Origin of the sequence: Paenibacillus cellulosilyticus (assembly GCF_003182255.1) — a bacterium.
Classification (GTDB): Bacteria; Bacillota; Bacilli; order Paenibacillales; family Paenibacillaceae; genus Paenibacillus_T; species Paenibacillus_T cellulosilyticus.
In genome coordinates, this window is sequence record NZ_QGTQ01000003.1 from 1 (window position 1) to 115343 (window position 115343).

102 protein-coding genes, 2 tRNA genes and 1 pseudogene are annotated in these 115343 nt (G+C 48.8%); 67 read left to right on the forward strand and 38 right to left on the reverse strand.

The window, feature by feature from the left end; all coding sequences use genetic code 11:
* Positions 1-218: 218 nt before the first annotated feature.
* From DFQ01_RS05095 to DFQ01_RS05125, 7 genes and pseudogenes are all read left to right on the forward strand, one after another.
* A pseudogene (locus DFQ01_RS05095) lies at positions 219-1780 on the forward strand (IS1182 family transposase).
* Between the two features lie 354 nt (positions 1781-2134).
* Entirely contained in the window at positions 2135-2737 is a 603-nt protein-coding gene (locus tag DFQ01_RS05100; RefSeq protein ID WP_110042819.1) for a hypothetical protein, read from the forward strand.
* Positions 2738-2765: 28 nt separating this feature from the next.
* A complete protein-coding gene (locus DFQ01_RS05105) occupies positions 2766-4103 on the forward strand; it encodes a hypothetical protein (protein WP_110042820.1) in 1338 nt (445 codons plus the stop codon).
* Positions 4104-4480: 377 nt separating this feature from the next.
* The gene (locus DFQ01_RS31345) at positions 4481-4831 is read left to right on the forward strand and encodes a hypothetical protein (protein WP_219993690.1); all 351 of its coding nucleotides are present in this window, start codon (positions 4481-4483) and stop codon (positions 4829-4831) included.
* A gap of 174 nt (positions 4832-5005) precedes the next feature.
* Positions 5006-6448, forward strand: a complete 1443-nt coding sequence (locus DFQ01_RS05115) for an LA2681 family HEPN domain-containing protein (RefSeq protein ID WP_245946546.1) — start codon at positions 5006-5008, stop codon at positions 6446-6448.
* A 94-nt stretch (positions 6449-6542) separates the two neighbouring features.
* Positions 6543-7601, forward strand: coding sequence for a hypothetical protein (locus DFQ01_RS05120; RefSeq protein WP_110042822.1), 1059 nt, complete (start codon positions 6543-6545; stop codon positions 7599-7601).
* A gap of 75 nt (positions 7602-7676) precedes the next feature.
* Positions 7677-8861, forward strand: a complete 1185-nt coding sequence (locus tag DFQ01_RS05125; protein WP_110042823.1) for a M48 family metallopeptidase — start codon at positions 7677-7679, stop codon at positions 8859-8861.
* Between the two features lie 634 nt (positions 8862-9495).
* Here DFQ01_RS05125 and DFQ01_RS05130 read toward each other — a convergent pair.
* Positions 9496-10254, reverse strand: coding sequence for a GTP pyrophosphokinase (locus tag DFQ01_RS05130; protein ID WP_110042824.1), 759 nt, complete (start codon positions 10252-10254; stop codon positions 9496-9498).
* Between the two features lie 128 nt (positions 10255-10382).
* Between DFQ01_RS05130 and DFQ01_RS05135 the strand changes: the two genes are divergently transcribed.
* Entirely contained in the window at positions 10383-11075 is a 693-nt protein-coding gene (locus tag DFQ01_RS05135) for a uracil-DNA glycosylase (protein ID WP_425452361.1), read from the forward strand.
* Between the two features lie 94 nt (positions 11076-11169).
* Here DFQ01_RS05135 and DFQ01_RS05140 read toward each other — a convergent pair whose 3' ends face one another.
* From DFQ01_RS05140 to DFQ01_RS05165, 6 genes are all read right to left on the reverse strand, one after another.
* On the reverse strand, positions 11170-12219 hold the full coding sequence (locus DFQ01_RS05140; RefSeq protein ID WP_110042826.1) for an S-layer homology domain-containing protein: 1050 nt from the start codon (positions 12217-12219) through the stop codon (positions 11170-11172).
* 141 nt (positions 12220-12360) lie between these two features.
* The gene (locus tag DFQ01_RS05145; protein ID WP_110042827.1) at positions 12361-12699 is read right to left on the reverse strand and encodes a L,D-transpeptidase; all 339 of its coding nucleotides are present in this window, start codon (positions 12697-12699) and stop codon (positions 12361-12363) included.
* A 51-nt stretch (positions 12700-12750) separates the two neighbouring features.
* Positions 12751-13197, reverse strand: a complete 447-nt coding sequence (locus DFQ01_RS32090) for a CBO0543 family protein (protein ID WP_110042828.1) — start codon at positions 13195-13197, stop codon at positions 12751-12753.
* 156 nt (positions 13198-13353) lie between these two features.
* Positions 13354-13426 (reverse strand) — tRNA-Val (locus DFQ01_RS05155).
* Between the two features lie 32 nt (positions 13427-13458).
* Positions 13459-13534 (reverse strand) — tRNA-Val (locus tag DFQ01_RS05160).
* Between the two features lie 172 nt (positions 13535-13706).
* Positions 13707-13898: a DUF2524 domain-containing protein gene (locus DFQ01_RS05165; protein WP_110042829.1), complete on the reverse strand. Its 192-nt coding sequence runs from the start codon at positions 13896-13898 to the stop codon at positions 13707-13709.
* Between the two features lie 164 nt (positions 13899-14062).
* Between DFQ01_RS05165 and DFQ01_RS30975 the strand changes: the two genes are divergently transcribed.
* Together DFQ01_RS30975 and DFQ01_RS05170 are read left to right on the forward strand one after the other, a co-directional pair.
* Entirely contained in the window at positions 14063-14227 is a 165-nt protein-coding gene (locus tag DFQ01_RS30975) for a hypothetical protein (protein WP_174812427.1), read from the forward strand.
* Between the two features lie 61 nt (positions 14228-14288).
* A complete protein-coding gene (locus DFQ01_RS05170; protein ID WP_110042830.1) occupies positions 14289-14576 on the forward strand; it encodes a hypothetical protein in 288 nt (95 codons plus the stop codon).
* A gap of 17 nt (positions 14577-14593) precedes the next feature.
* On the opposite strand, the gene DFQ01_RS05175 is transcribed toward DFQ01_RS05170, so the two are convergent.
* Positions 14594-15328, reverse strand: coding sequence for an MBL fold metallo-hydrolase (locus DFQ01_RS05175; protein WP_110042831.1), 735 nt, complete (start codon positions 15326-15328; stop codon positions 14594-14596).
* Between the two features lie 204 nt (positions 15329-15532).
* Between DFQ01_RS05175 and DFQ01_RS05180 the strand changes: the two genes are divergently transcribed.
* The 3 genes from DFQ01_RS05180 (at position 15533) to DFQ01_RS05190 (ending at position 16921) form a co-directional block, all read left to right on the forward strand.
* On the forward strand, positions 15533-15739 hold the full coding sequence (locus DFQ01_RS05180) for a hypothetical protein (RefSeq protein ID WP_110042832.1): 207 nt from the start codon (positions 15533-15535) through the stop codon (positions 15737-15739).
* Between the two features lie 170 nt (positions 15740-15909).
* A complete protein-coding gene (locus DFQ01_RS05185; RefSeq protein ID WP_110042833.1) occupies positions 15910-16482 on the forward strand; it encodes a stalk domain-containing protein in 573 nt (190 codons plus the stop codon).
* A 124-nt stretch (positions 16483-16606) separates the two neighbouring features.
* Complete coding sequence (locus tag DFQ01_RS05190) at positions 16607-16921, forward strand: DUF1292 domain-containing protein (RefSeq protein ID WP_110042834.1); 315 nt, start codon at positions 16607-16609, stop codon at positions 16919-16921.
* A 62-nt stretch (positions 16922-16983) separates the two neighbouring features.
* Here the strand turns inward: DFQ01_RS05190 and DFQ01_RS05195 are convergent, their stop codons facing one another.
* Entirely contained in the window at positions 16984-17424 is a 441-nt protein-coding gene (locus tag DFQ01_RS05195) for a DUF1885 family protein (protein WP_110042835.1), read from the reverse strand.
* Between the two features lie 140 nt (positions 17425-17564).
* Positions 17565-19034 (reverse strand): aminotransferase class I/II-fold pyridoxal phosphate-dependent enzyme, encoded by a 1470-nt coding sequence (locus DFQ01_RS05200; protein WP_110043252.1) that lies wholly within the window; start codon positions 19032-19034, stop codon positions 17565-17567.
* Positions 19035-19182: 148 nt separating this feature from the next.
* Between DFQ01_RS05200 and DFQ01_RS05205 the strand changes: the two genes are divergently transcribed.
* A complete protein-coding gene (locus tag DFQ01_RS05205) occupies positions 19183-20439 on the forward strand; it encodes an MFS transporter (RefSeq protein WP_110043253.1) in 1257 nt (418 codons plus the stop codon).
* A gap of 21 nt (positions 20440-20460) precedes the next feature.
* On the forward strand, positions 20461-21651 hold the full coding sequence (locus DFQ01_RS05210; protein ID WP_110042836.1) for an MFS transporter: 1191 nt from the start codon (positions 20461-20463) through the stop codon (positions 21649-21651).
* A 223-nt stretch (positions 21652-21874) separates the two neighbouring features.
* Here DFQ01_RS05210 and DFQ01_RS05215 read toward each other — a convergent pair whose 3' ends face one another.
* Entirely contained in the window at positions 21875-22582 is a 708-nt protein-coding gene (locus DFQ01_RS05215) for a thioesterase II family protein (RefSeq protein WP_110042837.1), read from the reverse strand.
* 34 nt (positions 22583-22616) lie between these two features.
* Positions 22617-24335: an ABC transporter ATP-binding protein gene (locus DFQ01_RS05220; RefSeq protein ID WP_110043254.1), complete on the reverse strand. Its 1719-nt coding sequence runs from the start codon at positions 24333-24335 to the stop codon at positions 22617-22619.
* Positions 24336-24708: 373 nt separating this feature from the next.
* Between DFQ01_RS05220 and DFQ01_RS05225 the strand changes: the two genes are divergently transcribed.
* From DFQ01_RS05225 to DFQ01_RS05270, 10 genes are read left to right on the forward strand one after another with little or no spacing between them, the layout of a single operon-like run.
* Complete coding sequence (locus DFQ01_RS05225; protein WP_174812426.1) at positions 24709-26253, forward strand: AMP-binding protein; 1545 nt, start codon at positions 24709-24711, stop codon at positions 26251-26253.
* Between the two features lie 21 nt (positions 26254-26274).
* Positions 26275-27444, forward strand: coding sequence for a cytochrome P450 (locus DFQ01_RS05230; RefSeq protein WP_174812425.1), 1170 nt, complete (start codon positions 26275-26277; stop codon positions 27442-27444).
* A 15-nt stretch (positions 27445-27459) separates the two neighbouring features.
* Positions 27460-28071 (forward strand): pyridoxamine 5'-phosphate oxidase family protein, encoded by a 612-nt coding sequence (locus DFQ01_RS05235; protein ID WP_245946547.1) that lies wholly within the window; start codon positions 27460-27462, stop codon positions 28069-28071.
* Positions 28072-28101: 30 nt separating this feature from the next.
* Positions 28102-28359, forward strand: a complete 258-nt coding sequence (locus DFQ01_RS05240) for an acyl carrier protein (RefSeq protein ID WP_110042840.1) — start codon at positions 28102-28104, stop codon at positions 28357-28359.
* A gap of 30 nt (positions 28360-28389) precedes the next feature.
* Positions 28390-29319 (forward strand): beta-ketoacyl-[acyl-carrier-protein] synthase family protein, encoded by a 930-nt coding sequence (locus tag DFQ01_RS05245; protein ID WP_110042841.1) that lies wholly within the window; start codon positions 28390-28392, stop codon positions 29317-29319.
* Positions 29320-29363: 44 nt separating this feature from the next.
* On the forward strand, positions 29364-30860 hold the full coding sequence (locus tag DFQ01_RS05250; RefSeq protein WP_110042842.1) for a class I adenylate-forming enzyme family protein: 1497 nt from the start codon (positions 29364-29366) through the stop codon (positions 30858-30860).
* Entirely contained in the window at positions 30850-32097 is a 1248-nt protein-coding gene (locus tag DFQ01_RS05255) for a type III PLP-dependent enzyme domain-containing protein (protein WP_110042843.1), read from the forward strand. The genes DFQ01_RS05250 and DFQ01_RS05255 overlap by 11 nt, the downstream gene beginning before the upstream one ends.
* Entirely contained in the window at positions 32081-32329 is a 249-nt protein-coding gene (locus tag DFQ01_RS05260; protein WP_245946548.1) for a phosphopantetheine-binding protein, read from the forward strand. Before DFQ01_RS05255 ends, DFQ01_RS05260 begins: the two co-directional genes overlap by 17 nt.
* Positions 32330-32375: 46 nt before the next feature.
* Positions 32376-33155 carry a class I SAM-dependent methyltransferase gene (locus DFQ01_RS05265; RefSeq protein ID WP_110042844.1) on the forward strand — a complete coding sequence of 260 codons (780 nt, stop codon included), beginning with the start codon at positions 32376-32378 and terminating at the stop codon, positions 33153-33155.
* 58 nt (positions 33156-33213) lie between these two features.
* Complete coding sequence (locus DFQ01_RS05270; RefSeq protein WP_146216837.1) at positions 33214-34344, forward strand: hypothetical protein; 1131 nt, start codon at positions 33214-33216, stop codon at positions 34342-34344.
* 104 nt (positions 34345-34448) lie between these two features.
* Here DFQ01_RS05270 and DFQ01_RS05275 read toward each other — a convergent pair whose 3' ends face one another.
* Genes DFQ01_RS05275 through DFQ01_RS05285 form a run of 3 tightly spaced genes read right to left on the reverse strand, consistent with a single transcriptional unit; the run spans position 34449 to position 36927 of the window.
* Positions 34449-35123 (reverse strand): TetR/AcrR family transcriptional regulator, encoded by a 675-nt coding sequence (locus tag DFQ01_RS05275; RefSeq protein WP_245946549.1) that lies wholly within the window; start codon positions 35121-35123, stop codon positions 34449-34451.
* Positions 35124-35146: 23 nt separating this feature from the next.
* A complete protein-coding gene (locus tag DFQ01_RS05280; protein WP_110042846.1) occupies positions 35147-36169 on the reverse strand; it encodes an ABC transporter permease in 1023 nt (340 codons plus the stop codon).
* Positions 36166-36927 carry an ABC transporter ATP-binding protein gene (locus DFQ01_RS05285; protein ID WP_110042847.1) on the reverse strand — a complete coding sequence of 254 codons (762 nt, stop codon included), beginning with the start codon at positions 36925-36927 and terminating at the stop codon, positions 36166-36168. Before DFQ01_RS05285 ends, DFQ01_RS05280 begins: the two co-directional genes overlap by 4 nt.
* A gap of 234 nt (positions 36928-37161) precedes the next feature.
* Between DFQ01_RS05285 and DFQ01_RS05290 the strand changes: the two genes are divergently transcribed.
* The 3 genes from DFQ01_RS05290 (at position 37162) to DFQ01_RS05300 (ending at position 41360) form a co-directional block, all read left to right on the forward strand.
* Entirely contained in the window at positions 37162-40194 is a 3033-nt protein-coding gene (locus tag DFQ01_RS05290; RefSeq protein WP_110042848.1) for an efflux RND transporter permease subunit, read from the forward strand.
* 157 nt (positions 40195-40351) lie between these two features.
* Positions 40352-40870, forward strand: a complete 519-nt coding sequence (locus tag DFQ01_RS05295) for a P-loop nucleotide/nucleoside kinase family protein (protein WP_110042849.1) — start codon at positions 40352-40354, stop codon at positions 40868-40870.
* Entirely contained in the window at positions 40863-41360 is a 498-nt protein-coding gene (locus DFQ01_RS05300) for a 2,4'-dihydroxyacetophenone dioxygenase family protein (protein WP_110042850.1), read from the forward strand. The genes DFQ01_RS05295 and DFQ01_RS05300 overlap by 8 nt, the downstream gene beginning before the upstream one ends.
* 572 nt (positions 41361-41932) lie before the next feature.
* Here the strand turns inward: DFQ01_RS05300 and DFQ01_RS05305 are convergent.
* The 3 genes from DFQ01_RS05305 to DFQ01_RS05315 are packed head-to-tail and all read right to left on the reverse strand — an operon-like array spanning position 41933 to position 44460.
* The gene (locus DFQ01_RS05305; RefSeq protein ID WP_110042851.1) at positions 41933-42601 is read right to left on the reverse strand and encodes a DUF1054 domain-containing protein; all 669 of its coding nucleotides are present in this window, start codon (positions 42599-42601) and stop codon (positions 41933-41935) included.
* Between the two features lie 24 nt (positions 42602-42625).
* On the reverse strand, positions 42626-43300 hold the full coding sequence (locus DFQ01_RS05310) for a response regulator transcription factor (RefSeq protein ID WP_110042852.1): 675 nt from the start codon (positions 43298-43300) through the stop codon (positions 42626-42628).
* A gap of 5 nt (positions 43301-43305) precedes the next feature.
* Positions 43306-44460 (reverse strand): sensor histidine kinase, encoded by a 1155-nt coding sequence (locus DFQ01_RS05315; RefSeq protein WP_174812424.1) that lies wholly within the window; start codon positions 44458-44460, stop codon positions 43306-43308.
* Positions 44461-44640: 180 nt separating this feature from the next.
* Here DFQ01_RS05315 and DFQ01_RS05320 point away from each other — a divergent pair, with 180 nt between their 5' ends.
* The 5 genes from DFQ01_RS05320 to gndA all read left to right on the forward strand — a co-directional run bounded on the left by DFQ01_RS05320 (position 44641) and on the right by gndA (position 50534).
* The gene (locus DFQ01_RS05320; protein ID WP_110043258.1) at positions 44641-45585 is read left to right on the forward strand and encodes an ABC transporter ATP-binding protein; all 945 of its coding nucleotides are present in this window, start codon (positions 44641-44643) and stop codon (positions 45583-45585) included.
* 20 nt (positions 45586-45605) lie between these two features.
* Positions 45606-46772 (forward strand): ABC transporter permease, encoded by a 1167-nt coding sequence (locus tag DFQ01_RS05325; RefSeq protein ID WP_110042854.1) that lies wholly within the window; start codon positions 45606-45608, stop codon positions 46770-46772.
* Positions 46765-47919, forward strand: a complete 1155-nt coding sequence (locus DFQ01_RS05330) for an ABC transporter permease (RefSeq protein ID WP_110042855.1) — start codon at positions 46765-46767, stop codon at positions 47917-47919. The genes DFQ01_RS05325 and DFQ01_RS05330 overlap by 8 nt, the downstream gene beginning before the upstream one ends.
* A 371-nt stretch (positions 47920-48290) precedes the next feature.
* On the forward strand, positions 48291-48887 hold the full coding sequence (locus DFQ01_RS05335) for a hypothetical protein (RefSeq protein WP_110042856.1): 597 nt from the start codon (positions 48291-48293) through the stop codon (positions 48885-48887).
* Positions 48888-49121: 234 nt separating this feature from the next.
* Entirely contained in the window at positions 49122-50534 is a 1413-nt protein-coding gene (gndA, locus tag DFQ01_RS05340) for an NADP-dependent phosphogluconate dehydrogenase (protein ID WP_110042857.1), read from the forward strand.
* A 34-nt stretch (positions 50535-50568) separates the two neighbouring features.
* On the opposite strand, the gene DFQ01_RS05345 is transcribed toward gndA, so the two are convergent.
* A complete protein-coding gene (locus DFQ01_RS05345) occupies positions 50569-50877 on the reverse strand; it encodes a hypothetical protein (RefSeq protein ID WP_110042858.1) in 309 nt (102 codons plus the stop codon).
* Positions 50878-51023: 146 nt separating this feature from the next.
* On the opposite strand from DFQ01_RS05345, the gene DFQ01_RS05350 reads away from it, so the two are divergent.
* From DFQ01_RS05350 to ptsP, 6 genes are all read left to right on the forward strand, one after another.
* Entirely contained in the window at positions 51024-51584 is a 561-nt protein-coding gene (locus DFQ01_RS05350) for a shikimate kinase (RefSeq protein ID WP_110042859.1), read from the forward strand.
* Between the two features lie 25 nt (positions 51585-51609).
* A complete protein-coding gene (gene aroA, locus DFQ01_RS05355) occupies positions 51610-52902 on the forward strand; it encodes a 3-phosphoshikimate 1-carboxyvinyltransferase (protein WP_110042860.1) in 1293 nt (430 codons plus the stop codon).
* Positions 52903-52983: 81 nt separating this feature from the next.
* The gene (locus DFQ01_RS05360) at positions 52984-53415 is read left to right on the forward strand and encodes a CoA-binding protein (RefSeq protein WP_110042861.1); all 432 of its coding nucleotides are present in this window, start codon (positions 52984-52986) and stop codon (positions 53413-53415) included.
* Positions 53416-53536: 121 nt separating this feature from the next.
* The gene (locus DFQ01_RS05365; protein ID WP_110042862.1) at positions 53537-54160 is read left to right on the forward strand and encodes a hypothetical protein; all 624 of its coding nucleotides are present in this window, start codon (positions 53537-53539) and stop codon (positions 54158-54160) included.
* A gap of 166 nt (positions 54161-54326) precedes the next feature.
* Positions 54327-56216: a glucose PTS transporter subunit IIA gene (locus tag DFQ01_RS05370; protein ID WP_110042863.1), complete on the forward strand. Its 1890-nt coding sequence runs from the start codon at positions 54327-54329 to the stop codon at positions 56214-56216.
* Complete coding sequence (gene ptsP / locus DFQ01_RS05375; RefSeq protein ID WP_110042864.1) at positions 56209-57939, forward strand: phosphoenolpyruvate--protein phosphotransferase; 1731 nt, start codon at positions 56209-56211, stop codon at positions 57937-57939. The genes DFQ01_RS05370 and ptsP overlap by 8 nt, the downstream gene beginning before the upstream one ends.
* 55 nt (positions 57940-57994) lie before the next feature.
* On the opposite strand, the gene DFQ01_RS05380 is transcribed toward ptsP, so the two are convergent.
* Positions 57995-58528 (reverse strand): type 1 glutamine amidotransferase domain-containing protein, encoded by a 534-nt coding sequence (locus DFQ01_RS05380; protein WP_110042865.1) that lies wholly within the window; start codon positions 58526-58528, stop codon positions 57995-57997.
* 80 nt (positions 58529-58608) lie between these two features.
* Between DFQ01_RS05380 and DFQ01_RS05385 the strand changes: the two genes are divergently transcribed.
* The 3 genes from DFQ01_RS05385 (at position 58609) to ccpA (ending at position 60895) form a co-directional block, all read left to right on the forward strand.
* The gene (locus DFQ01_RS05385) at positions 58609-59025 is read left to right on the forward strand and encodes a VanZ family protein (RefSeq protein WP_110042866.1); all 417 of its coding nucleotides are present in this window, start codon (positions 58609-58611) and stop codon (positions 59023-59025) included.
* A gap of 142 nt (positions 59026-59167) precedes the next feature.
* A complete protein-coding gene (locus tag DFQ01_RS05390; RefSeq protein ID WP_245946550.1) occupies positions 59168-59566 on the forward strand; it encodes a hypothetical protein in 399 nt (132 codons plus the stop codon).
* 321 nt (positions 59567-59887) lie between these two features.
* Positions 59888-60895 (forward strand): catabolite control protein A, encoded by a 1008-nt coding sequence (gene ccpA, locus DFQ01_RS05395; RefSeq protein ID WP_110042868.1) that lies wholly within the window; start codon positions 59888-59890, stop codon positions 60893-60895.
* 353 nt (positions 60896-61248) lie between these two features.
* Here ccpA and DFQ01_RS05400 read toward each other — a convergent pair whose 3' ends face one another.
* Both DFQ01_RS05400 and DFQ01_RS05405 read right to left on the reverse strand, forming a co-directional pair.
* Positions 61249-62436: an acetoin utilization protein AcuC gene (locus tag DFQ01_RS05400; RefSeq protein ID WP_110042869.1), complete on the reverse strand. Its 1188-nt coding sequence runs from the start codon at positions 62434-62436 to the stop codon at positions 61249-61251.
* A 46-nt stretch (positions 62437-62482) separates the two neighbouring features.
* The gene (locus tag DFQ01_RS05405) at positions 62483-63115 is read right to left on the reverse strand and encodes a GNAT family N-acetyltransferase (protein ID WP_110042870.1); all 633 of its coding nucleotides are present in this window, start codon (positions 63113-63115) and stop codon (positions 62483-62485) included.
* A gap of 264 nt (positions 63116-63379) precedes the next feature.
* On the opposite strand from DFQ01_RS05405, the gene acsA reads away from it, so the two are divergent.
* Positions 63380-65101, forward strand: a complete 1722-nt coding sequence (gene acsA / locus DFQ01_RS05410) for an acetate--CoA ligase (RefSeq protein WP_110042871.1) — start codon at positions 63380-63382, stop codon at positions 65099-65101.
* 65 nt (positions 65102-65166) lie between these two features.
* On the opposite strand, the gene DFQ01_RS05415 is transcribed toward acsA, so the two are convergent.
* Both DFQ01_RS05415 and DFQ01_RS05420 read right to left on the reverse strand, forming a co-directional pair.
* Positions 65167-68310 (reverse strand): transglycosylase domain-containing protein, encoded by a 3144-nt coding sequence (locus DFQ01_RS05415; RefSeq protein WP_110042872.1) that lies wholly within the window; start codon positions 68308-68310, stop codon positions 65167-65169.
* 178 nt (positions 68311-68488) lie between these two features.
* The gene (locus DFQ01_RS05420; RefSeq protein WP_110042873.1) at positions 68489-69847 is read right to left on the reverse strand and encodes a TrkH family potassium uptake protein; all 1359 of its coding nucleotides are present in this window, start codon (positions 69845-69847) and stop codon (positions 68489-68491) included.
* Positions 69848-70307: 460 nt separating this feature from the next.
* On the opposite strand from DFQ01_RS05420, the gene yidC reads away from it, so the two are divergent.
* On the forward strand, positions 70308-71153 hold the full coding sequence (gene yidC, locus DFQ01_RS05425; RefSeq protein WP_110042874.1) for a membrane protein insertase YidC: 846 nt from the start codon (positions 70308-70310) through the stop codon (positions 71151-71153).
* A 74-nt stretch (positions 71154-71227) separates the two neighbouring features.
* Here the strand turns inward: yidC and rpsD are convergent, their stop codons facing one another.
* Complete coding sequence (rpsD, locus tag DFQ01_RS05430) at positions 71228-71830, reverse strand: 30S ribosomal protein S4 (RefSeq protein WP_110042875.1); 603 nt, start codon at positions 71828-71830, stop codon at positions 71228-71230.
* 392 nt (positions 71831-72222) lie between these two features.
* Here rpsD and DFQ01_RS05435 point away from each other — a divergent pair, with 392 nt between their 5' ends.
* Both DFQ01_RS05435 and DFQ01_RS05440 read left to right on the forward strand, forming a co-directional pair.
* Complete coding sequence (locus DFQ01_RS05435) at positions 72223-74139, forward strand: sensor domain-containing diguanylate cyclase (protein WP_110042876.1); 1917 nt, start codon at positions 72223-72225, stop codon at positions 74137-74139.
* A 94-nt stretch (positions 74140-74233) separates the two neighbouring features.
* Complete coding sequence (locus tag DFQ01_RS05440; protein WP_110042877.1) at positions 74234-75106, forward strand: hypothetical protein; 873 nt, start codon at positions 74234-74236, stop codon at positions 75104-75106.
* A 91-nt stretch (positions 75107-75197) separates the two neighbouring features.
* Here the strand turns inward: DFQ01_RS05440 and DFQ01_RS05445 are convergent, their stop codons facing one another.
* Positions 75198-76313, reverse strand: a complete 1116-nt coding sequence (locus tag DFQ01_RS05445; RefSeq protein ID WP_110042878.1) for an aminopeptidase — start codon at positions 76311-76313, stop codon at positions 75198-75200.
* A 300-nt stretch (positions 76314-76613) separates the two neighbouring features.
* Between DFQ01_RS05445 and DFQ01_RS05450 the strand changes: the two genes are divergently transcribed.
* From DFQ01_RS05450 to DFQ01_RS05460, 3 genes are all read left to right on the forward strand, one after another.
* Positions 76614-76856 (forward strand): HPr family phosphocarrier protein, encoded by a 243-nt coding sequence (locus DFQ01_RS05450; protein ID WP_110042879.1) that lies wholly within the window; start codon positions 76614-76616, stop codon positions 76854-76856.
* 256 nt (positions 76857-77112) lie between these two features.
* The gene (locus DFQ01_RS05455) at positions 77113-77400 is read left to right on the forward strand and encodes an Fpa/YlaN family protein (RefSeq protein WP_110042880.1); all 288 of its coding nucleotides are present in this window, start codon (positions 77113-77115) and stop codon (positions 77398-77400) included.
* Between the two features lie 50 nt (positions 77401-77450).
* The gene (locus DFQ01_RS05460; RefSeq protein WP_110042881.1) at positions 77451-78182 is read left to right on the forward strand and encodes a class I SAM-dependent methyltransferase; all 732 of its coding nucleotides are present in this window, start codon (positions 77451-77453) and stop codon (positions 78180-78182) included.
* Positions 78183-78247: 65 nt separating this feature from the next.
* On the opposite strand, the gene DFQ01_RS05465 is transcribed toward DFQ01_RS05460, so the two are convergent.
* Both DFQ01_RS05465 and DFQ01_RS05470 read right to left on the reverse strand, forming a co-directional pair.
* A complete protein-coding gene (locus DFQ01_RS05465; RefSeq protein ID WP_110042882.1) occupies positions 78248-80188 on the reverse strand; it encodes a glycoside hydrolase family 15 protein in 1941 nt (646 codons plus the stop codon).
* 7 nt (positions 80189-80195) lie between these two features.
* A complete protein-coding gene (locus DFQ01_RS05470; RefSeq protein ID WP_110042883.1) occupies positions 80196-81221 on the reverse strand; it encodes a LacI family DNA-binding transcriptional regulator in 1026 nt (341 codons plus the stop codon).
* A 226-nt stretch (positions 81222-81447) separates the two neighbouring features.
* On the opposite strand from DFQ01_RS05470, the gene DFQ01_RS05475 reads away from it, so the two are divergent.
* The 5 genes from DFQ01_RS05475 (at position 81448) to DFQ01_RS05495 (ending at position 86961) form a co-directional block, all read left to right on the forward strand.
* On the forward strand, positions 81448-81633 hold the full coding sequence (locus DFQ01_RS05475) for a hypothetical protein (protein WP_110042884.1): 186 nt from the start codon (positions 81448-81450) through the stop codon (positions 81631-81633).
* Between the two features lie 55 nt (positions 81634-81688).
* A complete protein-coding gene (locus tag DFQ01_RS05480) occupies positions 81689-83014 on the forward strand; it encodes a sugar ABC transporter substrate-binding protein (RefSeq protein WP_110042885.1) in 1326 nt (441 codons plus the stop codon).
* Positions 83015-83120: 106 nt separating this feature from the next.
* A complete protein-coding gene (locus tag DFQ01_RS05485) occupies positions 83121-84434 on the forward strand; it encodes a carbohydrate ABC transporter permease (protein WP_110042886.1) in 1314 nt (437 codons plus the stop codon).
* Positions 84431-85267, forward strand: a complete 837-nt coding sequence (locus tag DFQ01_RS05490; RefSeq protein ID WP_110042887.1) for a sugar ABC transporter permease — start codon at positions 84431-84433, stop codon at positions 85265-85267. The genes DFQ01_RS05485 and DFQ01_RS05490 overlap by 4 nt, the downstream gene beginning before the upstream one ends.
* A gap of 14 nt (positions 85268-85281) precedes the next feature.
* Positions 85282-86961, forward strand: coding sequence for an alpha-amylase family glycosyl hydrolase (locus DFQ01_RS05495; RefSeq protein ID WP_110042888.1), 1680 nt, complete (start codon positions 85282-85284; stop codon positions 86959-86961).
* A 157-nt stretch (positions 86962-87118) separates the two neighbouring features.
* Here DFQ01_RS05495 and DFQ01_RS05500 read toward each other — a convergent pair whose 3' ends face one another.
* The gene (locus tag DFQ01_RS05500) at positions 87119-87670 is read right to left on the reverse strand and encodes a TetR/AcrR family transcriptional regulator (RefSeq protein WP_110042889.1); all 552 of its coding nucleotides are present in this window, start codon (positions 87668-87670) and stop codon (positions 87119-87121) included.
* Positions 87671-87815: 145 nt separating this feature from the next.
* Here DFQ01_RS05500 and DFQ01_RS05505 point away from each other — a divergent pair, with 145 nt between their 5' ends.
* Complete coding sequence (locus DFQ01_RS05505; protein ID WP_110042890.1) at positions 87816-88736, forward strand: ketopantoate reductase family protein; 921 nt, start codon at positions 87816-87818, stop codon at positions 88734-88736.
* A 195-nt stretch (positions 88737-88931) separates the two neighbouring features.
* On the opposite strand, the gene DFQ01_RS05510 is transcribed toward DFQ01_RS05505, so the two are convergent.
* Positions 88932-89867 (reverse strand): ketopantoate reductase family protein, encoded by a 936-nt coding sequence (locus DFQ01_RS05510; RefSeq protein ID WP_110042891.1) that lies wholly within the window; start codon positions 89865-89867, stop codon positions 88932-88934.
* Between the two features lie 190 nt (positions 89868-90057).
* Between DFQ01_RS05510 and DFQ01_RS05515 the strand changes: the two genes are divergently transcribed.
* A complete protein-coding gene (locus DFQ01_RS05515) occupies positions 90058-90630 on the forward strand; it encodes a TetR/AcrR family transcriptional regulator (protein WP_028554784.1) in 573 nt (190 codons plus the stop codon).
* A 420-nt stretch (positions 90631-91050) separates the two neighbouring features.
* Here DFQ01_RS05515 and DFQ01_RS05520 read toward each other — a convergent pair whose 3' ends face one another.
* The 3 genes from DFQ01_RS05520 to DFQ01_RS05530 form a co-directional block, all read right to left on the reverse strand.
* A complete protein-coding gene (locus DFQ01_RS05520) occupies positions 91051-91950 on the reverse strand; it encodes an SDR family oxidoreductase (RefSeq protein WP_110042892.1) in 900 nt (299 codons plus the stop codon).
* A 248-nt stretch (positions 91951-92198) separates the two neighbouring features.
* Positions 92199-93149, reverse strand: a complete 951-nt coding sequence (locus tag DFQ01_RS05525; protein ID WP_245946551.1) for an AraC family transcriptional regulator — start codon at positions 93147-93149, stop codon at positions 92199-92201.
* A 444-nt stretch (positions 93150-93593) separates the two neighbouring features.
* A complete protein-coding gene (locus DFQ01_RS05530; protein WP_245946552.1) occupies positions 93594-94799 on the reverse strand; it encodes an MFS transporter in 1206 nt (401 codons plus the stop codon).
* 156 nt (positions 94800-94955) lie between these two features.
* Here DFQ01_RS05530 and DFQ01_RS05535 point away from each other — a divergent pair, with 156 nt between their 5' ends.
* Entirely contained in the window at positions 94956-95855 is a 900-nt protein-coding gene (locus DFQ01_RS05535; RefSeq protein WP_110042893.1) for an AraC family transcriptional regulator, read from the forward strand.
* Positions 95856-96177: 322 nt separating this feature from the next.
* On the opposite strand, the gene DFQ01_RS05540 is transcribed toward DFQ01_RS05535, so the two are convergent.
* Both DFQ01_RS05540 and cax read right to left on the reverse strand, forming a co-directional pair.
* Positions 96178-97923 (reverse strand): alpha-glycosidase, encoded by a 1746-nt coding sequence (locus DFQ01_RS05540; protein WP_110042894.1) that lies wholly within the window; start codon positions 97921-97923, stop codon positions 96178-96180.
* Between the two features lie 217 nt (positions 97924-98140).
* The gene (gene cax, locus DFQ01_RS05545) at positions 98141-99205 is read right to left on the reverse strand and encodes a calcium/proton exchanger (protein ID WP_110042895.1); all 1065 of its coding nucleotides are present in this window, start codon (positions 99203-99205) and stop codon (positions 98141-98143) included.
* 162 nt (positions 99206-99367) lie between these two features.
* Here cax and DFQ01_RS05550 point away from each other — a divergent pair, with 162 nt between their 5' ends.
* Positions 99368-99751, forward strand: a complete 384-nt coding sequence (locus DFQ01_RS05550; protein WP_110042896.1) for an Asp23/Gls24 family envelope stress response protein — start codon at positions 99368-99370, stop codon at positions 99749-99751.
* A gap of 74 nt (positions 99752-99825) precedes the next feature.
* Here DFQ01_RS05550 and ftsW read toward each other — a convergent pair whose 3' ends face one another.
* Positions 99826-101025, reverse strand: a complete 1200-nt coding sequence (gene ftsW / locus DFQ01_RS05555) for a putative lipid II flippase FtsW (RefSeq protein WP_110043261.1) — start codon at positions 101023-101025, stop codon at positions 99826-99828.
* A 10-nt stretch (positions 101026-101035) separates the two neighbouring features.
* A complete protein-coding gene (locus DFQ01_RS05560) occupies positions 101036-101380 on the reverse strand; it encodes a YugN family protein (RefSeq protein ID WP_110042897.1) in 345 nt (114 codons plus the stop codon).
* 217 nt (positions 101381-101597) lie between these two features.
* Here DFQ01_RS05560 and DFQ01_RS05565 point away from each other — a divergent pair, with 217 nt between their 5' ends.
* The 8 genes from DFQ01_RS05565 (at position 101598) to DFQ01_RS05600 (ending at position 110174) form a co-directional block, all read left to right on the forward strand.
* Positions 101598-102782 (forward strand): M20 metallopeptidase family protein, encoded by a 1185-nt coding sequence (locus tag DFQ01_RS05565; protein WP_110042898.1) that lies wholly within the window; start codon positions 101598-101600, stop codon positions 102780-102782.
* Between the two features lie 214 nt (positions 102783-102996).
* A complete protein-coding gene (locus DFQ01_RS05570; protein ID WP_174812423.1) occupies positions 102997-104730 on the forward strand; it encodes a DNA repair helicase XPB in 1734 nt (577 codons plus the stop codon).
* Positions 104717-106690, forward strand: a complete 1974-nt coding sequence (locus DFQ01_RS05575; RefSeq protein ID WP_110042899.1) for a helicase-associated domain-containing protein — start codon at positions 104717-104719, stop codon at positions 106688-106690. Before DFQ01_RS05570 ends, DFQ01_RS05575 begins: the two co-directional genes overlap by 14 nt.
* Before the next feature lie 77 nt (positions 106691-106767).
* Positions 106768-107268 (forward strand): YlbF/YmcA family competence regulator, encoded by a 501-nt coding sequence (locus tag DFQ01_RS05580; RefSeq protein WP_110042900.1) that lies wholly within the window; start codon positions 106768-106770, stop codon positions 107266-107268.
* A gap of 57 nt (positions 107269-107325) precedes the next feature.
* Positions 107326-107589 (forward strand): YlbG family protein, encoded by a 264-nt coding sequence (locus tag DFQ01_RS05585; protein ID WP_110042901.1) that lies wholly within the window; start codon positions 107326-107328, stop codon positions 107587-107589.
* Between the two features lie 252 nt (positions 107590-107841).
* Positions 107842-108279, forward strand: coding sequence for a hypothetical protein (locus tag DFQ01_RS05590; RefSeq protein ID WP_110042902.1), 438 nt, complete (start codon positions 107842-107844; stop codon positions 108277-108279).
* 126 nt (positions 108280-108405) lie between these two features.
* Complete coding sequence (locus DFQ01_RS05595) at positions 108406-109317, forward strand: selenium metabolism-associated LysR family transcriptional regulator (protein WP_110042903.1); 912 nt, start codon at positions 108406-108408, stop codon at positions 109315-109317.
* Positions 109308-110174 (forward strand): PHP domain-containing protein, encoded by an 867-nt coding sequence (locus DFQ01_RS05600; protein WP_110042904.1) that lies wholly within the window; start codon positions 109308-109310, stop codon positions 110172-110174. The genes DFQ01_RS05595 and DFQ01_RS05600 overlap by 10 nt, the downstream gene beginning before the upstream one ends.
* A 236-nt stretch (positions 110175-110410) precedes the next feature.
* Here DFQ01_RS05600 and DFQ01_RS05605 read toward each other — a convergent pair whose 3' ends face one another.
* Positions 110411-112174 carry an Rqc2 family fibronectin-binding protein gene (locus DFQ01_RS05605; RefSeq protein ID WP_110042905.1) on the reverse strand — a complete coding sequence of 588 codons (1764 nt, stop codon included), beginning with the start codon at positions 112172-112174 and terminating at the stop codon, positions 110411-110413.
* A gap of 185 nt (positions 112175-112359) precedes the next feature.
* On the opposite strand from DFQ01_RS05605, the gene DFQ01_RS05610 reads away from it, so the two are divergent.
* On the forward strand, positions 112360-115152 hold the full coding sequence (locus DFQ01_RS05610; protein ID WP_110043263.1) for a calcium-translocating P-type ATPase, SERCA-type: 2793 nt from the start codon (positions 112360-112362) through the stop codon (positions 115150-115152).
* Positions 115153-115343 lie beyond the last annotated feature (191 nt).

Sequence of the window (115343 nt, forward strand, 5' to 3'; positions counted from 1 at the left end):
ACCACCTTCATCTCCTCATTCGTATTCTTTCATGGATGAAATCCTGCGAATTAGCGAGCTTGAGCAAGAAAACTGAATCTTAAGGAGGGAGGCGACCGCTGACGCTTCTTCAGAATCATTCGTCTGCTCCGCTGCTGGCTTGGTTTTAGACAAACAAAAAGAAACAGCCTTTTGGTAAAATGGAAGTACCACCAACCATTCCAAAGGAGCTGTTTCTTTTGTACATCCAATATACCATGGACCAACTCTGCTTGCCAATGGATCTCGAAGAGGACATTCCCTCGAATCACCTCGTTCGTGTCGTCAATGCTGCCGTAAATCGGCTGGACGACAAGATCTTCGCCAGTGCTTATCCTGGCGGTGGCCGAGACAGTTACCATCCCAAAATGCTCACCAAAGTCATTATCTACGCCTACACTCAGCGGATTTACTCCTCTCGTCTCATCGAAAAGGCTGTTCGCGAGAACATCATGTTCATGTGGCTTGCAGGCAGGCAACGTCCAGATTTCCGCACGATCAATCGTTTCCGTTCCGAGCGGATGAAGAATGTGCTGGAAGACGTGTTCACGGCTGTGTTGCAGTTTCTTGTTGAAGAAAAATACATAAAGCTTGAACATTACTTCGTCGATGGTACAAAGATCGAAGCCAATGCGAATCGGTACACCTTCGTTTGGGGCAAAGCCGTCGTGAAGCAAAAAGCCAAACTGCAAGAGAAAGTACAGACATTGTTTGCTGCTATCGAAGCAGCGGAGATTGCCGAAGAACAAGAATATCAAGGAAAAGCGCTTCCTGAACTAGGCGGCGACGCCTCTTCCGTCACAAGTGAGAAACTCGACGAAGCCATTGAGCGTCTGGAAGTAAAGCTTCAAGAACGGCCGAAAGACAAACCACTGAAAAAGCGGTTCGCATTCTTCGCAAGGATTTGCTACCTCGCCTTCAAAGATATGAGTACCAACAAGAGGTTCTTGGCGATCGCAACAGTTATAGCAAGACGGATAAAGATGCCACCTTCATGCGTATGAAAGAAGATCATATGCGCAATGGTCAACTTAAGCCTGGTTACAATGTACAGATCGGAACTGAAAATCAATTCATTATTAACTACAGCTTGCACCAACGACCAACGGACACACGCTGTTTGAAACCGCATCTGGAGAAAGCTAAAGCAACGCTCGGCCAGCTACCGAGGACCATCATCGCCGATGCAGGATACGGCAGTGAAGAAAACTACGCGTATTTGGAAAACGAAAACCTTGAAGCCTTAGTCAAATACAGCACCTATCACAAAGAGAAATCGAGAAACTGGCAGAAAGACATCAGCAAGGTAGACAATTGGCAGTACAATGAAGTTGAAGATACATGGACATGTGCGGCCGGGCATAAGCTCTTGTATCGCTACGAAAGCAAAGAGAAAACAGAAAGTGGATATGTAATTAGAAGACGTCATTACCGAAGTCAAAGTTGTGAAGGATGTCCGCTCAAAGCGAATTGCACGAAAGCTCAGGGGAACCGGGAAATTAGCGTTAGCTTCCGATACATGCGTTACAAAGAACAGGCACGGGAAAAGCTTCGGAGCGAAGAAGGTTACGCATTATCAGTAAGACGAATGATCGAACCGGAGAGTGTGTTTGGGCAAATAAAGAATAACCGGGGATTCCGGCGGTTTCTGCTTCGAGGCATGCAAAAAGTAAGCCTTGAGGTCGGGTGGCTTTCGCTTGCCCATAATCTGCTCAAGAAGGTAGCAGTGGATAGAAAAATAGAAAAGACGGTTCAGGAATGACTACCCTGAACCGTCTTTTCTTGCTTTTTTCAATAAATTGGGCTGAATTATAAGTAAGTTGGCCTACTTTTGGGATAGCCCCTCTCTATGCATATAGCGCCTCTCGCGAGGACTACCTATCATGCATAGGTATCAGATATATAATATTCTTAACTCTGCTTATTTTCCGGACTTATAGTCCTAAATTGTGTCCTAAAGAAAAGGGAAATGACGGAATTGAGCGAATTTTAAATGATAATGTAATTTTTGGTTCGTTTTGAAATCCATAGGTGAACAACTCTGCTGACTGAGCCAATATGATATAAATATCGTTTCAAAAATCATCTCACAAGAAAGAACTCGGGAGTGACTGTTTTGGAGAATGAAATAATAGCGATTGCGAGTAGGCTACTAGCTTCAGAAGAGATACGGAATATACAACTTCTATGTAAAAATCGCGACAACCTGTTTTTGGAAATTATAAAAATAGATATGAAATTGGGTGGCGTAGGAATTCATAATATTAACAAGGGAAACACTGGGCGATACGAAATTAAGGATCGAGATATATTTCGGCCAATTCAATATATTTATGCATACTTAAAAATGCAGCCTGGCGATTTCGACTGGGTAACTAGAGAAATAATCCATATGAGTGGCCTACATTTAGAATCTTTAGTAAAGAGGTTGTTTAACATCGATAGATTTCCTCTGGGTCAAGCTCTAGCATTACCGCTCGCCAAACTAAAACTTGAAAGACAATTGTATTTAAATCTAAAGGGAATAATAAAGCCATATAATAGTGCTAAGCATCATTTAGATCATAAAAAGGATACGCATTTATTTAGTGTAGAGTGTGCCTTACTTTATTATTTATCAGTAAGGAAGATATCACTGAAGCTTATGCCTATAGTACATCTGTATACATCTGCAGAAATATGGGATACATTGGATATTGATTCAACAAATTTAATATAAAAACCTTTATTTTGAGGTGAAGTGTCCTATGGGGAGACTAATAAAAATACATGAGATTGATGAGTTTAATGAGATCATCAATATTCCTGATGCATCAATAAGCGATGAGATTCTCACGAATGTTTTAAATCTGGATGAAGAAATGGAACTAGAACAATTTACGAGAGACATTCTTTACGATCCTAATAATACTCCTCATGGCCCAGTTGAAATTGCAGACATCCTAACAACTTTGTGTGTACGAGGAGAAAAAAAGAACACCGCCTTTGTGTTGAAAGGAAAAAGCTATAAAAAAGTGACAAGCCGTGAAGTATCCCATCAGTTCTTGAAACTTCGTCAACTACCGGATATTGGATTAATTGTATTTGGGGCGGTAGGTAATATTTATGACGATGCTCAAAGGGATTTTATAACAACCGCGATGGATATAGGCTGTGACTATTTGATAGTCGATGCACATGATTGGGCACGATTATTTATTGCATATGAAAAGATTTGTCCTAAAGATGGATTACCTTATAGGGAGCATGGAATTTGTATTGCTGGGCATCAAAGGGAGACAAGAATCAAGCTTGAATGGGAGACAACGGATAAAGCAAGATATACCATTGTACAGCATATGGATGTCTCTACTGGTATGGCAAAAAGATATAGTGCAATTATTCGGATGGATCGTCATTACTCCAGAGAAGTTATCAGAAATATCATTCAGAAAGCAACCTTGGAAGTAAAAGAGAGTACGTATTATAAGAATGAACGAACTAAAGAAAGATGGGGTAATACTCCGGCACATGTTGTTTGGCTTTATATTGCTCACGATCATGAAGACATTCAAACAACAAACTGGGTATGCCGTTCATCATGGATCTATCCTGATTTGCCTGCTACTTATCGTCCGGTCAGCTTAGGTGGAGACGAAGTTGTAGAGGGCATTGAAATCAAGTGGAATGATGGTTACAAGTCATTTAAAGGATTCGTTGAAAGCCATTTAGGATCGAAAGAAGAAGTTATTGAACTTGCTGAACTACTTATAGGTGAAATGCTTCCTTATGCTACTCTGGCAGTAGAGCAATACAAAAAATATCAGTCTAAAAGCATCGAGAAAGAAGAGTTTATTAGGTGTATCAAGTCACTTAGACCAAAGGTCAGTCAGCTATATCTGAAAGCGGGAAATATGCCGATACCACCATCTGAGTGCAAAGACTTCAGCGAAGAGTGCCAAAACATCTACGCTACGATTGATAACATGTATTTGTATGTAACAGATGATTTTGACCAAGGAAAAGAGTGGTTATTTACAAAGGCAATAATAGACTTAAGTAAAGAGCTTCAACGATTAGAGTTTGAGAGGAGGAAATTTCGCTAGTCAAAGCTAAGCAGACATTAGGCATCCGCTATAACGATGAAACTTCTTTAGCATGGTTGCTGACTTAGTGTATATATTTAATGAAAATGAGTTGATGGAGTTTATGGATAAGCGAGTATTCGTATTTGATGAAACAAATATAGTGAATAGAAACTCGTATCATTCACTCGATTTACAATCGTATACCCATCTAAGAGGGTATCATGCGTGTCGTCCTAATCTTATAGAAAGTTATTTAGAAAAAGGAATTGTCCCTATTAATGAAAATGATGCACTTAATCATGCGTTATATTTATTGCAAGATGAAGGGATTAATGAAAAAAAGATTATTCAAGTATTCACTTCCCATTGGTCAAGCTTAATAGAATCTCAGAAGTGTGTTTTGGCTTTCACTGACAAGAAATCAGCTTCTTGATAGTTGTGGGCATTATTTAATATATGGCAGCGAGTTTATCTGTGGTATAGCAGCGGAGCTTAATTGTCAGTATGTTTTAAAAAATAAAGGCATTCCTACAATTTTTCATTGCGATGTGCCACTTGAAAAGATTCCATCGAATTACATTGCGGATTTAAACAGGCAAATTCAAAATGGAAATGGTAATAATTGCGGATTTAAAATTTTCGGAGCGGTTACCAGAGATCAAATAATAAATTATGAGAATCCAGATAAAATTTTCGATCCTCTCAATAGGTTTTTACCGTATAGATTTAAAGAAATTTTTGAATAACTAACTCCAATATACGTAGAGCCACATTAAGGGGGGAGTAAGATTCCTATAAATAAAGATGTTGATATAATTGCACAGATTGCAGATCAAGCTTTTGACCAGAAAAATATTCAAACTTTAAAAAGTATAGCGGAAGATAGTCTTGAAAAGCTTATTTCACCTGAATATTCCGTATTGGATAGAGCAATATTGGCGTACCACGGTGCAACTTCTTATGCTAATTATATTGCAATAGTTCATAATGGCGTAATGCAATATTCTGAAGAAAATAATAATGAAGCTGACTTTGAGTTCTGCATATATTTATACAGAAGAAGTCTGGAGTATTTTAGAGCTTTTAGAGAAGACGGTGATTTATGGGATAAGGCCGATGATGAAGATATACAATATTATTCGAGTTATTTGCAAATGTTGTATGTTAATTATGCAAATGACCTAAATCGATGTGGGAGATTGTTACAATCCATTTCACAATTAAAGCATGGAGTTGCTAGTCGCTTTTCCATGGCAGTTGGAAATATGGCAACTAAATTGATCACTTACGCGCAATATGACTACGACATTGGACATAGTCGTATCTTTTTTAACGAGGCCTACCAATTATTACGAGAGACACTAGAAGGGGCGTTGCATGAAGATGCAAAACTCGTGTTTTTAAGGCAAAAAGTATGGCTAGAGGAAAATTTCCCTGAAGATTTTTTAAGAGAACCATATAATTTTGAAGACATATCATTGGGAGAGACAAGTGAAGAGAAGAATTATAGAATGTGGTGTTTAGAGAACACATTGTTCCTAAATACCCTTAATGATGCTTTTTACTATTCATTGGTTGCTCATGATTGCATTCATCTTCCTGACATTGTTACAGATATTCATGTGGGCTTTAAATTTCACGGACTGTTCAATCAATTGAAGCAAGAATATGTTTCCGCTAGGTTTATGATTTATGATGGGCTACATAACCGAGGAGGACATTACTCAGACAGAGACGTTTTTATGTACAATACGCTTGACTATCCTATTTACGGATTAAATATCGAAATGGTTAAGTGTGCATTTAGGAGCTTATATTCCCTATTCGACCGAATAGCATTTTTCATTAACGATTATTTTGAGCTTGGCATTAAGGGACGAGACGTATCTTATAAAAGTATTTGGGAAAGAAGAAAAGGAGGAAAAGGTGGATATGAATATGCTTTGGATTTGAAGAAAGCAATGTCGGGAGCAGATACTTATAACCTTCCGCTAATAGGGTTATACTGGCTGTTTAAAGATGTAGGAAAGAAAGAGATTAAGCACGACTATTTGGAACCAGCTATCAAGCAGATTGTAGATATAAGGCATGCACTCGAACATCGTTATTTTAAATTACACGATTCAATGTTCGTTCCTTGTGAAGAACCAGCATTAAGTGATACATTGGCTAAATCTGTAGATATTGATGTTTTCAAAAATACTTGTATGCAATTGTTACGGTATTCGAGAGAAGCAATTATACTGTTAGTCTTAGCTGTCCATCGAGAGGAACGGCTAAGAAATGAGCAAAGAGATATAGATAAGTTTGTCGCACCTATGTTTTTGGATAAATTTGAAGATGCTTGGAAGCAGATATTTTAGAAAGTAAAAATATCTGGACGGAATGCTACCTATGGTGCTTGAAAGATAATCACATAATACGGTAATGTACCTCAAATGGAGTCGGGTGATAGCTATGAGCTTTTTAGTATTGGATGATGATGAGTACAGTTTCATTTGGGAAACCTTGTGTGAATTACAACTAATCTTTCATCCGAGTTATTCCCGTGAAGGAAATATAGATTACAAGGAACTATTACATGTAAAAAATTCAAAAAGAATCATTGTAATGCTTGACAGAAATCTGTTGAGTGGCTTGTTAAAGCTTTCTCGTGATGGTTATCTAAATGATGAACAAGAGATGCGAATAATCGCATTGTTGATGACATGGATGATTATGAATAATTTTCCTGCAAGCGCAGGACTCGCATTGAAAGAGTATGCTACTAAAATAAATGACATAATTGAGCCCAAAAGGGAACTGAGAGAATTTAACAATATTTTTGATTACTACCCAAGTATGATGTGGCTGCGTTTAGCCGAAGCGGCTATAGATAGAATTCCTGTGTGTCCCCTGCCGACTGAACCTTTTATTACAGAAATTGAATATAATGAAGATGACGATCACCTGCTAATGCACATTGCAGAAATGCTTTATGTTGTATATTTATGTAGACGGCCAGAACTATCGCCAGTCGAAAAGATGTTGGATTTTTTAATATGGAACTATAAATATTTATTAATCTGTGAGAGCACCTTGGTTTATACAGCAATGCTGTTTACAAATCAATCAGGAATTAAAGCCCCTAAAAATTCTGGCAGTAATGACATTGAAAAAATACTGACCGGGTGCAGAAATCAAGCGTGGGATCTTAATTATTTATCAAATTGGAGTAGCTTTCATTATTACGAAAAAACTATGGATGAGATTTTTATGTTTGCAACTAATGATATTCTACTAAAGAGAATATTTATTAATACTTATGCTGATGGTGGCGTAGGGGCGCTGATTGAAGCCGTATTTTCCAAAAGTGATTCCCAGAAAATATTCGATGCAATAAATTTCAATCAAGGAAACAGGATAAAACCGGACTTCGGCGTAAACCCAAAAATATACTTGCGCCAATTAATTGAACAAGAAAAACATAGGGTAATGGAAATTATAAGTGATAGAGGACATTTTAGCTATCAATAATACCTATAAGGAATACATGATGCAGAAAATATTACCTTCTTAATTATGTCAGCCTAAGGATTGTCGGAGGGAAATATGGGCTTACTCTACTCCATTAGCTTTTTACTGGGGAATTTTTCGGGAACTGGTCGTTTGATTCATTTTTTAATTGGAATCAAAAATAGAAAGAATCGAGAAAAGAACATTAACTGGTTGGCGATTGTTTCATTAGTGTGGATTCATTTAGCGCCTGCTGTCGTACTATTCTTCATTTATCAGCCCCAATTAAGCTGGATTCAGCACGTATTAATATTAGTGGCTTCATTAGTAGTGGGCTTTAAATGGACTGGCTCATGGGCTCAGACTACAGATGAGTTGGAGAAAGTGATTTTAGGGGAACACGAGATACGAAGAAACGAAAAAACAAGTATAGAACAAATTTGGAGAAACTCCTTAGCAGGCATCGTTAAGTACTTTCGTGAAATCTATGCAAGAATGTTCCCTTATAAAGTGTGGCTTAAAAGCTATATAAGGTTTCGTACGAGAGAAGAAGACGATAGAGCCGTAAAGATATTACAAGAACTATGTCAAGAAATTGATATTTCAAATGTAATCCTTTGTGTGTTTCCTGGTGATCATACGCAAGGATACGCTATATTGAAACCAAGGTTTAAAAAAGGTCTTTCTTTCGTAGTTATCTCATCTTTTGCATCGGAGAAACTATCCTATGATGAGCTACGTGCATTGATAGCTCACGAACTAATGCATATTCACAATAAAGACTACTATTCCAATAATTCACTATTTTCTATGGGGACGATCTTCTGCTTTATATTTGGAACTATGCTTTATGCATCTTTGATTGATTTATTTCTTCGGATTGTTCCCTTAATCGCATTATTCTTAGTAATAATCCTCCCAGTTTTGCTAATAGCGTTTATTTTTGTTGTTTTGTATTTTCTTCAAAGCAAACATGGATATTGGTTTCAAATTAGGGAACTACGTGCAGATAGAAAAAGTTGTAAGCTATCAGGCAACATGCGAGAGGGGATGCTCAAATTACTAGAGCGATTAAAGGTTGAAGAAGTGGCCGAAGACTCTAACACAATGTGGTTTCAAAAATATTATTTAAGATACAATCGTTGGCACTTCCATCCTAGTATCGAATACCGGATAAAAAAGATACAAGAGTATCAAGAGTGGTCATATAAAGATTATTTCAAATTGTTCTTTCAAACAATTAAATGGGTATTAACGGGGAAGGGATGGAGCGGTTCTTGAATTGAACTAATAAGGAAGTCCTTGCAATAAGAAAGTGAGATAATGTGGTGTAAAGTAAATAATGATGAGAGTGTATCGTTGGCTAAAAATAGTTCTGCAATAATAAAAAAAAAGCAGGACCGCAGGGTGCTGGTCTATCATTTCTTGCTAACATTTTTGCTAACATAGCTCCGTATGCAAGCTCCTGAACGTAGAGGGCATGGAACACAAAAAAGTGCCTTTAACCCGTATGGTTAAAGGATTTTCGCTCGATTTTTTTATGGTGTAGAAGAGGTGCTATGAAGGCTAGTCCTAGACTTAAAATCCTGCGATGGGTGGGGTTCGACCCCCGTCCTCGGCACCACTTGTTTTATGTTAAGTACATAATGAATGAAATACATAAAACTCTTTTCTTCCTATGAAGGAGAGAGTTTTTTATTTTAATCTATGAAGCTCTATCAATTCTCATAAAGGGTGTATTAGCGTAAATCAACCGTAATAAACGAACTTTTATATTCTCTATTCAAGAAAGCTCTGACTGTTATTTGCGGTCGGAAGTACGCTCGTAATGGACGGCGAATTCATCCACTAATCCGTACACAAAAAACCTCCACAGCTGCTCAGCAGCCGTGGAGGTTTCTCTATCCCAATCAATCTATTCCTTCGTCTCTTCCACGATCAAATCCAGCAGCGAGCTTGGCAGCGAGAACTGCTGATTACTAATCGTAATACGCTTGATCATTTCGCTCTCGCTGGCAGCGTTCGCTTCCTTGATCTCGGAGATCTCGCGGTGCAGCTGCTCCATTTGTTTATCCAGCGCGTTGGCGGAGTCGGCAGCGGATTTCAACTCTTCTAACAGATGTTGAGGGACGGCTGCGTTGTATTTATAGAAAATTTTATGCTCTAAGCTCGCCCAGAAATCCATGGCGATCGTACGAATTTGTATCTCGACGCATACATGCTCCATCCCGTCGGACATATAGACAGGCACTTCAACAAGCATGTGAAGGCTTTGATAGCCGTTTGGTTTCGGATGTTTGATGTAGTCCTTCGTTTCGATAATGCGCAGGTCATGCTGGCGGCGCAGCATGTCGCTGATCCGATAAATATCGGAGATGAACGAGCACGTGATACGAATTCCGGCGATATCTTTAATATTGCGCTTCATGCTATCAAGCGACAGCTCGCAGCCTTTGCGGAACAGCTTGTTCATCATGCTCTCAGGCGATTTCAGGCGCGACTTGGTATGTTCAATCGGGTTGTAATCATGCAAAAGATGAAATTCTTCCTTCAAGATTTCGATCTTCGTCTCCATCTCGTCCAGGGCGAACTTGTACACCATTAAGAAACGGGTAATTTTATTTTTAAAATGTTTCAGCTGCTCAAGTTGATCAATCTGATTTTGCGAATTCATGGAATCGCTCCTCTCTCTCCTAAGAGCATATTACACTTGGTTATGGTAAATCAAATCATATTCGCTTCATTGTCACAACATGTTCATGTTCGATATACTTAAGCTATCAGCAGTGATGGGGTGAGGACGTGTTAATGATCAAACAACAGGATTGGAACAACAAGCTGAAGGATGAGCTGGCGCAGCCGTATTATAGGCAGCTCATGCAGATGTTGGACGAGCAATACGCGAGTGAGACCGTGTATCCGACAAGGGAACAGTTGTTTCACGCGCTGGAATATACGCCATATGAAGAGGTGCGGGTTGTCATCCTAGGACAAGACCCTTACCATGGACCAGGCCAAGCGAACGGACTTAGCTTCTCTGTGCCCGTAGGCGTACGTATTCCTCCTTCACTACGTAACATCTATAAGGAGCTGCAGGCAGACATCGGCTGCGAGGTGCCGGATCATGGGTCGCTGACCGCATGGGCTAAGCAGGGCGTTCTACTGCTCAACAGCGTGCTGTCGGTGCAGGATGGGAAGCCGAACTCCCACAAGGGGCTCGGATGGGAACAATTCACCGATGCGGTCATCGCCGCATTAAACGAACGCAAGGCGCCGGTCGTATTCATTCTGTGGGGCAGCTACGCACAGCAGAAGGCTTCATCTATTAATACGGATAAACATGGCGTTATCTCATCCGTACATCCAAGTCCACTTGCCGCGCGCAAAGGATTTTTCGGCAGCCGCCCGTTTACGAAGACAAACGAGTTTCTTACGAGCTGGGGGCAGCAGCCAATTGATTGGCGTATCCCAAGCGCAGCGGAGTTAAGCGAATAACGTATTTTTGCAAAAAAAGAGCGCATCGTCTGCAATCCGCCTATCGCCAGAGAGCGAGTGGGAGGTTGCAGCGCGATGCGCTCTTTTAATACCATTAGGCACCGATTGGAACAGCTGGAGCTTCACTGCTGCTGACGGAAGAATCCGTGTTCGGCTCCGAGCTTACCGCTGTATTCGGGAAACCTGTTGAGCCCGTCGTGCCACCGCCGCTGCTGCTAGTGCTGCTATCGCTTGTAAGGACGATCTGAGGCTCATAGGAAGCGTCTACATAGGTCACAGCCTTGAGTTCCGTAATGACCTGCGCATACATGCGGTCAGGGTCGGGTTGTACGATCTCCACATTGATGCGTGCTTTGCTGCCTTCGAACTGGATCGAGGCAATGCGTATGCCGTAACCAGGGTGAGGAACCGTTGCCGTTACCGTTACTTCATTGACCGACTTATTAACGGGATTAACGGACAGCTGCAAGTTATAAGCGTCTGTAGGCTCGGTGCTGCCCGTATTATCCGCGTCGTGAGCCTTGGCGAACGCAAGCCCGTCATACAGCCAGCTGGCAGCTTCGCTGCGAGTGAGCTTGTTGGTCGGGTGGAACGATTGCTTATCGTCGAGCTTCACAACTTGCGAGATGATAAGCTTTTGCACACTGTCCATATAAGTAGGGTTGATGTCGTCGCCATCGTTAATTTGCACGAACAGCTCGATGAAGGCGATGTCGCGATCGCGAATGATCGACTTGAACAAATGATGGGCGAACTGCTCACGCGTCATCGCAGCAGCAGGATTAACGTCTCTTGGCACCTCAAGACCGGCTGCATGAGCGATGATAAAGGCGGGTGCGTACCAAGCGTCATTTTTAACATGCGTGTAGTAGTCGCTCGCTTCTGGTTTCTTGATGTACACATTCGTATCCTTCAGCTCAAAGCCTTTCACTAGCATGCTGATGCCTTCCGCATACGTGATCTTATCGTTCGGACGGAACTTGCCGCCGCCTCCGGAGAGGATTCCTTGCTTCTGAAGGCTGGCGATTTTGTCTGCGTTCACGTCGCTCTGTGTATCGGAGAAAGCGAAGACGGATTGTCCGATGAGGAGGAGAAGGCTGGTCATTAACGCGATCAGAAGAGGAAATTTCAAAGTCTTCTTCATGGTTAGGCTCCTTTCGATGATCGTATTTGAATAACTTGACGTGCCTTATGTATGGAATGTTGCAGTTCATTTGTAGGTTTGTGTCCTATCGTTAATCCAGACGGAAGCGGGCGGCCTCCATCTGGATTCGGTGCTGCAAGGTTAGGGACGTATCGTCACGCGTGTGCCGATTGGAACAAGGGTGGACAGCTCAATGACATCTTGGTTGTACATTCGGATACAGCCATGCGACACCATATGGCCAATGGAGGACGGATCGTTCGTGCCATGGATGCCATAGTGAGGCTTTGATAAGCCCATCCAGAATACGCCGAAAGGCCCGCCGGGGTTAGGCTGCTTATTGATGATACGATACTCGCCGGTCGGCGTTACCGTCAGCATTTTGCCAATGCCAACAGGGAAAGCGCGTGTCACAACATCTCCATCGAGCAAATATAGACGGCGATCGGACAGATCGACGATGATTCGGTAATTCGGCATAAGAAATCCCTCCGCCATATCCTATGCGAGATGGGGAGAGAGGTAGCGGATCTAATGAATTGTATTAATAACTCTCATTTTCTTGAAAAACCAGAGATAGCAGCCGTAGGACAATAATAATGTGATCAATATGGTGATAAAACTCCAATACCACGACCATCTGGTGTACGTAATTAGTTCCGTATTTTCTTCAAGCAGGACTTCTACAATCGTCATGCCTGTCGAGAAGGATAAGGTATACATTGTTTTCGCGAGCCAACTCTTGTCGGAAGGGAAGTGTACATTAAATATTGCGCTTAAGGATGGAAACACGAAGAACTCGAATGTAAAGCTGGTCTTATACACATTGTTAAGGAGTCCAACGGGGTATTCGATTAGGTTGCCTTCAGCGACTAACGCAGCAAACAACCAGCAAGAAACTTGCATGAACAAGAAACTTAATTGAGCGTTCTTGAAGTTATTGAGCTTGATACATACAAGTAGAAGTATAGCTGTCATGATCCATACGGACCAAAATTAGTTTATCCATGTCTCCGATTATTGGCAGGAATGAAGAAGCTTAATCAGGAGCAGTCGTGAGCAATGGGAGAGGTGATGATACAACGAAAAAACCACGATTCTTGTTATTACAAGACATCGTGGTTTTTACTGTAATGATCTGTAGTGGGCTCGAACCACTGACCCCTACCCTGTCAAGATAGTGCTCTCCCAGCTGAGCTAACAGATCATAATGGGTATTTAACTGTTTTAAAAAAGATATGGTGATCTGTAGTGGGCTCGAACCACTGACCCCTACCCTGTCAAGATAGTGCTCTCCCAGCTGAGCTAACAGATCACGTTGCAATTGAAGCGACATGAAATAATATATCACGCCAGAATAGCGTTGTCTACTCTTTTTCTGCGCAAATTATCCAAAAAAATAAATAACCCCATTAATGACTCACCTCATGAACAATAGAAGCCGCTCAATGAGCGGCTTCAACCACATGCTCAACCATTAACCTACATTAAGACTGCTCATGTGGGATGTCGCACTTATTACGAATAAACCGGATTTGATTCTCCAGCCGGTTCACCTCTTGCTGCTCCTCGTCGGATAGAGGATGTTGTGCTTGCAGGTTTTGCAGCTCACTGATGAGTGCAGGCAGATCGCTGGATGCACTGGAGCAGTCGTAATTCGATTCTAAATTGTGAGTCATCGTAGAAGGTACTCCTTTCGAATCGCTATTGGGTTGGTCTAAGGAACAGCCATTAGTATGACTCGAAGCGATAACGCTATTCGCGAAATTGTAAGATTTGGTCGTTCTAGAGAAACTGTCCGCCGCATATTGTTATAGAAAGCGCATGGGAGGCGGAAGTTTCAATGGCGGAGGAATACGCCCACTTGATTGTCTGGTTAATTGGCTTGTTCGGAATTGTTGGCGTTGTCATTGGGAATGTGGCGCGATTTGTAATCAAGGATTCACTTGCCTATGATGAGGCATTCGTCTGGCGAAGAAAGCTTCCGAAAAACAATGGACGAGATTGAGGAAGCTCTTATCGGGATATACTAGCGAACATCACGAGCGACGTCTAATGGAGGAATAACGTTGAAATTTATGCAATCGGCATGGTTCGGCGCAGCCCTTGGAAGTGCGGCTGCGCTGCTTTTGTGTGTCATGGCTTCTCGCGCGGTGCATCCATATGGTTGGTTCGAAGCTCGCCAGTCCAGTACAGCACATCACAGTCAATTGACAGTACGCGAAGATGTTTATGGCAGTCGGGTTCGAGAAGACGTATACGGCGAGCCAAGAATCGAACAAGGCGGCATCAACTCGCCAAGCAATCGGGTGGACAAGCTGTATTCACCAACATTAACCGATGAAGGGTTGAAGTAGATTGGTTGTTTGCGCCGTTAAATATCGTATGTTTTCCCTTGCTCGACGAAGGACATAGGACCTGTTCGTCCGACATACTCCGGCATCGTGTCACCGTAGTGCATCAAACGGATGATGGATTGGATGTGCGCCGGCAGTGTGAGCAGCTCGTCCAAACAAGCGTGAACCGTCCCGGGAGCAGTAAGCTGGCAGTCGTGAAAGATGTGGCGTACACCGCGTTCATCCACTAGCTGCTGCAGCAGCCCCGGGTTGAAAATCATATCCGCGCTATAGAAGAACTGCTCATTAATCAGGAATGAATAGCTCAGCCGGCCCTCGATATGCTCGGTTCGGATTGGTTCGATGACTAGGCCGGGCGCAAGCTCGGCCGGCTCACCTACCGTAAGCTCCCGCACCTCGAAGAAGTCGTCCAACGATTGCAATGCACCTTGAACAAGTCCGCCTTTAAGAGTATGCTCCCACAGCGGATCACGAAGCGGGGCAGGGATGTACAAGACCGGTGTACGCTGATGGACGAACTTCATTTGAAACGCAAGCTCCTCTAGTCCCCCTACATGATCAGCATGCGTATGGCTGATGAGCACCGCATCCAAATCACCGAATGCAATATCCAGCTTATGCAGCGCGGATGGTGCTGTTATGCCGCAATCAACGAGCAGCCGATAACCGTCCACCTCGATAATCGCATTATTGTTGTTGTACGCGTTGGCGAATGCACTGCCTGTCCCAATCATCGTAATTGAAACTGACACCTCTTAATACCTCCTCGATTTGAAGCCAATTCCAGAGTGTTCCTTCATCCTAGCATGCAGGGTACCCATCATGCTATCTATACGATTGCCTATATGTTACTTGCCTATCAACAGCTAAGCCCATTGTGGGTACGCGTCCGCATTGACCTTCATATGATGGTGATAGATCCGCCATGAATATACGAGCGAAGGTGTTGGACTTCTATGAGCAAGGGTAAAGCGAAAGCATCGAAGAAGAAGAAAAAATCAGCATCGGACCGCAAACAGGCCTTTTTAAAGCTGGTCCTGTCAGACACCTGTGCCGTCTGCAAGACGCCTTGCGCACGCGGCATGCAGTATTGGGAGCGAATGCAAGAGCCTGGCGCGATCGGCAAAGGCATCCCATGTCCGTTAACGAAACACTATCAGTAACGGGTAATCTTCGGTTGTTCCATTTCCCGGGGAAGCGCGAAATTCTACAGGTTGTGACACCTTTAGCGTCGGAACGACTTTTGTTCATATTTCGTTCATAAACCAGCGCAACTTTACCTAGTAAGGGGAGTATAACCTTTCATCAGACATGCGATGGAGGGTTTACATCTATGAAGTTGAGGAAGGTGCTCATTGCACTGATGCTGCTGTCCGTATGGGGAGGAAGTATGATTTTCGCTGATGCCACTGTACAGAAGGTGCGAGTTATTGTAAATGGTAGCGAACTAGACGAAAACGGAGTACTGCAGGATGGCAAGACCTACTTGCCGCTTCGCCAAATTGCCAACACGCTGCAGGCGCTCACCACGTGGGATGAGAATACGAAGAAAGTAACCGTCTACAAACCGAATGTGCACATGTTCTTGTTCAAAGCATCGGACAAAGAAGTGACGTTCGGCAACGTAGATAAAAATAACCGCGTATCGTTCATGGTGTTCGCTCAAATCGATAACCTGCTGACTAGTGTCTCTGCGGTGAAAATATCGATCTTTGACCCATTCGGCAATGAGAAAATCATCCAGCAGCAAGCGGTTAATGTGACGAAGGACAATTTCTGGTTCCGTACGAGCGATTTCAAATATTTCTTTGATTCTGCCGGCAAATACTCGGTTCGTTTCTTCATGAAGGCGAACGATAACGATGATTGGGGCCAGGTGTCGGAGAAGATCATAACTGTACAATAATGACTAGCGCCGGCTGACTCTGTTCAGTCGGTGTTTTGCGTTTGACCACATGGGGCGAACATGTTACGATACGAGGGTATATGCGCCTAACGGCGTATTAATGAGCGAAATGGGGTAAAGACACATGAGCGAACACGAACATCAACATGGTGATGATTGCGGTTGCGGCCACGATCATGAGCATGAAGAGCATGTATTTGTAATGACGGATGAAGACGGTACAGAGCGTGAGATGGTAATGGTCTACACGTTTGAATCGGAAGAGCAAGTATACGCTGTTCTGATCGACCGTAACAATCCTGAAGAAGACGGTCTCATCTTCCGTATCGAAGAAGAGAACGAAGAAGCGTTCCTCGTTGGCATCGAAGATGATGCTGAATGGGATCGCGTTACGAAAGTTTACGAAGAAATTGCTGCTGCAGAAAACAGCAAAGAATAGTAACGAACGTAACAAACCGCCTGCGGCTTCTGCTGCAGGCGGTTTTTTTCGTACTGATATGTCTATAGTTTGCGTGGATTGAAATACATAACACGTCCGTTAAATAGCGTCAGTTCGGCCTTCAGCCGTTGTGCGATAAATCGGCATAGCTCGTTAGCTTTGCTCTTATCGCCATGCGTTGCACCATTCGGAAGGACGATCTGTACCGTTGGACAGCTGCCAGCTTCAGATTGTTCATTTGGAGTTATCGTGTTTAACGCGATATGTCGATAGCGGGAAGCTTTGCCTCGTAAGTACAGCCATGTCGGCTCACTGCTGGAAGGCTCGACGACCTTCTCGATGGTGTAAGGAAATGCAGCATCTTCATACTCCCAATTTAGCTGATGACCCGTTCGTTTCAACGCATCCTGATACAATTCCAGCGATTGTTCCAGCTCATCTAATGTGATGCCTGACGGAGCAGCCGAGCCTTGAACCAGCCGAATGTAAGCGTGATTCCCCATCTTCGCACACCTCCTACAAGCATCATAGCATGGCCAGGGAAAAGCTGACAATGACAGCTGCTGCATGCACAAATAAGCCGCCCTGCAGCGCGCACGAAGGCAGCATTTGCAGGACGGCTTTCCTTTCACCAAGCTAACGATTAGAAGATCGCTTCTTCGTCAGCAATTACTTTCACGAATTGAATCGTACGGTCTTCCGGACCTTTGACTGGCAATCCGACTTCCACGTGATCGACGATATAATCGATGTTCTCCTGCGAGATGACTTCACCTGGCAGAAGAATCGGGATGCCCGGCGGATAAACATAAATAAATTCTGCAATAATGCGTCCAGCCGACTCTTTGAACGGAATAACTTCTGTATCCTCGTAGAACGCGTCGCGCGGCGTGAGCGCCAAATGCGGAATTTCTGGAATTTTGACCACAAGCTCTTTCACTTCGCCCTTCGAATGGAACTCGTCGGACATGGTGCGAAGGGCATGAATGAGCTTCTCTGCCGTTTCTTGGGTATCTCCAGTCGTAATCAGGCACAAAATGTTATACATATCGCTCATCTCAACCTCGAGATTGTAACGGTCACGCAGCCAGTTCTCTGCTTCGTAGCCCGTAATGCCGAGATGGCGGACATGGATCGTTACTTTGGTTGGATCATGGTCATACGTTGCTTCTCCACCAAGGATGTCTTCACCGAAGGAGTACAGGTCTTTAATCTTATTCACTTCTGCGCGTACGTATTGGGCAAGCTCAATCGCACGTTCTGCCATTTCATGTCCGTTGAGAGCAAGGTGACGGCGGGAAGTATCGAGTGAAGCAAGCAAAATATACGAAGTCGACGTAGTCGTCAGCATACTGATAATCGTTTGAATGCGAGTAGGATTTACACGACCGGCGCGAACGTTCAGCACGGAGCTCTGTGTCATCGAACCGCCCAGCTTGTGCACGCTTGTTGCAGCCATATCGGCGCCTGCTTGCATAGCGGACATTGGCAGCTTCTCATGGAAATGAATGAGCACGCCGTGTGCTTCGTCAACGAGTACAGGCACGTCGTAGCTGTGGACCAGATCTACGATTTCTTTCAAGTTAGCGCAGATGCCATAATACGTCGGGTTGATCACGAGTACAGCTTTCGCATCCGGATGTTTATCCAGCGCGCGGCGTACGGAGCGGGTCGTAATGCCGTGATCAATACCGAGATTGCTGTCACGGGCAGGCGAGATGAATACAGGGCGAGCACCAGAGAGAATGATCGCGGACATAACCGATTTATGTATGTTACGCGGCACGATAATTTTCTCGCCGGGACCGCATACCGACATAATCATGGTCATGATGGCATTGCTTGTACCTTGGACGGAAAAAAAGGTATAATCGGCTCCGAAGGCATCTGCTGCCAATTTTTGCGATTGTTCGATAACGCCTGTCGGTTGATGCAAATCGTCCAGTGGTGCGATATTAATTAAGTCAATCGATAACGCATTATCACCGATAAAATCCCGGAATTCAGGGTCACTGCCCATGCCTTTCTTATGTCCGGGAATATGGAATTGTAAAGGATTTTGCTCCGCATGGCGGCGAAGCGCACTGAAGAGCGGAGTCTTGTTATGATCCATCGCTTCATCCCAGCCTTTCATCTAGCCTCGTAGTTACAAACAAAGTTGAGTATAGCAAAAACAGGGGGGAATGCAAGCAAGTTTTTGGCCGGTGGCTGACAGCTGGTTGGACAGCAACCTGAACTTGGATTTAGGAAAGGAGTTTCACATGTCGATAAGTACCGCTGTTACAGGAAGAAGAGTGCTGACTTCCCCGTTTGTTATTCAATTGCTTATTATTATGTTTTTCGTTGAGTTCGTGAAGGGTGCGCTTATGGTTTCCATTCTCCCTGTCTATATGGGCACGGTGCTTGGATTGTCGGCTTATGCGGTCGGCTGGGCGCTTGCGCTTCAATATATAGGAGATAATGCGTTCCGCAGTCCGCTTGGCTGGATTATCGACAGAGTCGGCTACAGAATGGTTATGCTGACTGGCGTGCTGCTTACATTCGCGGCTGTTATCATCGTAGCCGTCACGGATGATATGCCTTGGATCATCTGCGCTTGCTTGTTAATTGGCGTTGGTACGTCCCCTTTATGGCCTTGTGTGATTACAGGAGCGACAGCTGTTGCTGGATCTGAAGCAAGCGGCACGATCATGAGTGTCGTCTACATGGCTTGGCTGACAGGGGTTGGGGCAGGACCGATTGTCATTAATTTCTTCATTGTTCATACATACGAGCCGGCGTTTAAGCTGCTCATCGTGCTCATGGTGATTGCAATATTGGTAACGATCTTCCTTCCTGGACGGAAGCAGTCCAGAGCGATCGAGGGACGCGAGGAGCATTCAGACAAGGATCGCGGACATCACGCTCGACCAATGGGAGAGCGGATTCGGGCTTATTTGGCCAAAGTGAGCAGTTCCATGCACGCCAGTAAGCTGCTCTATCCCGCGATGTTTATGCAGAACTTCTCATTAGGCTTACTTGTACCTGTGTTAACGCTTTACGCGCGTACGGTATTGCATTTAGAACCTGCGCAATACAGTTTGTACATGCTTGCAGGCGGCGCCTTTACGGTGCTTGGCCTCATGCCTGTCGGTAAAGCGGTAGACAAATACGGCACAAGATGGTTTCTGCATATCGGGTTCCCATGTGCGGCTATTTCGCTTACGCTGCTTGGCTATACACGAGACATTCTTCTCGTGCTGCCGGTTGTCGCATTCGTTGGCTTGAGCTATGCCTTTATTATCCCTTCTTGGAACGCGCTTATTGCAGAGGCGATTCCGAAGGAAGAACGGGGCGCGGTATGGGGCTTTTTCTTAACGATTGAAGGCGCAGGCATGGTGTTTGGTTCGATTCTGTCGGGCAAAATGTGGGACACCTACGGGCCGCACTCGCCGTTCCTCGTGAGTGGTGTCGTGCTTGTGACGCTGTTCGTTCTTCATTTGTTCATTACACGCAAGTCGGCTGTTATGGTACGATAATCAGATGGAGGGATTGACCAAATGAAAGACAAACGTCTGCTTATCGTTATGGCAACGCTTATGATTACATTCGTTGGCTTCGGCATTATTATACCGGTTATGCCGGAGCTCATCCTGGCGACAAACACGGGGTCAGCAGAGCTGCATACCGGGTTCATGCTCGCTATCTATTCGGCTGTCTCGTTCGTGCTATCCCCGCTGTGGGGCGGACTATCAGACCGAATTGGCCGTCGTCCGGTCATTTTAACCGGTGTCTTGGGCTTCGCTGTCAGCTTCCTGTTATTTGGTCTTGCACCAGGCAACCTGCCGCTTATGTATGCTTCGCGTGTATTAGGCGGCTTGTTCTCGGGTGCTGTTACATCGGTAATTGTCGCTTACGTTGCGGATATTACACCGCCGGAGCAGCGGACGAAAGGGATGGGGCTCGTCGGTATGTCGATCGGCCTTGGTTTTACAATCGGGCCCGGCTTCGGGGGGCTGCTCAGCGAGGTGTCGCTGGAGACGCCGTTTTATGTTGCAGCCGGCCTGGCCGCAATCACATTCCTGCTCGCATGGGCGAAGCTGAGCGAATCGCTTGCGCCAGAGCGCCGACGTTCCGCAACGGAGAAGAAGCCTTCCCGTTGGACGGCGTTCACGGGGCCGCTCAAATATTTGTACGTGCTCGCTTATGTCGTGTCGTTCTCGCTTGCAGGCATGGAAGCCACGCTGCAGTTTTTTGGAATCCAGCGTTTTGATGTAACGCCAGGGCAGGTAGGCTTCATGTTCTTCATTTGCGGCTTTGTTGGCGCGCTCATCCAAGGTGGCGTCGTTCGCAGACGAATCAAGAAAGGCGAGGAGCCGAAGTACATTATGCTTGGCTTAATTATTTCGGCGATTGGCTTCTTCCTGCTGCTGTTCTCGCATTCGCTCGGATGGGCAACGATGTCGCTCGCCGTATTCGGTATCGGCAACGCACTCATTCGGCCTTGCGTGACCTCGCTGATTACACAGAAGACGACGGTCGGACAAGGTGTCGCATCGGGACTCAGCTCGTCCATGGACAGCCTCGGCCGGATTACAGGCCCGCTGCTGGGCGCATTCCTGTTCGGCTTGAATCTACAGCTGCCCTACGTCGTTGGCGGCGTTCTATCGCTAGCGGCACTCGCGCTTCTTGCACAGTTTAGACGGCTGGATCATCAGCATGCGCATGATCCGCATACGAAGACGGCGTAGAGGCGGCTTAGGAATAGAACATCATAATCGCACCTAGGCTTAGCAGAAGCCGGCTCGGATGTCCCTGCGAGGACATATCGAGCCGGTTTTTCATATTGAAAAGAGGGAAACAGTAGGCAGCTAAGCTTTCCAAGACATGAGGGACCCGTAGGGTTAAATAGAAAAGACAAGCTCCCTGACTTCTATCGGGGAGCTTGTCTTAATCTGGATACATGTAATGAAGTTATCGCTTAATGGCGGATATGATAGCTTTTAATGCTTGGCATACTTCGTCTGCGCATTGATTAATGAACAAGTGGCCGCCGTCAAAATTATAACTCTTCAGGCTATGGGCTGTATATTGGCCCCATTCGGCTACTTCTTCCTCCGACATTAGCCCATCGTGAATGCCTCGAAACGTGTATATGGGGCACGTTAGCTGCTTGTTCGTGTCAGCAGCCTCGTATTGCTCGACCATTCGGAAATCGTTTCTTAGCATCGGGATGAATAAAGGGAGTACGCTTTCGAGCTCTCGGGGGATGCCTCCCATAGCAATAATCCGCTCTTTGAAAAGTTGGTCCGGCAGCTCATGTACAATCTGCTCAAGCGGTAGGTGCGGCGGCTTCTTGGCGGACATTACAATCCCAAGCAGATCCGCGCCTTGATTTGACGTTAACAGTCGTTGTCCGACTTCGTACGCGATCAATGCGCCCATGCTGTGTCCGAATAGAACGACAGGCGCCCTGCCGCCCCCAAGCGCTGCCATGATCCGAGTCATGACATCGTCGACAGCCTCTGCCAAGGTCGAACAAGGCTTTTCCTTCGACCTCGTTCCTCTCCCCGGCATTTCGATGCTTAGAAGCTGTATATCCGGACCTAACAGATGCCCCCATTCTTTAAAGACAGAAGCTGTTCCTCCCGCATAGGGGAAGCAAATCAACGTACATGTCATGCTCGGCCAGCTCCTATTCCCTCATAATCCACAATCAACCGCTTCTAAATTGGGCGGTGTACAACCGGCTGTACAATCCATTGCCGGTGACCAATTCATTGTGATGCCCTTGCTCGCTGATTCCCTTATCCGTTACGACTATAATACGATCGGCGTTCTTTATCGTCGCCAGTCTGTGCGCAATAATTAATGTGGTTCTCCCCTTCGATAACTCATCCAACGATTGCTGAATGAGCAGCTCGGTTTCTGTATCGAGTGCCGACGTCGCCTCGTCGAGTATCAAGATAGGTGGGTTCTTTAGAAACATTCTTGCGATAGCAACCCGCTGCTTCTGTCCTCCCGAGAGCTTGACACCTCGCTCGCCAATGACCGTATCAAGCCCGTCGGGCTGCGATCGAATAAAGTCGTCGATCCGGGCTCTTCGTGCCGCTTCCCAGATTTCGGCTTCCCCCGCATTCAACATGCCATAAGCGATGTTATCCCGAAGCGTACCGGAGAACAAGAAGACGTCCTGCTGGACTACGCCGATATTCGTACGCAGGCAATTCAGCGACAAGTCTTTGATGTCGATGCCGTCGAGCGTAATGACGCCTTGGCCGGGATCGTAGAATCGCGGCAGCAGGCTGCAGATCGTACTTTTGCCTGCGCCGGAAGGTCCGACGAAGGCTACCGTTTCTCCGGCCCTGATCGAGAAGCTGACGTTGCTCAGTACGTTGGCATGGCCTTCGTATCCGAACGTAATATTTTTATAATGGATGTCCCCTCTGACGCTAGGGAGGTTAATGGCATCGGGAGCTTCCCTAATATCAGGCACCTCGTCGATAATCTCCAGGTAGCGCTTGAAGCCTGCGACTCCCTTGGTATACGACTCTAATGCGGTATTCAATTTGTTAATCGGTTGATACAACAGATTGGTCAAGAGCAGGAAGCTGATAAACTCACCGTAGCTCATTTTGTCGTTAATGACGAACCACGCGCCGCATAACATCGCGAAAACAGAAACCATTCGGGTCAGCATATAGCTGATCGAGAAGTTTTTGGCCATAATTTTATAGCCCTTCATTTTGGTCACGAAAAACTTCTTGTTATTCTCGGCGAATAGCGATTTCTCGTATGCCTCGTTCGCGAATGCTTGCACGACACGGATGCCGCCAATATTGTCTTCGACTCTTGCGTTGATGCTAGCAATATCCGAGAACATATGATTATAGGCCAGCGTCATTCGCTGGAAGAATAGTCCGGCAAGCCATAGCAGCAGCGGAACGATAATAAACGTCATGATCGCCAGCTGCCAGTTGATATACATCATTAAGGTAAACGAACCAACCAGCGTCATTCCTGCTATAAAAATATCCTCCGGACCATGGTGTGCCAGCTCGCCAATATCCAAGAGGTCGTTCGTGATTCGGGTTGTCAAATTACCAGTCTTATTGTTGTCGTAGAATCGGAACGAAAGCCGTTGATATTGGTCGAACAGTTTCCTGCGCATATCCGTTTCGATCGAAATCCCGAACTGATGCCCCCAGTACGTAAATACATATTGAAGAACCGAACTGATGCCATATACGACGAGCAATCCGAGACAAGCCCATAGAATCAACTGAATGTCTCCGCTAGGAAGCAGATCGTCGATGACGTAATTGACGATTAGTGGGAAAGACAACTCTAATGCACCGCATAGCACGGCGCAGAAGAAATCGAGGTAGAACAATCCCTTGTAAGGCTTGGCATACGTATAGAAGCGCCGCAACAACTGAATCAACGATTAACACCTCGCATGATGTGAAGTAGATACCGACCTGCCAAGGAAGAGGAAGTTCACATGCTCCGAGCTGTATATCCAATTACTGGGTTACCAATACAAGCTACATTAGTATAACTTTCAATCAGCTGTCAATATGTTCAATTTACTTGAATTTACACTTTTATTAATTCTTGATAAATGTAGTTTTGAAAAGTGCTTATTTCTTTATATTGTGCCATACTCCTTCAATTTCCAGTATATTACTATAGACTAGCCAGGAAGAGCTAGAAAACTAAGGTAATTTTGTGAGTAGTCTGTAAATCCAATGAAACGTTGCTAACTAGGAAGGATGAGGACACAGCATAATTCATGGGAGCCGAGGTTGCTGCATGATTATTGGATGCAGCATTCAGATAAGCTAGGCGATCAATTAGCGATCGTAGCTTCCGAACATCGCCTCACGTATGCAGAAGTAAGGCGAGTTTCGGAGCATTATAAAGAGCAATTGTTGGAGTGGGGAATCGGCATCGGTGACCGGATTATCATCGACTCGGCGCCTTGTCCTGAAGCTGTCTGTTTGATCATCGCTTGTTCGATGGCTGGGGCCGTGTTCATCCCGGTCAGCCCCGATTCGCCGACTGGGCGCATCGAGAATATTATCGAGCAAACCGAGGCGAAGCTATATGTCCATTCCGCGGCATCGCAGCGGATTTTCCAAGCGCTAGAGCCTGAATGTTTAGTCGCGATTATTCAAGGCGATGAGCTTGCGTTATCGTGTCCTGACCGATGGCAGAGAAGTGATTCGCCATCCGCAGGCTGCCTGTTGGATACGGATCTGGCTTATATTATTTTCACATCGGGTACGACGGGTAATCCGAAGGGCATCATGATGAGCCACCGGGCTGCAATCGCATTTTTTAAAGGCTTGGTCGATTACTGTAAGCTGCCTCCTTCATCAAGAGTCGGCACGATTGCTCCGCTGCAGTTCGATTTCTCCCTATTGGATATGGGGCTGGCTTTCGGGAGCGGCGGAACGCTGGTACAGGTTCCTCAAGTGCTCGTGCATCATCCGAAGAGATTGATCGACTTCTTATCTGTCCATCATGTCTATCAGATGAACGGCGTTCCTTCCATTTGGAGCACGACATGCAATTACGGACTTGGTGAGTTGAGCAGGCTGACGCATCTGAGGAAAATACTGTTCGCGGGGGAAAAATTCCCGATTAACCATCTGAGAATGCTGCAGAGGGCCATTCCTAATCTTGACCAAATCATTAATTGCTTTGGACAATCGGAATCTATTGCTTGTTCATTCACGGACGTTCCTAATCCGATCCCTGGTAACGCGGAGAATATCCCGATCGGATATGCTCACCCGGGAGCGGAGATTTTGCTGTTCGACAACAACCAGCAGCCGATAATCAAGCCGAATACTATCGGCGAGATGTATGTAAGAGGCGCTTCCTTGTTCTCCGGCTATTGGAAGAACGAAGAGAGGACGAATCGGGCATTAGTCGCCCATCCGTTGCGGCCGCATGCTGGCGAGCGCGTGTTCAGAACGGGGGATTTGGCCTATATCGGAGACGACGGAAGTTTGTACTACGCTGGCAGAACCGATAATCAAGTTCAAATTATGGGGAACCGAGTGGAACTAGAGGAGATTGAGAGGGTTATCGCGTGTCATCAGGCTATATTGGATGTGGCAGTCGTTGTGCAACAGGGGCAGAAGGACGAGCTTATTGCCTTCGTTACGGTTGATAAGCACCATACAATTACCGAAACCGCCCTCCGGGTATTCTGTTCCAGTAAGCTGCCCAAGTATATGCTTCCCGACAAATTGCTTGTTGTGGAAGCGTTACCGTACACATTGAATGGGAAAATCGACAAAGCGGCGCTTAGCAAACTTGCGCTTGTGCAACCAATCTGAAGAATGGACGGAGCTGCGATCATGAAAATTATCGATATTGATTCCCATGAGTTTCAAACGAATCCATGGCCTATCTACCAACATTTGAGAGAGAACGATCCGGTGCATTATTCGGATAAGCATAAAAGCTATTTCCTGCTCAAGGACAGCCATATTAGAAAAGTGCTTCTTGATGATAAGACCTTTACGGTGGATCATCCGTTCCGAATGACGAAGCATGTGTTCGGTTCAACCATTCTTGATATGGATGGGGAGAGCCATCATCGCATTCGTCGGTATTTCTCCGACATTTTCTCTGCCAAAAAAATTGACAGCTACGCGAACGAGATTATTAAGCCGGTCGTAAACGATGTGATCGACGAACTGTCCAAGCGAAGCGACTTTGACTTTGTTAACGATTTCGCCTTTGCCATTCCAACGCGCGTCATTCTGAAAGTGCTCGGGCTGCCGACTGACAATTTGGCTTGGCTGAGAGAACGGCTGCTGCCAATCATCCTATTCATTGAGCAGCCTAAGGAATACATTACGGAAGCTAGAAAAGCGATGGACGAGGTGATCGCATATATTCTTGAGGTTGCATCCGCAGAGGCAGTCCGTAACCCGAATTCGGTAGCGGCGCAAATCGTTGCGGAAGAACCGAACGGAAACATTACGAGTCAAGAAATTCTTCGGAATATTCTGTTGTTTATTACCGCAGGCACGGATACTTCGATCGCGACGATCTGCAATACGATGATTACGCTGCTGAAGCACCCGGAAGTGATGGAGCAGGTTCGGGCCGATGATGCCAAGCTGCGTCCTGCCATCCAAGAGACGCTTCGATGGGAGCCTCCGATGCACTTTACGATTCGCATCGTTACGGCTAACACGGAGCTTGGCGGTACACCGATACCTAGAAATTCAATTCTGCAATTGGTTACGGCGAGTTCCAGCAGAGACGAATCGAAATACGAAGAGCCGGAGCTGTACAAGCCGTTCAGAAACGATAACGACAATCTCGCATTCGGGCTTGGGCGCCATAAGTGCATCGGAATGTTCTTGGCGGAGAGAGAATTCTATGAGGCATTCCAGATATTCTTCGACCGTATCGGAGAAATCGAGCTGCTGCATGACGAACTGCCGATCGTAGAGGGACGGATTCTCCGATTCCCGCGCCAGCTTCGAATGAAATCCAACTTCAGCGGCTCTTAGGAGAGGAGATTTCATTTGAGCTCATTAGGAGAACGCGAACTTCAAGCGAAATATAACACTTCTGCAAGAGCCAATGCTTTCTATGCGAATCAAATGCTGTCTTATGTAAATGACCAAATGGCGGAGTTTATTAAAGAGCAAGAGATCATGTTTATAGCTACGGCGGATAGCAAAGGCAACTGTGACATATCGCTGCGCACAGGAATGCCCGGCTTTGTCGTTGTCGTCGATGAGAAGACGATTGCATATCCGGAGTTTCGAGGCAACGGCGTATTGGCCAGCTTAGGGAACATTCACGAGAACCCGCATGTGGGACTAATGCTCATTGACTTCTTCCAACATTGCATCGGGCTTCATGTGAACGGAACGGCAGAAATCGTAGAGAATGCAGCATTTCTTGCCGCGGTGGCAGACACCGGCTGCATCCGCAGCCTTGACGAGAAAACGCGAACCCTCGCGGAGCGGTGGGTCGTTGTATCCGTCGAAGAAGCGTATATTCACTGCTCCAAGCATATTCCGTTGTTGAAGAAGCTGGATAAGACGATGCATTGGGGCACCGACAATCAAATGTTTAAGGGCGGCGACTTCTTTGGCGTGAAAGGCAGCAATAGGACCGCCTCCGTATGAGACCACTAAGAAGGGCTATGGTGATGATTAATGGATAGCATCGCATTCTATGAGAAGTTTACCGCATACGTCAAAGAGCTGAACACGAGCAAGGACATTGCTGCGATTGAGCCGCAGGACAATCTATTCGAGCTGGGCTACGTGGATTCTATGAATATGGTCAATATTATTATGTTCCTCGAGGAACTGCGGGGAGAAGAAATCGCGTTGGAAAAATACGAGCTACGCACGTTCTATACGATGGAGAGCATGTATCAGGAACTGCTGGCAGTAAAGCTGGGCAAGTAATCCGCGAATATTGGAGGTCCATATAATCGTATGGCACAGGCAGGACTTAAAGGATTGGCCTACGCTATCGGGGAGCAGGAGGAAATCGGAAACATTCCGGGTATTCAGGAGACTCCGCTGGGCGATCCGCAATTCAGGCGGATTCATGGTGTTCATCATTATTTGAAATCCGATGAATCGCTGTTCGAATTGGCTCTCCGATCTGCCGGGCAAACCTTGGCGGACAAAAGGGTGAAGAAGGAACGTATTGTCAAGGTAATCTTCGCGACGGTATCGCATTATTCGGAGGATCTGGCTGTCGAGAAGGATTTCGGTGGGAAGTTGATGCATCATTTAGGCTTGCAAGACTGCTTGTTCTTCGGAATGTTCGCGCAGAATTGCGCAACCGTCGCAGGCGCCGCGCGAGCGGCAATGTCTTTGCTCGACGAACGGACCGGCGGAGACATTCTTGTGATTAGCGCGGATAAAATATCCGAGAGCCGCGGAATAGGCAGAATCGGGCCATTCTACGCACGCAGCGATGCGGCAGTAAGCTTCGTTATATCTCGGGACGGATATGACTATGAGATTCAGCCGTTTACGGAGTATTACGATGCCAGCCTGTGGGATTGCACGCAAGCTAACGATCGTCCGCGGATGTTAAAGAGCTTCAAACTGAACACAAAAAAAGTAATCGACGCGTGCCTTGCAACGAATGAATTGCATCGCAGCCAAATCAGCCACGTTCTGTGTAATAACCACGATACGTTAATATGGCGGCATATGTCGGAGTACTGGGATATTCCGTATGAACGCTTTTACACAAGTAATATTCAAAGAATTTCTCATTGTCCGGCAGGCGATGTGTTCATTAATTTAAAAGACATGGATGAGGAAAACATGGTGGGCAGCGGTACCAATCTCTTGGCATTCTTCTCCGGCCCGCATGTCTGGACAGCATCCGTGTTGCGCAAAGTGTAGACGGGACATATTGCCAGCACATCGATAAAGGCGGGCTTTTGTATATGTTGATTCATCAACGCTTGGATAGAACGGCGGAACGGATTCCGGATAAATCCGCCGTCATTAGTAGAACGGAATCTATTTCGTATTACGAGCTGCAGAGGTACAGCCTGCGGCTTGCCGAATGGCTGGCGCTTCAAGGCGTGTGCAGAGGAGACAGGATTGTGCTGCAGCTTCCAAGCAGCGTACCTCTCGTGGGGCTTATTGTTGCCGCTTCCCGGATCGGCGCCATATTCGTCCCTGTCCATGAGGAAACCAAGCAAGGAAACTTGGAGCATATCTTGATGGATGCTGAACCGAAAATTTGGATCACCGCAAATACCCAGACATTGGAGCCTTCAGTTCCTCTTCAGTCGATTAAGTCTTACACGATTCAGGACATCCGTGAAGCTGCGACCCAATGCGCGGGGGATGAGTTGACGGGGGAAACGTACGCTGGCAGCTTGCCGGCTTGCCTGATCTATACGTCGGGCAGCACTGGAAAGCCGAAAGCCATTGTATCGACCCATGATAATATCGCCTTCTCTACGGACGCCATTCAACAATGCTTGCAATATAGAGAAAACGACGTCATTGGCAATTTCCTGCCGCTATCGTTCGATTACGGTTTATATCAAGTTTTCTTGGCGTTCAACGTAGGCGCTGCAGTAGCATTAGGCTCGCCAGCGGATACAGGCCCTTATATCGTTCAACGATTGTCGGCGTGGAAGGTAACATGCTTGCCGGCATTGCCGAACTTGTTTCATTCCTTGCTTACGATGGGAAGAAGAGATGCTTCTTCCTTGTCCGCGCTTAGAATGATTACAAATACGGGAGCAAGACTTCCCGACAGCTACATCATGGGTATGAAGCAAATGCTGCCGGATTGCTTGATCTATGTTATGTACGGACTTACGGAGTGCAAGAGAGTATCCATTCTTGATCCGGCTGACTATAGCCGCAAATCGAAGTCCGTCGGCAAGCCATTGCCGGGAACTGCATGTTATATCGTCGATGAGCAGCACAGCATTGTGCCGTTCGGAACGGTAGGTCAGCTTGTAGTGAAGGGTCCGCACGTCACGCCTGGCTACTGGAACAGCCCCGACCAGACAGATCGCAGCTTTCGCATGTGGGGCACGGAGGGGGAGCGGTGCCTGTTTACCGGTGATCAATGCTCGATGGACGAAGAGGGGTATTTGTACTTCCACGGGAGAAACGACGACATCTATAAGCAGAACGGCTTTCGCGTAAGCGCAATCGAAGTGGAGCAGGCGGCGGGCAGCATTCCCGGCGTAACTCGCACGGCCTTGATCCCTCCCGAAGGGGAGGAGAAGGCGACGCTGATTTTGTCCTCGACATTAACGGTTGCCGATATTCGCGAGCGGCTAAGCGATCTGTTAGAGGGCTACAAAATGCCGGAACACATCGTGTTGTTGGAGCAATTCCCGATAACCGGCAACGGCAAGTACGACAAAAAGAAGCTTAGGGATTGGATAGAGGGGGTCAAGCATGGACTTTAGAACGTTAGCGGATTCGTACGGCACTCCTTCTTACATCTATCAATTGCAAGAGGTGGATCGGTCCTGCGATGCGCTTAAATCAGCGCTCCCAGCAGGAAGCGTCATCTATTATTCCTTCAAAGCGAATCCGCATCCCGGCGTTGCAGCGCGACTGGCGGCCCATGGATGCCATGCGGAGTTATCCTCCGTCGGCGAGGCAGCTGCAATGACCCAGGCAGGCTTCGAACCGAGTCAATGTATTTATACAGGCCCCGGGAAGAGCATAAAGGAGATGGAGGCGGCCATTCAGCACGGAATCCTGCTATTCTCCGTGGAATCCCTTCGTGAATTGGCGAAGCTGTCCGAGTTAGCGGTTAAGCATGGCGTGAAGCTGCAAGCGATCATTCGGGTGAACCCGAGCTACTCCATAACCGGGTCCGGTCTCAGCATGACCGGCGTATCGTCCCAGTTCGGCATCGACGAGGATATTCTGTTGCGGGAATACCGGGATGCAGTTCGCGCCGAAGCGATTAGCGTTATCGGGTTTCATATTTTTAACGGCTCGAATATTTCGTCCCCCGAGCTGCTGCTAACGAACTTTATCCAATCGATCGATACGGCTGTTCGTATGGCTGAAGCCTTACAAATTGATCTACAGCTATTGGATCTTGGCGGAGGTTTCGGCTCCTTATACGCCAAAATCGGAGAACGTATCGATTTCTCCGGCATTAAGGCACCGCTGGAACAATATTTGGACGAAGCGCTGCCTGGCTGGAGGAACGGAAGCCCGCAGATCGCATTCGAATCGGGCAGATATCTTGTAGGGCCGTCCGGCACTTTCCTTAGTTCGGTCGAAGATGTAAAGATAAGCCGCGGCAGCAAGTTTACCATATTGGATTCAGGCATCCACCACTTATCGGGCATGACCGGGTCAGGCAGAATTCCGAAAGTAGGCATGGATTTCATCCCTGCAAGCACGAATGCCTCTCGTTCGGAAGACGAGAAAGCGACCGTAGTAGGACCGCTATGCACGCCGCTCGATTACTTTGTTAGAGACGGCAATGTTCCTGAGGCCAGGCCGGGGGATCTGATGACGATAACGAATGTTGGCGCATATGGGCTGACTGCCAGCTTAATCGGGTTTCTGAGCCGCGAGGCGCCGATCGAGATTGTATGCGATGGCGATGAAGTCGTATCCGCATCCCGGATAACGCTAGTAAGAGCAGAAGGGAAGATTGAGGTTGGATCAACGGTATAAGCAGGTTTTGGATAAATATGTGAAAGTAAGCAAAGTGGAAATAACGGGTTCCGAGAGCTTCCAGGATCTTGGGATTGATTCCATGTCGTCAATTAATTTGCTGGTCGAGCTGGAGGAGCTTCTCGGCGTGGAGGTCGCGCCGGAGCTTCTTACGGAGGATACATTCTCCTCGGTCGGGAAGCTATGGGATGTGTTTGCCGGATTGTTGCAGCAGCGCTCTTTGAACGTATAGGTTGTGCAAGGCGCAAGGCAATTTTGAGGAGGCAGGTGCGAGCAGTATGAAGCACGAACAATTAATTCGCGACGAATTCAGCAAGCAGGCTAAGGATTTCTCGAATCAGCAGCTTACGTTGAACAAGGAAGAGTATCTCCAATGGATTCTGAACCGTTTACAGCTTCATCCGGATATGAATGTGCTGGATGTTGCGGCAGGCACAGGCATACTTAGCCGTGCGATCGCTCCGCATGTCAAACAGGTCACTTCAATGGACTTGTCGGAGGATATGATTCGAGAAGGGCAGAGACAGAACGAGGCGAAGGGCGTAACTAACATTCAATTCTGCCAAGGCAATGTCGAGCAAATGCCGTTCGATCCGCAGTCGTTTCATCTCGTAGTCAGCCGATTTGCATTCCATCATTTCTTACGGCCAGATGTCGTATTGCAGCAGATGAAAACCGTATGCCAAGCGGGCTCGTTCGTCTGTGTCGTCGATATGATCTCGCCTGACGATGACGAGCTGTACGAGAATTACAACCACTTCGAGCGGTTAAGAGATCCTTCTCATACGTTCGCGTTGAAGCAGTCGAGGCTGCGTGCAATGTTCGAACAGGCTGGATTCGAAGGGATCGTCGCGGAGACCGTTACGGTGAACGTGAACGTAACGAGCTGGCTGGAGCTGACCAAGACGGATGCGGCAACGGGAACGGATATTCGCGATCGGTTGATCGAGGATATAGACGCAAGTAAACCGTCAACAGGCATGTTCCCCTTCTGGGACGGAAATGAGCTGATGTTCAAACAAACGTGGATCAAAATAGTGGGAGTGAAACCGGAGTAACGTCCGAAAGGATAAGCAGGCAAGGTCAGCTTGCCGGCGCTTGTTTCCAGGAGGTGCCATGATGGATATAGGTTTGCCGTTCAACAAGCAGCCAATTATTGATTCGTATAGTTATCACGCCAATATTGTAGCCATTATATCGCAGTATGAAGACCTTGAACCATGGATCTATGGGCGATTTCTTCGATTAGCTTACTGCAAGGATAACAACTACCTGGATTTTTGCGATGGCGATTATTTTGACTATTACCGCTGCAGAACGATGTATGCCAACGGGAGCCGATATTTAGCGGAATACCGAAATTACCCCTTCTTGGAATGTATCGATATGACAGGAGAATGTGCGTCACAGGAATTAGTCCCTTTGCTGACTGCCTGTATGAATGACGGTTATTACGCGATCATTCATTTGGATCATTACTTTATCGCAGCAACGGATGTATACGGCATATCGCATAAGAATCATGAATGCATCGTGTACGGCTATAATTTAGACAAGCAGGTATTTTATGCTGCCGACAATTTTGTTTCAGGCAAATATGTCAGCATCGAGATCGGATTCGCGGAGATGGAGAAGGCGCGGAGAGCTTCTGAAGAGCGGGAGCTAAAGCGTGCAATGAAGGTTCGGGTAGCAGAGGACCGACAAGAAGAAGGTATCAATATCAATGGAATCATCAAGAAGCTGCAAGAGTATGCGAGCGGTACGGATTCATCTATGTACGGTATCATAACCGGCTTCTCCGAAGAAGGGGGATTTATTCATAACGGCTTTCAGTATGACTGGCATTGGTATGAGCATGCCGATCGCCAAGCCTTCATATATGGAGTCGATATTTATTCTTTCTTCATCGACGATTTGCGGGAAGTCGGCGCGAACCGCTCCAAGATCGATTTAAGAAGATATCATACGATGTATAATCATAAAGTGGTCTTATGCAAGCTGTATCATTATTTGACGTCCAAGTCGTTTATGCAGGTTAATAGACAATTGGAGACGCAGCTGAACGAGCTTGCAAAGCAGTGCATATTGCTTCAAAATATTGTACTGAAATATAACGTGACTCGTGATATCAAACTATTGGATGTATTGATGAAGTATCACGAGCAATCGATCCAACAAGAGCAAGCGATGGTACAGCAATTTGTAGGCGGTCTGGAACGCAGCGGCAGCCGCTGTCTTTTCGTTTGATGCGAGCACCCCCTGTCATGCATGGATACAACCTCCGGTGTATCTCATGCAGCTGGGGGTTCGTTTGTTCTAAGGGAGCTTCATTAGTAAATGACGTCTTTTGTTCAGGGAGCAGGAACGGCAAGCCCTCGCATTATAAAATCAATCGTCGCTTGCCGTTCCTTCTCATCATCCCACTGAGAGCCTTCTTGTTCGCCGTACATGGCACGAACGATAACATAGCCGATCATCGTCGAGACGGCTAGCCGAATAATGGTTGAAGAAGGCAGGTCGATGAGCATGCCATCTTCACGGAACCGGTCGACGATAACGGTCATTCGGGCGAGTACCTGCTTAATGACGACCTTCTGGAACTGCTCCTGCAGGTCGGGGTGGAAGGGAACCTCTTGCACGAATATTTTCAGAATAGACATGTTCTTCTTTAGGAAAATGATTCGATTCTCGATCACGGCACGAAGGAACTGGTCAAAGCTGTCGTATCGATCCTCGAATACCCGGCCGAAATCACGCAGAACGAAAGGCGTGACCAGACGCGACATAACGGGTGCGACAATGGACAGCAATAAATCCTTCTTCGTCCGGTAGTGACGGAAAATCGTCCCTTCAGCAACGCCAGCTTGCTGTGCGATTTCGCTAGTAGAAGCAGCTGCGAATCCTTTGCGGGCGAAAATCTCTGCGGCAGCCGCGACGATTCGGGCCTGCTTATCGGTCATTTTCCGTTCAGGATCTTCTTGCTGCATCAGCTCCTTGAGCCACTCATCGATAGGTTGTTGTTCCAAGTAAGCGTCACTCCTTAACTCCGTTATAGCCGTCGATGCTTACGCAGCGCTAATACATTCAATAGTGCGAACAAAGCGGAGAAGCCAAGTAATACATAAACATCCACACTCCAATCGCCCCAGCCTTCTCCTCGAATCATAATGCCCCGCATCGCATCGGCTCCGTAATAGAGCGGCATGATATGGCTTAACTTTTGCAGCCACGGATTCATGGCTTCCAGATTGAACAGTCCACTGAAGAACGCTTGCGGTACGATCACGATTGGAATGAACTGAATGATTTGAAACTCGGTACTCGCGAACGATGAAAGCAGCGTTCCTAACGTTAATGCCGTCAGTGCAAGCAGTAGATTGATCAGCAGCATGTAGCCGATCGACCCTACCATATACATGTCAAGCACTTTGACAGAATAAGCAGCAATAAGTGTCGCCTGTAAGAGTGCGAATAGGCCGAAGCCAGCGAGATAACCTGCAACAATCTCATGTCTGCGAATCGGCGTCGCAAGCAGTCGTTCGAGCGTGCCGCTCGTTCGCTCGCGTAGGAAAGAGACGCCTGCAAGCAGGAAGACGAAGAAGAAGGAGAAGAAGCCAATTAATACGGGACCAAAAGAATCGAAGGACGCCATATTTGCTGTGCCGTGCAAATAAGTCACGACTGGCGTGGCATCCCTATTTACTTGATTGCGCAGCGTATTCTGTATGAGCAGCAGTACTGCTTTATTCATTGTTGGATCGCTGCCCTCGAGGGTGAGGGATGGCTTCCCATCCTGAAATGCCAGAACGGCGTCTAACTTTCCTCCACGTAAATCAGCCATTGCATTATCGATGCTTGTGTAGGTATCGAGATCCGCATCAGCGGATGTTAGCTGCTCCGTTACGGTCGAAGGCAGCTCAACAACACCGATGTCTGGCGCTACGTTCTGACCATCGAACACAAGCTTCATAAGCGTCAGCACGAACAAAGGTGCAACGAACAGCAGCGCGAGCGTACGGCGATCCCGCACAAATTGTTGAATGATGCGCAGTGCCAATGCGCCGATTTTCATGATACCGCCCCACCTTCCATACGGGTGCCTAAAGCAATGAAAGCCTCTTCAATGCTGCTGCAGCCCGTTTGTGCAAGTAGATTAGCAGGGGAATCGACTGCGATGAACCGGCCTTCTCGTATGAGACCAAGTCGATCGCATTTCTCTGCTTCATCCATGACGTGAGTCGTCACGATAATCGTTGTGCCTTGCTCAGTTAGCTGCTTCAGCTCCTGCCAGATCGATCGGCGAAGGACGGGATCGATTCCGACAGTTGGTTCATCGAGTACAAGCAGGGAAGGACGATGCATCAGTGCGATGGCCAGCGATAGCCTTCGCTTCATCCCTCCTGAGTAAGCGCCTACAGGTTTATTGAGATGGTCCGTCAGATCGACAAGACCTGCAGCCTCTTCCATTCGCTGTTGCAGAGCTGCTCGCTTCAGTCCATACAGCTTGCCGAAGAAAGCCATGTTCTGGCGGCCAGACAGCTCCATATACAGTGCATCAGACTGCGCCATGTATCCGAATCGATGGAGCATCTCGAGCTTCGGAAGGGTAACGCCAAACATGTGCGCCGTACCGCTGTCCGTCCGATCGATGCCGGTCATCAGCTTGATCAGCGTCGTTTTTCCAGATCCGGAAGGTCCTAGAAGCCCAAACAACTCCCCTTGCTGCACAGTAAGAGACACATTGTTAATAATCGTTCGATGATTGAAAGAACGAGATACATCCTGTAGGACAATGGCTGGCGGATGGCTGTTCTGCAGAGGTGCGCCCATCGTAGGTTCACTCCATTCCAATATAAATGAGTGTTTACTCACTCCCATTATATACCTCTTCTTGTTTGTTGAGTAGTGAGTAATCACTCATTTTTCCATCGGTCTTAAGACGGAGTGGAAGCTCCAACCATAGACGAGTCGGAAAACCGACTTCGGACGTTTTCGACCCTTCCATGCTCTCCTGTATGATTGCTAATGGATATGAGAGAGGAAAATTAAAGGAGATGGATAGAGATGAGTAAGTTGACAGAGTGGGCGTTTCGTAATCGCTCGGCTGTAGTGCTGCTAATCATAATGGCACTAGGCTTAGGCGCGATTAGTTATGCGAGACTGCCAATGGAATTTTTACCTAAGATCGATCAACCCGAGGTGGCTGTAACTGTACTGGCACCAGGTTATGATGCCAAGTCGGTAGAGAAGCAAGTTACAGGGCCGATTGAAGAGGCGGTTCAATTCACGAAGGGTAAGTCTGATATGTTCTCGACAACTGGTGACGGATATGCGAGCATTCAGGTTGCCTTCGATTCGAAGACGAATATGAAGGATGCGAAGGCGGAGATCGAGCGCAGCGTGGCGAATGTGCAGCTGCCGGATGGCGTCATGAAGCCGTTCGTCGTCCAATTCGATACATCGATGATTCCGATCTCATGGGTCGTTGTAACGTTTGATCAGACGATGACGGATGCGGAGAAAGAAGCGCGTATCAACGAAATCGAGACGGAGATTAAAAAAGCAGACGGTGCGGGTCAAGTATCGGTATCCGGCCGTGTTGCGCCTCAAATTACGATTACACCTGATCCTGCGAAGCTTGCTAACAATGGCTTGACGGTCCAAGCTATTATGGGTCTCCTGCAAAGCCGTGGTGCATCGGCATCCATCGGTCAGCAAAATATCGACGGTGCTGCAGGCAACGTGAACGTCGTCGCATCGATTAATGATTTGGAGACGCTTCGCAAACTGCCGCTTGCACAAGGCGTATCGCTTAGCGATGTTGCAACCGTTGAGATGGCGAAGGAACAGGAGAGCATCGGTCGTATGAACGGCAAAGATACGATTATGCTCACCGTATCCAAAGCTGCGGATGCGAATGCTGTAACGGTTGGTAAGTCGGTTCAAGAAATCGTGGACCAGCTCAATACCACCTATAAAGATAGTGAAGCATCCATTCTGATCAGCACGTCGGATATGGTCGTTGATTCGGTCAACAGCATGATGCAAGAGGTGCTGATGGGCGCTCTGTTCGCCACGATTGTCATTCTCGTATTCATGCGCAACTTCCGCGCAACGCTCATTACCATTGTTTCGATTCCGTTGTCGCTTGGCCTTACACTATACCTGCTGCAAATTTCTGGCGTATCGCTTAACATCATCACCCTTGGCGGCGTTGCAGTAGCAGTCGGCCGTCTCGTGGATGACAGTATTGTCGTAATCGAGAACATCTACCGCAGGCTGCAAAAGGAATCTTTCTCGTTCAAGCTCGTGGCCGATGCGACGAAAGAAGTATCGACGGCCATCACGTCTTCGACGCTCGTTACGGTAGCGGTATTCCTGCCGATGGCACTGCTTCGTGGCTCGCTTCAAGCACTGCTGCTGCCATTCGCATTGACGGTTGGTTACTCGCTGCTTGCATCGCTGCTCGTCGCATTGACAGTTGTACCTATACTTAGCGCTGTTCTGCTTCGCAACACGAAGGCCGTTGAACATAAAGGCTCGCCGCGCTTCGCTGCATTCCTTGGTTGGAATCTGAAGCACAAATGGGTCCCGCTGCTTATCGCAGTCGTTCTGTTCGCTGGATCGCTTGGTGCTTATGCAGCCATGCCGAAAGGTGCTATTGATTCCTCCAGCGCAGACATGCTGAACGTAACGTTGGAATATCCAAGTGATACGACAGTTGAGAAGGTGCTGGACAACGGCAACAAGCTGGAGCAATATATCATCGGCAACCAATCGGTTGACAAAGAATTTATGCAATACGGCAACAGCTCAGACAGTGCACAGTATGGCAGTGTATCCTCGCCAACTGTTGTTACGTATATGGTTTTTGTGAAAGAAGGAGCAGATGCAGAGAAGCTGATGTCGGATATCAAAGCGCAAAGTGCCAGCCTTGATAACGGCGAAATTCAAGCAAGTGCATCCAGCCTAATGACTGGCGGCAGCGGTTCGTCCGTATTCGTCGATGTCGTTGGCGACAATCTTGATGATCTTAGCACTGCAGCAACGAGCCTTATGGCAGAAATCAAAACGGTAGATAACGTACTAAAAGTATCCAGCAACCAAGAACAGAAGAAGTCGGTCTACACGTTCGATATCGATCCGCTCAAAGCGCGTGGTCAAGACGTGGCCATGCAGCTTCAAGCGCTGCTGAATCCAATGCCGATCGGTACGCTGAATATTGATGGCCACGATTCCTCGGTTGTTCTGCAGCCGACGATTAAGCCGGAGACGGAACAAAATCTGAAAGACCTAACGGTGATGACGGATAGCGGACCTACGCCGATCGCGCAAGTAGCGAAGCTCGTGAAGACGGAAGAGCCGAGCATGTACTACCATAAGGACGGTAAACCGTATGTACGTATCACAGCAGTTGCAGATCCGAAGCAGCTGTCCGTAGTAGGTGCAGATATTCAGAAGAAAGCGGACGCGCTGAATATTCCAGATGGCGTGAAGCTGATCGTTGGCGGCGCTTCGGTTGACCAGTCGGGCGACTTCGCTGACCTTGCAGTGACAGCACTTATCTCGATTCTCATTGTGTACCTGATTATGGTGCTGACGTTCAAAACGCTTCGCGCACCGCTCGCGATTCTGTTCTCCCTGCCGCTCGCAGCAATTGGTGCCGTTATCGGTCTGATTATTAGTAATGTTACGCCAGACTTTACGGCCGCATTCGGTGGACTCATGCTCGTTGGTATCGTCGTCACGAACGCGATCGTATTGATCGACCGCGTGAAGCAGAACGAGAAAACGATGACGATCCGCGAAGCGCTGATCGAAGCCGCAACAACGCGTATGCGTCCGATCGTCATGACAGCAGTCGCAACGGTGTGCGCGATGCTGCCACTGATCTTTGGTTCGCATGAGAGCGGCAGCATCGTTTCGCAAAGCCTTGCGATCGTCGTAATCGGCGGTCTGACGGCAGCGACGCTGCTCACGCTCATTATCGTGCCTTGTATCTACGAGCTGTTCTTCTTCATGAAATCGCGCAAGCAGCGCAGCGATGCAACACAAACACAAAAACAGCAAGCAGCTAACGTAGTTGTGCAAAACTAAAAGCTCCAACTTGGAGTTGAATGCAGAGAGTGCCCGATCATCAGGGGCACTCTTTTTCATTATTAAGTAGATCGCAGTCGAAATGAATTGTAGTAAAGGAAAATAATGGTGTACACTTGGATTCATAGTGCAGCGCAGGGTAAGGGAGGCAGACGAAATGCTCTATATCTTCAGCGGCTTACCTGGTGCTGGTAAGTCGACATTATCAACTGCTTTAGCACGAGAGCTCCGGGCGGTGCACTTGCGAGTTGATGTCGTAGAACAGACCATGCGAGATGCGGGGATTCGAGTGGAAGGGCCTGAGGGCTATATGGTCTGTTATGGACTTGCGTCGCACAATCTCCGGTTAGGTCTCGATGTCATAGCAGACACCGTTAATCCCATTCCAATGACACGACAAGCATGGCGAGAGGTAGCGGAGTCACTTCAACTTCCGTATGTAGAAATCGAGGTCATCTGCTCGGACAAGGAAGAGCACAAGCGTCGGGTTACGACGCGAATCATAGATATCCCAGGATTAGTTCCCCCTACGTGGGAACAAGTCGTTAATCGAGACTATGAAGCATGGGATCGCAAACCTATCATTATCGACACCTCACATCGCTCCATAGCCGAAAGCATGCAGATGCTGCGCGAACAACTAATAGAATCAAGAAAGGGGTATAGGAATGACTAACATCATTGATGAGGCAGTGATTCAGCTTGCAGAACGATTCCAGCTGCCAGAGCGGGTCGTGAACATTGAGGAGCTGCCTTGGGTTCCTTTCACAGACCATGAATCCTGCTATTTCAAGCCGCTTCGCTTTGATCTGAACACGGGGACATGGATTTACTTGTTCCGAATCAAGAGCAATCAGGTGCTTGGCAAACATCGCCACACAGGCGGATCCGTAATCGGCTACAACATACAAGGAAGATGGCGCTACGAAGACCGCTCATGGGTCGCGACACCAGGTACCTTCGTGTTCGAACCGCCGGGAGACATCCATACCTTAATTACGGAAGACGAGGAAGTCGTCACTCTATTTATCCTGAGCGGCGCGCTCCAATACTTCGACGACGACAACCAAATCACCAGCCAAGACGACATCTACACCGTCCTGAAGAAATATCGCAACTACTGCACTCATCATGGCATCGCAATCCGAGAAGATTTGATTTACTAGACAACGGTTAAGTGGAGTAAACGCTAACGTTTGCCACAGCACTTATTCTGATCTAATCGCGTCGATTGAATATCTAACGGTTGCCCACGAGACTATTACGTAATTTTGCTGCTCAATGCACGTCTACCAGCCTAAATAAGCTCGCCCACAACCGCTAGCATCAATGCATGCGCGTTATTCCACGAATAAGCGCTGCTGCATCCGTTACGAAATCATTGAGCTGCTTAATCCATTAAAAAAGCGCTGCCGGCGAATTGCCAGCAGCGCTTTTAAATCTTCCCCTCCCCACGCTGATGCCGGGGAGCAACAGCGAGGATCATACGGAGCAGGTAAATGTTAATAGCGAGCTAAAAATAGGGGAACACGAAGCGGACAAATGATTCTGAAGAAGCGACAGCGGTCGCCTTTGTAGCCGGATTGCTACCTAGTAGCGATCTTATTAAATAAATGCAATCTGGCTACAACAGCGATCGTAAGAACATTTGTCTGCGTAGTGTGACCCAAGCGAAGCAAATTTGAACATTTACCTGCGCAGTGTGATCCGAGCGGACGAGCTTGCGAGTCACCGACTTTTACCTCATCGCCACTCTATACAAAGGCATTAGCGTCTCAAACGTCTCGATGGCTGTCGCCAGCAGCTTCTCGCCACTCTGCACAGTCGCATCGCTTGGCAACATGTGACGGCCTATCAGCAGCTCCGCGGATTTCACATCGCGGAAGCGGGTCAACGCAGCACGCCAGTCCGACTCCGTCATACCAGCGACAGGCATGCTGTCCTTCTTCATATGATCGAACGATACGACATAGTCGGTTGGCACCGTACGGATGACCGTATCCAGCTCGCCAAGCAGCTTGGAAGCAATCTCCGCTTTGTTCGGCAGCTCATAGATGAACGCCATCCACAGGAACAGATGATCATCGAACAAGCCGAGCTGAAAATGCGGGTGCTGCTTATAGCCGCGTTTGTTATTGCACAGCGCCATCCACGTGTCTTTCGGCGCATTAACCGTCCGGCGTGCATGCTTCGCGATGTGCAGGAACAGCTCGTCCCCTGCAGCAGGCATCAACTCATGCGTAAGCCGCTCGCCAAGCGCGCGGAACTTCGGTTGAATGCGCGACTGGATGGCAGCCATACGCTGTTCCAAGCCGTCGATCGTAAAGGTTGCGAAGTCAGCTGGCACGAAGCCGGCCTCACTCAATTGTGCTACGGGCAGTGCAGTCGTTGTAGTGGTCGTTGTCATAGCTGTTGTTCACTCCAATTCCATTTATCCAGGTAATTTCAAATAAAAAATAGCGATTTGTGTTCGATCTCGCAGCTCCAGCTTATCTAATATTTCGGTAATATAGTTTTTTACAGTTCCTTCGCTGAGATAAAGGGCGGCTGCGATTTCTTTGTTGGATAAGCCGTCTGCAATATGCCGGACAATCGATTGCTCGGCAGCGGTCAAACCGTACCGGTTCAGATCACGTTCTCGCTCTCCGCCAATCGGTGGTTTCACAACGGCTGAACCATCTGTTGTCGTAGAGCCGATCATGCCAGCCAGCTTGCGGGCAATGTCGGGGTGGATGAGCAGGGAGCCTTCATGAACCGTCTTGATGCCGCTGATGATTCGGCTCGGCGGGACATTTTTGAGCAAATATCCGTTAGCGCCATTCCGTATGGCTGCGGCAATGTACGCATCGTCGTCAAAAGTCGTTAAGACAAGCACCGCAGGAGCGTTAGGGAGGGACTTAATCAATCGCGTTCCCTCTACGCCATCGCAGCCTTGCATCCGCATGTCCATGAGCACGACATCAACGGGCTGCTTTTGCACGAATTCATAGGCGGCGTGTCCATCCTGACAAGTGCCTGCTACCGTCAACTCCGTGTCGAGGTCTAGTATAACCTTCATGCTCTCACGAATGAAAGGATCATCATCCACAATAAGTATTGAAATCATTGCATTCACCCTCCTTGATTCAAGGCGCGTGTCGGTTGATGGCTTGGAACCCAAGTCCTCACAATGAAACGATCTGCCGCTTGGCAGGTAATCGTGCCGCCAACGAGTGCGGCGCGCTCCTGCATGCCTCGCATGCCAAGGCCGCTTGTTATAGGCTGGGCAGGCAGCGAACCATCATTCTCGACGGACAACACGATACCATCTGGCCGAAAATCCAAATTCACCGCAACATGCGACGCGCCGCCATGGCGGACAGCATTCGTGATCGCTTCCTGCGCGTTACGATACAGCACATATTCGATGCTTGGGTACAGCGGCTCCGGACGTCCGGTAATCGTGAAGGATAGTTCAATGCTAAGCATGTCACTGGCTTCACGGACGAGCTTATCAAGCGAGTAGACGCGGCTCTCCTCATCGGATGCCGACAGCTTGCGCACCGTGTGCCGCATTCGATCCATACTGTCCTGCAGCTGGTCGCGCATCTGTTCGACGGTACTGCGAGCACGTTCTGCATCGTGATCGAATAGATGCAGAGCGGCTTCCGCCATCATTTTGACCCGAATCAATCGATGTCCCAGATCATCATGAATATCTCTCGCGATACGATTGCGTTCCTCGGTCTGTGCATACAGCTCGATCTGTGCAGCATACTCCACGACGCGTCGTCTTGCCGCCTCCAACGCCTCGTTCTGTTGAGCAAGCTGATCGTATAGTAGCTCCGTCCGATTTGACTTCTCGTCGTACTGCTTCGCAGCCGTTAGGACAGCAGATAACAACAGCCACAGCAAGCAGGCGGTAAACATCAGCTCCGGCTCTCTGCCATTCATCGCACTAATCTGGACAGCTAGGCCGCCGGTTGCCCACGCGGATAAGCTGCGCGGTTTGAACGATAGCGCATAGATGGCGATTAAGGTGGAGTACGGCATTAGAAACAGATAGCCGTCCCACTTATAGGACATAGCCCCGAAGCCGATCAGCTCACACACAGCGAGCATCGGTGCGAGGCGTGGCAATAATTCACCAAGCTTGACCGCGAGAACGGCAAGTAGGACACAGATGATGAAGAGGCTGGTGGATAGATCGGCAGGGCGAGCCAACAATGTAGCAGCTGCTGGGATGATGATGAATAAATGGCGTAACCATGTCATGAGCAGCGTCATTGAGGGGAGTCTCCATCTGACTTTTTGACCCATTATAGCATACCTGTATTCCGGTTCGGATGAGGATTGGATGAAGATGACTTTCGTCATACGCAAGGAATGACTTTCTATACCTGTCGGCGCACGGCCGCCATTATACAATGAGATCAATAGATGAGATATGAGGAGTGGAGAGATACGATGAACGCAATTGTTCATTTCCGCGATGTCGTGAAGAAATACGATTCGGTGATGACGGTCAATCATCTCAACCTTGAGATCGAGGAAGGCGAGATTTTCGGATTGCTCGGTCCTAACGGCGCAGGCAAGAGCACATCGATCGGGATGCTGTCTGGGCTGATTGATTTGAACGGCGGAGATATCACAGTCGGAGGAAGCTCGATTAAGAGCAGGCCGATTGATGTGAAACGTCAGATAGGACTCGTTCCGCAAGAGCTTGCGATTTACTTGAACTTGACAGCTAAAGAAAATGTCACGTTTTTCGCGAAACTGTATGGGCTTAGAGGAAAGCTTCTGAAGGAGCGGGTAGATGAAGCGCTGCTGTTCGTTGGTTTGCTGGATCGGGCGAAAGATAAGCCCTCGACGTTCTCGGGCGGTATGAAGCGCAGACTTAACATCGCTTGTGCGATCGTTCATCGTCCCAAGCTGATCATTATGGATGAGCCAACCGTCGGCATTGACCCGCAGTCGCGCAATCATATTCTCGAATCCGTTCGAACGCTGAACCGGCTTGGCTCGACGATTATTTATACGAGTCATTACATGGAAGAGGTTGAAGCGATCTGTACGCGCGTCGGCGTCATGGATCAAGGCAAGCTGATTGCTTGCGGAACGATGGAGCAGCTTCGATTGTTAGCAGGTCAAGATACGAAGCTGGCATTCGAGCTTGATCGCGAAGAGCCGCAAGCATTGGAAGAGATCAGCAGCTTGCCGCGCGTTAAGCAAGCTGGCTCTATTGGTGAAGGGATTATCGAAGTCATCTGCAAAGATTCGGCTGCGATTTTGCAGGACATTTTGTTTATTTTCCACAAATACGGCATTTCACTTCGAACGATGACACGCACAGAGCCTGGGCTTGAGACGTTGTTTCTGCAATTAACGGGCCGTTCGCTTCGCGATCAATAAGGATAAGGAGGGGATTGAACATGCATGCATTCTTAACGGCTGCGAAATATCAGATTCTCGCATTCACCCGGATGCGGAACCTGATACTGACGCTGTTCCTTCAGCCGCTTGTCCTTATTCTGCTGCTAGGTCATGCGTTCGGCGGGGAGATGAAGCCTGCCAAGGTTGGACTGTTTATAGAAGATACCGGCGTCATGAGCAGTTCAATCGACGACTACTGGCATTCGGATAAAGTAAAGCAATATGCAGTAGTGGAAGCCGCACAGTCTGAGGAAGAGACGCGCCAATCCGTTGAGAGCGGACGATATGATTACGGCATCGTCATTCCGAAGGGATTCTCGGACGATGTTGCAGCAGGCAATTCAGCCCATTGGGTGCTGATGCCGGGACACGACGATTCTCGCAACATCGCTGTTCGGGCTGTAGAGGACCGATATTTGTCAGAAATGAACTTGAGTCAGGCGGCAGCGATCAATGGAATTGATAATGCGGCGAATACAGAAGTGGGAGCAACAAGCACGGACGCTTCGGCAGAGACGGTAAAGGTCGGAACGCTTGGCGCGAGCGCGGGACATTTATTCGGCACGGTGAATGCCAATCAATACTACGCCGTTTCGAATCTGATCATGTTCCTGCTGTATGCAGGCATGACGGGAACGATCGCCTTGCAGAACGAGAAACAAAACTTCACCCTGCAGCGGATCTATACGCAGCCGTCGCGATTCAATATGGTTGTGTACGGCAAATTAGCAGGCGTCGTCTGCTTCGGCATTGCACAGTCCGTTGTCATCATTGCGTTCACAACCTTTGTTTATGATGTTGATTGGGGCAATCGGCTCGATCTGACCGCGCTTGTATGCTTACTATCCATTGCGGCGGGTATTGGTCTTTCAATCGTGATGGCATCCTTCTTCAAATCCAACCAAGCATTCCGCTCCTTCTACAGCATCTTCATATTTGTTGCGACCTTCCTCAGCGGAGGTATGGTTGCGAATTTGGATGGAACGGTTGGCGAGCTTGGCAAGTTCACCCTTAATTATTGGTCGACCAAAGGATTAAGAGGCATTATGAACGGTGTGGATGGTACTGATCTGTGGATGCCAATTGGCGTGCTTGCCATGATTGCAGTTGTGCTGCTCGCAGTAGGTGCAGCGAGAATGTCGAAGGTGGTGAAGGTCAATGCCTAGTATAACGATTGCGCTGCTGCTCATTCGCCGAGTCATGTCCACTAGGCGGGATATCTTTATGAGCCTTCTGCTCCCGGCTGTTGTGCTCGCGGGTATTGTAGCGCTGTTTGCATCGACTAGTGATACAGAGCCGAAGATTACGATTTTGAACCAAGATAAGGGCTCCTATGGAGCGATGATAGGGAAGCAGCTTGAGCAGGAGCCGAAGTATGAGATTACAACTGTTAATTCGGGGTCGGATGAGCAATTGAAGCAATCGCTCGAAGACGGAGATATCAATGCCGCCATCATCATCCCTGCAGATTACTCGGATCAACTGTTGGAAGGGAAATCGCCATCGATCGTATTCTATCGAATGAATGAACAGCTGTGGAATGCATCGCTCGCTTTAACATTAGAAGCAGTTACCGAGAAAATGTCCCATGCCGCGGCGCTTCTCGCGCAATCCAATCAATTGGATAGAGCGAGTCTCGACCAACTGTTAGCAACAATACAAGAGAATCGGATTACAACCCAAAATGCAGATATGCAAATTGGCGAGACGATTGCGAATCCGGAAGTAATCGGATTGATGCTGCTATTCGTCCTGCTGCTGGTCATGCGTTCAATTTCATTCATTATGGAAGACCGCGAACAGCGGACGATGGCACGTATGTTCACTGCTCCAGTCCGCGGCTACCAGATTGCACTAGGCAACTTTCTCGGAAGCGCAGCGGTAGGGACGCTGCAGTTAATTGTAATGGTCGGACTATGCTGTTACCTATTCGGCTATGATCCTGGCTTCTCTCCAGTAATGCTTCTTCTGCTGCTAGAATGCTTCCTAATTACTTCGGTTGGTCTTGCTTCGGCGGTTGCCGGCCTTGTGCGCAACAGCATGCAGCTCAGCAATATCGGAAATCTAGTCATCACACCAACCTGTATGCTTGGCGGCTGTTTCTGGCCGATCTCGATTATGCCGGACTTTATGCAGAAGCTGGCGAATTTCACACCTCAGAAGTGGCTGCTGGAGGCTGCGGATCGTTTATCTGGTGGCGGGGGCATAAGTACCATCGCAGTACCTGTGTTCATCATTTTGCTGTTCGCTGTCGTGCTGCTTGCATTTGGTGCGGTCGTACTGCGGCCGAGCAGGCAGGCTGTGAGCGGCTAGTTTAGACGTGACAAATGTGGAGGGTGATGCGGCCGGATAGGCTGTGTCGCCCTGTTGGCATGCCATTGCAGAGAGGTTCGAAATTTCGGACGCGCAGAGCAAGAACTTTTTTTTCGGAAGATGGATAATGAAGCGGGGAGGGTGAATAGGATGACAATACCCCTCTTCCTCAACAAGTAATTGTCACAGCACGCGCTGGATGGTCGATCTGTCTACGGCCGGGACAAATCGGGCGCTCCAACGTTCAAAAATAGTCAATAATCCAAGTTGCCAGAACATAAGATGAAGTATAAACTAGATACGAGAGGTAATTGTCAGAACATTCCGCCAATTACTGATTGATCATCACCGAAGCAAGGGAGGGATTGCCGTTGAACAAGAGCCACGAAGTTGAATATTGCAATTTGGAGCTGCGATTCGACCGCCGGCAAATCCAGAATCTCATTCGGGATCTGATTCAGGAAGGCTACTCTCTGTATTGGAGCGAGACGGAATACCAATTTCTAATCTCGATTCGTACGGGTCGCAAGTTAGTTAAACTTCGATTCCAGCGAATCAAGCAGCGGTATAAAATTGTTGGCGACTATTTGATTAAGGACGAGAAGCTGTCGGAGTTAATCGAGAAGCTAATCAACGACACACGCGGCCATGCGGTCGTGAAGCGGATTAAAGACCGTCAAATCGTTATCGAGAACATTATGTTCGGTGAAATTATACGTTTAGTGGAGGTGTCCGGCATGGAACATCGGATTATTTATCAGAAAAAACCGTTTGTAACGATTGAAGAGATGATTCAGGCGTTCCAGTCAAAAAGAGCGGAGGAACGTGCGGTCGTTCTACGCTACGAGCTCGATTATGAGTTGTCGGTACTATACGAGGCGTTGTCGAACAATGATGAGGAGACGATTACATCGTCGAAGGAAAAGCTTGTAGGACTTCGTGCGGAGATGCTTCAGCTGGAGCTGTGACGAATTGTAAATGATAAGAGTTAGGATATGCAAACGAAGCAGGGGAGGCGGCCTTTAAGGCGCCGAACCTGCTTTTAATTTTGCTCCGAATAACGAAGACTTAATAATGCGATTAGAAAAAGTAATGAATGAAGGCGCTTTTTTCCTAAACTGCGGTTTTCATCAGCGAGCAAAACGAGTACAATAGGATGTATTGTGAAACAAATAATGTGAGATAAAGGATGGAAGAAACAGATGTCTAAACAGCAAATCGGCGTCATCGGCCTTGCCGTAATGGGTAAAAACCTGGCCCTTAACATTGAGAGCAGAGGATTCACTGTATCAGTATACAACCGCTCCCGTGAGAAAACGGACGATCTGGTTAAAGAAGCAGCAGGCAAAAACCTGGTGCCTACGTACTCCGTAGAAGAGTTCGTAAATTCCCTTGAAGTTCCTCGCAAAATCTTGATCATGGTTCAAGCTGGCGCAGGTACGGATGCAACGATCGACTCGCTCGTTCCTTATCTGACAGAAGGCGACATCATCATCGATGGCGGTAACGCATACTTCCCTGACACGCAGCGCCGCAGCAAAGACCTCGAAGCTAAAGGCTTCCGCTTTATCGGCACGGGCGTATCCGGCGGCGAAGAAGGCGCACTGAAAGGTCCTTCCATCATGCCAGGCGGACAAGAGTCGGCTTACAAACTCGTTGAGCCAATTCTGACAGCTATCTCGGCTAAAGTTAACGGCGATGCATGCTGCACATATATCGGACCAGACGGCGCAGGTCACTACGTCAAGATGGTTCACAACGGCATTGAGTACGGCGACATGCAGCTCATCTGCGAAGCGTACAACCTGCTGCAATCGGTTCTTGGCCTCGACGCTAAAGAACTGCACGAAATCTTCACGGAGTGGAACAAAGGCGAGCTCGACAGCTACCTGATCGAGATCACGGCTGACATCTTCTCCAAATACGATCCTGAGACGGGCAAACCGATGGTTGACGTTATCCTTGACTCGGCAGGCCAAAAAGGCACAGGCAAATGGACGAGCCAAAGCTCGCTCGACCTGGGCGTTCCACTGTCGATCATCACGGAATCGGTATTCGCACGTTTCCTCTCGGCTATGAAAGAAGAGCGCGTTGCGGCTAGCAAGCTGCTCAAAGGACCTAAAACTGCTCCATTCCAAGGCGACAAAGCAGCATTCATCGAGAACGTGCGCAAAGCACTGTTCGCGAGCAAAATCTGCTCCTACGCACAAGGCTTCGCACAAATGCGCGCTGCTTCCGACGAGTACGGTTGGGACCTGCGTTACGGCGATATCGCAATGATCTTCCGCGGCGGCTGCATCATCCGTGCACGCTTCCTGCAGAACATCAAAGACGCATACGACCGTAACCCTGCGCTGTCCAACCTGCTCCTCGATCCTTACTTCCAAGAGATCGTTGAGTCGTACCAAGGCGCATGGCGTGAAGTTGTAGGAACGGCTGTAGCACAAGGTATTCCAGTGCCTTCGTTCGCAAGCGCGATCGCATACTTCGACAGCTACCGCACAGAGCGCCTGCCTGCTAACTTGCTGCAAGCACAGCGCGACTACTTCGGCGCTCACACGTTCAAACGTTTGGACAAAGAAGGCACGTTCCACCACAACTGGATGAGCAACTAATTGGCTTAAGTAGGTGAGAGGGATGGGGGTTGTCCTAGTGTAACGGGGACGACACGCTTTCCACTGCATCCTTCAGCCAACGGCGAAGACGATCGACCTCATGGTCGCCGTTCTTCCGCTGAATGAGACTCATGGACGCCTCGGCGAATGAATGAAACGTTTTAAGCAAATGTGGCTGCGACAGATCCAATAATTTTGGGTCTGCGTCAGCCACTTTCTTTTTAATATATTCCAGCAGCCAGATGACATCATCTCGGGTGAGTGGGTAACTGCTGTCGAGCAACCGGCTGACGCGGATTGCTGCAGGGTTATTGCTTGAATTTGACGTTGAATTAACGTTCATGAACGACGGCCCCTTCCAGATCACATGTACTATTATCATCTCTACGGCAAAAGAAAGATTTTTATACCCGGCTTTACGGAAAAAATGGTATGATAAGGCCGTATGCTTAAGCGTTTGCTTAGCAAATTGCTTTTAGGAGAATTCTGATGAGTGGACAACCCAATCCTCATAAAGTCGCTGCAGGCACTGGCACGACGAACAAGATCGTCCTTGTTGGTTTCATGGGGACAGGCAAATCGACCGTGTCTCGGCTGCTCGCGGAGCGGCTGGGCTGGCAGCGTATCGATTCGGATGAAGAGATCGAGCGCCGTTCAGGGAAGAAGATATCTGAGCTGTTCGCTGAAGGCGGCGAAGACTACTTCCGCGATGTAGAGACAACTACTCTACAGGCATTAATGACCTTAGAACAACCAGCAGTCATTGCGACTGGCGGTGGGGCCGTATTGCGTGAGACCAATCGGACCTGCATGTTGGACAACGCGTTCGTCGTTGCGCTCAAGGCAGATGAAGCGCATATCATTGCGCGCGTAGGCAACGATCCATCTAGGCCGCTGCTGCAAGGCGATGCTGCCGCTAACGTGCGGCGCTTGCTTGATGCACGCAGAACGGCGTATGATTTTGCCACACTATCTGTTGATACGACCGGCTTGTCGCCGGAAGATGTATGCAGCGCAATTATTGAGCAATGGACTGCGCAATTTACATAACATAAATAAAGGAGATTCAACGAATATGGATGTTATCGTAACCCCAACTCCTAAGCTTCAAGGTGATATACAAGCACTCTCTTCCAAAAACTATACGACTCGTTACCTGCTTGTTGCAGCACTCGCAGAAGGTACGAGCACGGTATATTACCCTGCACATAGCGAAGATAGCGATGCTATGCGCCGCTGCATTCGTGATCTAGGCGCCACAGTTGAAGAGGATGATGAGAAAATCGTCATTACCGGCTTCGGCAGCCGTCCAAGCAATGTGAAAGAACTGAACGTCGGCAATGCTGGCGCAGTGCTTCGCTTCCTGATGGCGATTGCATCCCTAAGCCCTGAAATTACGTTCGTGAACACGTATCCCGATTCGCTCGGTAAGCGTCCACACGACGATCTGATCGATTCGCTGCAGCAGCTCGGCGCACAAATTGAGCATCGCGAAGGCAAGCTGCCAATTACGATCCGCGGCGGCAACTTGAAAGGCGGCAAAATTACGGTATCCGGCAACATTAGCTCGCAGTTCCTGAGCGCACTGCTGTTCCTGACGCCGCTGCTTGAAGAAGACAGCGAAATTGAAGTGCTGCATGATCTGAAATCGAAGATCGTTATCGGTCAGACGCTCGAAGTCATCGAGCAAGCGGGCATCGTTATTCATGCGAGCGAAGACCTGATGCACTATCGTATTCCAGGCCGCCAGAAGTATGCTGCGAAGACTTACCGCGTACAAGGCGACTATCCAGGTTCGGCGGCAGTGCTCGCAGCTGCGGCTGTTACAGAATCTGACGTTACGCTGCGTGGTCTTGAAGAGAAGAGCAAGCAAGGCGAGCGTGCTATTGTTGACGTGCTTCGCATGATGAACGTAAATCTGACGCACGAAGATGCCGTAGTTCGCGTACAAGGCAACAAGAAGCTGAAAGCCGTAGAGTTCGACGGTGACGTTGCAACGGACGCAGTGCTTGCAATGGTAGCAGCGGCTGTGTTCGCTGAAGGTACATCCCGTTTCTATAACGTTGAGAATCTTCGTTACAAAGAATGCGACCGCATTACGGATTACCTGAACGAGCTTCGCAAAGCCGGCGCGAATGTGGAAGAGCGCCAGAGCGAAATTATCGTTCATGGTCGTCCTGAAGGCGTTGAAGGCGGCGTAGAAATCGACGCGCACTATGATCACCGCGTGATTATGGCGCTGACGATCGTAGGCCTGCGCTCGCAGCGTCCAATTCGGATCAAAGACGCGCATCATGTTGCCAAGTCGTATCCAATTTACTTCGACCACCTGAAGGCGCTTGGCGCACAAGTGGAGTGGGTAGAGTAAATTTCGGTTAACTCGGACATATTCCTACAGGTGCTGTTTACTTGATATATGGAAGTACATGAACAGGCGGGAGGCTTCGAGATGGCATATTCACATCCTTCAAGAGAGCAGCTGAAAGAGCTGCTAGAACGGTCGATTACGATTGCGGTTGTTGGTTTATCCGATAAACCGGATCGTACGTCCTATATGGTGTCTCAAGCGATGCAGGCAAAGGGATACCGGATTATACCGGTTAATCCTAACGCGGAGACCATTCTTGGCGAGAAAAGCTTCGCGACGCTTCGCGATATCCCTGAGCCTGTTGATATCGTCAACGTGTTCCGCCGCAGCGAGCATACGCCTCCAGTAGCGGAAGAAGCTGTTGCAATCAGGGCGAAGGCGTTGTGGCTGCAGCTTGGGATTGCCAATGAAGAAGCAGCTTCGATTGCACAAGACGGCGGTTTGTTCGTCGTCATGGATCGTTGTATCAAGGTGGAAGATTCCATTCTTCTGCCGCATGGAAAATCCAAATAATGCTGTGATATTATTCGATGTCTCTTGCCACAATAAAACAGGTCTCCAAGCAATCATATGGCGAAATGCCCTATCGCTTGAGACTTCACTTATGCAAGCATCTTGAGGAGGATGACATCGAATGTATCCAGTTAACCAGCAAGGCTCGCAATTTCAGTCCAATTTCCAACAGCAGCAACCGAACCAAGCGGGCCACTATGTACAGTCTCATTACCAAGGACAGTTAAGCCAACCGAGCTTTGGTCAGCCTGGTGTCATTCCTTCGGGTTATCAATCGAACAGCCATCAAAACTTTTCTAACCAATCGGCATTCGGTGGAAATCAGCACTATCAACAATATACGCCAATGAGCCAATCGCTTGGCCCTGTCATTTCTCGTGTAGGCTGGCAAGCGGGTCCCGACCTGCACCCACAACACGCTCAACAGCCTCTGCAATCGCATAGCTATGCGCAAGCAAGCACTGGAGGACATTACGTGGCGGGTCCAGTTATTTCCCGTTACGGCTATCAAGCAGGTCAGGACAGCAGCGGTCCTGTAAATCAACTGTTCAATCAATCGAATCAATCGAATCAGCTGAACCAAGGATTCTATCAGCCGCAGCATTTTGGTGCGTCCCACATAAACACGGGATATGCAGCGCAAAGCCATACAGGCCAGCATCCGGTTTATGAAGCAACGAATGCTTATAACCAAGCGGGCCCTGTTATATCGCATTTTGGCGGTTATGAATCGAATCAGCACTAGGTACAGATGAGTCAGTGAACAAGGGCTGTTTTCGGCGAACGACGCTGGAAACAGCCTTTCTTGTTTCATTTCTTTGACAAAATACGAAGCAGCATTTACGATCTAACTAATGTCCACGAACGTATAAGTTTGTTTCACCATGAAATACGAGAGGAGGCAGCGGCGAGTGAACGTGCTCGGAAGACTGCAGCAGCTAGGCAGATCATTCATGCTGCCCATGATCGCTCTGCCAGCAGCATCCATATTTCTTAGCCTTAGCGTGCTGCCGTGGGATCGAATCCATCTGGCGCAGATGGCCGACTATTTGGCTTTGGCAAGCCAAGCTATTTTTACGTTTCTGCCGTATATTTTCGCTATAGGCGTTGCGCTCGGCATGTCCGGCAATGCTGGAACGGCAGGGATGGCGGCGCTTGTCGCCATGTTTATTTATAAGGGGATTACGAGTGCCGGGAATCCGGATATTGAACCGACCGTTATGATCGGCGCTATCATGGGGCTTGTATCGGGACTAAGTTTCGAACGCTTCAAAAATATTAAGCTTCCTGAATATATACAATTTTTTGGTGGGCCACGGTTTGTACCGTTGTTCGTTAGTGTGTTTGCCGTTATTTTCTCATCGTTAATGGTTGGCGCAAGTGATGACATTCAGAGCGGTTTAATTCGTTTGGGAGAAATCGTTGATTCCGCTGGCGGATTTGGCGTGTTTCTGTATGGCTTTATACACCGAATATTAGTTGTATTCGGATTGCATCATCTGTTGAATCACGTGTTCTGGTTCCAAGTCGGTGGTTATACCGCTCCGGACGGCACCGTTGCATTCGGTGATCTGCCGCGTTTCTTCGCCGGTGATCCGACAGCTGGTTCGTATATGGCAGGTCTTTATCCGACGATGATGTTTGCGCTGCCGGCTATCGCCTTGGCGATCATTCAAGAAGCGCGTGAAGACTTAAAGCCAAAGATTCGCAAAACGTTTCTAACGGCTGCGCTCGCATCGTTCCTGACAGGTGTAACGGAGCCGATTGAATTCGCGTTCCTGTTCGTGGCGCCTTACTTATTCGTTGTACATGCGCTGTTGTCAGGCGTCATGATGTGGGTTACATATGAGCTGGGTATTCGCCACGGCTTCTCATTCTCGGCTGGTGCTATCGATTACGTGCTGAACGAGCATCTTGCGACGCGCGGCTGGCTCATTTTGCCGATTGGTCTTGTGTTCGGCATTATTTACTACGTATTGTTCCGTTGGGCGATCAGACGCTTCCGGATTCCTACGCCTGGACGCGAGGAAGGCTCGCAGCTGGATGAATGGGCAGGAGATATTCCTTACCGTGCGCCCCTTATTCTTGAGGCTATCGGGGGCAAGGAGAACATCGTACAAATGGAAGCGTGCATTACACGTCTTCGCCTGAAGGTGTCTAACGAGAAACAGCTCGATATTAATGCGCTCCGTAATCTAGGCGCGGCCGGTGTTATTCGACTTGGCGGAGGACATGTGCAGGTCGTGTTCGGTACCTTCTCTGAGCTGATTAAGGAAGAGATGAACAAAGTTATTCGCAACGGGCAATCGCAAGTGCTGTTCTGCTCACCGATGCAGGGTCGTATGATGCCGCTTGAGGATGTGCCTGATCCCATATTCGCGGGCAAGCTTGTCGGGCAAGGCGTTGCGTTCATGCCGGACAAGGGAGAGCTTGTGTCGCCTGTGAAAGGCACCGTGCTGATGATCTACCCGACGATGCACGCGATTGGCATTAGGACCGATGTAGGCTTGGATGTGCTGCTGCATATCGGTATAGAGACTTCGAAGCTGACGGATAAAGGTTATTTTCAAGCGGTTGTGCAGGAAGGCGAGACGGTTATGCCTGGACAGCTGCTCATCCGTTTTGATCTGAATCGTGTGCGCAAGGCGAGTAAATCGCTTGCGACGCCAATGGTTATTACAAATTCCGATATGGTGAAGACATGGCGGTTTGCACCTTTCAAAGCGGTGAAAAAAGGCCAGACTTCGATTATGTCGGTCGTCTTAGCAGAAAGAGACGGTGGGGGGAGAAGCGATGATTAACGGAATTGGAGCATCACCAGGCATAGCTATCGGCAAATCGTTCGTTCTACCCAACTGGGAATGGGAAATGACCGATCAGAAAATAGACGTCGCAGATCTCGCACGTGAGTTCGACCGATTGTATGAAGGGATTCGCACCTCTAAGTTTGAGATCGAGCAGATGAAGGATGAGCTTCGTGAAGTTGTTGGGCCGGCGGAGACGACGATTTTCGATGCGCATTTAGCAATCTTGGACGATCCGGCTTTTATGAATGAAATTCAAGGAATGATCCAACGGCAGTACAAAGCAGCGGAGGTGGCCGTGAAAGAAGCGATCGACCATTTCGTTGCGATGTTTGATCTGCTCGACGATGAATACATGAAAGAGCGCGCACTGGACATTAAGGATGTCGGCAATCGGCTGCTGAAGCATCTGCTTGGTGCACCAGAGATTACGCTGCCGTCGGATACGCAGCCGTTCATCCTAGTGGCGAAGGAGCTGTCACCATCCCAGCTGGCGCATCTGAATCCGCAGCACGTACTTGGTATCGTAACGTTATCCGGCAGCACAACGTCGCATTCGGCTATTATGGCGCGAGCGCTGGGGATCCCGCTTGTGGTAGGCCTCGATATTGACGATACGCAGGAGGATCCCTTCCAGACGGGAGAAATGCTCGTCATCGATGGCTCGGAAGGCATCGTCATCATCGATCCGGCATCTGAAGAAGTGGATCATTACAGCGAGCTGCAGAAGCAGGAGCGGGAGGACCGTCAGCGGCTTCGAGGCTTCGCTAATGTCCAGCCGGTTACACCGGACGGTAAGAAGCTTGAGCTCGCAGCGAATATTAGCTCGATGAAAGAGCTTGAAGTGGCACTCAGCAGCGGTGCGCACGGCGTCGGACTATTCCGTACAGAGTTTCTGTACATGGACCGCCAGCGTTTCCCGCGCGAGGATGAGCAGTTTGACGTCTATCGCAGCGTAGCAGAACGGCTTGATGGCAAGCCTCTTATCATTCGTACGCTTGATGTCGGCGGCGACAAGCATCTAGATTATTTCGATTTGCCAGAGGAGGATAATCCATTCCTTGGTTATCGTGCCATTCGGATTAGTCTCGATCGGACGGACCTATTCAAGACACAGCTTCGGGCGATTGTACGCGCAAGCCACTATGGTCAGGTCAAAATCATGTATCCGCTCATATCTTCTGTGGAGGAAGTACGCGCTGCCAACCGGCTGTTGAAAGAAGTGATGCGGGAGCTGCAAGAAGAAGGGATTCCGTTCGACGAAGCGCTTCAGACCGGCATTATGATTGAACTGCCGGCAGCGGTACAGATCGCAGATCTGCTTGCCGAAGAAGTGGATTTCTTCAGCATAGGCACGAATGATCTCGTGCAGTTTACACTGGCTGTAGACCGGATGAATGAGCAGATTTCCTACATGTACGATCCGTTCCATCCTGCTATTCTGCGGATGCTTAGAACGACTGTAGAAGCAGCTAAGAGCAAGGGCATCAAGGTAGGCGTCTGCGGGGAAATGGCGAGCGACTTAAGCGCGCTGCCGATCTGGCTCGCGTTGGATGTTGACGAGCTTAGCATGTCAGGGCATGCGATTCTGGAATTGAAAGAGCGGTTGCTGCATACTTGTCAGAATGAAAGCCGTGAATTGTTCGCGGATCTTCTACGCTGCAGAACGAGTGTAGACATTCATGACAAACTAAAGGCGTATGACGCATCGGTTCAATGAATGACAACAGCCGGCCATCCCATGCGTTAGCACTGGAAGGCCGGCTGCTGTTGTCTTAAGCGTTAGTGCGTTTACGAAGCGCTTCGACAAACGCTTGTCCGTATTCTGGCAGGTCAGGCGGTCTGCGGGCCGAGATGAGGTTGCCGTCTACGACAACAGGCTCATCGAACCACGCAGCGCCGGCATTTTCCATATCGTCACGAATGCCTGGGGTAGAGGTCACTTTGCGACCGTTTAGAATCTTCGCAGAGATTAATACCCATCCTGCATGGCAGATTTGTCCGATCGGCTTGTTCTGCTCATTGAGCTCGCGAACGATCTCAAGTACCTTCGGATAGCGACGGATTTTATCCGGTGCCCAGCCGCCTGGTACGAGCAGGCCGTCGATCGACGCGCTGTCCAGTTCGTCATAAGACAGATCTGCCGTGGCAGGGACACCGTATTTGCCGATATGTGTTTTACCTTTGGTTGGGCCGGCGTACAGTACTTTCGCGCCTTCCTCCCGAACTCGGTACACGGGGTACCACAGTTCCAAATCCTCGAATTCGTCATCGAGCAAGCAGATGACTGTCTGATTATGTAGGCTCATTGAAGTTGAACTCCTCTCCGTTAATCATAGGGTAAAGCTTGTATCAAGATGAGCACTTCAATTGTAACGAAGGTGAAGCGATGAAGCAATCACGCTTGCGGTTTTATCGGCTAATTCCAGCTCTGCTGGTCATGGCTGCAATTTATTGGCTATCCGATCAGCCAGGCAGCGAGATGAATTCTGTTTTTCTTCCGTGGTTTCAGGAATTATTTCCTGCGATGGAGGGCTTTAACTGGGGGCATTATGCTGCCTATTTCGTGCTTGCGCTGACGTTTGATTATTTTGGCGGGAAAAGCTCGGACAAATGGTTGAACAAGGTCATTATCGTATTATTATGTACGCTGTATGGCGTGACTGACGAGTATCATCAGCTGTTTGTGGAAGGCCGCACAACGGACTATCAAGATTTGCTGCACGATGCGATCGGAGCTGCTGCAGCAGTACTGCTTGTAAGTGTGCCAGCAATTCGGCAATGGTGGCGGCGAGTAGCCAACTAGCAAAACTTACAAGGAATTATGAGAAGGATTTTATGCAGCAAAAGTAGAATCAGTAACCGTTGCATTAAAACGGCTTACTGCCCTTCAAGTGAAGGAGTGACTTTAGTTGCTAAAGACATGTTCATGCGGAGAAAAGATGGGAATGAAGCTTCGTACCGTTATTTACTCCGGAAAAGTGGAAATCGATAACGTTCCCGTGTATACTTGCAAAACGTGCAGCCGCAGTGAGGTGTTTCCTGTGGTCAAGACAGATTTGACCGGACTCATCGGTAAACTAGGCGCACAACCAGAGAAGCAATCGTTCCGATTCGATGATTGGAACGAGTGGGCGAATATATTGGTGGAAGCATGCGATGCTCGAAATAAACAGCCGAATCCAACGTTTGTTGATCGGCTCGCAGGTGAGCGAATCGATATGCTGCTGGACCTGTATTCGCTAGCCGAGAAACTCGGCGACGAAGAATGGAAGAACGATATATCTAAGCGTTTGACGCAGCTCAGTCATACTGCCTCTATACATAGAAGCGCCATTGCACAGTAAACACGAAGAGAAATTCATTTTGTTGAATGGCTGTGAATGCGTTTCATTAGAGGGGATGACCTGAATCAGGACAGCGCTCGTGCATGTAGTGAAAGATCGTCCGGTATGGAATGCGATTGCAGAGCATACTAGGATTACACATGCATCCCTGTAAGCGATTTTTATCGTGAACGGGAAGTCGGTTTGGAACACCTCGCACTGGCATATTACGTATGATTCACTTGAGTAACATCTCCGTGAACATTGCGGAAAGTAAATTTTTGTCGTATCATTACGGTAAAATGATGTGCGATAAAATACGAAGCAATGGAGAGAAGGACCGTGACGGTAACCATTTATGATGTAGCAAGAGAAGCGGGCGTATCCATGGCCACAGTATCGCGGGTTGTGAATAATAACCCGAATGTGAAGCCGCAGACGCGCAAGAAAGTATACGAAGCAATCGAACGCCTTGGCTATCGTCCGAACGCTGTTGCACGCGGTTTGGCTAGTAAGAAGACGACGACAGTCGGGGTTGTCATTCCCGACATTTCGAATGCGATCTTTGCTGAAGTTGCGCGTGGTATCGAAGATATTGCCAACATGTATCATTATAATATTATTTTGTGTAATGCCGATAAGCGCAAAGAGAAGGAAATCCGCGTCGTTAATACGCTGCTGGAGAAGCAAGTCGATGGCCTCCTGTTTATGGGTGGCGCAGTAACGGACGAGCATCTGCAAGCGTTTAAGACAGCGAATGTCCCAGTCGTGCTCTGTGCAACGACGGACGAGCATGGGGTAATTCCTTCCGTAGATATTAATCACGAAGAAGCTGCTTATGATGCAGTTCGTACACTCATTGCTAACGGTCACCGCCGTATTGCAATGATCAGTGGTACGCTGCAGGACCCGTCGAACGGCTATGCTCGTTTCCACGGCTATAAGCGTGCAATCGAAGAAGCTGGCATTACGTATGACGAGTCGCTCGTTCGTACGGGCAACTATCGTTATGAGTCCGGTGTGGAAGCGGTCAAATATTTCTTGGAGCTCCCTGAGCGTCCAACAGCTGTATTCGCTGCTACAGACGAGATGGCAATCGGTGCCATTCACAGCATCCAAGATGCTGGCTTGAAAGTGCCGGAGAATATCTCCGTTATTAGCGTAGACAACAGCCGTATGGCGTCAATGGTGCGCCCGCAGTTGACGACGGTTGCACAGCCGATGTACGATATCGGCGCTGTATCGATGCGCCTTCTGACGAAGCTGATGAAGAAGGAAGCTGTCGAGCAGGCAAAAGTTATTTTGCCACACGAAGTCATCACACGCAATTCGGTAGGCGGAGCAGTCTAACGAATTAAGTTCCATGCACTAAGAAACAACAAAGGACAGCCAGCGTGCCACACGCGAGGCTGTCCTTTGTTGTCTAGATAATGTTTTTTGTTGTGTCTAGATAATGGTTTGATTGATGCTCGAAAGAAAGCTTGCCCGAAAGGGCACGCGACTCCCAACACGCCGCACCTCACTCGCGCCTTTGTCTATCCCGCGCCCCCTTCCGGGGTCCAGGGGTAAAGGTTTCCGAAAGGAAACCACATCGGGAGCATACGCTTAAACCCCGGGGCCCTCCCTAGCAGGGAGGGTTTGGGTGGGTAGAAATGTTGGTTTGAATCAGTAAACAACGGGGTCAAAGGGGCGGAACCCTAGTCTCAGTACTGCTGCAGTACTCGACTACAAGTAATCTGATTCGCAGCTTCAATGGCATCACGCCGAGGCATAGGCGTCCATTGACTCAGATCATCCAGCCATTCCTCAGGCAGCGCATCGATGCCGCCTGCTTCATCGGCCCAAACCTTGCGCCAGTCCTCAGACAGTGAGACTGGCTTCTCAGGTGCGGAAGAGATGCGTTCCAGAAGCGGATGCTCGGTCATCGCCAACCAGATGAACGACCAAGCTCGCGGGACGACACGCCATTTGTCATAGCCGCCACCTCCAAGCGCAACCCATTTGCCCGCTGTATATCGATCAGCGAGGTCACGGATGACGAGCGGCATTTCATTGTAGATCCGCATGCTGCAGTGCATGTGGGAGAGTGGATCATAGGCGTGCGCATCGCATCCGTGCTGGCTCACAATGAGGTCTGGCTTGAACAAGAGGGCGGCCTCCTCTACCGTCGTTCGGAAGCTGTTCATCCAAGATTCGTCCTCTGTGTAGGGCTCGAGCGGCACATTCATACAAGTGCCAACACCGCTGTCCGTCCCTCTTTCATGCAAGAAGCCGGTACCGGGGAATAGGAACTTGCCTGTCTCATGGATCGAATACGTGAATACAGATGCATCGTCGTAAAATACCCACTGAACGCCGTCGCCATGGTGAACGTCGGTATCGATATAGAGGATGCGCAGATCTTTTTGCGCTTGGATACGTTTGATCGCGATAGCTGCGTCATTATAAACGCAGAAGCCGGAGCCGCGATGCGGAAAAGCGTGGTGCAGACCGCCAGCCATATGGAACGCTCGCTTGGCCTGTCCGCTTATGACCGCTTCGATGGCACAGATAGAACCGCCAGCAATGGCGGCTGCAGCGCCATGCATACCAACGAAATACGGCGTATCCTCATCGGATAAGCCAAACCTCTCGGCTTGTGCCGCTGCGTCTGTAAGAGGCGTAGAATCGCTTAGATGACGTACAGCTTGTACGTAGTCAGCCCGATGAACGGATAGCAGCGCCTCATCGTCTGCAGGCTGCGGAACAATGATTTCGTCTCGTTCTAGCGCATTGCTGCGAATGAGCAGGTCGATAGTAGATCGCAGACGGGTTGGGTCGAATGGGTGGTGTTCATGAAATCGGTAGAGCTCAGCGTCAGGATGATGGATGAATACGGCATTGGCCGTCATGGACGATCCTTCTTTCTTTTCCGATTGAAAAAGTGATATATAAGATCTAATACATAAATCGTTGGCGGAAACGAACTCTATCGAACTGTTCCACCGACGATAGCGGCACATCGGGACCGACGCGGACCATCAGACAATTCGCGGGATGCGAGCATATTTCCGGGTCATCCGTAGCGAACCACACCATACCGACCGACTGCATGACGCGCTCCATCATCGTGCGGTATTCCCAGACACTTAGCTTCATGCCTTCCAAATCCCAGTGCCAATAGTATTCGGTTGTATATACGATCATTCGATCCAGCTGTCCTTCTGCGAAAGCAGTCTGAATCATCTGTTTGCTGATGCCTCCAGAACGGTAGTTTGAAGCAACCTCAACGGCGCCCAGCTCAACCAAATCTTCCATATTCGCATCGGACCATCGTTCCAGTTCGTCGGGATAATGGAACGTTACATATCCAACGATCGTGTCTTGGTCAATGCAGGCGATAATTCGGCCTTCTGGCAGCTCTGCGATTTCGATCAGCGCTTCCAGCTGTTCAGCTGGACGACGAAAAGCGTGCAGCTGCTCGTGCATATGCAATTGACGTAGACGCTCCGGTGGAATCGGTCCTTCAATGACAAGCTCGCGGTCTCGAATAAGGAGAGTGTTCCGCTGATACACCTTCAAATGTTCCAACTGATCACCTTCTTTTGTGTCATACGGAAATGAACTGCCTATCTAGCACATTGTTGGGATGTTGAAAAGGATATTGTTGCTGTATGACTCTATGGTATAATAACATACATGCAAATGAAAACGCATTCTTTTAGAGGTGATTCAAAAAGTCCGCTGTTGATCACGGAGCAACACAAGACTTTTTGAACACGAATTTAGATTGTGGGCAATACGAATTCGATCTTTCACGAAGAAAGACCATAGTTTGATGGGAGGATGACATTAATGATCAACTTGCATCAAGAACGTATACCGGCAACAACGAACCGTTCTAATATCGGTAGTTACGAGACGGCACGTGAACAGTTTGACTGGGGACAAATTGAACAGCATTTCACATGGCATGCCACTGGCAAAGTGAATATGGCCTACGAGGCGATCGATCGCCATGTCCAAGAGGGTAGAGGAAGCAAAGTTGCGCTTCACTACAGCGATGCTGCAAGAGATGAGAGCTGGACGTTCGAACAGCTCAGCCAGCACTCGAATCGGTTTGCGAATGTGTTGCGCAAGCAAGGCGTACAGAAGGGCGATCGCGTCTTTATTTTCATGCCGCGCACACCAGAATTATATATAAGCTTGCTTGGCATTCTGAAAGTGGGTGCTGTCGTTGGTCCGCTGTTCGAAGCGTTCATGGAAACAGCCGTGAAGGACCGACTGCTCGATAGCGGAGCGAAAGCGATCGTTACGACTCCTCAACTGCTCGGCCGCATTAAGCGTGATGAGCTGCCTGATCTGGAGAGCGTTATCGTATTCGGACAAGTTGAAGCAGCAGATGGGATTATCAGCTATGAGCAGGAAATTAGCACTGCTTCGGACGAAGCTGAGATCGAATGGCTCGGCCGTGAAGATGGTCTGATTCTGCACTATACGTCGGGTTCGACAGGTAAGCCGAAGGGTGTATTCCACGCGCAGAATGCCATGCTGCAGCATTATTATACGGGCAAAATCGTATTGGATCTTCGTGAAGACGATATCTACTGGTGCACGGCCGATCCAGGCTGGGTAACAGGTACATCCTATGGAGTGTTCGCACCGTGGCTGAACGGCGCTACGAACGTCATCCGCGGCGGCCGATTCAGTCCGCAGGATTGGTATGGCACGATCCAGCGCTACGGCGTTACGGTATGGTACAGCGCGCCTACGGCGTTCCGTATGCTTATGGGAGCAGGCGAGGACGTTGTGAAGAGCTTCGACCTGTCAAGCCTTCGCCATGTGCTCAGCGTTGGCGAGCCGCTGAATCCTGAGGTTGTCCGTTGGGGCTTGAAGGTTTATGGTCATCGCATTCACGATACATGGTGGATGACGGAGACAGGCGGTCAGCTAATTTGTAACTATCCGTCCATGGATATTAAGCCAGGTTCGATGGGTAAGCCGATTCCGGGTGTCCGTGCAGCTATTATTGATGATCAAGGCAATGAGCTGCCGCCATATCGGATGGGCAACCTTGCAGTGGCAACGCCTTGGCCATCGATGATGCGCCGTATTTGGAACAACGATGCGAAGTATGAAGAGTATTTCCGCATTCCAGGCTGGTACATCTCGGGTGACTCAGCCTATATGGATGAGGATGGCTACTTCTGGTTCCAAGGACGGATCGATGACGTCATCAATACGTCCGGCGAGCGCGTAGGTCCGTTCGAGGTCGAGAGCAAGCTCGTTGAGCATCCAGCGGTTGCAGAAGCTGGTGTTATCGGCAAGCCGGATCCGCTTCGTGGCGAGATCATCAAAGCGTTCATCGCGCTCCGTGAAGGCTTCACGCCGTCCGATGAATTGAAGGAAGATATCGCGAAATTCGTGAAAGTTGGCTTATCCGCACACGCCTCACCGCGTGAGATCGAGTTCAAGGATAAACTGCCGAAGACTCGGAGCGGTAAAATTATGCGTCGTGTCCTGAAGGCTTGGGAGCTGAACCTTCCAACAGGCGACTTGTCGACGATTGAAGACTAATTTCATTTCACGGTATCTATAACAAAAGGCTGAGCAGGTGGGATACCTGCTCAGCCTTTTTGCTTTTAAGGGTTGTACGTGAAGCTTGCTGCTTCAGTAGACTCGCCATGCTCGTTTACGGCACGTATTTGATACGTACCTTTTGTCATAATCGCAACGTACTCGAAACTCGTGTCTGCTGTAGAGCCAAGCTTGACGTATTTGCCATTGCTGTCGGCACTGTAGTAGACCGTATATCCTGTTACTTGGTCGGACACCGGATTCGAGTTCCACGTCAGCTTAACGCCTAGATTAGATGCTTCCACTTTAAAGCCCGTTGGGGTGGAAGGGGCAGGAAGCGTACCATTATCGGCACTGCTTCCAGTGTCTCCTCCTGTGGAGCCGCCTCCTTGATCGGTACCTGTCACATCTCCGAGACCCAGATTCGGATCGATTACTTCGACTCCGTCTCCCGTGCCAGCTGTCTGCTGGTTCGGGTTAGCGCCGACGATACGGCTTGGCGACGATTCTTTACCGACAACGTCAACAGCCGTTACGTAGTAGCTGTACCCGCTGCCACCAGATGTATCCGTCTTGAATACAGTCTGTTCACCAACGAGAATCGTCGTTCCGATTTGTTTGAATGAAGATGCTGCTGAATCTGCTCGATAGAGTCTGTAGCCAACTACGTCCGCTTCTGGACTAGCGTTAAACGAAATGTTCGCTGTCGTCCCGCTAACCGTAGTCAAGCGTACATTGGCTGGTGCAGTTGGCGCCGATCCATCATCGATTCGAGGGTCAACCGTCGACGGTGCGTCATTCTTCGCATCTTGCGGCATGTAGAATGAGAGTGCTCTGCGCTGACTAGCTGGCAATGCTTCTTGAGCTTTCTGAATCTCCGCCATGAGCTGATCGATCGGCTTCTCGCGCTTAATAACAACTTGCTGACGTACCATATCTGATGGCGTAGCTTCATTCGGGATATAGTTGATGTTGTTAAATGGAATATAAGCCATATTCACAAGCGCGTCGTCTGCTTCTTTCGGCAAGTACTTCTTATTGAAATAGTCGGTCACAAGCTTGCCAGCTTGCTTCGTCAGGTCTGTCGGCAGCTTGCCGCTGACGCTGGATACGGTAGCACGTACGATACCGTCTGGCATTGACCATTCCTTCGTTGGGAACAACTCTGGCTTCGCATCGGTTACAGAATTCATGATCATTGCCCAGATGGAGCGAGCGCGTGTACGGCCGTCCTTGGACAACGTATGAATCGACTTCTCATAACCGGCCCATACACCAAGCGAGACGTCCGGTGTGAAGCCCATGAACCATACATCACCGTAGTCAGATGTAGAGCCGGTCTTGCCTGCCATTGGAATCTTGCCATATTGCTTCAGTGTCGATACGAGGGAGTGCGCCGTACCATTCGGATCCGAAATAACGGTACGCAGCATATCCGTCATAAGAAACGCTGTTTGTTCGGAGAAAACGCGTTTCGGTTGAGCTTTATGCTCATAGACCACTTTACCTGTTGCATCGGTAATCTTCGAAATCATGTAAGCGTCATTGAAGACGCCATTATTCGGGATTGAACCGTATGCATTCGTCATTTCTTCAACGGTTACACCTTTGCTCAAGCCGCCGATTACACCGGTTTGTGCATTATCATCTTCCGGCTGCAGGGTCGTGATGCCGAGTGAGCGGGCAAATTCCCATGCAGTCGGGATTGTAACCTTGTTCAGGAACAACTTGAGCGCCGGCAGGTTCAAGGAACGATTGAGCGCTTCACGAGCCGTCACGAGACCTAAATAACGGTCATTCGAGTTTTTCGGAATATGGAAGCCCTTCTGATAGTCCTTCAGAACAATTGGCGCGTCGTCAAGCACGCCTGCTGGTTGGATCAAACCTTTCTCCAATGCCGGCAAATAGGCTGCGATTGGCTTCATTGTCGAGCCTGGCTGTCTGGTCATCTGCGTCGCGAAGTTCATCTGCTCTTCGTAGAAATCGCGTCCTTCCAGCATACCTAGAATCGCACCCGTCCTATGATCGATCATAATGGCAGCGATCTGCTCGATTCCTTTCTCCGTACTGTCAGGAGCGAAGTTGTCCGGATTCTCGCCGATCTCGTGCATCAGGTTGTACACTTTTTTATCAATTGTTGTGTACACGCGATATCCGCCGCGTTGAAGTTGATCACGTGCATCCTCGAGCAGTGTCGCATTCTTCGCGATTTCTTCCTTCGTCAGCTCTGGGTTCTCCTGCATAAGTAGAATTTGCGCCGCTTGGCGTTCTGCTTCAAGCATGAGATACGGGAACGTCGAGTATGCTTTCTTCGACGGCTGTGCCATCGAAGAGCGGATGTCGAATTGCATTGCCTCATCGTATTCCTGTTGATTAATGCGGCCTTTGTTCAACATATAGGTCAACACGTTGTGCTGACGCTCAATGGCCAGCTTAAGACCTTTCTCGTTCCATTCACCCTTACCCGTATATGCGGTGTAAGCGGACGGGCGCTGTGGTAAGCCTGCGAGATAAGCGGCCTGTGCGATATTCAGCTGATTAAGATCACTAATATTAAAAATGCCTTTTGCTGCTGCTTTAATACCGTACAGATTGTAGCCGCTCGAACTGTTACCGAACGGAACCTTGTTCAAGTAAGCGGTTAGGATTTCATCCTTCGTCAGGAAGCGTTCCATTCGAATGGCAAGGAAAATCTCTTTGACCTTACGACTGTCGGTCTTATCCAAGCTAAGGAACATACGACGCGCGATTTGCTGCGTCAGTGTACTGCCACCCGTTTGCGTATCTTTATTTAGCACCTTTTGCAGGACGGCACGTGCTGTGCCCTTAAGGTCGATACCGAAGTGCTGATAGAAATTGTTGTCCTCGGTTGCTAGCACCGCGTTGATTACGACTTGTGGTATATCTTTCGTTTCAACGAGTCGCCGGTCCTCCTGCGTACGAAGCTGTCCGACTGGGGTGACGTTGTCGTTGAAATAGACGAATCCAGTCTCCGAGTTTTCATCTAGCTTCTGCTCGATGAGTGCACGCGGACGCACAGGCTCGTCCTTAACGAGAGAGGCAACATAGCCTGCTGCAATACCACCAGCGAATAAACCGATCATTAAACCGAAAATAAACATCCACTTGAACGTGATCCAAACGACGAGTCCGAACACTCGCCATTTGCTATGTACCGCGGGTGATGATGGCTTCTGACCGTCTGTCATAAAAGCAAATTCCTCCTCTGATTAACAGAGTTATTATAGCATAATTAGAATTGCTTAGGCATCTATTGGCATTCAAATTACCAGTTGCTTCTGTCTCTTCCATTGTTTCATTACACGGTTCGCCAATACAATAAACCGACCCGTCAAAACGGGTCGGAAGTTGATGCCTAGGCGGCGATTATCCAATTGTAATGCGGCCTTCCGGATGTCTGAATTTCTCCTTCTCCGGTGTGCTTGTAAGCGCGAAGGCGAGTGTGACGGGGCCAAGACGTCCGACGAACATGAGCAGTACGATAAACAGCTTGCCGAATGTCGTCAGATGGCCGGAGAGGCCAGCGGACATGCCCGTCGTTGCAAATGCGGAGGTCACCTCGAACAAAATGCTCAAGAACGGCGCACTCTCTGTCGCACTCAGTACCATCGTCGCAATGACGATTAAGAAAAACGACAGCAGCGTCAGCGTAATCGCTTTGTGAATTCGATCCTGATCCAGCCGATTGCGGAACATGACGACGTCCTGGCGCCCGCGCGCCATTGTGTATATAGCGCCAACAAGGACGGCGAGCGTCGTAACCTTGATGCCGCCGCCTGTAGAGCCAGGAGCTGCGCCTACGAACATAAGCAGTACGATCATAAACTGCGTAGCCTGACGCAGCGAACCTGTATCCAGCGTGCTGACACCAGCTGATCGAGAGCTTACGGACTGCAGCATGGCACTGGACAGCTTGTGCAGGAAGTCGAGAGGACCCATCGTATTCGGGTTCGTATATTCGAAGATCAGGATGACAATCGTACCGACAACAATCAGCACCGCAGAAGCAGTCAGAACAACCTTCGAGTGAAGCGTCAGCTTGCGGTTAATACGGTATGTAATCAAGTCTGAAATAACGATAAAGCCCAAGCCGCCAAGAATAATAAGCAGCATCGACACGATATTGATCAGCGGGTCTTCTACATAGTGAATAAGACTCGAAGCGCGGTCTGGGAACATGCCGAACAGGTCGAAGCCTGCGTTGTTGAAAATCGATACACTGTGGAACAGACCGAAGTAGAGCGCTTGTCCAACTGGCATTTCGGCAAGAAACCGGGCAGAGAACAGCAACGCGCCGCACCCTTCGATAACGAGCGAGTAGTAGATAACCTTTTTAATAAGAGGGACGATCCCCTCCAATGTGGATTGATTCATTGCTTCCTGCAGGATAAGACGTTCACGGAATGAGATTCGCCTCCGCAGTACGATAGCAATGAGGCTGGCCATCGTTGTAAAGCCGAGCCCTCCGATTTGAACGAGCAGCAGCAATACGACTTGTCCGAAGTGCGTAAGATCGATGCCGACGTTAATCGTCGTTAGCCCGGTAACACACGCCGCTGATGTTGCCATAAACAATGCATCAACGTAAGACATAGGATCGCCTGTATTAGCTGGACCTGATGCCAACAGGATCGTGCCGACGAAAATAATAATAATGAAGCCAAATGTGAGTACCTGTGGTGGCGTAGGCTTGAATTTTTTTGATTTGCCTGCAAATTGAAGCATGGGTCACATCTCCGAACGGAATAAGTTATTAATGTGGAAGAATGTCTAATGAAAGCAAACGAATCCAGCATAACCCTAATACTTGAAACATGCAAGCCGCTTGCAGTTGGTATCGACGACAAGCTACAATAGATAAAAACATGCGGCGTAGATAGGAGGTGAACCCGATGGTGGAAATACAGGATATTATACCGTATCTATTCTCGATAAGCGTGCTCTACTCTCTGGCCTATGTGTATTTGTGGTGGTCCGGCGGCACGTCTCACGACCGGCAAATAGGTGCGCAGATTGAGCTGACCTTAACCGAGCCGACGATTCCTCGCGTAAGAGAATGGGCGAGTTTACGGCATGGGCTATGTCGGAAGGTCAAGCGTAAGGAATCGCCCGATGATGATACATCCAATTGTTCGTCCTCGATTGCAGACACCAGTGCTACAATACGAGGAGGATCAACTATTCAATGGCCAAGACAACATTCGGGTTTACAATTACGCGCCGATACGGCATTGCACTATTAATCATTATGCTCGCGCTGCTCAGCGGCTGCGGAGCGAACGGAACAATCGACAGCAGCACGCCAGGCACTTTCAACCACTATGTGGTATATCCATTCTCTGAGCTTATTCAACACTTGGCGGACTGGTTTGGCGGCAACTACGGCATTTCCATCATTGCGATGACACTATTGGTACGTTTCGCATTGATGCCGCTTATGATTCGTCAGCAGACCGGGCAAATGGCGATGCGGGAGAAAATGAAGGCGATGCAGCCGGAGCTTGCGAAAGTAAAAGAGAAGTATGCTTCGATGAAGGATCCCGAATCAGCTCGCAAGCAGCAGCAAGAAACGATGCAGCTGTACCAGAAGTATGGCGTGAATCCACTTGCTATGGGCTGCTTGCCGCTTATTATCCAGCTTCCGATTCTGACTGGCTTGTATTATGCGATTCGCATGACGCCTGAGTTGAAGGAGCATTCGTTCCTCTGGTTTAAGCTTGGAGCGACCGACCACATTATGCCGCTCGTCGCGGCTGCTGCTTATTTGGTTCAATCGCTGATCATGCAGCGGATGTCAGGTCAGAACGCGGACAGTGGACCGCAGAAGCAGCTGGCAGGTCTCGTTTATTTGTCACCAATTATGATGGGGTTATTCTCGTTCTCTGCACCTGCAGCTCTTCCGTTGTATTGGACGGTAGGTGGTGTGTTCATGATTGGACAGACGTACTTGGCGCATTGGCTTTACGCGCGTCGGAAGGCAAGAGCGGTCGAGGTTGAGCCAATTGGGGATGCGAAGAGTGCGAATAGTTAATTGAAAAAAGCGGCAACAAAAAGCCCTTGGACATATGTCCAAGGGCTTTGTTGTGCGGTTCGTAGTCGTTAAGATTAACGGCTGTAGAACTCGACGATTTGTTTCTCATCGATGTCTTGCGACAGCTCAGCGCGCTCTGGCAGGCGAAGGAATTTACCTTCGAGAGCTGCTTCGTTGAGGTCGAGGTAGTTAGGCACGTGAACGCGAGCTTCACGAGCTTCTTTGATCGACTTCAGGCTGCGGCTGCGCTCACGCAGACCGATTACGTCGCCAAGCGATACCGTGTAGGAAGCGATGTCGACTTTTTTGCCGTTAACCGTTACGTGGCCGTGTGCTACGAGCTGACGTGCGCCTGCACGGGAGTTCGCAAAGCCAAGACGGTAAACGAGGTTGTCCAGACGGCTCTCGAGCAGGAACATGAAGTTCTCACCGGAGATACCTTTCAGCTTCGAAGCGCGGTCGAACAAGTTGCGGAATTGCTTCTCGTTCAAGCCGTACATGTGGCGAAGTTTTTGTTTTTCTTGCAATTGCATGCCGTAGCCGCTGATCTTCTTACGAAGGTTAGCGCCATGTTGACCTGGAGGGAATGGGCGTTTAGCGATTTCTTTGCCCGTACCGCTCAGGGAAATGCCGAGGCGGCGGCTAAGTTTAAATTTAGGACCTGTATAACGTGACATATGTGTGTAACTCCTTCTTCAAATTGGGATTTTGAAAAGGGGGTCGCTGTTTCGCCGGAAACAATCTTCACTACATAGAAGCAAGCTTCGATGAGATCTGATAAACGAGTTCAGCCGCTGGCTTACCAGCGATTGTTTCCTAAGGGTGACACAAAAAGCCCCGCCCAATAATCATTAATAAATTCTATAGGAATTTGCCTGCCATTGTCAAGCATACGGCTAACATAAAAGATTTCATCTTTGTCCAACTTTTTGATACAAAAGACCTATGCAGATAGTGCACAATTCATAATAATCAAGTATGATAGAGGTAGATAATAATCATAAACATTCGAACGTACGGATGCAACTTTGTACACTCCTGGTTATAGATGGAAGGATGGTAAGCTGCCATGCGCGATTTTAGCAGCAACGCAGAAGTTTCAGCCTCCAGTCCTGCCCGACTGCAGGAACTATGGTATGAGTTTGAAGATATAAACGACAATGATATCCCATACTTAATAGCGCTTCTTAAAGACAGCTTTCACGACTGGATGGCTGAATCCAACGGGCTGCCGCTCTTCAGTCAGTCGGCGTTATATTTGATATCACCGGATATGATTGTCATCAGCACGGCTGGCACTGTTCGCGATGAGACAAGCCAGATTGCAGTGGCTCAACGAGCAGCCTGCCTTTCATTCGATACGCATGTTATCGAGAAGGTAGAACATGATGGATGGCTGGCTGTTGCAGTTCCGATTATGCGGCGGACGGACAACTCGCTCCCGTTTGTTGTCATTACAGCCTGTGCTGAAGTGGTCGATGAGGCCATTACCGCCCAGCTGCAATCGGCGTCGTTCCATTTGCGCAATTGTTTCTATAGACGATTTGAGCGAATGTTCGTTAAAGATATACTTAAGGCGCAGCGGGAATCGGAGCAGGAAGCGAACAATCGCGCATCCTGGTTTGCTGCCGCGAAACGATTGTACGATGGCATTGACGTCGCTTCGGTATTGTCCGAGATGATGAACAGCCTCATCACGTTGTATCCCGAGTCGCAGATCCGGCTGTATTTGTCGCAGGATCATCTTGAAGGCGACCCGCGCGTACAGTCACTGCAGTTTAATCATCCAACAGGTGATTTCGTTGCGAAATCGTTTCTTGAGGCGAAGCCGAATTCACGTATGCGCGAGCACGGGCAGATGGATGTCGTCGTACCGATGACAGGCAAGCAAGCGGTGTATGGCGTTTTGCGTCTTAAGCTGCCAGCAACGCAGTGGAATCATGCCGATTTTACGGCGCTCACGCTGCTCGCGGATACGGCAGGCAATGCGTTCGAGAATGCGAAGCTGTACGAGCAGTCGAATGTAATGATCGGTGAGCTCCGGCTTATTAATGAGCTGACGAAGCGTCTGAATCAATCGCTGAAGCTCAAGGACGTATTTCATTACACGACAAGCGAGCTGATACGGATCTATGAAGCGGATTGCTGCTGCCTTCTGAGCTACGATCCGCTTCAGCAGCAATTCGTTGTCATGTCGAGCAGCCTGCCTTCATTTGAGAACGAGCATTTCTCGACTGAATACGGTTTTACAGGGGTTGTGTATCGTTCGCAAGAGCCTGTCATCATTTCGGACTACTTGATTAATAACTCGGTGTCTTCTCGGTGGATGGATGAGACAGGCTCCAGGTCTTTGATTGCTGCGCCGATACTAGCGGGTTCAGAAGTTGCGGGTATCATATTGGTTGGTCACCGGATGCCGCATTACTTCTCCTACGATAACTATAAGCTTCTGCAAGTGCTTTCCAGTCATATTGGACTTGCGATGTCGAATGCATCCCTACATGCAGAAGTTAGACGGATGGTCATTACCGATCACTTGACCAATCTAAGTGCTCGGCATTATTTGAATGACCGTATTCAGCGTAAGCAGCGGACGGATCGCTGTGGTTCGCTTATTCTTGTCGATATCGACAAGTTCAAAGACGTAAACGATACGTTTGGCCACCAAGTAGGTGACCGGATTCTGGTCCAAGTAGCGGATATTATCAAGTCCTCGATTCGAGGCACGGATACGGCTGCTAGGTGGGGCGGGGAAGAAATGGCGGTTTATTTGCCGGAGATTCGCCGTGAGCAGGCTTATCGCATCGCAGAGCGAATTCGCATGAAGGTCGAGGAGGAGACGGATCCGAAGGTTACCGTATCCTGCGGGTTGTCAGAATGGACGTTCGAGGACGAGAAGGTCAGCGTCGAGGCGTTGTTCTACCGAGCGGACATGGCATTGTATCAAGCGAAGCACAATGGTCGTAACTGTATATACGTTGGATAGGGGGGCACTAGCGGACACACCGCATAGTGTCCTTTTGTTATGGTTACATTAGGCTTGATTGGTGCAGCCCACGCAGGAGGATGGAGGGATAAGCATGATCAAGCGGAAATGGTATTTGCGATCGAAGAGATGGTTGCTGACAGTGTTTGGCGCAGCCGTATTCGGTATATTCGGCTGTGGAAGCATGACGGACAATATGGCGGCAGATCAATTCCTTGCCTTGTCCATCAGCGGGCTCGCAGGCGTTGATCAGTTCACCTTCGCTGGTGAGAGCGGCGTTCTTCTACCCGTAGGTGTAACGATTGGCTCTTTGTCCTATAAGGGCGAGGTGACAGGACATTCCGAAATGAAAGTGCAGATGACCGGCAGCGGTGACAATAGCGGCGGAAAAAGCGGAATCGGCTTACAATCGATGAATGGTCAATGGAAGCTGCTTGCGCAGCGAGGAGCAGATCGATGGCTTCCAAGCGGAAGGCAGGACGGCGTACGGCAGCTGTCGACTCAGGACGCCGGTACGAGCAATGTAACCAACGATGGACAGTCTAACGGCCTCTGGGCGGGTTTAAACCCGCTAGAGAAGCTCGAGCGGGTTCGTGATGCAGCGAAAAGCGTGACGTACCAGGAGAATGCTGCAGTGCGTTCAGGACAACGTGTCATCGTCATTGAGATGCAGCCTTCTGCTGCGAAGGAAGAATGGACGAAACGATTGGAGCAGCAGTGGAGTGCACTCATGGAAAGTGGACAACAAGAAGAAGCATCGGGGCAAGCAAAACAAATTCAACAAGCGAAGCAGCAGCTTACGGCTATGCTCAGTACATTGTCGGCCGAGACACGATATGAGGTAACAGCGGATAAGCGTTCAATGCTGCCACTTCGGGTAGTAGAGCATTCCACGCTTCATTTTCAAGCAGATGGGAAAGATCGTGAGGAGTCGTATACGGGCGAAGTGACATTCGATGAATTCTAGATAGGAATGAATCGGAGATATAGGTTTCCGGTCAGTTATATAACAGGACGCAGATCATAGGAGATCTGCGTCCGTTTGCGTATCGCGTGTTTTATTTCAGTTGTTCTGGATTTAAATCCTTAAGCTCATCGGCGACGAAGATGCCGTCCTTCCGAATCAATCGGCCATCAAAGTAAATTTCTCCTCCACCGTATTCCGGTCGCTGAATCAAGACGAGATCCCAGTGAATGCCCGAGCTGTTGCCGTTGTAGGCAGTATCGTAACATTGCCCCGGTGTGAAGTGGATGCTGCCAGCGATTTTCTCATCGAACAAAATATCCTTCATCGGGTGCAAAATATGAGGGTTGACTCCGATAGCGAATTCCCCGACATAACGCGCGCCTTCGTCCGTATTGAATACTTTGTTAATCCGTTCCGTATCATTAGAAGTCGCTTCAACGATTTTGCCGTTCTCAAAGCGCAGCTTCACGTTCTCGAAAACAAATCCGTTGTAAGGGCTTGGCGTGTTGTAGCTAATCGTTCCGTTCACGCTGTCTCGAACAGGCGCTGTATAAACCTCGCCATCCGGAATGTTTCGCAGGCCTGAGCATTTGATTGCAGGAATATCCTTAATGGAGAAAGTAAGGTCCGTGCCAGGCCCGACTAGTCGAACTTGGTCCGTTTTGTTCATCAGGTCAACAAGTGCGTCCATCTTCTTGTCCATCATCGAATAATTCATCGTACACACGTCAAAATAGAACTTCTCGAATGCTTCAGTGCTCATGGAAGCCAATTGTGCCATAGATGGCGTTGGATACCGCAGCACGACCCACTTCGTCTTGTTCACGCGGATCGAAGAATGAACCTTATGGTTGTAAACGGTACTGTAGAGCTTCATTTTATCGTCTGGAACGTCGGACAGCTCATAAAGGTTGTTGGAACCACGAATGCCGATATAGGCATTCATCTTGGACATTTGATAAGCATCAAAATCGGTCCATGTCTCAATCTGAGATTGCGTAGCGTTAACCAACATCTCTCTCGTCACTTGCTGATCGCGTATGTTGACAAAAGGGTTTCCGCCAGCTTGGTGAACCTTCCCGATGATTGCTTTGACGAGTGGATTGTCGATGTTAAAGGCTTCGATTAGTACATTTTCTCCTGGCTGCACTCTCGTTGAATAGTTGACTAGCACATCTGCCAACTTATCTAAACGTGGGTCGAACATGGCTGTACCCCTTTCGGTGATTTCTACATGACACACTAAGTATATAATTTTTCCTGTGATATACCTATTTAATCATAATCATTGAATGGTTTAAGTTCGAAGCATTGTGTAAATGTTAACATAGTAAGCGCTGATACTGGTTTAAGGTCACAAAAATAGGATGACAGCCATTGTACTGTGTGCTTATTGATTGAAAAATTGATATAACTGGCTTAAACGGTCTTTTTTCTCTTGAATGCGGCTCATATTCAAGGTATGATGAAGACGTTACTTGTAACTATCCATGGTGGAGGGATTCATATGTCCAACAACGCAGCAATCGTAGAAATTTCCCAAACGGCGAGCCAATTCCGGTCCTCGATCGTTCTTCAAGCAGAGAACAAATATATCGATGTGAAGAGCATCCTCGGATTGTTTACGACACTTCTTGGCGGACATGCGTATGAGCTCCATGTTCATGGCCCAGACGCTGAAGAAGCTAAGAAAGCAATGGCTGAAGTATTCAGCAGACATAACCTGAACGTTACGGTTATTGGTGAGTAATCGTTAATAAAATGGCATAAAAAGCCGGATATCCAGAACAAAGCGTCCCTATGGGGCGCTTTGTTCATTTTTATGAAATTATTAGTTGTCACCTATATGAGCTTGGAATTGTCCCGCATGAAGCGTGATGCGCTGCTAAAAGGCAGGTAACAGCCGTTTATCCTTGCGTTTGCTCCTTGTACTTCTTTTGTTTTTCGTCTAATATAAAGGAAGGGTTTATAGAAGACGGCGAAGAACGCACACAGGGGGGAATACGATGTCTTCACCGGATGTTTTGGATAATTTGCACCAGAAAGCGCTCAATCTTCTTGAGGAAGATGCTAATAAAATCGAAAAGCTGATTGAAGTTCAGATGGAGAACTTGACTACGCGCCAATGTCCGCTGTATGAAGAAGTATTGGACACGCAAATGTATGGCTTCTCCCGTGAAGTGGACTTCGCAGTGCGTGCCGGACTCGTCGACGAGATGGTGGGTCGCAATATTGTGAGCAAGCTTGAACGCAATTTGGCCAAACTTTACGAAGCTTTGAATAACAAGAAGTAGTCTCGGACAACCGAGACTGCTTTTTTTGTATATAGGAGATGGTAGACCCTATGAAACAGAATAAATACGATGATCAGACTTTCTTCTCCGCGTATGAACAAATGCCCAGGTCGATTGACGGATTGAAGGCTGCAGGGGAGTGGCATATCCTGCAAGCTCTGCTCCCCGATTTACGCGATAAGCGCGTGCTGGATTTGGGCTGCGGCTTCGGTTGGCATTGCCGTTATGCGCGTGAGCAGCAGGCGAGCGAGGTAGTAGGCGTAGATATATCGGCTAATATGCTGAAGCGGGCGGAAGAGCTGACGAATGATCCTCACATCACCTATGTGAATAGCTCGATTGAAGATATTGGCTTTGAGGGGCGTCAATTTGATGTAGTCCTCAGCTCCTTGGCATTCCACTACATAGAGGCATTCGATGATGCGTGCGCCAACATTTATGGACTTCTAGCTCCTGGAGGAACGTTCCTGTTCTCTGTCGAGCATCCGATCTTCACGGCACGCGATGAGCAAGATTGGCATTATGATGAGAAGGGCGAGCGGCTTCATTGGCCAGTTGACCGCTACCAGTCCGAAGGGATGCGTGATACGTCGTTCTTGACGGACAATGTCATCAAATATCATCGCACGGTGTCCACCTATATGAATTCACTCATTCGTGCGGGCTTCCGTATTACCGCTGTGAAGGAATCTGTGCCATCGCCAGCTATGATGCATATCCCCGGTATGGCGGACGAACTGCGCAGACCGATGTTTCTCATTGTTGCAGCAGTCAAATTATAAAAGTGTTGCATGACGAAAAGCCGCTTTTCCCATCTGGGAAGGCGGCTTTTTCAATTAGATATAGATTAGATCTGTCCGCGTTCAGCAAGCATCGTTACAGCAAGAATGAACATAGCATGGGACCAAGTAAGCGGCACAACCCACGCGGTCTTGCCTGTCGTTTTGTCGATTTGTTCCGGCAGTAGTCCGGTCTCCGTCTGATGATCGATTGCCCATTGCAGCAGCTTGTGCGCGGCTTCATACTCACCAGTTTCGATCCGATAATGGGCAAGCCAGAGCGTCGTCAAGATCCAGGGATTGCCGCCAATGTAGTTGTCGTCTTCATACCGCTTGATACCGCCGACACCAGGAACGGTCAACAATTGCTCGATCGTATTCGCTGTTTGTGCCATACGAGGATCATCTGCCGATACAGCAGCGAATGGAATCGATAGACCAAGCAGACTGATATCGACGATCGAATCGTATTCGAGCACATGGCGCGAATAGTCCTTGAGCCCAGGCTCGATCATGCCGGCTTTGCCTTTCGCGATTTCATCCGCATAACGTGCTGCGGATACGGTCAGCTTGCGTCCGCGGAAGAAGCTGCCTTTGTCCTCATTCCAGCAGTCGGAGTTGATTGCTGCAGCCATCCGATCAGCTGCCGCATCCCACCGTTGTGAGCGAGCTTGATCGCCCTGCAGTCGTCCGAATGAAGCAGCTGCACGAAGCGCGCCAAAGACGGCCGCAGCCGAATACGTATGTTCTGCGTGACGCTCTTCCCATAGGTCATTGCTAGGACATGGGAGATTCGTCTCTGGATCAATAAATTGCAGCAGGAAGTCTGCGCCTTTCCGGACAGCTGGCCATACGCGATCCGAAAATGCTTGGTTGTTATTCGTCGAATAATGCTGCCACATACCCCAAATAATCGAAGCGCCTTCGTCAATTTGCAAGCCCCATTGCGGTGCAAGCGAGCCATCATGATAATGACGCTGCTGCCATGAACCGTCTTCATCCTGTGCGGTCAGCGCCCACTCGTAGAACGAATCAGAGAGTGAATGAAGACCCGCCTTGTCGATAGCGGTTGTAATGAACGCAGCATCACGGCCCCAGCAGTATGCATATCCACCGCAGCGGGAGAACGTCTCGTCGAATTCTGGCGCAGCAACGATGCTGCCGGTTTGTTCATCGGACATCAGCTTGAACATCAACTGAGAGCGTTCATATAGACGCTTCACATCCGCACGGTCAGTTGGACAAGGTGCGGCTGCTTCCAAGTAACGGTGCCAGTAGTCAACGGTCAGCTGTACCCATTCCGCTGAAGGTTTGCTCTTTGCTTCCGTCAGTGCTGCATATGCAGCATTGCGGTCATGACCTGCAGCGATGTAGACAGGGAGCGTCGCTGCATCGCCTGGAGCGAGCGCTTGAATCTTCCAAGCTAATGCTCCGTCAGGCTGCATGTCGATGACAGAGCCATTCAGTTCGCCATGCTGTGCGCTATGCCATGCATGACCCGCTTGGAATTTAGTGCATACGTTTGCACTGGAGACCGCAAAAAAATGATTGCTGCGGTAGTGCACCAATGCATCATGAGACGGTTCAAACATGGTCGTATTGTACAATTCGCTCTCGCAAACATGGAACGAAGAATGGATCAGCCATTCGAAATCAACGGGCTGATTGCCTTGGTTCGTGAACGTATGCTCCAATACAAGCAGATCATGTCCAGGTACGGCAAAATAACGGCTTTGAATCGCAACAGAGTGGCTGCTGCTTACGGACTGCACCTCAAAAATATTCGTTTTCTCTACATATTCCGCAGTATGCGACCAATTGCTGTCGGAATCATCCAACCACTCAGTCTGTCCTTCAAAGCGTATACCGCTGCGAACCGCGTCGGCATGCTGAGGGAAGTCGATATGCGGCCACCACAGACGGTAGATTGTGCCCGTCCGCCCGAGGGCGGCGAGCATCTTGCTATTACCAACAATTGCATCAATCAAATAAGGTTTATTCGGGTTCATATAAGCGTCAACCTCTCTTTATCGTTGTAAGCGACGATTCGCGGACCATGAGTCGGTGAGGGATAATGATCTGCTTCTGATGGATCGTCTCCTCGTTAATCGCACGAATCAACGTTTGTGCGGCTGTATAGCCAAGCTGGTACGTACCAATATCGATCGAGCTGATCGGTGGCGTCGCAAGCTCTGACAGTGAAATATTGTTGAAGCTGACAAGGCAGATATCATCCGGTACCTTGTAGCCTAATTCATTAAGGCCTCTAAGAACACCGAATGCTACAACATCATCGATAACAACCAATGCTGTTGGCCGCTCGGGCAAGCTCATAATGAGGGACATGGCGCGATAGCCGCTTTCTTGCAGAAATTCGCCTTCTACTGTCCAATCCGAACGAATCGGCAGTTTATGTGCCTCAAGCGCTTGGCGATACCCTTGGAGTCGGTCATTGGACACCGTCAAATTAGCTGGACCACTGACGAAGCCGATTCTTTCATGTCCTTGCGTAATCAAGTGTACGGTCGCATCATAGGCCGCTTGTTTGTTGTCATTATTGATAGACAGCACATCCGGATGGGAGTCACTGCGGCCAATCAGGACAAACGGGAAATCGGAACTCGCCAGAAAGGCCACAATCGGATCGTTGACTCTTGAGCTTAACAAGATAACGCCATCTACACGTCGGCCGCGTACAAGCCGTGATACGGTTTCGATCTCGTCATGCTCGCCGGTAGCTGTTGTCAGCAGCATGTCGTAACCCGCTCGGTTCGCTTGTGTCAGTATGCCGCGAAGCAGCTCGCCGAAGAAGTCATTCTGAAACAGTTCTTCCGCCGGTCTCGGAAGCAGAATGGCAAGTGTATTGGTCGTCTTCGAAACAAGGCTCTTAGCCATCATATTAGGATGATAGCCGAGCTCATCCATGATTTGTTTTACTTTACGCGAGGTGTCCAGTGAGATTCGCGGGTGATTCGATACAACGCGCGATACGGTGGACGGGGACACGCCAGCCAGCTTGGCGATATCTTTAATCGTTACCATGACGACAACAGCCTTTCTGTGCAATCGTTTGTAATCTTGCTGCACCTTATGTTAATCCAAGATAACAGGAATGTAAATAGACAGGCTAGTTAACCGTCATTGGACGATGAAAACGGTTGAATTGTTAAGGAAACGCGAGATAAAAAGTGGTTTTGTACCATTTTTGAAACAAAATCATCCAAAACAGCTTGTGCAAACGTTTTTACAAAGGTGGGCACTGTCGTGTATGATGAGGACGTTAATAGAACGCTTACATGCTGAAATGGGCGGTAAAACAGTCGGAATTGCAGCTGTTATCATCAATTTGCACAGCATCCTGCACGCAAATGAACAAACGTTTGCACAAGCGAGCTGCATGCTTATGTGCACGAATAACACTGCACCCGTGTACGTCTCGTTGGAAGCGGCATAGTCGAAGTCGGAGCGCGGATCTGTTCGGTAACAACAATAGGAGAGGGGTCTTTTCGATGAAGAGATGGGTTGGATTGATGGCAATTGGTACGATGGTGTTCATGCTGGCGGCTTGCGGCAGCGGCGGTAAAGATGACAACAGCACAACAACGACGGACACGCAGACGGAGACGTCGACGGATACACAAACTGCAACGGATGACCCAGCACCAGCAGAAGTAGACGATCAATTGACGCCAGAAGAAGGAGCGAGCCTCGTCGTGTGGGACAGCAAAACGGGCCGCGAATTCATCGACGAAATGGCGAAGCAATTCGAAACGGAATATGGGGTAACAGTTAAGGTTGAAGAAGTGGAGTCGCCAGACCAAGTGAACAAGCTGACGACAGACGGTCCTGCAGGCCTCGGCGCTGACCTTGTCAACTTCCCGAACGACCAGTTGGGCCGCGCTGTATCGGCAGGTCTCGTACTCGAGAATGACCAGTTCGCTGATGAAACGACAACGGAAAGCCAAGAAAATGCGGTTAAAGCCGTTTCTTATGAAGGCATTCTGTACGGCTACCCACGTACGGTAGAAACGTATGCGATGATCTACAACAAAGCGATCTTCCCAGAAGGCGCTCCGAAGTCGTTCGAAGATATCGTAACGTTCGCTAAGACATACAACGATGCGAAGAAGAACAAATACGCAATCATGTGGGAAATCGGTAACTTCTATTTCAACTACGGCTTCCTCGGCTCCAATGGCGGATACCTGTTCGGTGACGGCGGTACGAAAGCTGACGACATCGGTCTGAACAATGACGGCGCAGTTGCAGGTGCGAAATTTTTTGGCTCGCTCAAAGATATTCTCCCTATGAACACGGGCGACGTAACGTACGACATCAAGAAAGGTCTCTTCACGGGCGGTACGCTTGGTATCGATATCAACGGTCCATGGACGCTGGCTGACTACAAAGCATCCGGTATCGATTATGGTGTAGCACCGCTTCCGACGATCGAAGGTAAACCGATGACTTCGTTCTCCGGCGTTAAAGCTTGGTATGTTAACTCCTTCACGAAATATCCGAAAGCAGCGAAGCTGTTCGCGAACTTCTTAACGAGCAAAGAAGCCGAACTCAAAGAATTCCAACTGAATGGCACGCTGCCTGCAAATAAAGAAGCCATTAACGATGCTTCGATCCAAGGCGATGCAGTATCCAAAGCATTCCTCGACCAATTCGCAGTATCGCAGCCAATGCCTTCGATTCCGGAAATGGGCAACGTATGGAACCCAGCGGCAGCGGCGCTGTCGGAAGTATGGAACGACGGTAAAGATGCAAAAGCGGCACTCGACAACGCGGTACAACAAATCAAAGACGCAAACGCTGTAAACACGAAGTAGCGGCAATCGATAAGCACCCGCCGGGATCGGCCCGGCGGGATGCTTTTTACACTAGAAGTGGTAGATAAAAGAAGCAGCGAATTTGCAGGAGGGGAGCGAGACGGGAATGAAGCGTCATCGCGCGACCGCAGCCGTTTTATCCGTGCTGTCGATGGGATTAGGGCAACTATATAACCGCCAATTTGGCAAAGGTATTTTGTTTCTCTGCATACAGATAGCAAGTCTTATTTATTTGATTCCAAGAGCTGGCCATGGGCTATGGGGATTGTTTACGCTGGGTGAACAAGCACAACAGCGAGTTAAAGTAGGGAAAATTACGAAGGTGATCCAAGGGGATCATTCCATTTATCTGATGATAGATGGCCTTATTATTGCGCTCATTATTTTGCTCGTTGTTGGCATCTATATCGCTAACATTTATGATGCGCATCGTATCGGTAAAGTGAGAGATACGGGCGGCAAAACGAACAATTTTATTCAAACCTATAAGTTTGTAACGGATCGCTATTTCCCGCATCTGTTGCTTTCGGTTCCGGCTTTTGGTGTTCTGTTCCTGACCATTATGCCGATCTTGTTTACGATAATGTTGGCGTTTACGAACTATTCGTCGCCTGGACATATACCACCGGCCAAGCTGGTTGATTGGGTTGGCTTCCAGACGTTCGCTGATTTGATTCAGTTGAAATCTTGGAGCGGAACGTTTCTCGGTATTCTGAAGTGGACGGTTATTTGGGCCGTTGTCGCAACATTTACTACTTACTTCGGTGGTTTGCTGGTTGCGCTTCTCATCGAGCAGTCGGGTATTCGTTTCAAAAAAATGTGGCGTACGATCTTCATTCTGCCTTATGCGATTCCACAGTTGATCTCGTTGCTCGTCATGCGGAACTTGTTTAACGGCCAATTCGGCCCGATCAATCAATATTTGAAGGCGTTTGGCCTTGGCACGCTGCCGTGGCTGACGGATCCATTCTGGGCTAAAGTGACGGTTATCGTCGTTAACATGTGGGTTGGTATTCCGGTCTCCATGGTGCTCATTCTTGGCGTACTTACTTCGATTCCGAAAGATATGTATGAAGCAGCAGAAGTGGACGGCGCTACCGCTTTCCAAAAGTTCCGCATCATTACGATGCCGTTCATTCTGTTCTCGACGGCGCCAATTCTGATTACGCAGTTCGCAGGTAACTTCAATAACTTTAACGTTATCTTCCTGCTCACAGGCGGTGCGCCAGTGAATGGCGACTATCAATATGCAGGCCATACCGACCTGCTCGTTACGTGGCTGTACAGTCTGACGCTGAACTTCAGTCAGTTCAACATGGCTTCGGCGATCGGCATTATCATCTTCATAATCGTCGCGACGTTCTCGATTATTAACTATCGCCGCTCGCGGTCGTTTAAAGAGGAGGATATGATCCAATGAGGAAGCGCAACAGTATATTCAGGCTGTCTATCAGCTACATCATTCTTATCATTATCGCGATCGGCGCGCTGTACCCTGCATTGTGGGTTGTGCTGTCGTCCCTGCGACCAGGTGCATCGCTGTACAGCGAGCATCTGTGGCCGGATCATTTCACGTTTGCACACTATAAGGAGCTCTTCCATAATAAACAGTTCCAGTATGGAAAGTGGTATGTGAACACCCTTAAGATTGCTACGCTGACAATGATATTCTCGACGACGCTTATGACGCTTAGCATGTACGCGTTGTCTCGCTTCCGTTTCAAAGGACGCCAGACCACCTTGACGATTATGCTCGTGCTGGGCATGTTCCCAAGCTTCATGAGTCTCATTGCGATCTATATCTTCTTGCTGCAGCTCAATTTGCTTGATACGCATACGGCAATCGTACTCGTTTATTCGGCAGGCTCCGTGCTCGGCGGGTTCTTGGTCAAAGGCTTCTATGACACGGTTCCTCGCAGCTTGGACGAAGCGGCACGTATCGACGGTGCAAGCCATATGCAAATTTTCGTTCGCATTATGCTGCCATTGTCCCGTCCGGTACTGACGTACATTGCACTCACATCGTTTGCTGGCGCATGGGTTGACTTTATATTCGCCCGGCTTGTATTGCGTACGAAGGAGAAATGGACGCTCGCAGTCGGCATGTGGGATATGGTGAACTCGTTCCAGAACAGTAACTTTACGCTGTTCGCGGCTGGTGCGGTACTTATCGCGATTCCGATTACAGTATTGTTTATTTTCCTGCAGAACTTCCTGGTGCAAGGACTTACGTCCGGCGCGTCCAAGGGTTAATGGGAGACAGACGTATGAAGCAGAAGATGAAAAGATGGATGCATACAGGGACGGCGGCATTTATGCTGTCGTCCTTTCTTGTAGGCTGCAGCGATGGAAGTGAAGTTGCGGCACCTGATCAGACTTCGAAGAGGTCGACTGATAATCAATTAGGAGCAATCAGCGCCGATGCTAATAACGCTAAGGAAGCGCAATCCGTTGGTTGGGGAGAGGTCGATGAGCAGCCATCTACGGTTTATTATGAGCTGTTCGTGCGTTCCTTCGCTGACTCGAACGGTGATGGCATCGGTGATTTGAATGGCGTGACCGCTAAGCTTGATTACTTGGCTTCGCTGGGCGTTGGCGGCATCTGGCTGATGCCGATTACAGAATCGCCAAGCTATCATGGCTATGATGTAACCGATTATAAGAAGGTCGAGTCGGACTACGGTACGCTCGACGATCTGAAGCGATTAGTGGATGAAGCGCATAAGCGCGGAATCAAGGTCATTATGGATCTCGTCGTGAACCATACGAGCAGCGAGCATCCATGGTTCAAAGAAGCGCTGGCGAACCCTTCGAGCCCGTATCGCGATTGGTATCATTTTGCGGCAGCAGATAAGAAGGTTCAGACCGATAGCGCGGCAGGGGCGGACAGCGCATGGCATGGGAGCGGAGATAACCGCTACCTGAGCATTTTTTGGGAAGGCATGCCTGACTTGAACTTCGATAACGCGAAGGTGCGCGAGGCGATGATTGATGCAGGGCAGTTCTGGCTCGATCAAGGTATCGATGGCTTCCGTTTGGATGCGGCCAAGCATATCTATGGGGACTATGCGTCCACAATTCACACGAAGGAAGTGCAGGATCTCAATCAAGCCTGGTGGCAGGAGTTCCGGGCAGGACTCGTCAAGACGAAGCCAGATGTATACCTCGTAGGGGAAGTGTGGGATTCCACAGCCGTCATCGCACCACTGCTGAACCATGCACTCGACAGCGGATTCAACTTCGACTTGGCTGCTAAGCTGATTAGCGGGGCGGACCGTGAGCAGGATCCGGACGTAGCCTTTGGGCTGATGAGAGCCTATGAGGCGTATGAGCAGGCATCTGATGGGGCGTTCGTAGACGCGCCATTCTTAAGCAATCACGATCAGCAGCGTGTCATGACGGCGTTGAAAGGCAATGCGAATCATGCGCGCATGGCGGCGGCGATGCTGCTGACGCTTCCGGGCAATCCATTCATCTATTATGGGGAAGAGCTTGGGCTGACAGGCAGCAAGCCGGATGAGCGTATTCGAGAGCCGATGCCATGGACGGCATCACTCGAAGGAGCGGACGAGACGAGCTGGATTCAGCCGATGTTCGCGAAGGGGGGCGATGTATCCGTGGAGCGGGAGGAAGCCGATTCGAGTTCGCTCCTGCAGTGGTACAAACAATTGATTCAGTGGCGCAACGAAGAGAAAGCTTTGCATGACGGCGGAATTGACTCCTTCAAGCTTGGTGACGAGAAAGGGCTCTCGGCCTATGTTCGGATGACCGCTGATGAGCGTGTCCTTGTCGTGCACAACTTAACGGGCAAGCCGCTGCAGGCAACGATTGATGATGAGACAGCATACGGTGCTTTCACGGGTATAGCGCATACGACGGACACGTCTGCGACGCTGGACCAGCATACGCTTGAGATGCCGCCTTATAGTACGGTTATAATAAAATAGCGCAGCTAAAACCCTCTCCGATCGCTAACGAATGGAGAGGGTTTACATTTGTCCGACGGAAATAAATTGTTATAGAAGCAGGGAAGGTCAAAATGTGTAAATTGGCTTGTCCGAGCTTTTTATTGTACCACACAATGATTCGGTTAGAATGGTAGATTTATTGTTTGGAATAGGGCGTAATTCCCTTCGTATACAGGTTGTCCACTAGCTTGAAAAATTGTTCTGACGATAAATCCTTTTGTCGCTGGAGCCAAAGACGAAATAAAGAAAGGGACGTTGAGAGGTAAAACTCAATCAAGTACGGCGTTATGGAATGGTTTTGCGGAAAGTCTAAATCCAATCTATCCAAGGTGATGTCTCTTTTCAAGCGATTTAAAAAACGAGCGTTTCCATAATCGCCCAGGAGGGCGCTGAGCATTGAGAGATGCTCTTTTTTGTCCAAACAATGGAGTGCATTTTGGACCGTGTGCAGAGACAACTCTTTATTCGCTAATTCTTCTTTTATGTAGTTCAATAAATTATTTTCAACAAAGTCTAACAGTTCGTAAATATCAGAAAAGTATTGATAAAATGTACTGCGGTTATATCCAGACTTATTCGCGATCTCTTGAATGGAGATTTTTTCAATCGGCTTCTGGCTATATAACTCACAAAAAACATCTATAAAAATTTGTTTTGTTTTCTCTGTTATTTCTGGCTGCTTTTTCATTGTATACTCCTATTCGAACAAGATTATCATCCGACAAATAATAAAAAACTGATGGTTGATAGAGGAATAATAAAGACCTATGATCACATAGTACAACATGTTGTCGGATGATTAAAAGGAATTGTTGAGAAATAGGGGTGGTTTTATGTCAGCAAAACAAAATAGAGTTTTAATTTTTGGTGCAGGTGTTATAGGCAGCGCATACGCAATCAAATTCTTTGAAGCAGGAATTGACGTCACTTTGTTTGCACGTTCTAATAGATTTACAACATTGAAAGAAAATGGCCTCCAATATTATAAAAAAGGTGCGGTTAAATCGATAAAAGTAAATGTCATTGATACGCTTGAAAATGATGATGTATATGATTTTATTTTCGTTACAGTTCGTTACGATCGAGCCGAATCAGCGTTGTTAGCATTACAAGACAATCAAAGCAAAAATATTGTGACGATGATTAGCAATTCAATTGGATTTTCTTCGTGGCTGGATATTGTTGGAGATAGACTTTTACCAGCTTTCCCTGGTGTCGGCGGACAAATAAAAGATGGAATTTTGTATGCCCGGTTTCCACCAAAGGTTCTAGTGGCAACTAGGTTTGGAGAAATTAATGGTTTAGTGACAGAACGTGCAGAAAACCTTGCAAAATTATTTCAAACAGCAAAACTTCCCTACTCCATTAATAAGGATATGAAAGCTTATCTAATCACACATTCAGTATCGGACATTGCCATGATGAGCGTTTTACATGCTGAAGATAAGATCATTGATGAAAAAACAGTCAAAACCAGAAAAACGGCACATAAAATAACAATCACTTTAAAAACGTATTTAAAGGCAATCCAAAAAGCTGGCATTGCTATTAATCCATCTGCACTCAAAATTGTACTTAAACTTCCTAATTTGATTTTGGATTTTTTCTTTATGATATGGCTCCGGACTAAAATGGTTAAGGATATGATGTTGCCGGATTATGCGAGTAGCGCAAACAAAGAAATTGTGCGGTTGAATAACGATTTATTGAAGTTTTTAAATCAGTATGATACCGATCTGGAAATACATGCTTAGTGATTTCCGTTCGTTCAAAATAAGCATACGTTTATAAGCCGATAAAAAGCGTTGCACAACGCTCATCCATGAGCGTCAAATGTAAAAATCGCCAGAGACGAACCGTGTCATAATTTCTAGTAATGAATGTAGCTCTTGTTCTGGGAAAAGGACAAGTGCTACATCCAATATCGATTAGAGACAAGATTATTTCCATTATTGCAAAGGGATGTAATTGTAAAGCTTGTCCCAACTTGGTGTGTCCATGTTCGCTCTATTCTTTAAATCGGAAAAAGCCTGGTACAACATATCCATTTCATTGGAAGACACTGCCTTATCACTTAGCGTGGTTCTGCCGAGGGGGGTTGCTAATATAATCTTCAACACGATAAAAAACAGCTTGCGATATTTTCGGACTAATTGATGTTGGTTTGCAGGCGTAATTGTGTAACCGTTTTTTATCAACACTTGATGGCCTTCATCTATTGCGTCAATAACGTAGTTAAGCAGCCGTTTGTCTTTGGCGGCTTTGCGCAGGTTCCCATTATACGAGGCGGCAATGCGATTCAAAGGCAAAATCATAATGAAGTGGCTTTTCAGCCATTCATCCATATTTGTAAAGGTGATCGTATTATACCTTGTGTTCTTTAAAGCTTGGTCAATGACCGATTGCCAATCTAGTTGCTCCCCTAAGCCACCGAAAGCCAAGGTCACCTTTGGGCCGCGCAAGCAGGTTACCCGACCGTTCTCTCTCCATCCGGCAAGCGTCTGAAAAGCAAAGGCAACCTTTTTCTCAACAGGGCTATTGGATTGCAAATAATGCCGCATTTCAATGGGACTTGCATTATTACCCATCATAACAATGTGTTTACTTCGATTCGCTGCAAGGGCAGGAAGGACTGCCTCGAAATCTGGATATTTCATCACTACGAAGATAAGATCATACACATCCTCCGGCTGTAATTCACGAATCACGCTTACTTTATCGACCGTTGTTCGGAGCTGTAAATAATGACGGATCACATTACCGTTCTGCTGTAACTCATCCGCGCGCCGCCCTCTGGCTAACATTGTGACTTCGTTTCCATTGCGAACTAATTCGTGAGCTAAATAACTTCCCAATACACCTGCTCCATAGACCAGTATTCTCATAATATTCCTCCACTTTGGTTGTTTCACATATGAAAAGTTTTTAAATATGTGCCGATGATATTAAAAAACTTTCAAATTGATTTTATCTTCGATCAGAATGTTTCGTCAATGTTTTTTAATTTAAAACCATTAAATTTAAAAACCTTTCGAAATGTGCTACATTGATTTAAGCGGGATGGAGGAATGTTTAATGAATAAATTCGAAATAAGGACTCAGAAAAAGAAGACGGCAGTTGTTCATGCGGCATTAAAGCTTTTTAAAGAAAAAGGATTCGTTCAAGTCAGCATAAAGGATATTGCCGCTGAGTCCGGCGTATCATCTGTATCGCTGTATAACTATTTCGAAAGCAAAGAAGGGATTGTCAAGGAATGCGCGAACGTTTTGATGCAAAATACACTTCAAATGGCCGAAGAAATCATGAACCAAGACATCGATTTCAAGGACAAAATCATTCAAATCATGGATATTTGCGCCGATCAGGACTATCAATTGCTTGGTTCGCCTGGCGCTGTAGAGGACCATGTGTTATCGAGTCTATATAGTGAAAATACGAATAAAATTAGAATTCAAATGCTTCAAGAGCTTATCGAACTTGCGAAAGAGGAAGGAGCTATTCACTCTTCCGTTTCTCTGGAGACTGTTCTTGAATTGTTAAACGCGATTGGAACCATTCAATTATCTTGGGCAAAATCAGGAAACTATAAAGAAAAGATGGCTGAGATGAACCGTCTGTTGTTATTCGGGCTGATTGGCAATGGTTAATGTTCGATTAAATATAATGTGCTAGACTGAAAATAAAGCATTAGACCGTGAAAATAACGTTGGAAGACTGGCCGATTGCGTTCAGTGGGTATGTGTTGGATGCGTGGGAGTGCAACGTCACGGGAAAGACGGAGTGCAATTCGATTTCGCTCTATAGATGATACGCTGAACCTTTTCACAGTTAATCATTACGCTAACGGGCAGGATAGCTTAATACTCTACTTGACATGGTACTTCATGGCGCTATAGCTATATTTGTCTTAAATTTCGAGCGAATATTGTAATTAAAAGGATTGATATGATCTGCATAAATGACTCAATAGGATACCGAAAAAGAAGACATCTGTCTCTGTATTGAGATAGATGTCTTCTTTCTTGTGAGTGAATCCCATACGATTAAACACAGAGATAGCCTGCGGTTCAGTTGTTGAAGTAATGCCCTTGTTCGATATCCGGAATCAATGCAGGGTGCACAGGTCGCCACCCCAAGCGTTCCCGGGTCAGAGTGTTCGACATGGGGTTATCGGTAAACGTGAAGGGGCCCAGAAATCCGAAATGGGCTTCTGCCTCTTCAGGGGAAATGCTAACTACTGGCAAATTTAGGTTACGACCGATTGCGCCGGCGATGTCACAAAATTGAATACCCTCTTCGCCGACAGCGTGCAGCCGTGAGCCAGCTGATGCTGATTCAGCTGCGAGGCGGTACAAGCGCGACGCATCGAGGCGATGGACAGCCGGCCAGCGGTTGTACCCGTCGCCCACGTAGGCAGAGAAGCCTTTTTCACGAGCAATGTCGATCAGCATGGAGATGAAGCCATGATCGCCAGGGCCATGCACGGTTGGTGCGAGACGAACGACCGATGATCGCACCCCCCGATCTGCCAATGAGATCGCCGCGTTCTCCGCTGCGCCCCGTGGTACATTGGAGTCGACGGGGATATCCTCCGTTCCGAGAATCGGCTCCGGGTTCGACCATGCGACAACTAAGGTTCCCGTGGTGAACACAAATGGCTTATTGGAGCCCTCAAGCGCTGCGCCAAAAGTTTCGACGGCGCGCAGGTCGGCTGCGACTGCGTCGGAGAAATCCGCAAAGTCGGTCTTGAAGCCTAAGTGAATAACGCCGTCGGCTTCGGCAGCGCCCTTATGTAGGCTGTCGAGGTCGTCGAGGGCACCAAAATGCACCGAGGCGCCGACTGCCGTCAACGACTCGGCAGCCTTGTCTGAGCGGGCAAGGCCGACTACCTGGTGTCCTGCTTCGATGAGTTCGTTCACGACGGCGGATCCAATGAAGCCCGTCGCTCCAGTGACAAAAATACGCATAATGAAATCCTCCTTGAATTACTGAAAAGTGAATGGCTTGAAGCACCGGAACTGCGAATAAAAGATTGACATCGCCGGCCTCAAGACTCACTCATTATAGTCTGCGTATCGCTCAGGTTTTTGCCAGTTCCTCGTCACTTATTGCATAATCCTCCGGAATACAACTTGATCTCTGGCTGTTAGAGATTAATCTGATGCAGGAACGTCCGATACGGAAATTGGAGCTCTTGCTGTAAAAACGATATCCATCACTTTTGTTGACGTAATTTAGCAGCATCTCTCTTTGGTGGGCCACCGAAAAAGCGGCTGTAATCTCGGCTAAACTGAGAAGTGCTTGCATATCCCACCAGCTGACAAGCAGTGTTTACATCCATAGGGTTGGATACCATCAGACGTCTCGCTTCATGAAGGCGCAGCGCTTTTTGGTATTGCAGTGGGCTCATTGAAGTAACTGCCTTAAAATGCTCGTGAAATGAGGACTCGCTCATATGTACCATCTTGGCCAAATCCCTAACCTTCATTTGCTGGGAGAAGTTATCGCGAAGCCACATAATCGACTTAACAATTCGCTGCATGCTCGAGTCCGCAGAACAAATTTCAGCGACATGAACGCCGACAGGGCTGAGCAGGACTCGTATCAAAATCTCATCCATCGCAAGCGGGACAAGCAATTTAGCTTCGACGGGATTGGATAGATACGCCAGAAGCCTCGATACAGCTGTTACCATACCCAAGTCGGCGCTAATGACATAAGCTGCGCGCCTTTCCCCAACGGCAGGCAGGCCCTGGGGATACACTTTCAGTGCTAACTCAGCAATCCTTTGTGGGTCAAGATCCAGCTTTACACTAAGAAAAGGTTCAAAAGGGCTAGCTTGTGTCGTCTTCACAGCGATCGGTAGAGCGACAGGGAACATGAGCATATGCGACCGACCAAATTGATAGGTCTCCTGCCCCACGGTGGCGACCTTTTCGCCTTGTGCAACGATTAACAGAGAGGGTGAGTTGAAGGTTCTTACGTAGTCAATATTTACTTTGGAATAACGGCTGACGTTCAGACCGGGAATGCACTGGCTAAAGGTGCCGTCAAATGGAGTATAGGTGTGGATCAGACGGGCCAAACGAGTCGTTTCTGCATCAAGCGATTCATTTGAAAGCGAGTTTTCATCTGGCTTCTCCATTTTGTTTCCAATCAACTCCATTTTATTTAGAATCTTGGCTAACTTAAATGGTTCTCAACAATTAGAGTGGCATTGTGACACTGCCCTTATGGCTGTTCAGTATTTGTCACCATCCGATAATAACATGATTTGGTCCGATAGACATGTAATCGTCAAACCATCTCGAGCTTCGATAAAAGACAGAGGCAAAGCGAAGGTAACAGATTACAAGGGGAAATTAGTGTCAATTAATATTGACATTAATCTCCCCTTAAATAATTAAAAGAACCTATACAAAGTGCGGAGCGCAACGTATCGAGCACGTCCCGGGGCGAGCCGTCCAAGGAACGCGTGATGCTCAGCACGCAGCTAAGCGGCATTATGCTGCCGGAGGTCGGACAACCGGAGATTCCTTCGAAGTGCCCTATTGGTACTTTTATGTTGAGAGCGCGGTTTAATCCAATAATCCATCTTTTTTCGGCAGTGTCAAAAAGAACGTCTACTGTGTGCGGTCGATGATTTAGTTCTATTTTTGCTTAAGGAGAAAATAGCTGACAGGATAGCCAAGATAACAATCAGTCCGCCAACCCAAGTGTTCATTGTTACGGAATAATAGTTTAAAATCAGTCCCCCGACGATAGAGCCTGCTGCAACTCCTATATGTAAAGACGAGGTATTAAAGCTTAGCTGGATATCCGAGGATTCCGGAGCTGTCTGTATAAGGTAGCTTTGAATGGCGGGACTTGGCGCCATATTAAATGCACACCAGACGATGACGACGATGAGTAACGGAAAGATTGAATCCGTAGAATAAGGCAATAAGAGTATCGCTAGCGAATGCAGCAGGAGAGCGATAATCATTGTCTTGCCGTTGCCAATTTTATCGGAGGACCAACCTCCAATCCATCCTCCTGCTATCCCTGCTAATCCATATACAAACAGAACAAGACTGATCATGCTTGTTGACAGCCCCATCGTCTCGTTCAAAAAAGGGGTAATATACGCATAGATGGTGAATTGGCCAGTCATCTGTAAGATCGAGATCAAATGAGCAGACAAGATTTTGGAATTCTTTAGCGTTCGAAGTTGATCCCGCAACGGGACCCCCGGTCGCGGAGCAACCTGCGGGAGAAATCGATTGACTGCCCAGGCTACGATTAAGGTAAGAGCTCCGACCAAAGCAAAAGTCGAGCGCCATCCCCAGATATTACCAATGAATGTGCCAAGAGGGACACCGATGACAAGAGATGCGCTTATTCCCATAAAAATAATGCCGATCGCGCGCCCTCTTAATTCGGATGCAACGATGCTTGAAGCCATAACGATAGAAAGAACAACTACAATCGAGCAGCTTGCCGCAAGTATAATTCTCGAAATAAGAAGAATGGTAAAGTTAGGGCTAACTATCGCTATCATATTTCCTGCGAAGAAGACAAGCATGGCAGCAGTCAATAATTTTTTGCGCTCGACTTTAGAGGTAAGGTTGATGAGTATTGGCGAGCCAAAAGCGAAGACGAGTGAATAGACAGTAATCAATTGGCCTGCGTTGCCTACAGAAACATTCAGATCTTGGGCAATCATATCAATGATTCCGGCAATGACGAGTTCAACGGTCCCTACTACGAACGAGGCAATAGCCAAAATCCATATTCTTTTATCCATTTCAATCTCCTTTAATATCCCTTTAATCATTTCTAGTGCTATCCCCTAGGTTGCTTTCATTTTTACACAGATTTATTTCAATCTCGTAGAAGATTTAAATCACATTCTTGCCTAATCCTATCAATCGCATTGAGTTATCAAGATAGCTGGAGTTATGATAAAAAGACAAAAAATGCTTGGGAAGGTATGGGGGCGATATATAAACATACTGAGCTATCCAGTCTTATTGAAAAATTCGCAGCGCAAGACGGGGTGCATTCAACGATGATTTCCTCGCTTGAATTGATTCGCAGTTCTACGACTACATTGCCCGTACTTAGGGTTCATGAGCCGGCGCTTTGTATTGTCACGCAGGGTTCAAAAGTCGTTATGCTCGAACAAGAACGTTACTCTTATGGACCTTCCGATTATTTAGTCGTTTCAGTCGACTTGCCGATCTCTGCACAAATTACGGAAGCCTCACCTGAAGATCCGTATTTGTGCATACGTCTTAAGCTGGAGTCCTTGCAAATCTTTGATATTTTAAAGGAGTTATCTTCCGAATCGATCAAAAAGAGGGGAATGCGGAGAGGAATATTCGTTTCGGAAACGGACGAATATATAATCGATGCTGTAACCAGGCTCGTTCGCCTGTTGGAAAAACCGGAAGACGTCCCGATTATTGGACCGTTGATCATCCGTGAAATCTATTATAGGGTTCTGAAGGGTGAACAAGGGGAGTATCTCAAACAGATTGTGCTTGATGGAAGCAACGTGCAGCGAATCGTTAGAGTTATTAATCAGATTAAAAACAATTATGCTGCTCCTCTACCTATGGAAGAGTTAGCGCATTCCGTTCATATGAGCCCTGCATCGCTATTCCGCCATTTTAAAGAAGTGGCTGCAATGAGTCCTTTGCAATACCAAAAGAAGATCCGGCTTCTGGAGGCGAGGCGACTTTTATTATCGGAAGCGATAGATGCATCTGAAGCAGGATATAGAGTTGGCTATGAAAGCCCTTCTCAGTTTAGCCGTGAATATAGAAGAATGTTTGGAATGCCTCCCGTCAGCGATATCAAACAATTACAGAACGCCCTGCAAAAGTGAAACTCAAAAAAGATATAACTTAACTCATTGATAGCATTACTTATTTTAGAATTTCAAAGTTCGAGTTGGCACCGTTCGAACGCCTGGATAAACAAGAACTATTCTCTTCTGCAGGATAACTGGTGGAGTAACAATCGGGTAAAAGTTTCGGGACATATTGTCGATAAAATATATCGTTCTTAAGTAGAACTAAACAATGATGCTCCGTTCGTATTGTTCAGCAACGAAGTACGTTAGCTCAATAAAACAGCGGCAGTCTAGGATATATCAGTCCGAGGCTGCCGCTGTTTATTTTTAAGCTTTATTTTTATTGAAGCAACCCTTACGCACGCAGTACAGCGTAGCTGTACGCTTCGAGTGAAATTGTTCCGTTCGGCTTCAATTGAGCGCCTTCGGATAATGCATCCGTCCAGCGCGCTCCTTCGCCTATAGCAGGGAGCGTAAAGCTTGCTGCCTCATCCGCAGCGTTCAAGACGATAGCGAAGCGCTCGGCGCCTTCCTGACGCTCGTAGGCAAGCAAGCGGCTGCCTGACTCGGCTGACAGGAACGAGAAGTTAGTACCGCGAAGCGCAGCATGTTCCTTGCGCATCGAAATAACCGTCTGGTAGAACGAGAATAGATCGCGATTTTGCTTCTCCTCGTCCCATTCCATACATTTGCGACAGCCAGGATCGCCGCCTCCTGTTAAGCCAACCTCATCGCCATAGTAGATGCAAGGCACGCCAGGGAACGTCAGCTGGAACAAGGCTGCAAGCCTCATCCGGCGTTCGTCCTCATCGCAGATCGTCAGCAGCCTTGGCGTATCGTGGCTGTCCAGCAGGTTGAAGGCTGTTTCCGTTACCTGGAGCGGGTACGCTGCGAGCTGGTTGCCGATAGAATCCGCGAACTGCTTCGCGTCCAGCTTGCCATAGCTGCAGAAATCAAGCACCGCGTTCGTGAACGGGTAGTTCATTACGGCGTCGAACTGATCGCCTTGCAGCCACATGAGCGAATCATGCCAGATTTCACCGAGGATATACGCTTCTGGATTAGCGGTTTTCACGACCTGACGGAATTCACGCCAGAATGCATGATCCACCTCGTTGGCAACATCAAGCCGCCAGCCGTCAATGCCGATTTCCTCGATCCAATATTTTGCTACATCCAGCAAGTGACGCTTCACTTCGGGATTCTCGGTATTCAGCTTCGGCATGGAGGCGACGAAAGCGAAAGTCTCGTAGCTTGGAATGCCTTCCTCGGACACCGATACGGGCCATTCTCTTACATGGAACCAATTTGCATATTGCGAATCGGCGCCATTCTGGAGCAGGTCCAGGAATGGCGGGAACGTTCCGCCGGCATGGTTGAACACCGCATCAAGCAGAACTCGAATGCCGCGTGCGTGGCAGGCTTCGACCAGCTCTTTCAGTTTTTCGTTCGTACCAAAGCTTGGGTCGACTTTCAAATAGTTGGTCGTGTCGTATTTATGGTTGGAGGGCGCCTCGAACACAGGCGTGAAATAGATCGCATTGATGCCAAGATCGTTCAAGTAGTCTAGATGATCAATAACGCCCTGCAGATCACCGCCGAAGAAGTTGCTTGGGGTTGGCTCCTCGCCCCAAGGCTCCGCTTTAGCAGGTGTCAGTGATGGGTCGCCACTGGCGAACCGTTCCGGGAAGATCTGATAGAACACGGCATCTTTCGCCCAAGCCGGAGGCTGGAACAGATCGATCGGATTAATATAGGGGTAGTCGAAGAAAGAGAGCGAGTCCTGCGGTTCTTCCGTCTGAAATGATTGTTCGGTCATATACGCGACGTTGCCTTCTGTGTCCGTCAGTTCGAACGCGTAGCGAAGCCGGCGGAATGGGGGCTTAACAACCGTCTCCCAATAATCGAACAGCTCGTCAGAAGCGAATACGCGCATCTCAGAACGCTCGACCGTTTTCTCCCATGCATATTTGTCGCCGTAAATAGCGGTCACAGACGTCAGATCGCCGCGTTTCGTCCGGATTCGAAGATAGATATGTGCAGCATCGTAGGCGAACGCCCAGTTATTTTTCGGCCGGTGATAGATTGCTTCTCTCAACATTGACATCGTCTCCTCGTGTGCGGCACAGGAAGCCGCTGGGATGGCGCACATGATCATACAAAAAAAGGCACAACGCTCGAATCCGTCACAATGACGTTCGAGGTTGTACCTTGTGCTGTGCGCAGGTAACATTGCCTTTAAATTAGATATCGGAAATAACGATGTAATCCGATAAGGTCATTATAAAGGACGAAGATTCAAATTGCTATAGCTATCTTTAAACGAGGTAGAACGCGAAGCCGAGAATCACATAGAGCATCAGGAGCAGCACGCCTTCGTACCAGTTCGTCGAACCGTCCTTGTTGACTGACTTGGCGATGAAGACGGATACGCCAATTGCCGTCAATTCGATGGGTGAGAATACGATATCCATGAACGAATTGTGGTTGAACAGAATGCTCACCAAGATAAGCACTGGTGCGACGAACAAGGCAATTTGCAAGCTGCTGCCAATGGCGATTTCGACCGCGGCACCGATTTTATTTTTCATCGCAAGCATTATTGCTGCACTATGTTCGGCTGCGTTGCCCACGATCGCGATAACGAATGCACCAACGAATAGCTCGGATAGGCCGAATTTGTGCGTGAACGTATCGAGTGTATGGACGAGCCACTCGCTAGTGAATGCGACCATTACAGTAGCGACGACGAGCATGATGATCGATGTCATTTTGGACCACGCAGGCTCTTCGCCATGATCGGCATTCATAACTTCGTCGGACAGCATATCTTTATGGGTAATCATCGAGAAGACGAGCCAGAGCAAGTAGCAGACGATGAGAATGCAAGCGACAGCTATGCTGAGGAGCTTATCTTCGTCGATGGAGAACTTCTCCATCTTAATGAAAACAGCAGGGACGAACAGGGCAATGACCGCCAGAATCATGAGAGATCCGTTATGCTCTGCAAGCTTGATATTGTAGGTTTGCACCTTATATTTTAACCCGCCTAAGAGGACGCTGAGACCAAGCACGAGCAGCAGGTTACCAATAATAGAGCCGGTAATACTCGCCTTCACCATGTCGAACAGCCCTTCCTTGACAAGGAAGATCGCGATGATGAGCTCCGCCGCGTTGCCGAATGTTGCATTCAAGAAGCCGCCAAGCCGTTGTCCGGCATAGTGTGCTACGCTTTCGGTTGCTTTCCCGAGGAAGCCAGCGACGAATATGATGGCAATCGCTGAGATGATGAACTGAGCCGTCATATCCCAATGACCGAAATGGCCGATTGCGCTGAGTGCAAACATGACGATTAGACCTGTGAAAAACAATTTCTGTCTCAATGGCGTGCACCTCGTTTTTGAACGGATTGATTTGTCTGCCCATTACTATACTGGAAATCGCAGGATATGTAAACTTTGCCCAATTCGACGGCATTCGCGGCTTGCTTCCGCACGAGTGTTCCGATACAATATTATCAAATGGTAACTAGAGGAGAGAGCGACATGACTGAACAACTTCAAACCGGCCTTATTCGGATATCCGACGACGTCGTCGCTACAATCGCAGGACTGTCTGCGCTTGAAACGCCTGGTATCGCCGCAATGTCCGGCGGTATTTCGGAAGGGCTCGCGAAGCGGCTCAGCGGTAAGAACGTCCAGAAGGGCGTTTCCGTTGAAGTCGGACAGCTGGAAGCAGCGATTGATTTGCGCGTCATCGTAAAGTATGGCATTCCAATCCATGAAGTATGCCGTTCACTGCAAGTGAATGTGCGTGAGTCGGTCGAGAACATGACGGGTCTTCATGTGGTAGAAGTGAATGTGAAGGTTGAAGGCGTAGCCTTCAAGGAAGAGGAAGTCATTGAGCAAGATCCGCATCGTGTAAAATAAAATAAAACAACAACGCCCCGTTCCAACCTGCCAATGGCAGTCATGGACGGGGCGTTGTTGTTGTGCTCTTGCAATTATTGCTGCCGGGCACGGAAATTACCTTGCTTAGAACGGACATTACTATGATCCGTCTTGTAATATTCTCTAGAGATGCTCAGCAGAATCCCCATACTTAGCAGCACGACGATTATGGAAGATCCTCCGTAACTAATGAACGGAAGCGTGACACCGGTAATCGGGATTGCGCCAATAACACCGCCAATGTTGATGAAGGCTTGCACACCGATGAGACCGACGATACCTGTACCTACGATCGTTCCGTATACATCCGGGCAACGAAGGGCGACGATTAAGCCGCGCCATAGGAACAACAGGTAGATAAGCAGAAAGACGACACTGCCGATAAAGCCGAACTCTTCCGCGATTATCGCAAAAATAAAATCGTTATACGGAAACGGAAGATAATCGAGCTTCTGAACGCTTTGTCCGAATCCTGCTCCTGTCAGGCCGCCGTGTCCTAATGCACCAAGCGAGCGGACAAGGTGGTAGCCTGTCCCTTGTGCGTTCTCAAGTGGATGCAAGTACGAGGTAAACCGGTATAAACGGTAGGCAGACTTCGTTGGGTTGACCATGGCAGATACGGATAGAAACAAACCTGCCGCAACAGCTGCGATGAGTCCGGCAGACATGAGCTGCTTAAAGTTCGCGCCGCCGCCGACCATCATGATTGCTGCTGCAGTTGCAATGATTAGACAACCGCCAAGATCGGGCTGTGCCATGATCAGTCCGCAAACAAGTCCGAGAATAATGAAGACTGGCAGCAGGCCTTTCTTGAAGTCACGGAATTGCTCGCCTTTTTTGGAGATGAGTCTACCCAAATATAAAATAAGTCCCAGCTTGGCGAACTCTGTAGGTTGAATGCCGAAGCCTCCGAGATACAGCCAGCTGCGAGCTCCGTTTACTTCAGTTGCGATATAGGGCACGAGCGCCAGCAAGCCGATGGAGCCCGCGGCGTACAGCATGCCAATTCCCTTCTGAAAAGACAGATAAGGCATGTTCATCAGTATGAACATGCCGATCATCCCAAAGAACGCGAACATGATCTGCCGCTTCGTGAAGAATAGGGCGTCATAATTGTAACGCGAATCCGCAACCGCAATATTGGAGCTTGAGCTGAACACCATGACGAGACCAAAGCCGACGAGCAGCAAAATGAGCACGAGCAGTAAAAAATCAGGCCGCCCTTTTGATATGGATCCCGTCTTTGATTTCATCTGGACGCCTTTATGCAAGCAGTGCGCGAAGCTGCTGCAGACGTTGATTCGCGATATTCAAGATTTGATTAGGTACTGGCGTCTCATAATCAAGACCATGAGGGAACGTTGCACGGCCGATATAAACATCGTCGAGCGACAGAACCGCGTTTGGATTTTCCAGTTTACCTTCGACTGCATGCGTGTTGATGCGCACGAAGTATGTTTCGTGGCTTGCGTTATCTTCTAATTTCAAATCGTATGTAGCGCGCGTATATTCCCATTGCCATCTTACGAAACCGAGTTTATGCGTCGATTCGTCAAGATGAGCCAGGTCGCTTGTCATGCCGTTTAATCCCGTATTCTCGATAATCATTAGCAGTTGACCTCCTATAGTTCACAAAGAAAGTTGAAATGGCCTGTAAAACTTTGCACATTTCTTAGTATCTATTCTTAACTCATGATAGTATGTTTCCCCTTTACGCGCAAGCCTTCCAGCTGTCAAATGAATTTGTTGTATGACTACCTTGCGGAAGGCCATTCTGATACAATTAATAATTAATCGAGACAGCAAAAGGATAGGAGGGATCAGGATGAATCATCACTGGGATCCTACAGACGAGCTGAAGAGCGCCTACTCAGAAATGGTGGAATGGCGCAGATATTTGCATCGGAATCCTGAGCTCTCGTTTCAGGAGCAACGCACCTCTGCTTGGATCGCGGACAAGCTTCGCTCATTTGGCTGTAAGGTGACAGAGCAAGTAGGCGGCTATGGCGTTGTTGCAGACATTGAAGGTGCAGAGAGTGGTCCTTGCATTGCACTGCGCGCCGATATTGATGCACTGCCGATCCAAGACGCGAAAACTTGCGAATATTCGTCTACTGTACCAGGTGTTATGCATGCTTGCGGTCATGATGGTCATACGGCGACTTTGCTTACGATTGCGCGGCTGTATGCATCGAACCGTGATCAGTGGAAGGGAACGAGAAGACTGCTGTTCCAACCGGCTGAGGAGCTGTGCCCCGGCGGAGCTGCGGCGATGATTCGTGACGGCGCGCTGGATGGTGTAGATGCGATCTATGGGGTGCATCTGTGGACGCCGATTCCTTATGGAGTTGTTGCTTCACGAGGCGGTGCGTTGATGGCTGCTCCAGATGAATTCACAATTACAGTTACAGGGCGCGGCGGTCATGGCGGCATGCCGCATCAGACGGTTGATGCAGTCATCACAGGCGCATCTCTTGTCGGAGCACTGCAGACGATTGTAAGCCGGAACGTCGATCCCATTGATCCGGCCGTTGTAACGGTTGGTTCGTTCCAGGCTGGCACAACGGGCAACGTCATTGCGGAGCAAGCGGTGTTGAATGGAACTGTACGTACCTTTAATAATGAAGTGCGCCAGAACATTAGAAATCGAATGGAATCGATTATTACGCATACAGCCGCTATGTTCGGCGCACAGATTGTACTGGACTATCGGGAAGGTTATCCAACAGTCGTCAACGATGAGGGGGAAGCGGCTCGGTTCGATGAGGTGGCCCAACAATTGTTTGGTGAAGACGGCGTTCGGCGGTCTGACCTCATAATGGCTGGTGAAGACTTCTCCTACTATTTACAGCAGAGAAAGGGATGCTTCATGTTCGTTGGTGCGGGAAATGACGAATGCGGGGCTTCCTATGCGCACCATCATCCGAAGTTCGATATTGACGAGCGATCGATGCTTATGTCAGCAAGATTGCTAATCGGTATGGCTGAACATCGCGCGGCGGAACAGTAATCTATGCAGGATTGGTTTAACAGGCAGTCGAGCCTCGCTCGGCTGCCTATTTATTTTTCCGAGACAATACGTGCAATTCAAGTATGGCAAAATTATGAATTTTACCAAAATAAAACGGGTGCGCCACGAATGGACGGGGGCTGAAGTGGATAAAAAGGGGAGCAGGATATGAAACTAATCTTGTATGGAGTCCTTATGGAATCGGAGTGAGGTTATGATGGAATCGAAAGGGAAGCCGATTATCGTTCTATCGGATCTGACGATTCTTTATGATGAACGGACGGCGAATGATGATAGCATACGTGAACGGTTGTCTGTATTCGCAGAGCTCATGAAGCAGGCAGGTCCGCTCCATACCTATCGGATGACGCATCTAGCGTTGTGGAATGCGGCATCATTGGGTATGCAGGCAGATGAAGTGATTGAGATGCTCAATGATCATGCGCGATATGCCATAGCTGAACAGGTCATCCGGTCGATTCGACAGATTATGGGGCGCTATGGCCGTTTAATGCTGGAACGGATGAATGGCGAGGAACAACTTTTACAACTGCGCGGCGACGAGGCAATCATCAATGATATTGCCGGTGAAGCGTCGCTTAATTCGATGTTCAGTACTCGTGTTGACGCTGCAACGATATCGCTTCGAACGGATCGGCGTGGTTTATTGAAGCAGGAACTTCTCCGGCTTGGTTATCCTGTCATCGATACAGCAGGCTATCGGAGCGGGGAGACGCTATCTGTGACGCTTAGAGACGCAACACGGCTTGGTGTGCCGTTCAAGCTCCGTGAATACCAGAGCCAGGCGGTAGACCGTTTCTTCGAGGACAGCCGTGCAGGCGGCGGAAGTGGGGTCATTGTGCTGCCTTGCGGTGCAGGGAAGACGATAGTTGGCATAGGCGTTCTCTCTCGGCTGCAGTGTGCGACGCTTATTCTTACCTCTAGCCTAACATCTGTAAATCAGTGGAAGTCGGAGATATTGGATAAAACAACGATAGACAGTGAATCGATCGGCGAGTATTCATCCAAGCAGAAGCAGGTACGTCCGATTACGATCGCGACCTATAATATGATGGCTACCAGTGCCGCATCAAGCGAATCAAACGCTGTAGGTGCCGAGGAGCAAGATTACCGCCATTTGCAGTTGTTCGGCGAGCGCGATTGGGGGCTCATCATTTATGACGAGGTGCATATGCTGCCCGCACCTGTGTTTCGCATGACAGCAGATCTGCAAGCAACGCGCAGACTTGGACTGACGGCAACACTTGTACGTGAGGATGGTCGAGAGCGTGATGTGTTCTCTCTCATAGGACCGAAGCGATATGAACTGCCTTGGAAGCAGCTGGAGCAGAGTGGGGACATCGCCGCGATACATTGTGAGGAGGTGCGAGTTCCACTTCATGATGCGTCTGCCTATTGGGTCGGCAATGCGCGGGCTCGCGCACGGCTTGCTGCCGAGAACCCGAATAAGACAGCCGTTGTACGGCAGCTTCTGTCCCGCCACAAGGGACGGCCTGCCCTTGTTATCGGCGTTTATCTTCGGCAGTTGGAGAAGCTTGCTAACGAGCTGGGTGCGCCCTTGCTGACAGGCGAGGTGGCACAGGAGGAACGGGCAAGGCTGTATGAAGCATTCCGCCGTGGCGAGCATCCTGTTCTCGTTGTATCGAAAGTTGCGAATTTCGCTGTTGATCTGCCGGATGCCTCCGTCGCTGTTCAAGTGTCGGGCAGCTATGGTTCAAGACAGGAAGAAGCGCAGCGGATTGGGCGGCTGCTGCGTCCGAAGCGTGATCATAGCGAAGCGGTGTTCTATTCCCTAGTGACAGAAGGGACAACGGAGGTAGATTATGCGCTTAAGCGCCAACGTTTCATGATCGAGCAGGGGTACCGTTACAGTCTAACGGCTGCTGCTGTGCAGATGAAGGAGGAGAAGGGCCATGATGCTGAATGAACTGCGGAGACGACTATCAGTTGATGAGTTGGCTCGTTTGGATCAAGCCTCGATGTGGGGGACTGAGGTGCGGTGGTCGGAAGCGATTCTAAGACCTGATGTCTTACGCGAGATGCTGGCGAAAATGTCTCCTCACACCGAACGACTTATCCGTTACTGGGTTCGCAGCATTGGGCCGATCCCGATTCAAGAAGAACAGCTTCAAGCTCGCTGTGTGCAAGAAGCCGGGCTGGCAGGAGCGGAATTACGTTCAGCGCTGCGCGATCTGCGATCGAGTGGCGTTCTCTTCGCGGTTCGCAAGTCGTGGGGCGAGCAGCTGTTGTTTTTGCCTTCTGACTGTTACTTAGCTTGGAGACGGGCGCTTGCCGCCTCTTCTCCAGTGGACGATTTCATAGATCGGACTGAAGGGGGTATGAGTCAATTTGGCAGCAGTGAAGGGTCGGAAACGAAATTGGCTTTCGACGAGAACGCTTCTTCCGTTCCACTGGGGAGAAGGTTGGTACGTGCCTATGCAGCGCTCCATACGATTGGGTTAGACACAACGTCGAAAGGGTTATTTTCGAAAAAAATAGCAGCAGACATCGCTCGCATCATTGCACTACGGGATGTAGATGCATTCGGACGACTTCGGCCCGTCTACCAAGAACAATATCCGTTTGCCTTCTCGCTTGCGCTCGATATTGCCGCAAGGCTTGGTTTGATCGTCCATCGGGAAGGCGCAGAGCAGGCTTGGAGTTGGTCTACCGATACGTTAGAGGGATGGCTCGGTGGCAATCCGTTCGTGCGCGAGGCAGAGCTGATTCGTTTGTTTACGATTCGTTACGGTTTCCGTAATCCTGCCGAAGCTGCTCTGACGTCCGGCTTGCTGCTGCTTGGGACAAACGAGAGCCACCAGATGAATGAACCGTTGCATCCGTTCCTGTCCCAGTGGATAGAAGCGTTGTGTGCATGTGGATGGGCATCAATGACGTCAGGTTATACAGGTGGCTGGAAGTTCCAGTGGTTGATTGATCCCTGGTCAGACGTAACGGGTAATGCTATTACAGAGTCGATCCTTATACTGCCCGATGGCGAAGTCATCGTTCCGCCTGGTGTGACGTTTTCTGTACGTTGGCTGGTCGAACAAGCTGCGGAATGGGTCAACGACGATACTGTGACATTTTACCGAATAACCGATAAATCAGTTATGGCGGCAGCTGAACGAGGTGTTACAGCTAAGCGGCTCGTAGCAGACCTGCAGCATGCATCAGGTGATGTTCCGCTGCCTGAAGAGCTTGAACACTCCATCCTGCACTGGGTTTCGCGTGCTGGACGTACCATGATCGAACAAGTCATGCTGCTGCGATGCGACACCAAAGAAATTGCTGATGCGGCTGCTAGCCGTGAAGCATTGTCATCATTGCTGCAGGAACGGCTTGGGGATCGGACATTCATAATTCGTCAGAGCGATGAGGTGCAAGTGCGTCGAGAGCTGGAACGAGCGGGATGGCCGCCGATGCGTCAGGAACCTACAGTCGAGCCTGAGGAGACGGCTCGCACTGGCACAGTCAACAAACGTAAACCAGCAAGCAGACGAACAAGCTCCGGTGTCACTGTCCCTGCAGCGTTCATTTATGACGAGCACGCTCTTCATATGTATGAGCTGTTAGCCGTCAATGAGCAGCTTATGAAGTTAGAGCAGGCTGGCGCAGCTCCCGCGGAATGGCCAGCAGCGTGGACGGGCCAACTGCGGCAGTATCATTTTTCGACGAGGAAGCAGATGATTGAGCAGGCTTTGGCGTGGGGAGCGCCGCTTGAGCTTCGAACGGGAGGAAGGCTTGTAGAGCTTGTTCCTGAACGGCTTGACGATAGTCACGACTCGTGGTCTGTAGCTGGCTATTTGCGCTCGGAGGAAGCTTATGAGCCGGTGCGGCTGCTGCCTGATATGTGGGACGAAATGCGTCTCATTATTCCGCTATAAGCACGCTCTATCGTTCTGTCCTTCGAAATGGTATAGTAAAGAGGATCGAATATTTCTACTGGAGAGAAGGTGCATGGATGCCAACGGTTGAAGAGCGATTTGAATTGGATTCGGTCTCGTATGCTGAAGCTGAAATCATGACGGATCTCGATATGACCGATATAGTTCTCAGGGCCTATGAGTTGGGCGAGGTAATCAACCATTCGGCTGAAGTCGCCGATTATTTATATTGGAAATCCGTTGTTGATCAAGACGCTGAAGTTCAGGCTGCCGCTAAGCTGCTTGCGAAAGCGAAGGAGCTGTTCCAGGAATGCGAGCGGTTCGGCCGTTTCCATCCGGATTACCATGCGGCCAAGGATCGTATGCGTGAGGCGCAGGCTCGCCTTGATACGTTCGAGGTCGTTCGCAGCTTCAAGGCGGCTGAGCAGGTCGTAGATACGATGCTGTATGACGTTTCGCGGCTCATTGCCGACTCTGTTTCAGAATCGGTGAAGGTGCCAAGCAATGACCCGAATCCGAAAGGAAGCGGCTGCGGAGGCGGCGGGTCATGCGGCTGCGGCAGCGGCGGCTGCGGATAAGCGAGCAGGATCAATAACGCGCTCATGGGATGGCGGAGATAGAGGGGGAAGGTCGTCATGTTGTCGGAACGTACAGGGTATATTGTGTGGGTATCGGATTTGAAGGCGGCCCGTTCGTTGGATAAATACGGTACTGTGCACTATATGTCCAGGAAGATGCACTATGTTGTGATGTATGTTGATGCAGACCGTGCGGAGGAGACATCGCGCAATATCGCGAGGCTGCCATTCGTACGCAAGCTGGAGCGGTCTTACCGCAACGAGCTGAAGACGGAGTATGCAAGTAAGGTGCCGGATAAGACTCGTTCTTACAGCATATAATTCGTATAACAACAGGTGAAATTCTCTGCGTTTCGTATTTCCGGTTGGAAAGACGCAGAGAATTTTTTTTTATCTATTTTTAATTTTAACGAAGTGAAATATATGTGGTATACTTTACTTAGGAGTAATACATTTTATAACAATATTGGCTCGGCTTTATTTTTATGTTGAAATATCAACACGGAATGATAGAATGGAAGCGAGCATATTACTAGGAATAAAGACCTGCTTCCCGGGGAGGGGTGAGTCGGGATGAGAGACAAGTTAACCGAGAGATGGAGTACTTACGAACCGTTTTATGTTGAATTGGCTGATAAGAAAGTCGCTGACGTAGTAATTACGAATCATGCTAAGAGTCGTTGGATGGATCGGGTAGAAACCAGTAAGACCGGCTTCGCCGATATCGCCGAGTTTATGTGGCAATGTTTAAAGCAAGGACGAGTTGCATCTTATTACCGCAATGAGCAAGACGTATACTTAATTGATGATGATCTCGTGTTTGTGGCAGAATTTGCCGAGCTTGAGAAAGAGACGGATTTGATCGGCAATCCACTGCATAAGATGATTGTCGTCACGTTCCTCGGCCGCATGTCGGAGACCATCGAGCTGCGTGATTTGAAATCATACTATTCGTGGCTTCGCCACTCTCGCCGGATGACGCTGATTAAGAACAGCAGGAAAAGAAAATAGCGAACAATTTCTTAAAGAAGTGCCCTCGGCGCTTCTTTTTATTTTGCGGTAACAGGCCAAGGTTTGCGGTATAATAGTGAGATATAGCCACTATCGGAACGATCGGGAAGGCAGGAACGACAGATTATGGCGTTAAACTTTCATCAATTACATATTTTTTTCACGGTTGCCGAGAAAGGCAGCTTTTCAGCTGCTGCCCAAGCGCTGCATATGACGCAGCCAGCGGTTACGATGCAGGTACAATCATTGGAGGACTATTTCGGTACGAAGCTGCTGCAGCGCTCGACTAAGCGAATTGATCTGACCGAGGCAGGCCGAGCACTGCTTCCTTATGCACAGCGGAGCCTGGACCTCATACGCGAGACGGATCAAGCAATGTCGCTGTTTACGAGTAAGCTGAAGGGACGGCTGCAGCTTGGCGCGAGCTTAACGATTGGGGAATATATTTTACCGCGGCTGCTCGGACCATTCGGGTTGGAGTATCCGCATATTTCGATAAGCATGAAAGTGATGAACACCGCACAAATCATTGAAGACATTATGAATAACCAGCTTAACTTCGGCCTTATCGAAGCGCCGGTCAGCCATGCTGATATGCAGATGGACAAGGTGCTTAGCGATGAACTTGTACTCATTGTTGCCCCTAACCATCCGCTTGCTTCGCAGAAGCAGGTGACGCTGGCCGATGCGGTGAAGCATCCATTCGTCGTTCGCGAACAGGGCTCTGGGACACGGCTTGTTATGGAGGATCAGCTGCGCAAGCAAGATATTGATCCGAACTCGCTTGAGATTGTAATGGAGCTTGGCAGTACAGGTGCAGTGAAATCGGCTGTCGAAGCAGGTGTCGGCATTTCGATTGTGTCCTCCTCCTCAATTAAGCATGAGGTAGCGCTGGGCTTGATTCGTGTTGTGCCGCTTTCGGATGTTAACTTTAGACGACATTTTTATTCGATTCATCTGAAGTCCGCGCTGCTTCCGATTTCCGCGGTTACATTTTTAACTTTCTTGCGAGAGAGGGATTTGAAACAATGGTTGTAAACGAACGGGCGGATCTTCATACACATACGACTTCTTCGGACGGGACTCATGCACCGGCTGTCGTCGTTAGATTAGCGAAAGAAGCGGGACTTGCCGCTGTTGCCATTACGGATCATGATACGATGGCTGGCTGTACGGAAGCGATTGCCGAAGGTGAAAGGCTTGGGATTCAGGTCATTCCTGGCATTGAGCTCAGCACAGCTATACACGGGCGTGACATCCATATCCTTGGTTATTGGTGTAATGCTGAAGATGCCATGTGGCAGGAGAGGCTGAAACGCCAGCAAGGGTTTCGCGGACGGCGAAATCTGATGATGATCGAGAAGCTTCAAGAGCTGGGAATCGATGTGACGCTGGAGGAAATCGTCGAGCTTGCCAGCCGCAGCGGGAAGAAGGCGGACAGCGCCGAACAGATTGGAAGGCCGCATCTTGCGGATGCGTTAGTCGAGCGAGGTATTGTTGCCGATATTCGCGAAGCATTCGATCGTTACCTAGGCGAACAGGGATTAGCGTATTGCAATCCTTCACGTCCGCTGCCGACGGATGCGGTGGATTGGATTCGCGAAGCCGGAGGCGTATGCGTGATTGCGCATCCAGGTTTATACGGTGACGATGATCTCGTAGAAGAGATCGTGAAGCACGGCGGTGTTGCGGGCATTGAAGTGTATCATTCGGATCATACCCCAGAAGACGAACGGCGGTATATCGCGATGGCGGGGCGTTATGGCCTTGTGGCAACGGGCGGCTCGGATTTCCATGGTGAGAAGCGCGGCGTCGTGTTCCATGGTCCGATCGGTGGTCGCAATGTCGATGCCAATGTGATTTCGAAGCTTCAACAACTACGTCACACCAAATAGAATAATGGCCCAAACAAAAAAAGCGTTGCTTAGCAGCGCTTTTTTGTTTGTTACTAAAGAGCTCGAACAAGAGCTGTGCCCCATTGGGCACGCGACTCTTAGCATGCAGTACCTTACGCAGCCTTCAGTCCGGCCACCAGCCCCTTCCGGGGTCCAGGGGGCGGGAGCCCCCTGGGGTCCTCCCTAGCAGGGAGGATTTAAGTGGGTAGAAGTACTAAGGATTTAGGTGAAAATCATTATTTAACCGTATGCGGCAGTGTACGAATACGCTGTTCATCCGGCGTGATGAAGATCGTTTTTTGCTTATCGTAGATGACGAAGCCGGGTTTCGCGCCATTCGGCTTGCGTACGTGGCGAATTAACGTCGTATCGACAGGCACTTGACTCGATTCGCGAGCCTGGCTGTAATAGGCTGCTAGCATCGCGGCCTCCTGAAGCGTCGCTTCGCCGAAGCTTTCACTGCGAATGACGACGTGTGAGCCTGGGATGTCTTTCGTATGCAGCCAAGTGTCGGAAGAAGCGGCGAGCTTGTTCGTCAAATATTCGTTCTGCGTATTGTTTTTGCCTACGAAGATTGGAATGCCTTCCGAGGACGTGTAACAGAGCAGTGAAGGTTTTGTCGGTTTCTTCTTCTTGCTGCCCTTCTTATTGCCGCGATCGCGCAAATATTGACCTTCGACCAGCTCGTCGCGGATCTCCTGCAAATCCTGAAGCGCCGCCGTCTGCAGCTGCAGAAGTACTTGCTCGAAGTAAGCTGTTTCCGCTTCGGTAATTTTAATCTGCTCTTCAACCGCGATCAGACTGTTTTTCTGTTTGTTATATTTGCGGAAATATCGCTGCGCATTTTCCGAAGGCGTCATGAGTGGATCCAGTTCGATAGTGAGGGGCAGCTGCTCTTCATCGTAATAATTGATAACCTCGATGGCGGTATCGCCTTTGCTGATCGAATGCATATAGGCGGTTAACAGCTCTCCAAGCACGCGATAGCGATCGGCACCTTTAGCTTCCTCTATCGTCTCTTTCAGCTTCTCCAGCTTGATCTTATTCTTCGCAATCTCATTGACGACGAATTTAAGCAGATCGGATGCACGCTGTTTGACCGTATCGCGCTCTGCTTTGTCACCGTAATAAGCTTCGAGGCAGGCACTGATGGAATCATATGAAGTCGATTCGCCCTCGTACCGTGTAAGCTCTGTTGCTGAGAAATAAGACTTTCCGCTTCTTGTTTCAGTCACGATATTCGGCGAATAGCGTTCCTCGCGGAACGAGGTCATCATCTCGTTAAAAGCGGGCCATACCGCAGACGCGGTTAGAGCAACGGGATCGCTGTCCCCTGCTAAAAATGCTGCCGCGCGATGTACGATTTCACCCGCGAGAAGCGGGCTAACCCCGCCGAACGAAGCGACGAGTTTTTTGTCTGCCGCCTCCGCGCCTTCAGACTGATCCCAAGCTAATTGGAATGCCTCTTCCGTCATAACGGTAATCGGATCGATCTTGTTCTGCTCCGGTGGTGTCGTATAGGCTGCACCTGGCATAACAACGCGATAGCTGCTCAGCGCAGGCGTCACGTGGTGAATGCCGTCGTGAATCGTTCCTGTTGCGGGATCTAACAAAATAATATTGCTGTGCCGTCCCATGATTTCGACGATGATACGCTTGAACGACAGATCGCCTAGCTCATCTCGTTGGCGAATATCAATATGGATGACGCGTTCTCTGCCTGGCTGCGTAATCGACTCGATTACCGCGCCTTCGCAATATTTGCGCATGAGCATGCAGAACATAGGCGCTTCCTGCGGATTGACGAAAGCCGCCTCCGTCCAGTGGACCCGAGGGTAGGTTGGATTGGCGGACAGGAGCAGCTTGCCTGGTGTCGATCCACCGCGAATTTGTACAACAAGATCATGTGGTGTAGGTTGATGAATTTTATGAATGCGGCTGCCGACGCACGATTGGAGCTCGTGCACGACAGCTCGAATTACGATACCGTCCATTGACATGGTGATTGGGTTCTCCTTTAGCTGTAGCTTCTCAATTCCTATCATGCCATAGTCAAGCGAAAAACTTAAGTCCCGGGCTGGGATAATTTGCGGATTGTCCGAATAGATTGGAGGCAGGAAGGCTGTCCGCCTGTGCAACTGTATTGTTCGGCGAATCGGCTTATCGCGGGAGGGAGATTATTCGCATGGATCAGAACAGATGGCATCAATTGCCAACAGAGACGCTGGAGCAATCGTTAGGCTGCGATACGGCTCGCGGGCTGACAGGGGCGACGGCGGAGGAACGGCTGAGGCAGTTTGGCCACAATGAGCTGTCTGAAGGGGCTCGTGTTTCACCGCTGTTATTGTTCTTGAATCAGTTCAAAGATTTCATGGTTCTCGTCTTAATGGGTGCAACACTCATTTCTGGCCTGCTTGGCGAGTTCCTTGATGCTATTACGATTGTGGCGATCATCGTATTGAACGCTGTGCTTGGTTTTGTACAAGAGTTCCGAGCAGAGCGTTCATTGCGTGCGCTGAAGGCGCTGTCGGCCCCGACAGCGAAGGTTATCCGTGATGGCAATACGGATATTGTGCCAGCTAGCGAGCTTGTCCCTGGTGATTTGGTTTTGCTGGAGAGTGGTGACCGTGTACCGGCCGACATTCGATTCATACAAGCTAACAGCTGCTATGCTGAGGAATCGGCACTGACCGGTGAATCCGTTCCAGTAGGGAAGCATGCTAATCCTATCACAGAACCTGAGCTGCCATTAGGCGATCAGCGCAACATCGGCTTCATGGGCACGATGCTGACAGGAGGGACAGGCAAAGGGGTTGTCATCCGAACAGGGATGGAGACCGAGATGGGACGCATCGCCGACCTCATTCAGAAGACAGAGGAAATGGAAACACCATTGCAGCGACGGCTGGAGCAGCTGGGCAAAATTCTGATTATCGTCGCCGTAGCGTTGACAGTTCTCGTCGTTATCGCGGGCATCATGCACGGACAGCCGGCATATGGCATGTTCCTGGCTGGCGTAAGCCTTGCCGTAGCTGCAATCCCGGAAGGGCTGCCGGCGATCGTTACGATCGCGCTCGCGCTTGGCGTGCAGCGAATGATCAAGCGGAAGGCGATCGTAAGGAAGCTGCCATCCGTGGAGACGCTGGGCTGTGCATCCGTCATATGCTCGGATAAGACCGGCACGCTGACACAGAACAAAATGACAGTAACCGGCGTTTGGCTGAGCGGCCGTGCTATTCAAATTACAGGCGAAGGGTATGAGCCTGTCGGCGAAGCGTACGAGCATGGCAAGCCTGTCGATCCGAAGCATGATCAGTCGCTGAGACGCTTATTGCAGATAGCGGCGCTTTGCAACAATGCCGAAGTCGTTAGAAATGCCGAAGCGGAGGATAAAGACGGCAAGGGTAAGAAAAGCGCAGAGCGCAAGGAAGAATGGCAGCTCAAAGGTGACCCGACCGAAGGTGCGCTTACTGTATTATCGTCCAAGCTGGGCATGTCCGCGAAGTCGCTTGAGCCGTTGTACAAGCGGATCGCTGAGTTTCCGTTCGATTCCGAACGCAAGCGGATGTCCGTCATCGTCTCGCATCAGGGCGGCAGGCTCGTATGCGCCAAAGGTGCACCGGATATGCTCATGGAGCAATGCGCTTACGTGCTGTGGGAAGACAAGGTTATGCCTTTCACCGCGACGCTTAAGCGCAAGGTAGCGGAAGCATCAGAGCAAATGGCAGGATCAGCGCTGCGCGTGCTTGGGTTTGCCTATCGGGATCTGCGCTCGCATGATCGTTGTGAGACGACGGAAGAAGCCGAATCTCAGCTTATTTTTGCCGGATTGACTGGTATGATCGACCCGCCTCGCAAAGAGGTGCGTGAAGCAATCGCAACGTGCCGCCGCGCTGGCATCAAGACGGTTATGATCACAGGGGATCACCAGTTAACAGCTGAGGCAATTGCGAATCAGCTTGGCATTATGCCTAGAGGCGGGATTGCGATTAGCGGTCGCGAGCTGTCGCAGATGGATGACGAGCAGCTTGATAAGATCTCTGACAATATTTACGTTTATGCGCGCGTATCGCCGGAACACAAGCTGCGTATCGTGAAGTCGCTTCAGCGCCAAGGACATGTCGTTGCCATGACAGGGGACGGTGTCAATGACGCGCCAGCGATCAAGGCGGCTGATATCGGCATCGCAATGGGGATTTCGGGCACTGACGTTTCGAAGGAAGCTTCCGCACTCATCTTGAGCGATGACAACTTCGCAACGATCGTAGCAGCCATAGAAGAAGGCCGGAACATCTATGAGAACATTCGCAAATTTATTCGTTACCTGCTCGCTTCGAACGTTGGTGAAATCTTGACGATGTTCTTGGCCATGATGGCGGGACTGCCGCTGCCGCTTATTCCGATTCAGATTCTGTGGGTTAACCTCGTCACAGACGGTCTGCCTGCGATGGCGCTTGGCGTCGATCAGGCGGAGAAGGACTTGATGAAGATGAAGCCGCGGTCTTCAGTGGAAAGCATCTTCGCAAGGCGGTTGGGTTGGAAAATCATCAGCCGCGGCATACTGATCGGCGTCTGTACGCTTGGCGCGTTCTGGCTCACATTGTCCAAGGCGCCAGGGGATGCTGGCCAGCTTGTATTGGCGCAGACGGTTGCGTTCGCGACATTGGTACTTGCTCAGCTTATCCATGTGTTTGACTGCCGCAGCTCGCGGTCCATCTTCCATCGTAATATTTTGCAAAATAAATATCTCGTGTTCGCCGTATTGTCTTCGCTCGTGCTGATGCTGGGCGTTCTGTACTTGAAGCCGCTTCAACCGGTATTCAAGACCGTGCCGCTCGACTTCCGCGAATGGTGTCTCGTGTTCGTCGCGGCAGGTATTCCGACGTTCGTCATGGGCATCGGCAGCGTGCTCAGCTCCGGCCGCAAAAAGTCGAAAACGAAGTGGACACCATCGGGCAAACATTCCACGGCACGGTGAAATTGGTTGTCGCCTCACTCTAAAAGGAACAGTGCAGTCCTTATTCTTCAACATAAGGATCAAGCAGCCTCCTGTGCTCGGAGCGATCCGGGGCAGGAGGTTGTTTCCGTACGTGCAGACTAGCGGAATAGTGCAAATGAATGTGCAATTAGAGAATGGAGTCCGGCCCCCTTTTCCATTATGCTAGTACC

What these genes read in the sequence shown, in the direction of transcription:
- DFQ01_RS05140 (WP_110042826.1), bottom strand. Translation starts at nt 12,219, where the DNA reads ATGAAGAAGACTTTGAAATTTCCTCTTCTGATCGCGTTAATGACCAGC.
- DFQ01_RS05290 (WP_110042848.1), top strand. Translation starts at nt 37,162, where the DNA reads ATGAGTAAGTTGACAGAGTGGGCGTTTCGTAATCGCTCGGCTGTAGTG.
- DFQ01_RS05435 (WP_110042876.1), top strand. Translation starts at nt 72,223, where the DNA reads ATGCGCGATTTTAGCAGCAACGCAGAAGTTTCAGCCTCCAGTCCTGCC.
- DFQ01_RS05285 (WP_110042847.1), bottom strand. Translation starts at nt 36,927, where the DNA reads ATGGGCGCACCTCTGCAGAACAGCCATCCGCCAGCCATTGTCCTACAG.
- DFQ01_RS05455 (WP_110042880.1), top strand. Translation starts at nt 77,113, where the DNA reads ATGTCTTCACCGGATGTTTTGGATAATTTGCACCAGAAAGCGCTCAAT.
- DFQ01_RS05600 (WP_110042904.1), top strand. Translation starts at nt 109,308, where the DNA reads ATGGTTGTAAACGAACGGGCGGATCTTCATACACATACGACTTCTTCG.
- DFQ01_RS05200 (WP_110043252.1), bottom strand. Translation starts at nt 19,034, where the DNA reads ATGGATCATAACAAGACTCCGCTCTTCAGTGCGCTTCGCCGCCATGCG.
- DFQ01_RS05360 (WP_110042861.1), top strand. Translation starts at nt 52,984, where the DNA reads ATGGCATATTCACATCCTTCAAGAGAGCAGCTGAAAGAGCTGCTAGAA.
- DFQ01_RS05490 (WP_110042887.1), top strand. Translation starts at nt 84,431, where the DNA reads ATGAGGAAGCGCAACAGTATATTCAGGCTGTCTATCAGCTACATCATT.
- DFQ01_RS05240 (WP_110042840.1), top strand. Translation starts at nt 28,102, where the DNA reads ATGGATAGCATCGCATTCTATGAGAAGTTTACCGCATACGTCAAAGAG.
- yidC (WP_110042874.1), top strand. Translation starts at nt 70,308, where the DNA reads ATGGCCAAGACAACATTCGGGTTTACAATTACGCGCCGATACGGCATT.
- DFQ01_RS05330 (WP_110042855.1), top strand. Translation starts at nt 46,765, where the DNA reads ATGCCTAGTATAACGATTGCGCTGCTGCTCATTCGCCGAGTCATGTCC.
- DFQ01_RS05385 (WP_110042866.1), top strand. Translation starts at nt 58,609, where the DNA reads ATGAAGCAATCACGCTTGCGGTTTTATCGGCTAATTCCAGCTCTGCTG.
- DFQ01_RS05185 (WP_110042833.1), top strand. Translation starts at nt 15,910, where the DNA reads ATGAAGTTGAGGAAGGTGCTCATTGCACTGATGCTGCTGTCCGTATGG.
- DFQ01_RS05530 (WP_245946552.1), bottom strand. Translation starts at nt 94,799, where the DNA reads ATGATTAAAGGGATATTAAAGGAGATTGAAATGGATAAAAGAATATGG.
- DFQ01_RS32090 (WP_110042828.1), bottom strand. Translation starts at nt 13,197, where the DNA reads ATGACAGCTATACTTCTACTTGTATGTATCAAGCTCAATAACTTCAAG.
- DFQ01_RS05270 (WP_146216837.1), top strand. Translation starts at nt 33,214, where the DNA reads ATGATGGATATAGGTTTGCCGTTCAACAAGCAGCCAATTATTGATTCG.
- DFQ01_RS05510 (WP_110042891.1), bottom strand. Translation starts at nt 89,867, where the DNA reads ATGAGAATACTGGTCTATGGAGCAGGTGTATTGGGAAGTTATTTAGCT.
- DFQ01_RS05420 (WP_110042873.1), bottom strand. Translation starts at nt 69,847, where the DNA reads ATGCTTCAATTTGCAGGCAAATCAAAAAAATTCAAGCCTACGCCACCA.
- DFQ01_RS05245 (WP_110042841.1), top strand. Translation starts at nt 28,390, where the DNA reads ATGGCACAGGCAGGACTTAAAGGATTGGCCTACGCTATCGGGGAGCAG.
- DFQ01_RS30975 (WP_174812427.1), top strand. Translation starts at nt 14,063, where the DNA reads ATGGCGGAGGAATACGCCCACTTGATTGTCTGGTTAATTGGCTTGTTC.
- DFQ01_RS05205 (WP_110043253.1), top strand. Translation starts at nt 19,183, where the DNA reads ATGTCGATAAGTACCGCTGTTACAGGAAGAAGAGTGCTGACTTCCCCG.
- DFQ01_RS05565 (WP_110042898.1), top strand. Translation starts at nt 101,598, where the DNA reads ATGAATCATCACTGGGATCCTACAGACGAGCTGAAGAGCGCCTACTCA.
- DFQ01_RS05480 (WP_110042885.1), top strand. Translation starts at nt 81,689, where the DNA reads ATGAAGAGATGGGTTGGATTGATGGCAATTGGTACGATGGTGTTCATG.
- ftsW (WP_110043261.1), bottom strand. Translation starts at nt 101,025, where the DNA reads ATGAAATCAAAGACGGGATCCATATCAAAAGGGCGGCCTGATTTTTTA.
- DFQ01_RS05590 (WP_110042902.1), top strand. Translation starts at nt 107,842, where the DNA reads ATGAGAGACAAGTTAACCGAGAGATGGAGTACTTACGAACCGTTTTAT.
- DFQ01_RS05525 (WP_245946551.1), bottom strand. Translation starts at nt 93,149, where the DNA reads ATGGAGTTGATTGGAAACAAAATGGAGAAGCCAGATGAAAACTCGCTT.
- DFQ01_RS05380 (WP_110042865.1), bottom strand. Translation starts at nt 58,528, where the DNA reads ATGAGCCTACATAATCAGACAGTCATCTGCTTGCTCGATGACGAATTC.
- DFQ01_RS05210 (WP_110042836.1), top strand. Translation starts at nt 20,461, where the DNA reads ATGAAAGACAAACGTCTGCTTATCGTTATGGCAACGCTTATGATTACA.
- DFQ01_RS05350 (WP_110042859.1), top strand. Translation starts at nt 51,024, where the DNA reads ATGAGTGGACAACCCAATCCTCATAAAGTCGCTGCAGGCACTGGCACG.
- DFQ01_RS05315 (WP_174812424.1), bottom strand. Translation starts at nt 44,460, where the DNA reads ATGACGCTGCTCATGACATGGTTACGCCATTTATTCATCATCATCCCA.
- DFQ01_RS05320 (WP_110043258.1), top strand. Translation starts at nt 44,641, where the DNA reads ATGAACGCAATTGTTCATTTCCGCGATGTCGTGAAGAAATACGATTCG.
- acsA (WP_110042871.1), top strand. Translation starts at nt 63,380, where the DNA reads ATGATCAACTTGCATCAAGAACGTATACCGGCAACAACGAACCGTTCT.
- DFQ01_RS05475 (WP_110042884.1), top strand. Translation starts at nt 81,448, where the DNA reads ATGATGAGGACGTTAATAGAACGCTTACATGCTGAAATGGGCGGTAAA.
- DFQ01_RS05215 (WP_110042837.1), bottom strand. Translation starts at nt 22,582, where the DNA reads ATGACATGTACGTTGATTTGCTTCCCCTATGCGGGAGGAACAGCTTCT.
- DFQ01_RS05390 (WP_245946550.1), top strand. Translation starts at nt 59,168, where the DNA reads ATGAAGCTTCGTACCGTTATTTACTCCGGAAAAGTGGAAATCGATAAC.
- ptsP (WP_110042864.1), top strand. Translation starts at nt 56,209, where the DNA reads ATGATTAACGGAATTGGAGCATCACCAGGCATAGCTATCGGCAAATCG.
- DFQ01_RS05280 (WP_110042846.1), bottom strand. Translation starts at nt 36,169, where the DNA reads ATGAAAATCGGCGCATTGGCACTGCGCATCATTCAACAATTTGTGCGG.
- DFQ01_RS05310 (WP_110042852.1), bottom strand. Translation starts at nt 43,300, where the DNA reads ATGATTTCAATACTTATTGTGGATGATGATCCTTTCATTCGTGAGAGC.
- DFQ01_RS05515 (WP_028554784.1), top strand. Translation starts at nt 90,058, where the DNA reads ATGAATAAATTCGAAATAAGGACTCAGAAAAAGAAGACGGCAGTTGTT.
- DFQ01_RS05495 (WP_110042888.1), top strand. Translation starts at nt 85,282, where the DNA reads ATGAAGCAGAAGATGAAAAGATGGATGCATACAGGGACGGCGGCATTT.
- DFQ01_RS05345 (WP_110042858.1), bottom strand. Translation starts at nt 50,877, where the DNA reads ATGAACGTTAATTCAACGTCAAATTCAAGCAATAACCCTGCAGCAATC.
- DFQ01_RS05535 (WP_110042893.1), top strand. Translation starts at nt 94,956, where the DNA reads ATGGGGGCGATATATAAACATACTGAGCTATCCAGTCTTATTGAAAAA.
- DFQ01_RS05120 (WP_110042822.1), top strand. Translation starts at nt 6,543, where the DNA reads ATGAGCTTTTTAGTATTGGATGATGATGAGTACAGTTTCATTTGGGAA.
- DFQ01_RS05305 (WP_110042851.1), bottom strand. Translation starts at nt 42,601, where the DNA reads ATGACAACGACCACTACAACGACTGCACTGCCCGTAGCACAATTGAGT.
- aroA (WP_110042860.1), top strand. Translation starts at nt 51,610, where the DNA reads ATGGATGTTATCGTAACCCCAACTCCTAAGCTTCAAGGTGATATACAA.
- DFQ01_RS05485 (WP_110042886.1), top strand. Translation starts at nt 83,121, where the DNA reads ATGAAGCGTCATCGCGCGACCGCAGCCGTTTTATCCGTGCTGTCGATG.
- DFQ01_RS05520 (WP_110042892.1), bottom strand. Translation starts at nt 91,950, where the DNA reads ATGCGTATTTTTGTCACTGGAGCGACGGGCTTCATTGGATCCGCCGTC.
- DFQ01_RS05300 (WP_110042850.1), top strand. Translation starts at nt 40,863, where the DNA reads ATGACTAACATCATTGATGAGGCAGTGATTCAGCTTGCAGAACGATTC.
- DFQ01_RS05445 (WP_110042878.1), bottom strand. Translation starts at nt 76,313, where the DNA reads ATGTTCGACCCACGTTTAGATAAGTTGGCAGATGTGCTAGTCAACTAT.
- DFQ01_RS05610 (WP_110043263.1), top strand. Translation starts at nt 112,360, where the DNA reads ATGGATCAGAACAGATGGCATCAATTGCCAACAGAGACGCTGGAGCAA.
- gndA (WP_110042857.1), top strand. Translation starts at nt 49,122, where the DNA reads ATGTCTAAACAGCAAATCGGCGTCATCGGCCTTGCCGTAATGGGTAAA.
- DFQ01_RS05585 (WP_110042901.1), top strand. Translation starts at nt 107,326, where the DNA reads ATGTTGTCGGAACGTACAGGGTATATTGTGTGGGTATCGGATTTGAAG.
- DFQ01_RS05550 (WP_110042896.1), top strand. Translation starts at nt 99,368, where the DNA reads ATGACTGAACAACTTCAAACCGGCCTTATTCGGATATCCGACGACGTC.
- DFQ01_RS05505 (WP_110042890.1), top strand. Translation starts at nt 87,816, where the DNA reads ATGTCAGCAAAACAAAATAGAGTTTTAATTTTTGGTGCAGGTGTTATA.
- DFQ01_RS05295 (WP_110042849.1), top strand. Translation starts at nt 40,352, where the DNA reads ATGCTCTATATCTTCAGCGGCTTACCTGGTGCTGGTAAGTCGACATTA.
- DFQ01_RS05190 (WP_110042834.1), top strand. Translation starts at nt 16,607, where the DNA reads ATGAGCGAACACGAACATCAACATGGTGATGATTGCGGTTGCGGCCAC.
- DFQ01_RS05595 (WP_110042903.1), top strand. Translation starts at nt 108,406, where the DNA reads ATGGCGTTAAACTTTCATCAATTACATATTTTTTTCACGGTTGCCGAG.
- DFQ01_RS05365 (WP_110042862.1), top strand. Translation starts at nt 53,537, where the DNA reads ATGTATCCAGTTAACCAGCAAGGCTCGCAATTTCAGTCCAATTTCCAA.
- DFQ01_RS05165 (WP_110042829.1), bottom strand. Translation starts at nt 13,898, where the DNA reads ATGACTCACAATTTAGAATCGAATTACGACTGCTCCAGTGCATCCAGC.
- DFQ01_RS05415 (WP_110042872.1), bottom strand. Translation starts at nt 68,310, where the DNA reads ATGACAGACGGTCAGAAGCCATCATCACCCGCGGTACATAGCAAATGG.
- DFQ01_RS05125 (WP_110042823.1), top strand. Translation starts at nt 7,677, where the DNA reads ATGGGCTTACTCTACTCCATTAGCTTTTTACTGGGGAATTTTTCGGGA.
- DFQ01_RS05440 (WP_110042877.1), top strand. Translation starts at nt 74,234, where the DNA reads ATGATCAAGCGGAAATGGTATTTGCGATCGAAGAGATGGTTGCTGACA.
- DFQ01_RS05400 (WP_110042869.1), bottom strand. Translation starts at nt 62,436, where the DNA reads ATGACGGCCAATGCCGTATTCATCCATCATCCTGACGCTGAGCTCTAC.
- DFQ01_RS05105 (WP_110042820.1), top strand. Translation starts at nt 2,766, where the DNA reads ATGGGGAGACTAATAAAAATACATGAGATTGATGAGTTTAATGAGATC.
- DFQ01_RS05500 (WP_110042889.1), bottom strand. Translation starts at nt 87,670, where the DNA reads ATGAAAAAGCAGCCAGAAATAACAGAGAAAACAAAACAAATTTTTATA.
- DFQ01_RS05465 (WP_110042882.1), bottom strand. Translation starts at nt 80,188, where the DNA reads ATGAACCCGAATAAACCTTATTTGATTGATGCAATTGTTGGTAATAGC.
- DFQ01_RS05130 (WP_110042824.1), bottom strand. Translation starts at nt 10,254, where the DNA reads ATGAATTCGCAAAATCAGATTGATCAACTTGAGCAGCTGAAACATTTT.
- DFQ01_RS05580 (WP_110042900.1), top strand. Translation starts at nt 106,768, where the DNA reads ATGCCAACGGTTGAAGAGCGATTTGAATTGGATTCGGTCTCGTATGCT.
- DFQ01_RS05265 (WP_110042844.1), top strand. Translation starts at nt 32,376, where the DNA reads ATGAAGCACGAACAATTAATTCGCGACGAATTCAGCAAGCAGGCTAAG.
- DFQ01_RS05560 (WP_110042897.1), bottom strand. Translation starts at nt 101,380, where the DNA reads ATGATTATCGAGAATACGGGATTAAACGGCATGACAAGCGACCTGGCT.
- DFQ01_RS05230 (WP_174812425.1), top strand. Translation starts at nt 26,275, where the DNA reads ATGAAAATTATCGATATTGATTCCCATGAGTTTCAAACGAATCCATGG.
- DFQ01_RS05255 (WP_110042843.1), top strand. Translation starts at nt 30,850, where the DNA reads ATGGACTTTAGAACGTTAGCGGATTCGTACGGCACTCCTTCTTACATC.
- DFQ01_RS05195 (WP_110042835.1), bottom strand. Translation starts at nt 17,424, where the DNA reads ATGGGGAATCACGCTTACATTCGGCTGGTTCAAGGCTCGGCTGCTCCG.
- DFQ01_RS05575 (WP_110042899.1), top strand. Translation starts at nt 104,717, where the DNA reads ATGATGCTGAATGAACTGCGGAGACGACTATCAGTTGATGAGTTGGCT.
- DFQ01_RS05325 (WP_110042854.1), top strand. Translation starts at nt 45,606, where the DNA reads ATGCATGCATTCTTAACGGCTGCGAAATATCAGATTCTCGCATTCACC.
- DFQ01_RS05145 (WP_110042827.1), bottom strand. Translation starts at nt 12,699, where the DNA reads ATGCCGAATTACCGAATCATCGTCGATCTGTCCGATCGCCGTCTATAT.
- DFQ01_RS05470 (WP_110042883.1), bottom strand. Translation starts at nt 81,221, where the DNA reads ATGGTAACGATTAAAGATATCGCCAAGCTGGCTGGCGTGTCCCCGTCC.
- DFQ01_RS05450 (WP_110042879.1), top strand. Translation starts at nt 76,614, where the DNA reads ATGTCCAACAACGCAGCAATCGTAGAAATTTCCCAAACGGCGAGCCAA.
- DFQ01_RS05180 (WP_110042832.1), top strand. Translation starts at nt 15,533, where the DNA reads ATGAGCAAGGGTAAAGCGAAAGCATCGAAGAAGAAGAAAAAATCAGCA.
- DFQ01_RS05570 (WP_174812423.1), top strand. Translation starts at nt 102,997, where the DNA reads ATGATGGAATCGAAAGGGAAGCCGATTATCGTTCTATCGGATCTGACG.
- DFQ01_RS05460 (WP_110042881.1), top strand. Translation starts at nt 77,451, where the DNA reads ATGAAACAGAATAAATACGATGATCAGACTTTCTTCTCCGCGTATGAA.
- DFQ01_RS05540 (WP_110042894.1), bottom strand. Translation starts at nt 97,923, where the DNA reads ATGTTGAGAGAAGCAATCTATCACCGGCCGAAAAATAACTGGGCGTTC.
- rpsD (WP_110042875.1), bottom strand. Translation starts at nt 71,830, where the DNA reads ATGTCACGTTATACAGGTCCTAAATTTAAACTTAGCCGCCGCCTCGGC.
- DFQ01_RS05250 (WP_110042842.1), top strand. Translation starts at nt 29,364, where the DNA reads ATGTTGATTCATCAACGCTTGGATAGAACGGCGGAACGGATTCCGGAT.
- DFQ01_RS05605 (WP_110042905.1), bottom strand. Translation starts at nt 112,174, where the DNA reads ATGTCAATGGACGGTATCGTAATTCGAGCTGTCGTGCACGAGCTCCAA.